Annotated in this window: 117 protein-coding genes, 1 other RNA gene, 1 pseudogene and 4 other annotated features (1 of these 123 only partly in view); of the genes and pseudogenes, 22 read left to right on the forward strand and 97 right to left on the reverse strand. The window is 46.7% G+C overall.

What is annotated here, in order from left to right; translation table 11 throughout:
• Positions 1-151 precede the first annotated feature (151 nt).
• From R7V76_RS00005 to typA, 3 genes are all read right to left on the reverse strand, one after another.
• Positions 152-1,201, reverse strand: a complete 1,050-nt coding sequence (locus R7V76_RS00005) for a PQQ-dependent sugar dehydrogenase (protein WP_318090606.1) — start codon at positions 1,199-1,201, stop codon at positions 152-154.
• A gap of 141 nt (positions 1,202-1,342) precedes the next feature.
• Positions 1,343-1,696 (reverse strand): YlaH-like family protein, encoded by a 354-nt coding sequence (locus R7V76_RS00010; protein WP_012370870.1) that lies wholly within the window; start codon positions 1,694-1,696, stop codon positions 1,343-1,345.
• 27 nt (positions 1,697-1,723) lie between these two features.
• Positions 1,724-3,571, reverse strand: a complete 1,848-nt coding sequence (gene typA, locus R7V76_RS00015) for a translational GTPase TypA (protein WP_318090619.1) — start codon at positions 3,569-3,571, stop codon at positions 1,724-1,726.
• A gap of 187 nt (positions 3,572-3,758) precedes the next feature.
• On the opposite strand from typA, the gene R7V76_RS00020 reads away from it, so the two are divergent.
• On the forward strand, positions 3,759-3,929 hold the full coding sequence (locus R7V76_RS00020) for a DUF5325 family protein (protein WP_012370872.1): 171 nt from the start codon (positions 3,759-3,761) through the stop codon (positions 3,927-3,929).
• Positions 3,930-3,947: 18 nt separating this feature from the next.
• Here R7V76_RS00020 and R7V76_RS00025 read toward each other — a convergent pair whose 3' ends face one another.
• From R7V76_RS00025 to R7V76_RS00035, 3 genes are all read right to left on the reverse strand, one after another.
• A complete protein-coding gene (locus R7V76_RS00025; protein WP_318091167.1) occupies positions 3,948-4,727 on the reverse strand; it encodes an inositol monophosphatase family protein in 780 nt (259 codons plus the stop codon).
• A gap of 137 nt (positions 4,728-4,864) precedes the next feature.
• Positions 4,865-5,053 (reverse strand): hypothetical protein, encoded by a 189-nt coding sequence (locus tag R7V76_RS00030; protein WP_012370874.1) that lies wholly within the window; start codon positions 5,051-5,053, stop codon positions 4,865-4,867.
• A gap of 234 nt (positions 5,054-5,287) precedes the next feature.
• Positions 5,288-5,560 carry a UPF0223 family protein gene (locus R7V76_RS00035; RefSeq protein ID WP_318090625.1) on the reverse strand — a complete coding sequence of 91 codons (273 nt, stop codon included), beginning with the start codon at positions 5,558-5,560 and terminating at the stop codon, positions 5,288-5,290.
• A 132-nt stretch (positions 5,561-5,692) separates the two neighbouring features.
• Here R7V76_RS00035 and R7V76_RS00040 point away from each other — a divergent pair, with 132 nt between their 5' ends.
• Entirely contained in the window at positions 5,693-7,180 is a 1,488-nt protein-coding gene (locus R7V76_RS00040; RefSeq protein ID WP_318090627.1) for an aminotransferase class I/II-fold pyridoxal phosphate-dependent enzyme, read from the forward strand.
• 122 nt (positions 7,181-7,302) lie between these two features.
• On the opposite strand, the gene R7V76_RS00045 is transcribed toward R7V76_RS00040, so the two are convergent.
• From R7V76_RS00045 to pdhA, 5 genes are all read right to left on the reverse strand, one after another.
• Complete coding sequence (locus R7V76_RS00045; RefSeq protein ID WP_318090629.1) at positions 7,303-7,611, reverse strand: SAV0927 family protein; 309 nt, start codon at positions 7,609-7,611, stop codon at positions 7,303-7,305.
• Positions 7,612-7,711: 100 nt separating this feature from the next.
• A complete protein-coding gene (lpdA, locus tag R7V76_RS00050; RefSeq protein ID WP_318090630.1) occupies positions 7,712-9,124 on the reverse strand; it encodes a dihydrolipoyl dehydrogenase in 1,413 nt (470 codons plus the stop codon).
• 3 nt (positions 9,125-9,127) lie between these two features.
• Positions 9,128-10,426: a dihydrolipoamide acetyltransferase family protein gene (locus tag R7V76_RS00055; RefSeq protein ID WP_012370879.1), complete on the reverse strand. Its 1,299-nt coding sequence runs from the start codon at positions 10,424-10,426 to the stop codon at positions 9,128-9,130.
• Between the two features lie 98 nt (positions 10,427-10,524).
• Positions 10,525-11,502: an alpha-ketoacid dehydrogenase subunit beta gene (locus R7V76_RS00060; protein WP_318090634.1), complete on the reverse strand. Its 978-nt coding sequence runs from the start codon at positions 11,500-11,502 to the stop codon at positions 10,525-10,527.
• Between the two features lie 3 nt (positions 11,503-11,505).
• On the reverse strand, positions 11,506-12,588 hold the full coding sequence (gene pdhA, locus R7V76_RS00065) for a pyruvate dehydrogenase (acetyl-transferring) E1 component subunit alpha (RefSeq protein WP_012370881.1): 1,083 nt from the start codon (positions 12,586-12,588) through the stop codon (positions 11,506-11,508).
• 377 nt (positions 12,589-12,965) lie between these two features.
• Between pdhA and def the strand changes: the two genes are divergently transcribed.
• Positions 12,966-13,505 (forward strand): peptide deformylase, encoded by a 540-nt coding sequence (gene def / locus R7V76_RS00070; RefSeq protein WP_012370882.1) that lies wholly within the window; start codon positions 12,966-12,968, stop codon positions 13,503-13,505.
• 53 nt (positions 13,506-13,558) lie between these two features.
• Here def and rnjA read toward each other — a convergent pair whose 3' ends face one another.
• On the reverse strand, positions 13,559-15,226 hold the full coding sequence (gene rnjA / locus R7V76_RS00075) for a ribonuclease J1 (RefSeq protein WP_012370883.1): 1,668 nt from the start codon (positions 15,224-15,226) through the stop codon (positions 13,559-13,561).
• The gene (locus R7V76_RS00080) at positions 15,223-15,441 is read right to left on the reverse strand and encodes a DNA-dependent RNA polymerase subunit epsilon (protein WP_012370884.1); all 219 of its coding nucleotides are present in this window, start codon (positions 15,439-15,441) and stop codon (positions 15,223-15,225) included. Before R7V76_RS00080 ends, rnjA begins: the two co-directional genes overlap by 4 nt.
• A gap of 170 nt (positions 15,442-15,611) precedes the next feature.
• Between R7V76_RS00080 and R7V76_RS00085 the strand changes: the two genes are divergently transcribed.
• Positions 15,612-16,388 carry a Cof-type HAD-IIB family hydrolase gene (locus R7V76_RS00085; RefSeq protein WP_318090643.1) on the forward strand — a complete coding sequence of 259 codons (777 nt, stop codon included), beginning with the start codon at positions 15,612-15,614 and terminating at the stop codon, positions 16,386-16,388.
• A 43-nt stretch (positions 16,389-16,431) separates the two neighbouring features.
• Here the strand turns inward: R7V76_RS00085 and R7V76_RS00090 are convergent, their stop codons facing one another.
• The 5 genes from R7V76_RS00090 to R7V76_RS00110 form a co-directional block, all read right to left on the reverse strand.
• Complete coding sequence (locus R7V76_RS00090; RefSeq protein WP_026827892.1) at positions 16,432-17,100, reverse strand: potassium channel family protein; 669 nt, start codon at positions 17,098-17,100, stop codon at positions 16,432-16,434.
• A 276-nt stretch (positions 17,101-17,376) separates the two neighbouring features.
• Positions 17,377-18,399: a cytochrome d ubiquinol oxidase subunit II gene (locus tag R7V76_RS00095; RefSeq protein WP_290827101.1), complete on the reverse strand. Its 1,023-nt coding sequence runs from the start codon at positions 18,397-18,399 to the stop codon at positions 17,377-17,379.
• Positions 18,400-18,411: 12 nt separating this feature from the next.
• Positions 18,412-19,800 carry a cytochrome ubiquinol oxidase subunit I gene (locus tag R7V76_RS00100; RefSeq protein WP_318090650.1) on the reverse strand — a complete coding sequence of 463 codons (1,389 nt, stop codon included), beginning with the start codon at positions 19,798-19,800 and terminating at the stop codon, positions 18,412-18,414.
• A 222-nt stretch (positions 19,801-20,022) separates the two neighbouring features.
• Positions 20,023-21,135, reverse strand: a complete 1,113-nt coding sequence (locus tag R7V76_RS00105) for an N-acetyldiaminopimelate deacetylase (RefSeq protein WP_318090652.1) — start codon at positions 21,133-21,135, stop codon at positions 20,023-20,025.
• Entirely contained in the window at positions 21,119-22,009 is an 891-nt protein-coding gene (locus R7V76_RS00110; RefSeq protein WP_012370890.1) for a LysR family transcriptional regulator, read from the reverse strand. The genes R7V76_RS00105 and R7V76_RS00110 overlap by 17 nt, the downstream gene beginning before the upstream one ends.
• 65 nt (positions 22,010-22,074) lie before the next feature.
• Here R7V76_RS00110 and R7V76_RS00115 point away from each other — a divergent pair, with 65 nt between their 5' ends.
• Positions 22,075-22,467 (forward strand): disulfide bond formation protein B, encoded by a 393-nt coding sequence (locus R7V76_RS00115; protein ID WP_318090654.1) that lies wholly within the window; start codon positions 22,075-22,077, stop codon positions 22,465-22,467.
• A 9-nt stretch (positions 22,468-22,476) separates the two neighbouring features.
• Here the strand turns inward: R7V76_RS00115 and R7V76_RS00120 are convergent, their stop codons facing one another.
• The 7 genes from R7V76_RS00120 to R7V76_RS00150 all read right to left on the reverse strand — a co-directional run bounded on the left by R7V76_RS00120 (position 22,477) and on the right by R7V76_RS00150 (position 28,364).
• Positions 22,477-23,757 carry a protoporphyrinogen/coproporphyrinogen oxidase gene (locus R7V76_RS00120; RefSeq protein WP_318090656.1) on the reverse strand — a complete coding sequence of 427 codons (1,281 nt, stop codon included), beginning with the start codon at positions 23,755-23,757 and terminating at the stop codon, positions 22,477-22,479.
• Positions 23,758-23,867: 110 nt separating this feature from the next.
• The gene (gene nadE / locus R7V76_RS00125) at positions 23,868-24,683 is read right to left on the reverse strand and encodes an ammonia-dependent NAD(+) synthetase (protein WP_290827108.1); all 816 of its coding nucleotides are present in this window, start codon (positions 24,681-24,683) and stop codon (positions 23,868-23,870) included.
• A 38-nt stretch (positions 24,684-24,721) separates the two neighbouring features.
• Positions 24,722-25,186: a BsuPI-related putative proteinase inhibitor gene (locus R7V76_RS00130; RefSeq protein ID WP_318090660.1), complete on the reverse strand. Its 465-nt coding sequence runs from the start codon at positions 25,184-25,186 to the stop codon at positions 24,722-24,724.
• 91 nt (positions 25,187-25,277) lie between these two features.
• The gene (locus R7V76_RS00135; protein WP_012370895.1) at positions 25,278-25,490 is read right to left on the reverse strand and encodes a hypothetical protein; all 213 of its coding nucleotides are present in this window, start codon (positions 25,488-25,490) and stop codon (positions 25,278-25,280) included.
• Between the two features lie 357 nt (positions 25,491-25,847).
• The gene (locus R7V76_RS00140; RefSeq protein ID WP_318090663.1) at positions 25,848-26,939 is read right to left on the reverse strand and encodes a virulence factor; all 1,092 of its coding nucleotides are present in this window, start codon (positions 26,937-26,939) and stop codon (positions 25,848-25,850) included.
• A 133-nt stretch (positions 26,940-27,072) separates the two neighbouring features.
• A complete protein-coding gene (locus R7V76_RS00145) occupies positions 27,073-27,798 on the reverse strand; it encodes an alpha/beta fold hydrolase (RefSeq protein ID WP_318090665.1) in 726 nt (241 codons plus the stop codon).
• Positions 27,799-27,806: 8 nt separating this feature from the next.
• Complete coding sequence (locus tag R7V76_RS00150) at positions 27,807-28,364, reverse strand: GNAT family N-acetyltransferase (protein ID WP_012370898.1); 558 nt, start codon at positions 28,362-28,364, stop codon at positions 27,807-27,809.
• 121 nt (positions 28,365-28,485) lie between these two features.
• Between R7V76_RS00150 and R7V76_RS00155 the strand changes: the two genes are divergently transcribed.
• The 4 genes from R7V76_RS00155 (at position 28,486) to R7V76_RS00170 (ending at position 32,222) form a co-directional block, all read left to right on the forward strand.
• Complete coding sequence (locus tag R7V76_RS00155; RefSeq protein ID WP_318090668.1) at positions 28,486-29,217, forward strand: hypothetical protein; 732 nt, start codon at positions 28,486-28,488, stop codon at positions 29,215-29,217.
• 250 nt (positions 29,218-29,467) lie between these two features.
• On the forward strand, positions 29,468-29,761 hold the full coding sequence (locus R7V76_RS00160; RefSeq protein ID WP_012370900.1) for a hypothetical protein: 294 nt from the start codon (positions 29,468-29,470) through the stop codon (positions 29,759-29,761).
• A gap of 202 nt (positions 29,762-29,963) precedes the next feature.
• Positions 29,964-31,286, forward strand: a complete 1,323-nt coding sequence (gene brnQ / locus R7V76_RS00165; RefSeq protein WP_318090670.1) for a branched-chain amino acid transport system II carrier protein — start codon at positions 29,964-29,966, stop codon at positions 31,284-31,286.
• A gap of 63 nt (positions 31,287-31,349) precedes the next feature.
• Complete coding sequence (locus R7V76_RS00170) at positions 31,350-32,222, forward strand: DegV family protein (protein ID WP_318090672.1); 873 nt, start codon at positions 31,350-31,352, stop codon at positions 32,220-32,222.
• 181 nt (positions 32,223-32,403) lie between these two features.
• Here the strand turns inward: R7V76_RS00170 and R7V76_RS00175 are convergent, their stop codons facing one another.
• From R7V76_RS00175 to R7V76_RS00185, 3 genes are read right to left on the reverse strand one after another with little or no spacing between them, the layout of a single operon-like run.
• Positions 32,404-32,898 (reverse strand): hypothetical protein, encoded by a 495-nt coding sequence (locus R7V76_RS00175; protein ID WP_318090674.1) that lies wholly within the window; start codon positions 32,896-32,898, stop codon positions 32,404-32,406.
• A complete protein-coding gene (locus R7V76_RS00180) occupies positions 32,885-33,520 on the reverse strand; it encodes a phosphatase PAP2 family protein (RefSeq protein WP_318090676.1) in 636 nt (211 codons plus the stop codon). The genes R7V76_RS00175 and R7V76_RS00180 overlap by 14 nt, the downstream gene beginning before the upstream one ends.
• Complete coding sequence (locus R7V76_RS00185; protein ID WP_318090678.1) at positions 33,520-34,065, reverse strand: phosphatidylglycerophosphatase A family protein; 546 nt, start codon at positions 34,063-34,065, stop codon at positions 33,520-33,522. The genes R7V76_RS00180 and R7V76_RS00185 overlap by 1 nt, the downstream gene beginning before the upstream one ends.
• A gap of 145 nt (positions 34,066-34,210) precedes the next feature.
• Between R7V76_RS00185 and R7V76_RS00190 the strand changes: the two genes are divergently transcribed.
• Entirely contained in the window at positions 34,211-34,723 is a 513-nt protein-coding gene (locus tag R7V76_RS00190; RefSeq protein WP_318090680.1) for a YjcG family protein, read from the forward strand.
• A 2-nt stretch (positions 34,724-34,725) separates the two neighbouring features.
• Here R7V76_RS00190 and R7V76_RS00195 read toward each other — a convergent pair whose 3' ends face one another.
• Together R7V76_RS00195 and fabI are read right to left on the reverse strand one after the other, a co-directional pair.
• Positions 34,726-34,929 (reverse strand): hypothetical protein, encoded by a 204-nt coding sequence (locus R7V76_RS00195; protein WP_114595378.1) that lies wholly within the window; start codon positions 34,927-34,929, stop codon positions 34,726-34,728.
• 133 nt (positions 34,930-35,062) lie between these two features.
• Positions 35,063-35,836, reverse strand: coding sequence for an enoyl-ACP reductase FabI (fabI, locus tag R7V76_RS00200; RefSeq protein ID WP_012370908.1), 774 nt, complete (start codon positions 35,834-35,836; stop codon positions 35,063-35,065).
• Positions 35,837-35,980: 144 nt separating this feature from the next.
• Here fabI and R7V76_RS00205 point away from each other — a divergent pair, with 144 nt between their 5' ends.
• Positions 35,981-37,150 carry an FtsW/RodA/SpoVE family cell cycle protein gene (locus tag R7V76_RS00205; protein ID WP_318090685.1) on the forward strand — a complete coding sequence of 390 codons (1,170 nt, stop codon included), beginning with the start codon at positions 35,981-35,983 and terminating at the stop codon, positions 37,148-37,150.
• Positions 37,151-37,195: 45 nt separating this feature from the next.
• On the opposite strand, the gene R7V76_RS00210 is transcribed toward R7V76_RS00205, so the two are convergent.
• The 3 genes from R7V76_RS00210 to R7V76_RS00220 are packed head-to-tail and all read right to left on the reverse strand — an operon-like array spanning position 37,196 to position 39,560.
• Positions 37,196-38,077 (reverse strand): RluA family pseudouridine synthase, encoded by an 882-nt coding sequence (locus R7V76_RS00210; protein ID WP_318090688.1) that lies wholly within the window; start codon positions 38,075-38,077, stop codon positions 37,196-37,198.
• An 18-nt stretch (positions 38,078-38,095) separates the two neighbouring features.
• Entirely contained in the window at positions 38,096-38,899 is an 804-nt protein-coding gene (locus R7V76_RS00215) for an NAD kinase (RefSeq protein WP_012370911.1), read from the reverse strand.
• Positions 38,900-38,909: 10 nt separating this feature from the next.
• Entirely contained in the window at positions 38,910-39,560 is a 651-nt protein-coding gene (locus R7V76_RS00220; protein WP_318090691.1) for a GTP pyrophosphokinase, read from the reverse strand.
• A gap of 105 nt (positions 39,561-39,665) precedes the next feature.
• Between R7V76_RS00220 and R7V76_RS00225 the strand changes: the two genes are divergently transcribed.
• Positions 39,666-40,241, forward strand: a complete 576-nt coding sequence (locus R7V76_RS00225) for a CYTH domain-containing protein (RefSeq protein ID WP_318090693.1) — start codon at positions 39,666-39,668, stop codon at positions 40,239-40,241.
• A 91-nt stretch (positions 40,242-40,332) separates the two neighbouring features.
• The gene (locus R7V76_RS00230) at positions 40,333-41,124 is read left to right on the forward strand and encodes a DsbA family protein (RefSeq protein WP_012370914.1); all 792 of its coding nucleotides are present in this window, start codon (positions 40,333-40,335) and stop codon (positions 41,122-41,124) included.
• Between the two features lie 170 nt (positions 41,125-41,294).
• Here the strand turns inward: R7V76_RS00230 and pepF are convergent, their stop codons facing one another.
• From pepF to cls, 3 genes are read right to left on the reverse strand one after another with little or no spacing between them, the layout of a single operon-like run.
• The gene (gene pepF / locus R7V76_RS00235; RefSeq protein WP_318090696.1) at positions 41,295-43,097 is read right to left on the reverse strand and encodes an oligoendopeptidase F; all 1,803 of its coding nucleotides are present in this window, start codon (positions 43,095-43,097) and stop codon (positions 41,295-41,297) included.
• A 5-nt stretch (positions 43,098-43,102) separates the two neighbouring features.
• A complete protein-coding gene (locus R7V76_RS00240) occupies positions 43,103-44,170 on the reverse strand; it encodes a competence protein CoiA family protein (RefSeq protein ID WP_318090698.1) in 1,068 nt (355 codons plus the stop codon).
• A gap of 11 nt (positions 44,171-44,181) precedes the next feature.
• Positions 44,182-45,693 carry a cardiolipin synthase gene (gene cls / locus R7V76_RS00245; RefSeq protein ID WP_318090700.1) on the reverse strand — a complete coding sequence of 504 codons (1,512 nt, stop codon included), beginning with the start codon at positions 45,691-45,693 and terminating at the stop codon, positions 44,182-44,184.
• Positions 45,694-45,754: 61 nt separating this feature from the next.
• Here cls and R7V76_RS00250 point away from each other — a divergent pair, with 61 nt between their 5' ends.
• Entirely contained in the window at positions 45,755-46,477 is a 723-nt protein-coding gene (locus tag R7V76_RS00250; protein ID WP_318090703.1) for an SDR family NAD(P)-dependent oxidoreductase, read from the forward strand.
• 69 nt (positions 46,478-46,546) lie between these two features.
• Here the strand turns inward: R7V76_RS00250 and mecA are convergent, their stop codons facing one another.
• From mecA to R7V76_RS00265, 3 genes are all read right to left on the reverse strand, one after another.
• Entirely contained in the window at positions 46,547-47,173 is a 627-nt protein-coding gene (mecA, locus tag R7V76_RS00255; RefSeq protein ID WP_318090705.1) for an adaptor protein MecA, read from the reverse strand.
• A 169-nt stretch (positions 47,174-47,342) separates the two neighbouring features.
• Positions 47,343-47,741 carry a transcriptional regulator SpxA gene (spxA, locus tag R7V76_RS00260; RefSeq protein WP_012370920.1) on the reverse strand — a complete coding sequence of 133 codons (399 nt, stop codon included), beginning with the start codon at positions 47,739-47,741 and terminating at the stop codon, positions 47,343-47,345.
• Positions 47,742-47,915: 174 nt separating this feature from the next.
• On the reverse strand, positions 47,916-48,053 hold the full coding sequence (locus tag R7V76_RS00265) for a hypothetical protein (RefSeq protein ID WP_012370921.1): 138 nt from the start codon (positions 48,051-48,053) through the stop codon (positions 47,916-47,918).
• A 222-nt stretch (positions 48,054-48,275) separates the two neighbouring features.
• Between R7V76_RS00265 and R7V76_RS00270 the strand changes: the two genes are divergently transcribed.
• Positions 48,276-48,809 (forward strand): HD domain-containing protein, encoded by a 534-nt coding sequence (locus R7V76_RS00270; protein WP_214763584.1) that lies wholly within the window; start codon positions 48,276-48,278, stop codon positions 48,807-48,809.
• Positions 48,810-48,858: 49 nt separating this feature from the next.
• On the opposite strand, the gene R7V76_RS00275 is transcribed toward R7V76_RS00270, so the two are convergent.
• The 5 genes from R7V76_RS00275 to R7V76_RS00295 form a co-directional block, all read right to left on the reverse strand.
• Complete coding sequence (locus R7V76_RS00275; RefSeq protein WP_012370923.1) at positions 48,859-49,812, reverse strand: ABC transporter ATP-binding protein; 954 nt, start codon at positions 49,810-49,812, stop codon at positions 48,859-48,861.
• The gene (locus R7V76_RS00280) at positions 49,812-50,885 is read right to left on the reverse strand and encodes an ABC transporter ATP-binding protein (protein ID WP_012370924.1); all 1,074 of its coding nucleotides are present in this window, start codon (positions 50,883-50,885) and stop codon (positions 49,812-49,814) included. The genes R7V76_RS00275 and R7V76_RS00280 overlap by 1 nt, the downstream gene beginning before the upstream one ends.
• 27 nt (positions 50,886-50,912) lie before the next feature.
• Complete coding sequence (opp3C, locus tag R7V76_RS00285; RefSeq protein ID WP_012370925.1) at positions 50,913-51,944, reverse strand: oligopeptide ABC transporter permease; 1,032 nt, start codon at positions 51,942-51,944, stop codon at positions 50,913-50,915.
• A complete protein-coding gene (opp3b, locus tag R7V76_RS00290) occupies positions 51,944-52,870 on the reverse strand; it encodes an oligopeptide ABC transporter permease (protein ID WP_114595363.1) in 927 nt (308 codons plus the stop codon). The genes opp3C and opp3b overlap by 1 nt, the downstream gene beginning before the upstream one ends.
• Positions 52,871-53,207: 337 nt before the next feature.
• The gene (locus R7V76_RS00295; RefSeq protein ID WP_318090734.1) at positions 53,208-54,824 is read right to left on the reverse strand and encodes a peptide ABC transporter substrate-binding protein; all 1,617 of its coding nucleotides are present in this window, start codon (positions 54,822-54,824) and stop codon (positions 53,208-53,210) included.
• Positions 54,825-55,095: 271 nt separating this feature from the next.
• On the opposite strand from R7V76_RS00295, the gene R7V76_RS00300 reads away from it, so the two are divergent.
• Together R7V76_RS00300 and trpS are read left to right on the forward strand one after the other, a co-directional pair.
• Positions 55,096-55,476: a DUF3899 domain-containing protein gene (locus R7V76_RS00300; RefSeq protein WP_318090736.1), complete on the forward strand. Its 381-nt coding sequence runs from the start codon at positions 55,096-55,098 to the stop codon at positions 55,474-55,476.
• 55 nt (positions 55,477-55,531) lie between these two features.
• Positions 55,532-55,736: a binding site (T-box leader), on the forward strand.
• A 52-nt stretch (positions 55,737-55,788) separates the two neighbouring features.
• A complete protein-coding gene (trpS, locus tag R7V76_RS00305) occupies positions 55,789-56,790 on the forward strand; it encodes a tryptophan--tRNA ligase (protein WP_290827161.1) in 1,002 nt (333 codons plus the stop codon).
• Positions 56,791-56,926: 136 nt separating this feature from the next.
• Here the strand turns inward: trpS and R7V76_RS00310 are convergent, their stop codons facing one another.
• The 14 genes from R7V76_RS00310 to recD2 all read right to left on the reverse strand — a co-directional run bounded on the left by R7V76_RS00310 (position 56,927) and on the right by recD2 (position 71,572).
• Positions 56,927-58,573 carry a peptide ABC transporter substrate-binding protein gene (locus R7V76_RS00310; protein ID WP_318090739.1) on the reverse strand — a complete coding sequence of 549 codons (1,647 nt, stop codon included), beginning with the start codon at positions 58,571-58,573 and terminating at the stop codon, positions 56,927-56,929.
• A gap of 304 nt (positions 58,574-58,877) precedes the next feature.
• Positions 58,878-60,116, reverse strand: a complete 1,239-nt coding sequence (fabF, locus tag R7V76_RS00315) for a beta-ketoacyl-ACP synthase II (protein ID WP_318090740.1) — start codon at positions 60,114-60,116, stop codon at positions 58,878-58,880.
• Between the two features lies 1 nt (position 60,117).
• The gene (locus R7V76_RS00320; protein ID WP_318090742.1) at positions 60,118-61,062 is read right to left on the reverse strand and encodes a beta-ketoacyl-ACP synthase III; all 945 of its coding nucleotides are present in this window, start codon (positions 61,060-61,062) and stop codon (positions 60,118-60,120) included.
• Positions 61,063-61,174: 112 nt separating this feature from the next.
• The gene (gene mtnN, locus R7V76_RS00325; RefSeq protein WP_318090744.1) at positions 61,175-61,879 is read right to left on the reverse strand and encodes a 5'-methylthioadenosine/S-adenosylhomocysteine nucleosidase; all 705 of its coding nucleotides are present in this window, start codon (positions 61,877-61,879) and stop codon (positions 61,175-61,177) included.
• 58 nt (positions 61,880-61,937) lie between these two features.
• Positions 61,938-62,411: a transcription elongation factor GreA gene (gene greA / locus R7V76_RS00330; RefSeq protein ID WP_012370935.1), complete on the reverse strand. Its 474-nt coding sequence runs from the start codon at positions 62,409-62,411 to the stop codon at positions 61,938-61,940.
• Positions 62,412-62,467: 56 nt separating this feature from the next.
• Complete coding sequence (udk, locus tag R7V76_RS00335) at positions 62,468-63,115, reverse strand: uridine kinase (RefSeq protein WP_012370936.1); 648 nt, start codon at positions 63,113-63,115, stop codon at positions 62,468-62,470.
• Between the two features lie 20 nt (positions 63,116-63,135).
• On the reverse strand, positions 63,136-63,777 hold the full coding sequence (locus R7V76_RS00340) for an O-methyltransferase (RefSeq protein ID WP_318090749.1): 642 nt from the start codon (positions 63,775-63,777) through the stop codon (positions 63,136-63,138).
• A 72-nt stretch (positions 63,778-63,849) separates the two neighbouring features.
• Positions 63,850-64,998, reverse strand: coding sequence for an endolytic transglycosylase MltG (mltG, locus tag R7V76_RS00345; protein WP_318090751.1), 1,149 nt, complete (start codon positions 64,996-64,998; stop codon positions 63,850-63,852).
• An 81-nt stretch (positions 64,999-65,079) separates the two neighbouring features.
• Positions 65,080-65,373: a DUF1292 domain-containing protein gene (locus R7V76_RS00350; RefSeq protein WP_026827849.1), complete on the reverse strand. Its 294-nt coding sequence runs from the start codon at positions 65,371-65,373 to the stop codon at positions 65,080-65,082.
• On the reverse strand, positions 65,360-65,647 hold the full coding sequence (locus R7V76_RS00355) for a DUF1292 domain-containing protein (protein ID WP_012370940.1): 288 nt from the start codon (positions 65,645-65,647) through the stop codon (positions 65,360-65,362). The genes R7V76_RS00350 and R7V76_RS00355 overlap by 14 nt, the downstream gene beginning before the upstream one ends.
• A gap of 12 nt (positions 65,648-65,659) precedes the next feature.
• Positions 65,660-66,082 (reverse strand): Holliday junction resolvase RuvX, encoded by a 423-nt coding sequence (gene ruvX, locus R7V76_RS00360; protein WP_012370941.1) that lies wholly within the window; start codon positions 66,080-66,082, stop codon positions 65,660-65,662.
• Complete coding sequence (locus tag R7V76_RS00365) at positions 66,079-66,348, reverse strand: IreB family regulatory phosphoprotein (protein ID WP_026827846.1); 270 nt, start codon at positions 66,346-66,348, stop codon at positions 66,079-66,081. The genes ruvX and R7V76_RS00365 overlap by 4 nt, the downstream gene beginning before the upstream one ends.
• A gap of 34 nt (positions 66,349-66,382) precedes the next feature.
• Positions 66,383-69,025 carry an alanine--tRNA ligase gene (alaS, locus tag R7V76_RS00370; protein WP_318090757.1) on the reverse strand — a complete coding sequence of 881 codons (2,643 nt, stop codon included), beginning with the start codon at positions 69,023-69,025 and terminating at the stop codon, positions 66,383-66,385.
• Between the two features lie 61 nt (positions 69,026-69,086).
• Positions 69,087-69,304, reverse strand: a binding site (T-box leader).
• Between the two features lie 42 nt (positions 69,305-69,346).
• Positions 69,347-71,572 carry an SF1B family DNA helicase RecD2 gene (gene recD2 / locus R7V76_RS00375; RefSeq protein ID WP_214763558.1) on the reverse strand — a complete coding sequence of 742 codons (2,226 nt, stop codon included), beginning with the start codon at positions 71,570-71,572 and terminating at the stop codon, positions 69,347-69,349.
• Positions 71,573-71,688: 116 nt separating this feature from the next.
• Between recD2 and R7V76_RS00380 the strand changes: the two genes are divergently transcribed.
• Entirely contained in the window at positions 71,689-72,237 is a 549-nt protein-coding gene (locus R7V76_RS00380; RefSeq protein ID WP_318090762.1) for a VOC family protein, read from the forward strand.
• 57 nt (positions 72,238-72,294) lie between these two features.
• Here R7V76_RS00380 and R7V76_RS00385 read toward each other — a convergent pair whose 3' ends face one another.
• Genes R7V76_RS00385 through cymR form a run of 4 tightly spaced genes read right to left on the reverse strand, consistent with a single transcriptional unit; the run spans position 72,295 to position 75,654 of the window.
• Positions 72,295-72,951: a tetratricopeptide repeat protein gene (locus tag R7V76_RS00385; RefSeq protein WP_318090763.1), complete on the reverse strand. Its 657-nt coding sequence runs from the start codon at positions 72,949-72,951 to the stop codon at positions 72,295-72,297.
• 13 nt (positions 72,952-72,964) lie between these two features.
• Positions 72,965-74,089: a tRNA 2-thiouridine(34) synthase MnmA gene (gene mnmA, locus R7V76_RS00390; RefSeq protein WP_214763553.1), complete on the reverse strand. Its 1,125-nt coding sequence runs from the start codon at positions 74,087-74,089 to the stop codon at positions 72,965-72,967.
• A gap of 12 nt (positions 74,090-74,101) precedes the next feature.
• On the reverse strand, positions 74,102-75,232 hold the full coding sequence (locus R7V76_RS00395) for a cysteine desulfurase family protein (protein ID WP_318090765.1): 1,131 nt from the start codon (positions 75,230-75,232) through the stop codon (positions 74,102-74,104).
• A 14-nt stretch (positions 75,233-75,246) separates the two neighbouring features.
• Positions 75,247-75,654: a cysteine metabolism transcriptional regulator CymR gene (cymR, locus tag R7V76_RS00400; protein WP_041261991.1), complete on the reverse strand. Its 408-nt coding sequence runs from the start codon at positions 75,652-75,654 to the stop codon at positions 75,247-75,249.
• 63 nt (positions 75,655-75,717) lie between these two features.
• On the opposite strand from cymR, the gene R7V76_RS00405 reads away from it, so the two are divergent.
• Positions 75,718-77,031 carry a replication-associated recombination protein A gene (locus tag R7V76_RS00405; RefSeq protein ID WP_318090767.1) on the forward strand — a complete coding sequence of 438 codons (1,314 nt, stop codon included), beginning with the start codon at positions 75,718-75,720 and terminating at the stop codon, positions 77,029-77,031.
• A 35-nt stretch (positions 77,032-77,066) separates the two neighbouring features.
• Here the strand turns inward: R7V76_RS00405 and R7V76_RS00410 are convergent, their stop codons facing one another.
• The 3 genes from R7V76_RS00410 to R7V76_RS00420 form a co-directional block, all read right to left on the reverse strand.
• Complete coding sequence (locus R7V76_RS00410) at positions 77,067-77,831, reverse strand: tRNA threonylcarbamoyladenosine dehydratase (protein WP_318090769.1); 765 nt, start codon at positions 77,829-77,831, stop codon at positions 77,067-77,069.
• A gap of 97 nt (positions 77,832-77,928) precedes the next feature.
• A non-coding RNA gene (gene ssrS / locus R7V76_RS00415) (6S RNA) lies at positions 77,929-78,118 on the reverse strand.
• Positions 78,119-78,185: 67 nt separating this feature from the next.
• On the reverse strand, positions 78,186-79,388 hold the full coding sequence (locus R7V76_RS00420) for a DASH family cryptochrome (protein WP_318090771.1): 1,203 nt from the start codon (positions 79,386-79,388) through the stop codon (positions 78,186-78,188).
• A 140-nt stretch (positions 79,389-79,528) separates the two neighbouring features.
• Here R7V76_RS00420 and R7V76_RS00425 point away from each other — a divergent pair, with 140 nt between their 5' ends.
• On the forward strand, positions 79,529-79,651 hold the full coding sequence (locus R7V76_RS00425) for a hypothetical protein (RefSeq protein ID WP_012370953.1): 123 nt from the start codon (positions 79,529-79,531) through the stop codon (positions 79,649-79,651).
• Between the two features lie 86 nt (positions 79,652-79,737).
• Here R7V76_RS00425 and R7V76_RS00430 read toward each other — a convergent pair whose 3' ends face one another.
• From R7V76_RS00430 to R7V76_RS00505, 16 genes and pseudogenes are all read right to left on the reverse strand, one after another.
• Positions 79,738-80,325, reverse strand: coding sequence for a DNA-3-methyladenine glycosylase (locus R7V76_RS00430; RefSeq protein ID WP_318090774.1), 588 nt, complete (start codon positions 80,323-80,325; stop codon positions 79,738-79,740).
• A gap of 59 nt (positions 80,326-80,384) precedes the next feature.
• Complete coding sequence (aspS, locus tag R7V76_RS00435) at positions 80,385-82,151, reverse strand: aspartate--tRNA ligase (protein WP_318090776.1); 1,767 nt, start codon at positions 82,149-82,151, stop codon at positions 80,385-80,387.
• Entirely contained in the window at positions 82,148-83,428 is a 1,281-nt protein-coding gene (hisS, locus tag R7V76_RS00440; RefSeq protein WP_318090778.1) for a histidine--tRNA ligase, read from the reverse strand. The genes aspS and hisS overlap by 4 nt, the downstream gene beginning before the upstream one ends.
• A 40-nt stretch (positions 83,429-83,468) precedes the next feature.
• Positions 83,469-83,692: a binding site (T-box leader), on the reverse strand.
• A gap of 56 nt (positions 83,693-83,748) precedes the next feature.
• On the reverse strand, positions 83,749-84,186 hold the full coding sequence (gene dtd, locus R7V76_RS00445) for a D-aminoacyl-tRNA deacylase (protein ID WP_318090780.1): 438 nt from the start codon (positions 84,184-84,186) through the stop codon (positions 83,749-83,751).
• Between the two features lie 13 nt (positions 84,187-84,199).
• Positions 84,200-86,398 (reverse strand): RelA/SpoT family protein, encoded by a 2,199-nt coding sequence (locus tag R7V76_RS00450; RefSeq protein ID WP_318090782.1) that lies wholly within the window; start codon positions 86,396-86,398, stop codon positions 84,200-84,202.
• Positions 86,399-86,537: 139 nt separating this feature from the next.
• Positions 86,538-87,056, reverse strand: a complete 519-nt coding sequence (locus R7V76_RS00455) for an adenine phosphoribosyltransferase (RefSeq protein WP_012370959.1) — start codon at positions 87,054-87,056, stop codon at positions 86,538-86,540.
• Entirely contained in the window at positions 87,035-89,344 is a 2,310-nt protein-coding gene (recJ, locus tag R7V76_RS00460; RefSeq protein ID WP_318090791.1) for a single-stranded-DNA-specific exonuclease RecJ, read from the reverse strand. The genes R7V76_RS00455 and recJ overlap by 22 nt, the downstream gene beginning before the upstream one ends.
• Positions 89,345-89,413: 69 nt before the next feature.
• Positions 89,414-91,625 (reverse strand): annotated as a pseudogene (gene secD / locus R7V76_RS00465) (protein translocase subunit SecD).
• A 153-nt stretch (positions 91,626-91,778) separates the two neighbouring features.
• On the reverse strand, positions 91,779-92,069 hold the full coding sequence (gene yajC / locus R7V76_RS00470) for a preprotein translocase subunit YajC (protein WP_012370963.1): 291 nt from the start codon (positions 92,067-92,069) through the stop codon (positions 91,779-91,781).
• A gap of 71 nt (positions 92,070-92,140) precedes the next feature.
• Positions 92,141-93,286: a tRNA guanosine(34) transglycosylase Tgt gene (gene tgt / locus R7V76_RS00475; protein ID WP_026827829.1), complete on the reverse strand. Its 1,146-nt coding sequence runs from the start codon at positions 93,284-93,286 to the stop codon at positions 92,141-92,143.
• Positions 93,283-94,326, reverse strand: a complete 1,044-nt coding sequence (queA, locus tag R7V76_RS00480) for a tRNA preQ1(34) S-adenosylmethionine ribosyltransferase-isomerase QueA (protein ID WP_318090796.1) — start codon at positions 94,324-94,326, stop codon at positions 93,283-93,285. The genes tgt and queA overlap by 4 nt, the downstream gene beginning before the upstream one ends.
• A 2-nt stretch (positions 94,327-94,328) precedes the next feature.
• Positions 94,329-95,324, reverse strand: coding sequence for a Holliday junction branch migration DNA helicase RuvB (ruvB, locus tag R7V76_RS00485; RefSeq protein WP_026832440.1), 996 nt, complete (start codon positions 95,322-95,324; stop codon positions 94,329-94,331).
• A gap of 4 nt (positions 95,325-95,328) precedes the next feature.
• On the reverse strand, positions 95,329-95,922 hold the full coding sequence (gene ruvA, locus R7V76_RS00490) for a Holliday junction branch migration protein RuvA (protein ID WP_012370967.1): 594 nt from the start codon (positions 95,920-95,922) through the stop codon (positions 95,329-95,331).
• 215 nt (positions 95,923-96,137) lie between these two features.
• Positions 96,138-97,235: a quinolinate synthase NadA gene (gene nadA, locus R7V76_RS00495; protein ID WP_318090800.1), complete on the reverse strand. Its 1,098-nt coding sequence runs from the start codon at positions 97,233-97,235 to the stop codon at positions 96,138-96,140.
• Positions 97,225-98,067 (reverse strand): carboxylating nicotinate-nucleotide diphosphorylase, encoded by an 843-nt coding sequence (gene nadC / locus R7V76_RS00500; protein WP_318090803.1) that lies wholly within the window; start codon positions 98,065-98,067, stop codon positions 97,225-97,227. Before nadC ends, nadA begins: the two co-directional genes overlap by 11 nt.
• Positions 98,036-99,466, reverse strand: coding sequence for an L-aspartate oxidase (locus R7V76_RS00505; RefSeq protein ID WP_318090804.1), 1,431 nt, complete (start codon positions 99,464-99,466; stop codon positions 98,036-98,038). Before R7V76_RS00505 ends, nadC begins: the two co-directional genes overlap by 32 nt.
• 97 nt (positions 99,467-99,563) lie before the next feature.
• Here R7V76_RS00505 and R7V76_RS00510 point away from each other — a divergent pair, with 97 nt between their 5' ends.
• On the forward strand, positions 99,564-100,673 hold the full coding sequence (locus R7V76_RS00510; RefSeq protein WP_318090806.1) for a cysteine desulfurase family protein: 1,110 nt from the start codon (positions 99,564-99,566) through the stop codon (positions 100,671-100,673).
• 2 nt (positions 100,674-100,675) lie between these two features.
• Positions 100,676-101,218 (forward strand): transcription repressor NadR, encoded by a 543-nt coding sequence (locus tag R7V76_RS00515; protein WP_318090808.1) that lies wholly within the window; start codon positions 100,676-100,678, stop codon positions 101,216-101,218.
• A gap of 81 nt (positions 101,219-101,299) precedes the next feature.
• Here R7V76_RS00515 and R7V76_RS00520 read toward each other — a convergent pair whose 3' ends face one another.
• From R7V76_RS00520 to R7V76_RS00595, 16 genes are all read right to left on the reverse strand, one after another.
• Entirely contained in the window at positions 101,300-102,583 is a 1,284-nt protein-coding gene (locus R7V76_RS00520) for a hemolysin family protein (protein ID WP_318090810.1), read from the reverse strand.
• 41 nt (positions 102,584-102,624) lie between these two features.
• Positions 102,625-103,920 (reverse strand): GTPase ObgE, encoded by a 1,296-nt coding sequence (gene obgE, locus R7V76_RS00525; RefSeq protein ID WP_026827820.1) that lies wholly within the window; start codon positions 103,918-103,920, stop codon positions 102,625-102,627.
• Positions 103,921-103,935: 15 nt separating this feature from the next.
• Complete coding sequence (locus R7V76_RS00530) at positions 103,936-104,421, reverse strand: Spo0B domain-containing protein (RefSeq protein ID WP_114595328.1); 486 nt, start codon at positions 104,419-104,421, stop codon at positions 103,936-103,938.
• A gap of 70 nt (positions 104,422-104,491) precedes the next feature.
• Positions 104,492-104,770, reverse strand: a complete 279-nt coding sequence (gene rpmA / locus R7V76_RS00535; RefSeq protein ID WP_012370976.1) for a 50S ribosomal protein L27 — start codon at positions 104,768-104,770, stop codon at positions 104,492-104,494.
• A 14-nt stretch (positions 104,771-104,784) separates the two neighbouring features.
• Positions 104,785-105,123, reverse strand: a complete 339-nt coding sequence (locus R7V76_RS00540; protein ID WP_026827819.1) for a ribosomal-processing cysteine protease Prp — start codon at positions 105,121-105,123, stop codon at positions 104,785-104,787.
• 3 nt (positions 105,124-105,126) lie between these two features.
• Positions 105,127-105,435: a 50S ribosomal protein L21 gene (gene rplU, locus R7V76_RS00545; RefSeq protein ID WP_012370978.1), complete on the reverse strand. Its 309-nt coding sequence runs from the start codon at positions 105,433-105,435 to the stop codon at positions 105,127-105,129.
• 15 nt (positions 105,436-105,450) lie between these two features.
• Positions 105,451-105,521: a sequence feature (ribosomal protein L21 leader region), on the reverse strand.
• 77 nt (positions 105,522-105,598) lie between these two features.
• On the reverse strand, positions 105,599-106,936 hold the full coding sequence (locus R7V76_RS00550; RefSeq protein ID WP_318090821.1) for a ribonuclease E/G: 1,338 nt from the start codon (positions 106,934-106,936) through the stop codon (positions 105,599-105,601).
• A gap of 63 nt (positions 106,937-106,999) precedes the next feature.
• A complete protein-coding gene (gene minD, locus R7V76_RS00555; RefSeq protein ID WP_188005451.1) occupies positions 107,000-107,803 on the reverse strand; it encodes a septum site-determining protein MinD in 804 nt (267 codons plus the stop codon).
• Positions 107,804-107,853: 50 nt separating this feature from the next.
• Positions 107,854-108,528: a septum site-determining protein MinC gene (locus tag R7V76_RS00560; protein WP_114595326.1), complete on the reverse strand. Its 675-nt coding sequence runs from the start codon at positions 108,526-108,528 to the stop codon at positions 107,854-107,856.
• Positions 108,529-108,531: 3 nt separating this feature from the next.
• Positions 108,532-109,035, reverse strand: coding sequence for a rod shape-determining protein MreD (mreD, locus tag R7V76_RS00565; RefSeq protein WP_012370982.1), 504 nt, complete (start codon positions 109,033-109,035; stop codon positions 108,532-108,534).
• The gene (gene mreC / locus R7V76_RS00570) at positions 109,028-109,912 is read right to left on the reverse strand and encodes a rod shape-determining protein MreC (RefSeq protein WP_214850215.1); all 885 of its coding nucleotides are present in this window, start codon (positions 109,910-109,912) and stop codon (positions 109,028-109,030) included. Before mreC ends, mreD begins: the two co-directional genes overlap by 8 nt.
• Positions 109,913-109,926: 14 nt before the next feature.
• Complete coding sequence (locus R7V76_RS00575) at positions 109,927-110,961, reverse strand: rod shape-determining protein (RefSeq protein WP_012370984.1); 1,035 nt, start codon at positions 110,959-110,961, stop codon at positions 109,927-109,929.
• A 161-nt stretch (positions 110,962-111,122) separates the two neighbouring features.
• Positions 111,123-111,755, reverse strand: a complete 633-nt coding sequence (gene radC / locus R7V76_RS00580; protein WP_188005452.1) for a RadC family protein — start codon at positions 111,753-111,755, stop codon at positions 111,123-111,125.
• Between the two features lie 47 nt (positions 111,756-111,802).
• The gene (locus tag R7V76_RS00585; RefSeq protein ID WP_318091168.1) at positions 111,803-112,381 is read right to left on the reverse strand and encodes a Maf family protein; all 579 of its coding nucleotides are present in this window, start codon (positions 112,379-112,381) and stop codon (positions 111,803-111,805) included.
• 107 nt (positions 112,382-112,488) lie between these two features.
• Positions 112,489-113,220, reverse strand: coding sequence for a hypothetical protein (locus R7V76_RS00590; RefSeq protein WP_114595324.1), 732 nt, complete (start codon positions 113,218-113,220; stop codon positions 112,489-112,491).
• A protein-coding gene (locus R7V76_RS00595) for a fimbrial assembly protein (protein WP_318090832.1) crosses the window boundary here: on the reverse strand, positions 113,217-114,543 show its 3' portion. Its footprint extends 374 nt past the window's final position; the window shows 1,327 of its 1,701 coding nt (coding positions 375-1,701); its start codon lies off the right edge, out of view; it ends in the stop codon at positions 113,217-113,219. The genes R7V76_RS00590 and R7V76_RS00595 overlap by 4 nt, the downstream gene beginning before the upstream one ends.

Genomic DNA, 114,543 nt, shown 5'->3' on the forward strand with positions numbered 1-114,543 from the left:
CATTTCACTTCGCTTGAATATACGTTTTTGCCCATGCAAAAACACCTCCGATGCTAGTACTTTTTAAAAGTGTACCACTCCGAAGGTGTTTTATATTGTCTCAAAATTTTAGGTTAGCCCAAAACTACTTTGGAATATCAAAGTAGTTTTTTTATGGTTTAAGACGAACCAGTACGTCGTCTTCATCGGACGGATTTCCTCGTCCATCTGTATTGTTCGTCACATAATAAAGTTCTTCCCCGTCCGTCATCACGTCCCGAATGCGCCCGCGATCCGTCACGAGTTGTTCCACTTTTGACGATTCCGTCTCAATCGACCGGAGACTTTGACCGACCAGCGTCCCGAAATACAGTTTCCCGTTTTGTTCGGCTACTCCGCTCGGCGCAACTGATTTTTCGCCCACTTCATACCAAGGTGTGACGAGCCCTTTTTGCTTTTCCGTCCCTTCAATCAACGGCCATCCGTAATTTTTTTGTTCGATCCGGTTGATTTCATCGTGTCCGTTCTGTCCGTGTTCCGTTGCATACAGGGTTTGGTCGACAAACACCAACCCTTGTGGATTTCGGTGACCGTAACTATAGACGTATTCTTTTAAATTCCCCTTCGCCAGGCTACCGTTGAGATTCATCCGCAGAATTTTTCCCGATAACGAAGAGAGCTTTTGAGCATTTTCAGGTACTGCTGCGTCTCCGACCGTGACATACAACAATCCATCCGGTCCGATTTCGATTCGACCGCCATTATGAATCGAGGCACCGGGAATCGTGTCGAGCAGTACGCGTTGTTCTTTCCAGGATTCCTTTTCTTCCTTAATCGCAATGATGCGGTTCCAGAGCGCGCCATCCTTCTCATACGTATGATAGACATATGCTGTTCGATTCTTTGAAAAATCCGGATCAAGCGCCATCCCAAGCAGTCCGCCTTCCCCTTCCGCAACGACCGGTTCGGTCAGTTTGAGATCCATCCGGCTATACTTCCCTTCCGTTCCTTTGACGATTGTGCCTTCCCGTTCGGTAATATAAAAGGTTTGTTGGTTTTTTTCAATATTCCATGGTGTCCTTAAATTTTTGAAAATGATATCACTTTTGACCGTTTCCGATGTTTTCGGAATCGTTTTTGATGAATCTTTAGTCGTCGTTTCCGAACATCCGGCTAATAGAATCGCAAGACCACACGAAATGCCTAAGCTTCGGTTTATCATCTCGATCACCTCTTGCTGTTTTTTTCCCGAACCTGCCGTAAACTATTCCTCGAATCGAACATGGAACACGTTTCACTTGATTTCACACAAAAAAAAGTCCCGCTTCCAAAAGGAAACGGGACTTTTTTTATTGATTTACGATTAAGAAGCAGTTCGTTCTCGCTCACGTTTGACCATCCACATCCGGAATCGGTAAATTCCGAGAATGACGACCATCGCAAGTAAGACTTCAGGAATCGGCCATGTCCAAAAGACGAGTGTTAAAGCAGCAGAAAATACCGCGAGTAACAAATAGACAATCAGTGATTTCCACCAGGCTAACTCTTTTGCAAAACCTAATTTAAAAACGATTAACGTCAAGATGACGACCGTAATCATCAGTGCATTAAATCCGGCACTCAAGTTATTCGGATCACTTCCCACACCAAGCAATTTCGCAACGGCAGGAATATCAAATTTCGAGAAATCAGAAGCAACGGCAGGTTGTGCAGTCATTGCCAGTCCCCCTTACGTGTTAAGAGCTCAGTCTTTACCAAGACGACGGCGCTTGTCTTGTTTTTCACGTTCGTTTTTGTTTAATACTTGTTTACGAAGACGAACTGATTGCGGTGTGATCTCACAGTACTCATCTTCATTCAAGAATGTTAATGATTCTTCAAGTGAGAAGACACGTGGACGTTTAAGAACGTTTGTTGTATCTTTCGCAGATGCACGCATGTTCGTCAATTGTTTCGCTTTAACAACGTTAACAGCGAGGTCGACGTCACGGTTACATTCACCGATGATCATTCCTTCATACACTTCAAGGCCTGGCTCGATGAAGATCGTTCCTCGGTCTTCAAGTGCAGAAATCGCATAAGCAGTCGCTTTACCAGCCTCGATTGAGACCATAACACCACTGCGGCGTCCACCGATATCCGCGTTGATAAACGGACGGTATTCTTCGAATGTGTGGTTCATGATTCCGTATCCGCGTGTTGCAGATAAGAATTCATTCCGGTATCCAATCAATCCACGTGAAGGAACGATGAATTCCATTTTTGTTTGTCCGTTATCCATTGTCTGCATGTTCGTCAGTTCACCTTTACGGAGACCGATCGATTCCATGACACCACCTGTGTACTCTTCAGGTGTATCAATGACAACGCGCTCAAACGGCTCAACTTTAACGCCATCTTCAACTTTGATGATTACCTGCGGTTTAGATACTTGAATTTCGTATCCTTCACGACGCATGTTTTCAATCAAAATCCCGAGGTGAAGCTCACCACGGCCAGATACGATCCAGCGGTCCGGCGAATCTGTGTTTTCGATACGGAGCGAAACGTCTGTTTCAAGTTCTTTTTCAAGACGCTCTTCGATTTTACGCGAAGTGACGAGGTCACCTTCACGACCAGCGAATGGCGAGTTGTTAACGATGAACGTCATTTGAAGAGTCGGCTCATCAATACGAAGTAATGGGAGTGGATCGACGTGTGAAGTCGGGCAAACCGTTTCACCGACGTTGATATCTTCCATACCTGCGATTGCGATCAAATCTCCAGCTTTTGCAGCTTCGATTTCAACACGTTTCAAACCAAAGTATCCGAATAATTTTGTAACACGGAAGTTTTTGATTGATCCATCAAGTTTAGAAAGCGAAACGCTGTCTCCAACTTTGATTTCTCCACGGAAAACGCGTCCTACTCCGATACGTCCAAGATAGTTATCGTAGTCGAGCATTGTAACTTGGAATTGTAACGGGTCCATGCTGTTGTCAACAGGAGCCGGTGTGTGTTCAAGAATCAAATCAAGAACGTTTGTAATTGTATCTTCTTGATTTTCAAGTTCAGGGTCAAATGAACTTGAGCCGTTGACTGCCGATGCATAAACGACTGGGAATTCGAGTTGGTCTTCATCTGCTCCAAGATCGATTAAGAGGTCGACGACTTCGTCAACAACTTCGAGTGGACGGACCATCGGCTTATCAATTTTATTGACGACGACGATTGGTTGAAGACCTTGTTCAAGTGCTTTTTTCAATACGAAACGTGTTTGTGGCATACAGCCTTCACGTGCATCGACAACGAGGATAACGCCGTCAACCATACGCATGATACGTTCTACTTCACCACCGAAATCGGCGTGACCTGGTGTATCAACGATGTTGATGCGTGTATTTTTGTAATCAATTGCCGTATTTTTAGCAAGGATCGTGATTCCGCGCTCACGCTCGATATCATTTGAGTCCATTGCGCGTTCTTCGACTAGTTCATTCGCACGGAATGTTCCAGATTGTTTTAAAAGCTCATCGACGAGTGTCGTTTTACCATGGTCAACGTGGGCGATGATCGCGACGTTGCGTAAATCGTTTCTTACTAATGTTGTCATAGGTGTGTACCTCTTTCTGTTCATTTAAATAATCCATTAATACTTTCGGTCAACTTTAAGAGTATAGCACAGGTTGACTAGTAGTTGGCAATCACTTCGATTGAAGATGACAGCGAAAGCCTTTTCATTGTCCCTGATTCACGCTAAACTAAAGACGAGTTCATGTATCGTGAGGGGGAAATGACAAATGCGGATTCTTTTTTTATTGTTAGCCATTATCGCAGTCGGTTCAATGGCTGCCATCGGTATTTTTATTGCGGAGCAAAACGTACTTATGATTGTCGTCTCACTTCTTTTGACTATCGGAACAATGGGAGTAGGCTTCGTCTTGAAAGCTCGTTTACGTAAACAAGCTTAAACGCCCTCTAGGGGCGTTTTATTTTTGCACGTACGTTAAGACATCCTCAACGAATTGCCGACTTCCTGCCAATACACTCGTTTGTTCGAGATACGTCATGTCCGCTCCTTCGATCGTCCCGACCCGTCCGCCGAGCTCTTCAATCAGGACTTGTCCCCCTGTATAATCCCATGGCATGTTTCGCATCGTAATATACCCGTCGACCCGTCCTGCCGCAACCCAGGCAAGTTCGAGTGAAGCCGCACCGACTGCCCGAACACCGACCGCATCACGGACAAGAGGCGCGAGCAGATTGGAATCGATTCGCCGATTTGCCGTCACCCATGTCGCGTTCATGCAAATAATCGCTTCCTTGACCGGTCTCTCTTTGATTGGCGCAAGCCGGATTCCGTTTTCGTAAGCCCCCTGCCCTTTAATGGCATGAAACAGTTCATCTGCCATCACGTCATAGACGAATCCGTAACGTAACTCTCCTTCTACCATAATGGCAATCGAGATGGCAAATAATCGTTTTTGACGAATGAAGTTCATCGTCCCGTCAATCGGATCAACGAACCAGACCGTGCCTTCCAACGTATCCGGACGAACGATTCGTCCTTCTTCTCCGTACACATGATGATCAGGATACCGATTCAAAATTCCTCGAATCAGTAAATCCTCCACGTGCTGATCAATTTCTGTGACAAGATCACTTTTATTTGTTTTTTCTTCTATATGATACGCTTGATCCATCTTTTGACGGATATACTTTCCCGCCCGCTTGATTAGATCGATCGCATGTAACTCAATCCCTTGCATCCGACTCACCCTTTCCGTCTCCTTTAGACCGTCCTACTTTCTCATGATAACAAAAAAAATCAACCAACAAAAATTTCGCTGGTTGATTTTGGGATTATTTTATTATCGTTTATTCTATTTTAAGAAAATCATCTTGATTACGCTTCAAGACGAACCATCTCTTGGCGGTATTTTTCAAGACGTTCCTTACTGGCACCCATCGCTTCCGTATCACTTGCTACAATTGCATCATGTAATGTCGCAAGTTCATAATCGATTTCAAGGCGCAATACAGGAATGCGTTTTTCTGCATCTTTTCTTTTGTATGCTTCAATCACTTGTTTCACAGTAACCACACTCCTTCGCGGGATAAAAAACTTAGTTATCAGACAATTGCGACTAATTAGTGGATTGAATCCATAATAGTACGATTTAACTTAGATGTAAAGTATCTATTTTTAAATTTTGCAGTTGTACGATATCGTCTTGTATGTAGTATATAACCAGTTTTTGTTTTTTCTAAACAAACAACCTCTCTTCTGAATGGTCAGAAAAGAGGTTGTTTGCCGATACGGATTTCGTTACTTTTTCAAACGCAACAAAGCATCAGTTTGTTTTCTTGCTTGCTGAACTGCACGGTAGCTCGAACATCCAGTCTCTTCAAAATAAAACTGATCAAGCTGTTTTTCTTCCGACTTTGAATTGACGATGGTTTTAAAAGACTGGTAGGCATTTAAAAAGACCGTTCGATCGATTCCTTTTTCATAAGCCTCTTCGACCATATTAAAAAATTGGATGACTGTTACGATTTCGTCCGTCGACCAGTCCGGATTAATAGGATAATTGACCGCCATTGTGACACTTCCTTTCTTGACGCTTCCTATTTTACAACGAAATCGAACATAAAACAGTTGCAACCTTATGAAAACTTGTTATAGTTAGCTTGTTTGATTGTTTTTTTATTCGGTTTTAAGGGGGGAAATCTGGTGCAAACAAAAAGCTTAACACAGCTCGATACACCTTTATTCGATGCGCTGCTTGCGCATGCGAAACGTCAACCAATTCAATTTCATATTCCCGGTCATAAAAATGGCCAAGGGATGGATCCTGCTTTTCGATCATTCATCGGTCAAAACGCGCTTGATATCGATTTAATCAATATCGCGCCACTCGATGATTTACATCATCCAAAGGGAATCATCAAAGATGCTCATCAACTAGCAGCCCAAGCCTTTCATGCAGACGAAACATTTTTCTCCGTTCAAGGAACCTCGACCGCCATCATGGCGATGATCATGAGTGTCGTCGGTCCGGATGATAAAATTCTAGTTCCTCGGAACGTTCATAAATCGGTTATGTCGGCTATCGTTCTTTCTGGAGCGCACCCGATTTTCATTCACCCGGAGTTTGATGAAATGTTCGGTATCGCTCATGGTATCACACCAAGCGCCGTCGAGCGTGCACTCAGTCTTCATCCGGATACTAAAGCGGTCCTCGTCATCAATCCGACGTACTTCGGCGTTGCAGGTGACTTAGAGAGCATCGTTACCCTTGCTCATAGCAAAGGCATCCCCGTCCTCGTCGACGAAGCGCACGGCGTTCACATCGCATTCCACGATGATATGCCGCTTTCTGCGATGCAGGCTGGTGCAGACCTTGCTGCGACAAGTGTTCATAAATTAGGAGGATCACTTACCGGCAGTTCCGTCCTGAATGTCCGTCGCGGTCTCGTCTCGCCGGATAAAGTACAAGCTGTCCTGTCGATGTTGACGACGACTTCTACGTCGTATCTTTTACTGGCATCACTCGACTGCGCCCGCCGGCATCTCGCGATCAACGGAGAAGCGATGAACCGTCGCGCGCTCGAACTGGCGACACGGATGCGGATGGGACTGGCAAAACTTCCTTATCTCGCAGTATTTGGTGAATCGGATCTTCATTCCAGTGCGACATTTGCCTTTGATCCGACAAAAGTTCTGATTTCTGTCAAAGGACTCGGCATCTCCGGTCATCTTGTCGAAGAATTTTTACGGGACGAACATCGCATCGAAGTGGAACTGTCCGACTTAAACAACATCTTGCTGATCATCACTTCCGGTGATTCGGAAGAGACGATTGATGCCTTGCTTACAGGAATGGCTGATCTCGTAGAACGTCATCGGGATACAGGGGCTAAAACATCTTCTCACTCAATCGTCTTACCCGACATTCCGGCACTCGCTCTCAGTCCGCGTGATGCCTTTTATGAAGAAACGGAAACCATTCCACTTGCAGACGCTGTCGGCCGGATTTCGGCAGAGTTCATGATGGTTTATCCACCCGGCATTCCGATTTTCATTCCGGGTGAAATGATTACGACAGACAATTTGGCGTACATCAAAGAAAATATCGAAGCCGGTCTTCCTGTCCAAGGACTCGAAGATCATACACTTGAGACCATTAAAGTCATTCAACAATCGAATGCAATTCGTTAAGTTTCGTTCATAGTAAGCGGCTGACTCTTAAAGTCCGCTTCTCCAATAGACAAGGGGGCAGATTCCAAATCTGCCCCCTTGTCTTGTTTAAACAGGAATTATTCTTTTAGAAGCAGCCTCTTTTAATCTGCCTGCTCATAACTCGGTACATCCGGTAACAGCGTCGCCAAAAATTCTCCGACCGTCTCGGCATCCACCGATTCAATCCCGAGCAGACGCGTCATGGCATCCGCCTCGAGAACATCTGTATGATCGAGTAAAGCGGCCCGTCCGCTCGTGAGACTGACAACTAACACCTTCCCGAAAAACTGTTTGGTAAAGACGACACCAAAATCGTACCGCGCTTGTTCCGTTGTCATCCCGATAAACCTGACTTTATCCGTTTCTGAGACATGATACAGTTCTTCAAGTGGTGACAGTTGAGATTCCATCTTGTCTCACCCTTTCTTTTTTATCCTTTTCCTGTTTTAAATACAGATTAAACGACAAAAAAACCTTAAGCGGTCGGCTCCCCGCTTAAGGTTTTTTGGTTTATTTCATGATGTGGATTGGGCTACCGATTGCAACTTCAGCAGTTTCCATTGCGATTTCACCGAGTGAAGGGTGCGCGTGGATTGTGAGTGCGATATCTTCAGCTGTCATACCAGACTCGATTGCGAGTCCCATCTCTGCGATCATGTCAGATGCGCCTGTACCAGCGATTTGAGCACCAATCAAGAGACCGTCTGCTTTACGTGTGATCATTTTCAAGAAGCCGTCTGGCTCGTTGAGTGCAAGAGCACGTCCGTTTGCAGCGTAAGGGAATTTAGACGCAACATAGTCGAGTCCTTCTTCTTTTGCTTGTGCTTCCGTATAACCGACTGTTGCGAGTTCTGGGTCTGTGAAGACAATCGCAGGAATCGCGCTGTAGTCGAGGTATGCCGGATGTCCAGCAGCTGCTTCAGCAGCAATTTTTGCTTCGAATGAAGCTTTGTGTGCAAGTGGCGGTCCAGGAACGATGTCCCCGATAGCATAGATGTTTTCGTTCGACGTACGGCACTGATCGTCGATTTCGACGAGTCCACGTTCGCTGACTTTAACTTCTGCCATTTCAAGACCGAGATCAGATGTGTTCGGGCGACGACCAACTGTGACGAGGACGTAGTCCGCTTCGACAGTTTGTGTTTCACCTTTGACTTCAAACGTAACTTTTACGCCTTCTTCTGTCTCTTCGACACTTTGTGCAAGTGCTTCGTTGTGAATCGTGATGTTTCCTTTTTGTTTGAGCTTTTTCTTAACGACTTGCGTCATTGCAGGCTCGAATCCAGAAAGGATATCTTTTGTACCTTCTAAGATGACAACTTCAGTGTCAAAGTTAGCATACGCTGTTCCGAGCTCCATTCCGATGTACCCGCCGCCGATGACGATGAGTTTTTTCGGAAGTTCAGGAAGGTTCAAAGCGCCTGTTGAAGAAAGGACACGTTTTGACCATTTGAAAGCTGGAAGTTCGATTGGAGTCGAACCTGTTGCGATGATACATTTTTTGAATTTGTAAGGTGTAGAAGAATCTTCATTGATGATACGAACTGTATCTTCAGATTGGAAGTAAGCTTCCCCAACGACTGTTTCAACGTTGTTACCTTTAAGAAGGCCACCAACACCACCAGTCAATTTGTTGACGACTGATTGTTTCCAAGATTGAACTTTTGAGAAGTCGACAGCGACGTTCTCAGATGTGATTCCCATTGAATCAGAACCTTTTGCATGTTGGAAGTTGTGTCCAGCTGTGATCAAGGCTTTTGACGGGATACATCCGACGTTCAAACAAACACCACCGACGTTTTCACGTTCGACGACTGTTACTTTAAGTCCGAGTTGCGCACCGCGGATTGCAGCGACGTAACCACCAGGGCCAGCCCCGATTACGAGTAAATCTGTTTCTTGTGCGAATTCACCTACTACCATTGCTTATCCCTCCATAATGAGAAGTTGTGGGTCGTTTAACAGACGTTTAACCAAGTTAAGCGCGTTTTGTGCTGTAGCACCATCGATGAGACGGTGGTCGAAGCTGAATGACAAAGCAAGTACTGGTGCTGCAACGATTTCACCGTTTTTGACGACCGCTTTTTCAGCGATACGGCCAATACCGAGGATTGCAACTTCTGGGTGGTTGATGACAGGTGTGAACCATTGTCCACCAGCAGAACCGATGTTTGTGATTGTGATCGATCCGCCTTTCATTTCGTCCCCAGAAAGTTTACCGTCACGTGCTTTACCAGCAAGGTCGTTAATGTTATCTGCTAATCCGAAGATTGATTTACGGTCTGCATCTTTGACGACAGGAACAACAAGACCGTTGTCTGTGTCTGCTGCGATACCGATGTTGAAGTAGTTTTTGTAAACGACTTCTTCGTTCACATCGTCGATTGACGCGTTGATTGCAGGGTATTTTTTAGCTGCAGCAGTCAATGCTTTTACAACGAATGGAAGATACGTCAATTTCGTACCTTGTGCTGCCGCAACTTCTTTGAAGTTTTTACGGAGTGCAACAAGATTCGTAACATCGACTTCGTCCATCAATGTAACGTGTGGTGCTGTATGTTTCGAGTTGACCATTGCTTTCGAAATCGCTTTACGGATTCCTTTGATCTTCTCGCGTGTTTCGAGCTCAGGTTGAGCTGCAACATACGGTTTCACTTCAGATTTAGATGCTGAAGCTTGTGCTGCCGGTGCTTTTTCTTCTGCTGCTGGTGCAGTTGAAGATTGTCCACCGTTTGCAAATGCATCGATGTCTTCTTTGACAACGCGACCGTTGTCACCAGAACCTTGAACTTCACGGATATCGACGCCTTTTTCACGTGCATATTTACGCACTGAAGGCATTGCGATAACGCGTTCTGATTTATGGATTTGAACTTCATTTGGCTTGTCTTCGACTTTTTTGTCTGTGTCTTGGACATCTTTTGCGTTGTCTGCTGCTTTAGGTTGTTCCGGTGCTTCTTCTTCAGAAGGAGCTGAACCTTCGCCTTCCACATCAAACGTGATCAATACGTCACCAACGACGGCTACGATGCCTTCGTCGACTTTTACTTCTTTGACTGTGCCATCAACTGGTGACGGGATTTCAACGACTGCTTTATCGTTTTGTACTTCAAGAAGAATGTCATCCTCTTTCACTGTGTCGCCTGCTTTAACGAACCACTTTACGATTTCACCTTCGTGAATACCCTCACCGATATCCGGTAATTTGAATTCAAATAAACCCATTTGAATTAGCCTCCTTTTATTTCACTCTTCTGGTCGATTGTTATCTTTAAAACGGAAGCAAGGAGAGAATTGCCTCTCTCCTTTTTTCCGGTTCACTCTTAGAAGTTGTAAACAGTTTTTACTTTTTCGACGATATCTTTGTGGTCCGGAAGCCATGCATCTTCACCTTGTGCAAACGGGAAGATTGTGTCAGGTGCCGCAACACGAAGGATCGGTGCTTCGAGGTCAAGAATCGCGCGCTCCTGAATTTCAGTTGCGACCATTGCAGCCACACCTGCTTGTTTTTGAGCTTCTTGAACAACAACAACACGGTTCGTTTTCTTAACTGATTCAACGATTGTATCGATGTCGATCGGGCTGATTGTCATCAAGTCGATGATTTCAACGCTGATGTTTTCTTTTTCAAGCTCTTCAGCAGCTTTGAGTGACGCGTGAACCATTGCACCGTACGTTACGATTGTCACGTCAGTACCTTCACGTTTGATGTCTGCTTTTCCGAGTTCGATCGTGTAGTCGCCCTCTGGCACTTCACCGCGGAATGAACGGTACAGTTTCATGTGCTCAAGGAACACAACTGGATCGTTATCGCGGATTGATGCGATCAAAAGACCTTTTGCATCATACGGAGTTGAAGGGATGACGACTTTAAGTCCTGGTGACTGAGCCATTAATCCTTCCAAGTTATCTGCATGAAGCTCAGGTGTTTTAACACCGCCACCGAATGGTGAACGGATTGTGACAGGTGCACTGTACGTGCCGCCTGAACGGTAACGTAAACGTGCGAGTTGTGCCGCTACAGAATCAAATACTTCGAATACGAAACCGAAGAATTGGATTTCCATGATTGGACGGAAACCAGTTAAGCTGAATCCGACTGCAAGACCACCAATACCAGATTCGGCAAGTGGTGTATCGAAGACACGGTCTTCACCTAATTCGTCTTGAAGACCTTCTGTCGCACGGAATACCCCACCGTTTTTACCGACGTCTTCACCGAACAAGAGAACTTGCTCGTCGCGTTTCATCTCGACGCGCATTGCGTCAGTGATCGCTTGGATCATCGTCATTTGTGCCATGGGTTATTTCGACTCCTTTGCTGTATACTCATCAAGCTGCTCTTGCAGGTTTTGTGGTAACTTTTCAGCCATCACGTTGATGAAGTCTGTTACTTTTTGTTTTGGTTCTTTATCTGCTTGAGCGAGTGCTTCTTTAACGTCCGCTTTCGCTTGTTCAATCACTTCGTTCTCTTTGTCTTCGTTCCAAAGACCTTTTGTTTCCATGAATGCACGGAAACGAACGAGTGGATCTTGTGCTTGGTACTCATCATCCATATCTTTTGTACGGTAACGTGTTGGATCATCTCCAGCGAGCGTATGCGGTCCGTAACGGTATGTGAGCGTTTCGATCAATGTCGGAACACCGTTCAGTGCTTCAACACGAGCTTGTTTTGTTGCTGCGTAGACAGCAAGAACGTCCATTCCGTCAACTTGGATTCCGTTGATTCCGGCTGCAACAGCTTTTTGAGCGATTGTTTTCGCCATCGATTGTTTTTCAACCGGTGTAGAAATCGCAAAACGGTTGTTTTGGACAACGAAGATCGCAGGTGCTTTAAATGCTCCGGCAAAGTTCATACCTTCGTAGAAGTCACCTTGTGACGATCCGCCATCACCTGTGTACGTGATTGCGACTTGTTCTTTTCCACTTTTCTTAAGACCGAGTGCAACACCGGCAGCTTGCACGATTTGTGCACCGATGATGATTTGCGGCATTAAGACGTTAACACCTTCAGGAATCTTACCGCCTGTGATGTGTCCGCGTGAGAACAAGAATGCTTTATAAAGCGGGAAACCATGGAAAACCATTTGCGGGATATCACGGTATCCTGGAAGAATCCAGTCATCTTTATCTAAAGCAAATTGTGAACCGATCATTGACGCTTCTTGTCCAGCGACTGGCGCGTAGAAACCAAGACGTCCTTGACGGTTGAGTGAGATTGCACGTTGGTCCCAGATACGTGTGTAAACGAGACGACGCATTAATTCCGTAAGTTCTTCATCTGAGAGATCCGGCATAGCGTCTTTGTTGACGACTTCACCTTTCTCATCCAAAATGCGGAATGTTTCAAAGTTTTCTTCCACGTTTTTAAACATGTTTAAGTTCATCTTTTCACCTCATCCTTTCACTGTGTTCAGCGAAATATTCCTCTTACTGACTTGCTACATACCAATAGTGTTCAAAAAATGAAGTCCCGTATGACCTTTTCTTGAACATATATCTGTGTACCTATCCAGTTGAGTAAACTGTATTAACATGAAGAGACACGCAAGCATGTCTTGTTCATTACGTTACAAGTATAAAACTGTAACGCCTATAAAATCAAAGGAAATGTTTTATTTTTTTTAGCGGATGTTCTTGTGAACGACCTCACATACAAAGATCGCCTTTACTTCTGTACTATTCATCAATTCACAACTGTGTTAGTTATTAATATTCCTCCTTTGATATGCTATAATTTTTTTAGATGAAAGGGGTGCTGTTCATGATTACCATGAATGAGATCGTTCGGGAAGATGTCCCTTCGCTTCACGAACGTTCTGTCGACGTTACCTTCCCTCTCAGTGAGGAAGATAAGGAAACGATGCGTCTGATGATGGAATATCTCGCCAACAGTCAAGACGATGAATTAGCAGAAAAATATGATTTACGTAGCGGGATTGGACTGGCGGCTCCACAAATCGGAGTCAATAAACGAATGTTTGCCATTCGCCTGCAAGACGGGGACGACATTCTCGAGTTCGGGATTTATAATCCTAAGATCGTCAGTCATTCCGTTGAACAAACGTATCTTGCCGGCGGAGAAGGTTGTTTGTCCGTTGACCGGGAAGTCGAAGGTCATGTACCGCGCTATATGCGTATTACCCTGTCTGGCATCGATCATAACGGAAATCCTGTAAAATTAAGATTAAAAGGATTAAAAGCCGTCGTTTGCCAACATGAATACGATCATTTGGACGGCATCATGTTTTACGATCGAATCGATCCGAAAGAACCATTCAAGGAGTACGGTTCGTCTCTCTAATAAGAACGAAGCAACAAAAAGACATTTCCAAAATACGGAAATGTCTTTTTTATTTATACTTCCATGATGATCGGCATGATCATTGGATGACGTTGTGTTTTTTCAGTCAGGTACGGTGTCAATGTATCATTGATGACTTGTTTGATATCCGTCCATTTTGTGTTTCGGTTCGCTAAAGATTGCTCAAGTGAACGCTTCAACAGACGTTCCGCATCCTTGATCAGGTTACCTGATTCACGCATGTATACGAATCCGCGTGAAATAATGTCCGGTCCTGAAACAAGACGATTCGTTTTAGAATCGAGCGTTACGACGACGACGACCAGTCCTTCTTCCGAAAGAATCCGTCTGTCACGCAGGACGATATTACCAATATCTCCAATTCCTTTTCCATCTACATAGACGGCATTCGCTTGGATTTTACCCGTAATGGCGGCTGCATTGGCATCGAGTGCGAGAACTTCACCGTTGTCCATGACGAAACAGTTTTCTTCCGGTACACCGGCATCCATCGCAAGTGACATGTGTTTTTTCAACATGCGGTACTCTCCGTGAATCGGCATGAAGTATTTCGGTTGCAAGAGACGGAGCATCAACAATTGTTCCTGTTGGCTACCGTGGCCTGATGTATGGATGTCATTCAATTTACCGTACATGACATCAGCACCAGCTTTATACAGTTGGTTAATCGTTTTCCCGACGGAAACAACGTTTCCTGGAATCGGAGAAGACGAGAAGATAACCAAATCATCCGGAATGATGGAAATCTGACGGTGTGTTCCGTTGGCGATCCGGCTAAGGGCTGCCATCGGCTCGCCTTGCGAACCTGTACAAAGAATCGTCAGTTCATTTGACTTGTACCGTTTCATTTCGTTTGGTTCAATGATTGTGCCTTTTGGTGCTTTGATGAAATCAAGCTCCTGACCAATCATCATAACTTTATCCATGCTCCGACCGAAGACGACGATTTTGCGTCCGGCTTCGACTGATGCATTGACGACTTGTTGCAAACGATAGATGTTTGAGGCAAACGTCGCGAAGATGATCCGGCCTTCTGCTTTACGGAAGATGTTTGAAATCGTATCTCCGACGACACGTTCACTCATCGTGAAGCCTTCAATCTCGGCATTCGTCGAGTCAGACAACAGACAGAGAACACCTTCCTTGCCGAGTTCCGCCATTTTTGTTAAATCAGCCGGTTCTCCGACAGGTGTAAAATCGAACTTAAAGTCGCCGGTATGAACGATGTTACCTTGTGGTGTCTTGACGACAACTCCAAACGAGTTTGGAATCGAGTGGGTCGTCCGGAAAAATGAAATACTCGTCTTCCGGAACTTGATGATTGAATCTTCATCAATCTCATGCAACTCGGCCGTCCGCAACAAACCGTGTTCTTCGAGTTTTACTTTAATGAGACCAAGTGCAATCTTTCCGGCATAAATCGGTAAGTTGACTTGTTTGAGTAAAAACGGCAATCCCCCGATGTGGTCTTCGTGACCGTGGGTGATGAAGACACCTTTTACCTTGTCTTTGTTTTTGATCAAGTATGTGTAATCCGGAATGACATAGTCGATTCCAAGCAATTCATCTTCAGGGAACATGACACCGGCATCGATGACGATGATTTCATCCTGAAATTGAACGACGTACGTGTTCTTCCCGATTTCTCCTAAGCCGCCGAGTGCGAAGACGGCTGCTTGATGGTTTTTAACGAACTTCATGCGAACGTTTCAACCTTATAGTCTGGGCTTAGTTTTTCATATTCAAGGAATTCGCCGCTTAACTCACGGATGAATTCGACGTTAATTTCTTTGATGAGGTGGTCAATCGCTGTTCGCACTTCACGAATGTTCTCTCCCTCAACATACATCACTTCTGTCCGTTCCCGTACCGGGGCTTCTGAACGAAGCGGTTGATAAAATACTTTAAAAATCATGTTTAGCAACTCCTTATCAGTCCATTGTTTTTTGTCCTTAGATTAGTATACACGATATCCTACTATTTTTTCATCCTATTCCTAATCCAAGGTCGGCGTAAACGTTAACGCTGTGCTATAATTCCACATGTATCCGGCTGAACAGCCAATTAAAAAGAGAAGGTGAAACCATGGCAAATCAGAAAGTCGTCTTTTTCGATATCGATGGAACCTTACTTCACGATGGTCATTTTGTTCCCGAGTCGACCAAACAGGCAATCAAACAATTACAAGCAAATGGTGTTTATGTAGCTATCGCAACCGGACGCGGTCCGGCAATGTTATCCGGTGTCCGCGAATTACTCAATATCGATACGATCATTGGGTACAATGGTCAAATCGTCGTGCATCAGAATGAGGTCATTTACAGACGTCCGCAACCGATTGCAGATCTTAAGCATTTGACAGAGCGGGCCCATAAAAATGGTCATACGCTTGTTTATCTAGGTGAAACACAAGGATTTTCAACAAAACCGTCGGATCAGTTAGTCCAAGAGTCACTTGGCGAACTGGATATTCCTTTACCGACTTTTAATGACCAGGCGTTTACGACACATGATGTCTTCCAGACGCTCGTCTATTGTACTGCTGAAGAAGAAGCAGAGTACACTCAGAACTATCAGGCCTTCGACTTCATCCGCTGGCACCCGAACGCAATGGACGTCATTAATGTCGGTTCATCCAAAGCGGACGGTATTAAACAATTTCTGAAGCTGACCAATATCCGACGCGAAGATACGTTTGCTTTCGGAGATGCGTTAAATGATTTAGAAATGTTGCGTTATGTCGGAACCGGCATCGCGATGGGCAATGGTCTTGCCGAAACAAAAGCAGCCGCCGATTTTGTCACCAAACATATTCTCGAAGACGGCATTGAACACGGTCTCAAAGAATTTCAACTTATTTAACTACTCAAAAGGCCGAGGAATCATTCCTCAGCCTTTTTTGATATTAATTTTTCACTTTATGAATGGCCCGCTCCAAGCGGTCCAAGTCATCGTTTTCTCCAATGACGACGAGGTAATCCCCTTTTTCAATCAATTCATCCGCTTGTAAGGAGATCATGACGGTCTCACCACGCTTGATGGCCACGACGTTCGCACCGTACTTGCTTCGTAAATCCAGGTCAATCAACGTCTGATTCGCCATCCGGTCACTGACTTTGATTTCGACAATCGAGAATTCTTGTGATAGATCGAGATAATCTAAAATATTCGAACTCATCAATCCGTTTGCAATCCGGACCCCCATGTCCCGCTCAGGGTGGACGATGAAGTCCGCACCAATTTTACGCAATACCTTTTCATGGTAATCATTCGTCGCCTTGACCGTAATCGACTGGACACCCAGTTCTTTTAAAATTAAAGTTGTCAAAATCGATGCTTGGATGTTTTCCCCGATCGCAACGATGACATGATCAAAATTACGGATTCCGAGACTCTTTAGAACGTTCTCATCTGTCGTATCTGCAATGACGGAATGCGTCGCAATCCCCATATATTCATTCACACGTTCTTCATCCGAATCAATTGCCAAAACATCATACCCGTTTTTCGACAACTCTCGAACAATCGATCCCCCGAAACGCCCTAAACCGATTACTGCAAACTCTCCATTCATGTTCAACTCTCCTTCACATTTCTGCTTCAGTAGTAGTGTACCCGATTCACTTCTAAATTACTATGAACGCTTTTACAATGCAGTTTCCGGTTCTCCCCACCTTAAAACGACTGACAAATCCGATCAAAAAAAGGGCCGACTCCAAAAGAAATCATTTGATTTTTCACGCCCTTCCTATAGGAGTCGTGCGAGCGCGTGAGTTCTACATTAAACGAGAAAAGGGCGGCAGAATTGAATCTGCCACCCTTTTCTTTGATTACGTGATAGACGTTCTGCTTACTTTGCTTTTTTCCCGCTGACATAATCGTTGTCAAACAGGAACAACCGTAAGATCAAATACAGTGCAGGAATCAATAACATCAGTCCAAAAATGAAGACGACGACAAGTGCCGTAGCCATCGTTTCGTTAACGACCGCTTTATTGATATCGATGTACGGATAAAGAATGTACGGAAGGTGTGTGTATCCGTATCCGAACCAGGCAACACCGTATTGCGCCATCACGGCAATGAAAGCAATCCCGTAGTTTTTCTTCAAGTAAACAAGTGTGACAGCGACGCAGAAGAATAGGAAACTTGCTGCGAACCACCACCAGTTGCCGTTTAAAATATTTTCATAATGCCATGCCGCCTGATTTTTTAGTCCGAAGAAGACTAATGCACAGACCACAATTGTCGGGACACTCCAGAACAGCGCCCATTTCCGAATCAATGGTGTTGCATTCTCGTCCTTTGCTTTATCCGCATAGAACAACAGGAACATCGCGCTGATATAAAGAACCGAGACGATGGCGAGCGCAACGACCGTCCAAGAATAAAAGTTCGTGAACAGCTTCGTCCCGAGGAATTCGACGGTCTCATTTGTTTTCCGGATGAAACCGCCCTGACTGATTGTCAGTGTCGTCGACATCGCTGCCGGAATCAGCAGTCCTGTCGCTCCATATAAGAACGTATAGAACATGCTGTCGTTCGAACCGTAGTTGGCAAATGCGTAAAAGCTACCGCGAATTGCAATCAATACTAATACGATCGAAGCCGGAACAAGTAAAGCCGTTCCGTAATAATAGGCCGTATCCGGGAAGAATCCGACAAGTCCGACGAAGAAGAAGACGAAGAAGACGTTCGTCACTTCCCAGACCGGAGAAAGATAACGGAGAATCAAACGGTTCGTCAGATGATCCCGTTTCGTATATTTTGAATAAAACGCGTAAAAACCGGCACCGAAGTCAATTGAGGCAACGATGAGATATCCATAAAGGAACGTCCAAAGTACGGTTATTCCAAGTGTTTGAATGTCCAACTCGTTCCCTCCTTATTTGTTGTCGTCCGCAAACATCGCTTCACCACGTGTGTGATGATCATCCGCGAGTTCTTTGCCGACTGGATTATTTTTAAACATCCGGAGCAAGACGACTGTACAAATCGTTCCGAGCAACAGATAAAGTAAACTGAATAAAATCAACATCGGTCCGACGGCCGTCGAAGTCGTTGCTGCATCAGCCGTTCTCATAATACCATAGAGCGTCCAAGGCTGACGTCCGATTTCCGCATACATCCATCCTGCTTCGATCGAGATGATGGCAAGTGGTCCACCGATGAAAATACCGCGCAGTAACCATTTGTTATACGGGTTCAATTTTTTGAGTCGGAATGCCAAGATGAACAAGGCTGAGATTGCAGCCAGGTACATACCGATCGATACCATGATATCGAAGAAATAGTGGACGAACAGAGGTGCCTGATCTTCTTTGGCGAATTCATTCAAACCGATGACCTCTGTATCCGGCGCTCCCCCTGCGAGAATGGATAAAGCATACGGAATCTTGACAGCACCTTTGATTTCATAGCTGCCGTCCGCCTGTTCATCCAAAATACCACCGAAAATCAATTCGGCTTCACTTGTCGTTTCAAAATGCCATTCTGCCGCTGCGAGTTTTTCAGGCTGGTATTTCGCCAGGTATTTCCCGGAGAAGTCACCGACCAACGCTGTCGAGAAGGCAAAGATTAAACCGGCCATGACAGTTAAGCGAAGTGCTTTTTTGTGATAAGCCGTTTCTGCTGCCGACAAAGTTTTCTTGCGCAACAGATGAAAAGCAGCGATTGCCGCCAAGATGAAGGCAACCGTCAAGTAAGCAGATACGATGACGTGCGTTGCTTTCGTTGGTGTCGCCGTATTGAACATCGCTTTCAACGGTTCGATCTGCGTCAACGTTCCGTTAACGATTTTGAATCCTTCCGGCGAGTTCATGAATGAGTTGACCGTCGTGATGAAGAAGGCAGATAATGTTGCGCCGATGACGACGGGAATCCCGATCAACCAGTGCAACCATGGATTTTTAAAGCGATCCCATGTGTAGAGATAAATACCGAGGAAAATCGCTTCAAAGAAGAAGGCGAAAGTTTCCATGAATAATGGTAAGGCAATTGTTTGACCGGCTACTTGCATCAAGGAAGGCCATAAGAGCGACAATTGTAATCCAATCGCTGTTCCGGTTACGACACCTACCGCTACCGTTACGATATAACCGCGCGTCCAGCGCCGTGCCAGAAGAATATAGTCTGAATCTTTTCGTTTAATACCGATGTACTCAGCTGCGAGTACCATCAATGGAACCCCTACCCCAATCGTCGCAAAGATGATGTGGAATGCTAATGTGAGCCCTGTCAATAATCGACTGAGCATGACTGGATCATTGAACATGTGTATAGCCCCCTCTTTCTAGACGTACTTCTATATATTGTTTATATCCGTATCATAGAGAACATAATCATTTGTGTCTGTTTTAAATGTCTGATGTAACAAATTGTTCACATATACTCGTGATTTATTTCACAAAACGTTCGAAAACTGTTCTCTTCTATAAAATGAAAGCCCTTTATCCATTTTTTTCATGAATAAAGGGCCGCTTGTCACGTATTTTGTTTAGACGTATTCGCGGAAATAATGGTCCAGTAAATTGATTACGAAGGGGATGGCCTCTTCATCCGGATTCAAGGTCGGTTGATGTAATCCGGATGTCGCATTGTTCACCCCGAGCCAAAACATCATGCCGGGAATTTCTTTTAACATGAAACCAAAATCTTCTCCCGTCATAGCGGCATCACACTCAATGTAGTTGGCATTCATTTTGACGAAGGATGAGAATTTATCGACGACTCGTTGATCGTTGACGACTTCATAATAGCGATTTCCGAACTGCAGATCGATTTTGACGCCGAATGAAGCTTCGATGCCACGGATGATATCCCGGACACGTTGCTCTAACTTTTCCATATCTGTTCCGTTGAGTGCCCGCATCGTTCCGTCAAGTAACGCCCGACCGGCAATGACATTCTCCCGGATTCCCGCATCTACTTTCCCGATCGTAATGACACTGCAGTTCATGGGATTGATCGAGCGGCTGACAATCGTCTGAAGCTGCATGATTAACGCTGCCTGCGCAACGACTGTATCAATCGTCAAATGCGGGAACGCAGCATGACCGCTCTGTCCATAAATCGTGATATGAACTTCCCGTGCACTTGCAAACAAGACACCCGGACGGCTGGCAATCGTTCCGACCGGATACTCCGGCGCGACATGCAGACCATACATCTCGCTCGGACGATACTTTTCAAACAACGGACTTTTAATCATCGGTTCTGCTCCACCCGGACCTTCTTCAGCTGGTTGGAAGAGGAAAACGACATCATCCATGATCGGCAGTTCAACGATTCGGCGTAACAGACCGAGGGCAATCGATGCATGCACATCATGGCCGCAGGCATGCATGAAACCCGGATGCTCGGAACAAAATGGCAGCCCCGTTGCTTCTTCAATCGGTAATCCGTCGATATCCGCCCGGTATCCAATCGTCCGATTCCCGGTTAGTCCTTTCACACGGACAAATACTCCTGTTTCGAATGTATCGTAACTGACCCGATCTTCCGGATATGACCGGATTTGATCAAGGATAAATGCTTGCGTTTTAAACTCCTTAAAACCAGGTTCCGGTATTTTATGAAGTTCTCGGCGCATTTCAATTGCGTATTCCATCTGACTGACTTCCTCCTTCTTCTTTGACAATGTCCCAAAACGCTTGGACTTGTTTTAATTCAAGCATCGACTCCGTTGAGAGAATCCACGTGTCCCGCTTTAAAATTTTACCGGATGACGTTTTGAGCGGAATCTGCATCACTTCACTCGCTTCATGGATCGTCGATTCCGGCAAGATGGCAAAACCAATCCCGTGAAGTGCCATCTGTTTACACGTTTCAATCTGATCGACGACGAGCGTTCGGGCCGGCGGACTCGAAAAGCGATCCTGCCACCATTCTAAAATTTCCTGATAATAGGTCGAATCGCTCTTGAACTGGATAAACGGACGTTCCGTCTTCCGGAGTTGCTCCAGCGACGTCAATTCACTGTCGACTAAATACAACGGATCAGAAAACAGCCGTTCCTTCACACCTTTCCAATCGGGATTTCCGCGGATGATACCGATGTGAAAATGCTCTTCCAGCATATGACGCATCATTTCACTCGACCAGCCTGTGACCAATTGGACACGGACGTGCGGATACCGTTCGACAAATCGTTTCAGAACACGGGGAAGCCAGTATTGTCCCATAATGGACGCGACGGCAATCCGAAGTGTCCCGTAAACGGCTCCTTCTTCTGCCGTCAATTCACTTTTAAGCTCCAGTTCTTTCCGGTTCATCTCCTTGGCGAGACCGATGACTTTTTCGCCTTGCGGAGTAATACTCAGCCCACGGGATGAACGAATGAACAGCTTTGTTGCCCAACGCCGCTCGATTGCGACCAAACGTTGGCTGAGGGCAGGCTGCGATACAAAAAGACGTTCGGCTGCCCGTCTCATGTTCAATTCTTCTGACAACGTAATCAACATTTCCATTTCCGACACTTGCAATGTATGATTCGACTCCTCATGATATAAGATGGCATTAGTTTAACACGTTAGAGAGGAAGGTACATATGTCACGGTATCATTTTATGTTGATCGTCTCAACGGTCGCTACTTTAGGCAGTCTGTATTTCAGTGAGGTCCGGGGGTTCATTCCTTGTCCATTATGTTGGTGGCAACGTCTGTTCATGTATACGACCGCCATCTATCTGCTCGTATCCTTGTTCCGCAATCGCCCGGTCGACGGATTTTTCCTTCGCTTGTATACATTACTTGGGTTCGCAGTTGCGGCCTACCACGTCGTACTCGAACGATTACCGGACGGAGAAGCGCTCTGTACGAACGGTTGTCTCATCAAATGGGTTAATTATTTTGGCTTCCTGACGATTCCGATGATGAGTTTGATTGCGTTCACTTTATTGGTCATCCTTGCTTTCTATCCAACACAAAAAAACGCTCGATGAGCGTTTTTTTTATTTCCAAGTCGCTGCCACGTTCAACGCGCTCGAGAAGGATAACTCCGATAACTGCCCTTCCCCTTCACACCAATCCCCGACAAACGCCATCGTCTCCTTTGGTCCGTCCTGCATAAAATTAGGTAAGCCGCTTTGTCCCATCTTCCATTTGATTTCTTGAACGATTGCCCGTTTCATTGTCCGTTCGACGACCAGACGTTCCTGCCATGTTGGATAATGTTGATCAAGGAGCCGGTGAATGTGTTGGACCTTTTCCGCCAGATAATCCGGATTTCCGACTTCTCTGTGGGCAAGGTAAGCAACAACCTGCAAGACTTGACCGTCTTTCGGCGCGATACTCGGATCGTAATGGGATAAATCCGTTACGAACAGTTGATGCGTACGGTCGTACACATATGAAAACGGTGTTTTGAGATATGGACTGATCCCGACGTCGTATACAAGAACTTCCACCGGTTCGTACTGCGCAAAAGGTTCGATGAAGGATTGAACGGATGCCGGCAATGCCAGTTTCCGCATGTCCCGGGGTGGAAGCGCCAAGACAACCCGGTTCACAATCCATTCCGTCTTTTTCCGGTCACGTAACTGATATCCTTGTTCATGTTCTTCAATCGCCGTGATTTTAGTTTTCCGATGGATGGTTCCGCCTTGTTCTTGGATGACTCGTTCCAGTTCATCAATTAAAACTTGCCATCCTCCGGCGATATAAGAAACCGGTTTTCGTGTCCGAAAAAGTTTACGGTAATAGTCAAAATAGACGACTGACGGAATATTTTCCGGTTCGGTCGTAAAAAAATTGCTGGAGGCCAGATCAAGCATCAGACGGGACACATCTTCCTCCGTTTTTTCCCGTATCAACCATTGACCAATTGACAACTCCGGCTCCCCTGTTTCAAGCCGGAGAACGGTTTTCACGACTTCCCATGTAAAACGAAGTTTATCCGTTCCGCCTATCACTTCTGTTTTTAAGAGACCAATTGCATTGGCCGGAGCAGCCGTTAAATGACCGGAAAATTCGTATTTTGCTTTTGCCGAAGAAAAGTCTAGCCAGGTAATCTCTAATTTTAGATTTTTTATGATCGTCTTTAAGACGGACTGATCACGCCCGTATATCGCATGCGCCCCGTAATTGAACGTATAACCTTTAATACGTTGCGAGGTCGCTCTGCCGCCTAACATCGCGGCATCATACAGTTGTACCTGTTTCCCTTGTTTCGCAAGCAAGGCAGCAACGGATAACCCTGCCAGTCCACCACCGACGACTGCTATCGATTCCATTCTGTTCCCTCCAGTCCGCCTCTCTTATTCAATGGTTTGTTTTAACTCTTTTCCCGCTTTTCAGACGAAAAAAACGACAGCTCTTTCAGCTGTCGTCCGCATGTCATTCCTTATTTCCACCACGTATCCAGGGGTGAAACCGGCATATGGTGTTTATGGCCAACCCGTTTATACTGAGCTTCGAGTTTCTCCTGACTTTCAGCGGAGATGGTTTTCCCCTCCAAGTAGTCATCAATTTCATTGTACGTCATGCCGAGTGCCTGTTCGTCCGGCAACCCCGGCTGATTATCTTCTAGATCAGCTGTCGGTACCTTTTCAATCAGTCCTTCAGGTGCCTGTAATTGACGTAACAGTTGTTTTCCCTGTCGCTTGTTCAAACCGGTCAATGGCGTCAAATCACAAGCTCCGTCCCCGTGTTTCGTATAAAACCCGGTCACGAATTCAGCTGCATGATCGGTTCCGACGACGAGACAGCCGTAATGGGCCGCTATATCATACTGTACTTTCATCCGTTCCCGCGCTTTTGTATTTCCTTTACTAAAATCAGACAAGACGTCTCCTGTCGCTTGTTCAAAAGAAGCCATGGAAGCAGCGACGGCTGGCTTGATATCCACTCGTAACGCATGATCCGGACGGATGAAGGACAGGGCCAGTTGCGCATCCGACTCATCTTGTTGTTGACCATACGGTAATCGCACAGCGTAGAATTGATAATCGCGATTCGTCTCACTGCGTAACTCCTCAACCGCGATTTGACAAAGACGACCGGCTAACGAAGAATCTTGTCCTCCCGAGATTCCGAGAACAAGTCCTTTTGCTCCTGTATGCACAAGATACTCTTTTAAGAATTGAACGCGTTGCTTAATCTCTTCTTCAGCATCAATGACTGGTTTAACTCCGGTCACTTGAATGATTTCCTGTTGCATGAAAACGTCACACTCCTTCATTTTTCATCATGTCTTCCTTAGTTCAAAAGCTCACTTTCCGCTTTCGTGATGGATGTCGATTGATCCTTCACCTGTCGGATGGTCATCGCTTCAATCCGGGTCGGATGACTGGAAGCCGGAAGCTCGACTTTTACTTCGTACCGTTTGGTCTCCAGTCCTTTAAACCGTTCTTGTTCGATGGCTTGCGTAAATACCTGCTCTTGCGAAAAAGTATACAGTACTTTTTGATCCGCATCCTTGATTTTCAATTCAAACCGTTGGGATGTCGGGAATGTCAGAGTCAATGCTTGCTCATTCGGATTCTTTAATTCCACGACAGCCAAAACCTTATTGGATTCGAACTGTTTGCCGGACACCTTGATTTCAATCGGTTGTACCGTATCGTTTTGTGTCACTGACTTCTCCTTTGCCTGCTGCTGGTTACACCCGGCCAAAATCAACGTCAGGGCACATACACACGATATCCGTATAATCCATTTCAAAACAACGCCCCCTCTCTTCTCACTTAACAATTTTAGCACAAAAAAGAGGCACGATAAGGTTCGCCCTCATCCTGCCTCTTCGATTCATAAATTAAGCAACCGGAATCGTTGCTGTCATTTTTGATGGAGAAAATAATTGTTCGATCCCCGTCACAAACAATTCATCGCAAATGGCATCCGTTGCCGTTGCAGGTGCCACGAGTGTAATCGTCCGGCTGTCCACTGTCTCAATCGTCACGAACACTCCTGAAGCTGTGCGTTCTTTGTACCCTACCGCTAAGTCTGTTTCAGCAAAAAGTATCATATCCCCGAATCTCCTTTGTTATGTCAGATGTCAGTCAAACCAAAATAGCTGTTTGAATTCGAATCAGTTATTGTGATTTCACTTTATCAAAACAGAAAAAACACCGGAAAATTCTCGTTCGACATTTCGTGTCAAAACTTTATTCCAAAAAATACAACCATTTTTTGGAACATCGAGATAGTTGCTGTATACATCTTTAAAATGGCGTTTTATCAACACATTTCAATTCCATTTCAAAACCATTACAAAATAATATTCATTTTTTCCCATATCTCTTAGTTAGAAGGGAAAATATACCTAGACATCTTACTTGTTATTTTGTCGAATGGTTCTTCACACACCGTTTATTTGAGGTTCTTATGAACTTTCACCTGACATTCGATTCATTTGTTGCCAAACCGTACCTAGTGCTTCTTCCCCACTTTCAATCCGTGCCAGTGCGAGTTCCGCCTGAAGCGCGACTTCATATTCCTTATCTTGCACGGCTTCTTTTAGGCGTGGAATCGATTGTTCCGTTCCGACATCAAATAAAAAGCGTGCCGCACGCCAACGGACCAGTTTATTTTTATCCGTTAAAGCTTCCATCATCATTACTTCTGCCTCCGGCAAGGCCCAGTCGGAAATCGTATCTCCGGCGGTTCGCCGGACACTGCTTGAAGGATCGTGCAAGGCATTCGTAATATAGTCCAATAGTTCCAAACGATTTTCTTCGAACATGCCAAGTTTGACGACGGCTTGTCTTCTGATTTGCATCTTTTCATCCTGAAGCATCTTCGTATAGGCCGGAACCCAGTCCAGTTCGATTGGCAGTTCGTCAAGCGCTGCAAAACGCTGTTTCCAATCGGACGAAGTTAACGCTTGTCCGTCAAATGTCACTTCTTCTCCAGAAGCGATGGTTTTTAAACGGTCAATCCGCTCTGATGGATATGCGACTTCAATTTCTTGGGCCACTTCCGCCAAACTTTCATCCAAATCACCGTAACGCGGGGCCTGTTCAACCCACCGGCGGTCACTGATGACATTTTTGACATAAGGCTGAACGAATAGTGCGGCTTCCCGGAACCGGTCGGGTAACCCGTGACGTTTTTCTTCTAACCCTTTAACTCCCTTTAGCTGCATCGGTACGCCTAAAATAAATTGAATAAACAGATGAACAGGCTCAAATGCCTCATCCGTTTCATGTCGTTCGACATCACTGAGTATTTCACCAAACGACCGGCGAATCTCGATGACTAGCATTCGCCAATCATATTTCGGAAACCGTTCGACAGCTAAAAAATCACTGACTTGATACACTGATTTAATGCCTGGAATCTCCAGTAATTTTGCGACGTGGTCCGGTGCACCGAATGCATGTTCAAACGTTTGCCCCTTCTCCGAGAACGTTTCATCGACGATGACCTTCATGTTGTTCGGACTTGGTGTTGGTTCAATGGCTATAATCTTCATCTTAATCCCTCCCCCTTTTATCATTCAGAAATTCGTTTCAAAATGCAACGCATACGCTTTTGTTTTCAAATCCTTTCGAAAAGAAGCAAGAAAGCGCCCACCACGCGGTGAACGCTTATCGGCAAGACTGCGTTTACGCATGTTCTTCCGAGAAAACTTCTTCTAGAATCTCACAAAATGCATCAGGTGTCTCGAGCATACCCATGTGGCTGCTGTCCGTCGATCGCTTGATGATCTGCTCGTTTTGAGGTGCAAACGCACTGTCTTCTGAAATTAACGGATCCTTCTCACCATGGATAATCACTCCCGGAACGCTCGTCCGGCTTAAGACCGGTGTCAAATCTCTTCGGTCACGCATCGCTGTCAGCGCCCGAATGGCTCCTTCGACCGTCATCATGTAGCCGATTTCCTTTGCTTCTGAGACAATCATCGCATCTGTTCCTTCTGCAAACAACCCGGGCACTAATCCGTCAACGAATTCCCGCACACCGATTTCCTGAACCCGGCTGATATTTTGATTTCTTTTTTGTTTAGCGTCGTCTGTATCTGCTTTAGCGGTTGAATAGACAAGTCCAAATCCGCTGATTTTTTCCGAATACGTTTCGACAATCGATGAGACGATGTAACCTCCGAATGAATGACCGATCAAAATAGGCCGTTCGATACCTCTTCGTTCCAGATCATCCATCACCCATGAAGCAAATCCTTCAATTGTATCAGGACCGACCGATTGTCCTTCATGCCCCGGTAAAGCAAGTACGAGTACATCAAATGACAAGCGCAGTCTCGCTTCAACCCGACTAAAATAATCTGTTCCTCCAGCAAAACCGTGTAATAAAACAAGTGGTTGTTTTGACATTCAACTAGTCATCCTTTCCATTCCGATGCAAGCATTCGGTATATCGTTAAATCCATGAATCGTCCATGACTGTAAGCATAGTCTTCAAGTAATCCTTCCGCCTGAAAACCGAGTTTTTGAACCAAGGCATTGGAGGCAATGTTTTCAGGTGCAACCAAAGCACTGATCCGGTGCAAAGCAAAATCTTCAAATCCGTGTGTCAGGACCGCTCGTGCTGCTTCCGAAGCCACACCCTGTTGCCAATAGTCCTGGCTGACTTCAAATCCGATTTCCGCCCGGTGATACTGGGTCAACCAATTATGAAATCCAATCGTTCCAATCAATTGATTCGTTTGTTGATCGGCAATCGCCCACCGGATCGCTTTTCCTTGAGTAAACTGTTCTTTAAAATAACTGATGACATTTTTGGCTTCATACACCGTGACCAGCGGATCAGAGCCGTAATAATACATGACCTCGTCATCCGACAGAATCTTGAATAAATCCCGTGCATCTTTGTTTTCCAATTCTCTCAGGATGAACCGTTCTGTTTTTAGTTCCGGGAATGGTTTTCTCAACCCCCACATACCCAATCACCTCTTTTCTATATTATGCCCGTTTTCAGAAGGAAATACCCTTTTCGCTGCTGAGAAGTTTTGCTACTATTGAACTTATTCACGTTCTGATACGAAAGGAAGTCGCTTTTCAATGTCCAATTCCCTGCTTTATTTGTATGAAGATGCCGAAAATAACCGTTTGACGATGTCCGGCGTCACTTTTGCAGACTTTATCACGTCGATTGGCTCTAAAAGTGCTCTGCTCGTCTCCGGAGCTGCTTTTAAAACCGTCAAACATTCTTCCCGGACCGCCTTTCATTATGTCGAGGCCCATGAAGTGGAGCAATTCGTACAATCGAGCGATGTCGAACGTTTCCCGCTGAATGCCGTCGATATACGTTCCTCCCATTCCCTCGATGTCCTGACCGATGTCGAAATCGCAGAGCTTTTATTTTTAATGCATATGAAACGCGGCATGCCGAGTCCTTTCATTACGTCCGTCGATAACGAGTGGGCTTATTTCAGTGAGCATGACGGCACACAAGCTACCGTCTATTTAAAAGACTGGTCAAGTGTTGAACAAGTCCTATCGACATTAATGCAACAAAAAGTCCGTCGGGAACTCCGTGTTCCGACTTCCTCACCGCTTACAGCTGAAATCATCATTAATCTTCGTCAATTACTGCAAGAAGGGATCTTAATTGATTTTGCGCATACACGGCAATCCATGTTCACACGTCAAACGACTATTCCGCTTTATATCGCCGGCCGATACGAAGACATGCATGTCCTGAAAGAAGATCTGGAAACAAAAAAAGAATCCATCGTCTTGCGTGGCGAGTTGATCCACCGCAAAAAAAGCTGGAGTTTGGAGTTACGATGATCCCATTCCTATTTATGACTTGATAACAGGATAGTTTTTTCATATTTTTCAAACCGCTGTTTTTGCTCGTTTTTTACATAATCCTCTATATGACAATACCGTTACTGATTTGTTGGAATTTTCACATAAATTAAGACTGGTATCTGGTCCAGACTTCGTTATAATGAGATTAACCTTTTAGAAGTTAGAAGTTGGAACTGATTTTCTGATGATTTAATTAAGTCTGTATCAACCGAAGGAGGAATTTAGCATGGATCAGTTAAAAGTGAACGGTATCGGTTCATTCACCAAGTTTGCAACGAACGGAAACATCCTGAAATTGAAGGATGCGACAACAGGCGAACTGAAAGTATCATTGAATGAAGCGAGCTCAATGACTATCTCACCTATTGACGAAGAAACAGGATTATTTATTATCCGTGGTCAGCAACAAGAACCGCTCGTGGAACTGACCCTCCCTCGTCAATCGTGCGAAGTCGTTCACGCTTGGCTCCTCCATAAATTAAGACGACAAAAAAAGAGTCGCTTCATGGCGTCTAGCTAAAACCATTTACTCCTTAATTTCATCATTACTGCAACATGTTGCTCACGCTCCGGTTAGAGATTTTCTAACCGGAGCGTGAGATTTTTTTGTTAAAATCAAAAAATAAACCTTGAAAACAAATGAATTTTCTAAAAATTCTTTCATCATCTCGCATCCGATGATATAGTGAATAACGTAAAAAAAACAGGAGGTAAGATATATTATGAGTAAAAAAGACGTATTTGCTTTAGGTTTTATGATTTTCGCATTGTTCTTTGGTGCGGGTAATTTGATTTTCCCTCCTGAACTTGGTGCTCTGGCTGGAACAGAATTCTTCCCTGCAATGCTCGGCTTCATCGTTACCGGCGTTGGGTTACCTCTGACGGGATTAATCGCTGTCGCATGGGTCGGCGGGGGCATTAGCACGCTTGCTAATCCACTTCCAAAATTCGTCGGAGCTCTATTGACGTTTGCCTTATATGTCGCCATTGGCCCTTTTTTCGGAATTCCGCGGACTTCCGTCGTCACATACGAACTGGGTGTCGTCCCTTTCTTGAATGGACCTAGTCAAGCGACACTACTGATTTCTTCTTCTCTTTTCTTTTTAGTCACGTTATACCTTGTTCTCAAACCGGGTAAACTTCTTGATATCATTGGTCGTTTTATCACCCCGTTGTTACTTTTGGCACTCGCGACACTGAGTATTAGCAGTATCTTAAAGCCATTATCGACCGTTCAACCTCCTCATTCCTCGTACAATGGTTTTACAGATGCATTCATCCAAGGATTTCTTCAAGGATACTTGACGCTCGATGCTCTCGGCGCCCTTGTATTTGGCGTCATCGTTCTGCATACGCTACATGCTCGCGGTTTAAAAAGTCGAAAAGTCCAATTGAAGACCGTGACTCAAGCCGGATTGATTGCTGCATTATCATTGACGTTAGTTTATACCGGACTTGGTTTCATTGGTCGAAACAGCTTTGGAGCAGTCGGAATGGTCGACGGTCCTTCCTTATTACAACAATACGCCGAAAGTACTTTTGGCACGATTGGTTTGATGATTTTGGGAGTTGCTATTTTGCTAGCTTGTTTAACGACATCCGTCGGTCTTGTCACAGCTTTTTCAGAATATATGATGTCGCTTTCGACACGTCTCACGCTTCCGCTCACGGGTACAATCACAATCGTTCTAGGTTTCTTGATTTCCATTGTCGGACTTGATGCATTACTGGCAATTGCGGTACCTGTTTTAATGTTCCTTTATCCTATTGTCATCGTATTGATTGGTTTGACCTTTATCCGTTCATTGCTTAAAAAACCGTCGTTTGTGTACAGAGCCACTTTATCGATTACTGCCCTGTTCTCGTTATTAACTGCTCTAAACACGTTAAAAGTTTTGCCGGATCCGGTAGTTACTGTATATTCTGCCTTACCGTTATCCGACAAAAGCCTGGCCTGGCTTCTGCCTGCTTTGATTATATTCTTCATCAGTTCATCGATTAGACACGATTCTTCTGATTCTATTCCTGAAAAACGGATTGGCTAGTGATGCCGCTTTCATCGCATGGTATGATTAAAAAAATGAAATTCTACTGGAGGCGTCGCTTTAATGGATAAGATTGCTTGGATTACCGATAGTATGGCTTTTTTCCCACCCGGGGAAGCTGAAAAACTCGGAGTCCATGTCGTACCAACAGTCATCATCATCAACGGAGAGTCTTACCGGGAATATACTGACTTGTCGATTGAACAACTGGATCAAAAAATGCGTGAAAGCTCTTCTGTCATCCCGACGACTTCACAGCCTTCGTTTGGTGAGTTGGTTGAACTTTACGAACGTTTACAGGCAGAAGGTTATGATTATGCGTATGCTGTTCACATCACAAGCGGATTGAGCGGTACTTATGCCAGCTCTGTCGCTGCTGCAGATGCTGTCGGCTTTAAATTATATGCCATCGACTCCTATACCGGGGCTGCCAACCAACAAAATATGTTACGTCTTTCGATTGAAATGGCGCAAGCCGGGAAGCAGCCGGAAGAAGTCATGCAGGTCTTGGAACAGTTCAAACACCACTCTCATTTTTATCTGATTATCGGCAATATGGAGACGATGCGTCGAAGTGGCCGTGTCTCGAGCAGTCAGTTTTTGCTTGCCAACATGCTGAACATTAAACCGATTGTTAAGTTCGATGAGGTCGGTAAACTCGTTCCGTTTAAGAAAGTGCGTTCCATCAAAAAAGCTTTTCAGGAAATGTCATCCGAGATTGCTGCTAAAATCGAACAGTTCGGATTATACAATCAGACCCTCTACATCGGTCATACACTCGCGCGGTCTTCCGCCGAACAATTACGTGATCTGTTGCAGACGAAATTGCCGCAGATTTCAATCGAGATTACACAATTTGGCCCATCCATCCTGACACATGCCGGGTCGGAAACAGTCGGTGTGTACTGGTTCGATGATTTGACGGTTAATCGATGATTGACGACATCTTCTATTGGAGACCCTATCATTATAATAGTTCCGCTGATCAGGCGGCTTTGGGATGATTCCGATACGATATCGGAATCATCTTTTTTTATAATCCACATAACAAAACCGGACAAAAAAACCGAATGGGACCTTTTATCAAGTGTCCTCATTCGGTAAATGTTATTTAAGATTAGAATTCCATCTGCTTCAAGACATCATCCAGCATCTTTGCTTCGTCTTCTTCCCGCCGAATCGTCTGATGCGGACGATGGATCCGTTCCGTCCACGCTTCCGCTGGATATACCGTCCAACTCAACTGCTCCACTTCCTCCAGGTAACGGAGTACCGTTTCAAGCGAAGCCTCTTCGTCGTATTGACGCAACCAGTTTTCATAACGTTTATCCGGTTTGCCGTCCTTCAGTAAAATCCTACCGCTCTCGAGAATCGCCCATTTCGGCTTTGCATCGATTTGAAACAACTCCAACTGCCGGAATGCCTCAAACGTGCGACTCGTAAATGGAATCAAGCCGTTTTTTTCGACCAGACGTTTTAATCGTAAATGCGTCCGCATCGTCATAAACCGTTTTTCTTCCCCCACTCGTTCTACCAATAAAGTAGGAACGGCAATCTTTTTCATCGTGGCTTCATCAAAAAGCAGACTGTGATCGATATCAAGTAGTAACATGACGCGTCTCCTTTTGCTTACGTCGCGGTGAAATGAAGGCATAGGACAGACAGAGGATGAAGGCCGCAAAACAAAAACCACCGACTACATCCGAGAAGTAATGGACGTTTAAGATAATACGGGACGATCCCATAGCCAAGATCAACAGACTAAGAAAGATTCCTAAAATGACTTTCCCGGCCCGGTTTAAAAATCGCCAACTCAGAATGAAAAAACCACCGTATACCGCGAAAGCCATTGAAGAATGACCGCTCGGAAAACTGTAGCCGACTCCGCCGACTAACTCATTGAGTGACGGTCGGTCCCGGACAAAAAACGCTTTAGCGACTTGATTGAGAACAGCCACTGCCAAAAAGTTTATCAGGTACCAAATACTCCCCACCCGATCACGCCACAGGTAATAACTAATGGCGGTCAACAGAACAGTTACCGTCACAGCACCTACTCCCGATCCTAATTGTGTGAACCAACTGACATAGTCAGCCGGTACTTGTTTCGACATACGGTTTGACAGTTGTGCGTCAAATAAAAAATATCCCGTCAATCGGATCGAGATCGCAATCCCGAGAAAAATGATGAACGCAATGCCTGAAACGGTTAACGCTTTTCGGTTTAATTTCATCAGTACGTTCCTTTCCGTTGCTCGAGCTCTTCTGCCGAATAGTCTTCTTTATCACGTAACCGGTGTGCAAGACGTCCGGACGCATTGGCAGCAATTGCGGCAACGATGTCATCCATGAAGGTATTGACCCGTCCGTCATCAACCTTCGTATCAAGTTCTTTAATAATTCCGACCTTGGCCTTATCTAAATAACCAAACGTCGTGACGGCAATCGAGCCGTACGTATTGACAGCTCCAATTGCAATTGTCTCGTCGACGCCAAACAATCCTTCATCACTCCGAATGATGGATAAAAGCGGTTCCGATAATAATCCTTTTTCGGCTAAAATATCGAGTTCTGCCCCAACAAGAATCGCATGCTGCAATTCCCGTTTTTCGAGCACGCGCTCTACAGAACTCGTACATGTTTCGAGCGTCAGTTCAATCGTGTATGGTGCTTGCATTTGATACACGATTTCAGCAATCGCGTGAATCGTGACGCCCCGCTCATGCAACTTATCAATTGCTGCTTGTTTTACTTCTTTAGAATGTGCTTTTTCTTTCATGACAAAATCCACCTCTCTGACAAAGTTCTTCACAAGTATACACGGATTGCTACTCTCCCCTCAAACTTCTTTGACATCACGCCGATAATCCGTCATGATTATCCTGTAAAGCGTTATCATTTCAGGGGAAAGTAGGGGATTTTCGATGAACATCGGGGTAGTTTTGTTTCCATCGAAACGAATTCAGGATTTTGCGAATTCATACCGCAAACGGTACGATTCCAAGTATGCGTTGATTACACCACACATTACGATGCGAGAACGGATCAGTGTCGATGATACCGAACTTGATTCCATCGTAGCTGCTCTCAATCAGGTAGCAGAGCAAACGAAACCCGTTTCACTTCATATCCAAGGCGCTCGGTCTTTCCATCCGACAAATAATGTCTTGTTTTTAAAAGTCATGCCAACGGATGAATTAGAACAATTACATCGAGCCTTGCACACGGGTGATCTGAGTCATACACCCAAGTATGATTTCTTACCTCACATCACAATCGGCCAAGATTTATCCGATGTCGAATTATTCGACGTTCTCGAACGATTGAAGATGGAAGATATTCGTTTCCAAGAAGATGTCACCAAGATGGCTCTGCTGTATGAACTCGAAAACGGTTCATGGAGTGTGTACGAAACGTTCCGATTTACAGGTAAATAACATCAAACTTCCCGGTCGAACTTGCGACCGGGAAGTTTTAGTTCTGGCAAAACCCCATAAGCATTTGCTTGTTCTTCCAGCTCGGCATGATGCGGCTCAACACGTTTGATTGGATTGATGCGGGCGACGGGTTCTGTTTTCCGCTCCAAATCGACCCTTACCTGTCGATTGACATATTGGACTACCGTAAAATCTACTTGGTACATAGAATGTCCCTCCCTAAAGTTCAGCTCGTTATTCTGTTATTCCCAAAATCCCTTTAAGAAAAACAAAAAACCAAGGTTTCCCCTGGTTTTAGCTGTACAAGTTAGTTCGGAATGAACCAAAAATCTTATTATATTATAAGATATGGAATCCGCTGTCGACGTGCAGAATCTCACCCGTGACACCACTCGACATCTGGGACAAGAGGAATAATCCGCTTTGACCAATTTGTTCTGTCGTGACATTACGGTGAAGAGGCGCCCGCTCTTCGATACTTTCAAGAATCGAATTGAAATCGCCGACACCTTTTGCAGAAACCGTCCGAACCGGACCGGCTGAAATCGCATTGACGCGAACGCCCTGCTTTCCGTATTCTGCTGCTAAGTAACGGACACTTGCATCAAGTGCCGCTTTTGCGACGCCCATCACGTTGTAGTTCGGAACCATCTTTTCGCCACCAAGATACGTCAATGTGATAACAGAGGCATCTTCCGTGAAGAAATCTTTTGCTGCTTTCACGACAGCTGTCAAGCTGTATGCCGAGATATCGAGTGCTTGTGCAAACTGTTCACGTGTCACACCCGAAAATTCACCGCGCAAGGCTTCTTTATCGGCAAAAGCAATCGAGTGGGCAATTCCTGAAATCTTCCCGTGATCGGCATGAATCGTTTCAAATACCTGTTCGATTTCAGCATCACTCGTCACGTCACATGTATAGTAAGTAGCCGGTCGCGACAACTCTTGACCTAACTTTTCGAGTGGTGCCTTAAAACGTTCTCCGACATACGTAAAGGCAAGACTTGCACCTGCTGCATCAAGAGCACGTGCGATTCCCCATGCGATTGACCGTTGATTGATGACACCCATTACAACATACGTCTTCCCCTCAAGCGAAGGATAAATATTCATTATGAGTTCCCCCTTAAATTAGTACCTGGTAATAACACCTATGTCTAGGTTACAAAAACGTAACGCTTCTGTCAACCATCGCTCTTGATATTGCGATTTTGATAAATTACGGTAATATAGAAAGAGACAGAAAGTAGGGATGGAATGAACCGTTTTAAATCATTTACACAACGTTATGATAACACGTTGCTTTTTTTGCTCGGTTGTTTGATGGTCGTCAGTGTCATCGCAATCTATACCGCGCAACCTTTTTTACAAGGGGCAATCAGTGAAATCAATTTCATGGCCAAACAGATTCAGTGGTATATCATCGGATTTATCGCACTGTCTGTCGTCATTCTCATCGATTATGAGCAACTGAAACGTTTCCATTGGTACTTATACGGGGCAGGAATTGTCTCCTTGATTGGTCTTGTCGTCTTACGGGGAACACCGTTGGTCGCAAACATCAAAGGAGCGTACGGCTGGTATCAATTCCCGGTCATCGGAACCGTTCAACCGGCTGAATTCATGAAGTTTTTCTTGATTGTTTCTCTCGCTGCCGTCATCTCGGAACACAACGCCCGGTATGTCCAGCATGAACGAGACTTCCTGCTTCTAATCAAGATGGTTGCCCTTACGTTGCTTCCACTCGCTTTGATTATCATCCAACCCGACTTAGGAATCGGCTTGATTCTCTGCGTCATTTTGGCTTGTGCAATGTTGCTATCCGGCTTGAACTGGAAGTGGCTGCTTACGATGTTCGGTTTGTTGACTGTCGCAATCGTCGGATTCTTTTATCTGTTTTATTTCCAAAATGATTTACTTGCCACCTTCTTCCCAGGGCATGCGATGAACCGGATCATGGCTTGGTTACAACCGTTCGAATATGCGGATGACCTTTCCTATCAGCTGGTCCAGTCGATTAACGCCATCGGATCAGGACAGATGTTTGGTGTCGGATACGGAAAATTGCAAGTTTCGGTCCCTGAGCTGCATACCGACTTTATTTTTACCGCGATTTCAGCTCACTACGGTTTCATCGGTGCGGCTGTCGTCCTAATCATTCTGTTCCTGTTCATCTACCGGTTGATTCAAATCGCACTGGAAACAGCGGATCCGTTTGGAACGTATATCGTAACGGGATACGTCGCGATGTTTACATTCCAAATCTTCCAAAACATCGGGATGACGATGGGTGTCTTACCGATCACCGGTCTCCCGCTTCCCTTCATTAGTTACGGAGGGTCGACAATGATCGTTAACCTGGTCGGACTCGGCTTGATTATGGCAATCGCTTCGCAGTCCCGGATCTCTATGTTTGATGAAGATTAAAGCCAAAAAGAGTGGCATCCAGTGCGGATGCCACTCTTTTTCTGTTCATGAAAGACATAAGTCGTCCGGCAACGGTGCTGTAAACGTCATCATCTCACCTGTCCCCGGATGCGGGAACGTCGCAGACGCACTGTGTAATGCTTGTCTCGCAATCAAAGGTGTCCCTTTATACATCGTGTCTCCGACTAACGGATGACCAAGTGCCGCGAGGTGAACCCGGATTTGGTGCGTCCTGCCCGTCTCCAATTTAATCGTCAATCGGGATAATTCACGCGAAAACGCCGTGATCCGCTCACTGGTTAAGATATGCGTGATCGCCTGTTGCCCGTCTTCCCGGACCATTCTTTCCATGAAGGAATGATCGGTTTGACCGATCGGAAGGTCAATCGTTTGAGGCGGGAGGGTTCCCTCGATCAATGCGATGTACCGGCGATCAAGCAATCCGTTCTGTTGCATCTTACTCAACTGATGATGCGCAAGGGCATGTTTCGCAAAAACGACCAGTCCACTTGTATCCCGGTCCAATCGATTGACGATATGAATTGCATACGGGATTTGATGTTGTCGGTAATAACCGAGCACAAAATTCGATAAGGACCGTTCCGGATGAAGTCTGGACGGAATCGAGGCCATTCCCGGCGGTTTGTTGACAATTAACAGCCACTCGTCTTCAAAGAGGATATCAAGTTCTCCGCTTGTCGCATGCATATCCTGTGCAGGCTGTTCTTCCGGAAACCGGACATGAATAAGGTCTCCTGCATGAACAGGTTCGTTTACGTTGACATGTTGTTCATTCCGCAAAATATCTCCGTGGTGTTTAATCGACACTAACATTTTTCGGGAAATATGAAGACGTGTCGTACAAAAATGACCGACACTCCATCCGTCTTCAATGGAAGTTACTTGTTGTTTAATTTGAAATGCCATCACGTTACCTCTTTATAATTAACTTCTTTCTTCTGCTAAAAACGACTCACGGACTCTTTGCCAAAACGGGAAAGAACGGAATCGAGCAAACTTAACCTTTTTATCCGATACACGACAACGAATCGATTTAACGTTTTGATGCACAATCGAAGCATAATGATCGTATGTCAATTGAAAATCAATCGGATTGACCGGCCGAATCTCGACATCATGGTGCTTCGGCAATAACATCGGGGAACCGATCGTCCGGTACACACGATTATTGATCGATGCCATTTCTGTAATCTGAATCGCTTCGAGCGCCGGATGGACGATTGCTCCACCAAGGGCTTTGTTATAGGCTGTTGAGCCGGATGGCGTGGAGATACATAGACCATCTCCCCGAAACGTTTCAAAATAATCTCCGCGGATCGACAGATCACAGACGAGTGTCTGATTAAAGCTTTTAATCGTACATTCATTTAATGCCAACAGTTTATTCGTTGATCCATCAGCATAATCAATCGATAATTCAAGCAACGGATATTCAACAGTCGCTATATTATCGTCCGCGATATGTTGAATCAATTCATCCATCTCTTCCGGTCGCCAGTCGGCATAAAACCCGAGGTGTCCGGTGTGAATTCCGACCAGTGTGATTTCCTCGACCTGATCCAAATAAGAGTGGAAAGCTTGCAGCATCGTACCGTCCCCGCCGATTGAAATCACGATTTCCGGAGTAACGACGTCTCGATGACTCCCCCGTTCGATCAACGCCTGTTCTAGTTGTTCCTTCAGCATATGGGAACGTTCATCGCCCCGCGCCGTAACCGCAAAACGCATCGTCATCCTCCTACTCTTTTGCTCGATTCTTTGCTTCGGTCGCCTCTCGTTCATGTAAAACGACTTGAGCATCTTGTATCTCTACTTTTAGCTGACTCATCTCCGCATCGAGCAGAAACGCCGCTTCAGCCGCACGTCGCAAACGTTCCCGTGTCTCTTCCGGAATATTTCCTTGGTATTTATAATTCAAGGAATGTTCAATCGTTGCCCAAAAGTTCATTGCGAGTGTCCGGATCTGAATCTCAACGAGTGTCGGGATTTCCCCTTCAATCGTTTGGACCGGATAAGCAATGATAATGTGGTACGAACGATAGCCGCTTTCCTTCTTTTGTGTAATATAGTTTCGTTCTTCGACAATCTTAAAGTCTCCCCGGGAACGCAACAATTCTAAGATATGGATGATGTCATCTACGAATTGGCACATAATCCGGAGACCTGCTATGTCCTGCATGTCCTGTTCCAGCAACTCGATATCAATCGATTTTCGTTCAGCCTTCTGTAAGATACTCTTTACAGGTTTGACACGTCCTGTGACAAATTCAATCGGTGAATGTTCCCCACGTTGTTGAAATTGTTTTCGAATGGCTTTTAATTTTACTTTTAATTCATCCACTGCGATTTGATACGGTGCGAGAAATAAGTCCCAATTTTCTTTTGTCATCGTTATTGTCACCACTTTTAGTCTAAATTCTTAGTTCAATTCGTTCCACTACACCATTCATGGTATCATATTTTCAAGCATTCAACTAGAAAGGTGTGGTCGGAAATGAGACAAGAAATGGAAATTGAATTTAAAAACCTGTTAAACGAAATTGAATACACGAAATTAATGGAACGGTACAATACATCCGGATCTTCCGTGTGGCAAGCAAATGACTATTTCGATACTCCGACGTTCGAACTTCGCAGCCACGGGGCCGCTCTGCGTATCCGTGAAAAGAAAACCGGCTTGGTGTTGACGTTAAAAGAACCGCAAGACGATGGATTACTAGAAACACATGTGACATTGTCCGAACAAGAAGCGGAAGATTTATTCCAATATGGCCTTATTCACTCTGCTGAGATGAATCAACAATTAGAAAAGTTTGAATTAACGACTTCGCTTGAACATTTAGGTCGTCTTGAAACCGAACGTTTTGAAAAACAGTTGCCGAGCGGATTGTTAGTATTGGATCAAAGTACGTATTTAGGCACGACGGATTATGAACTTGAATTCGAAGTGACCGACTATGCGGCCGGCAAACTTGCGTTCGAAGAACTGTTGCAAACAAACGAAATTCCAGTCCGTGAAACGAAAAATAAAATCGTCCGTTTCATGGATCGTAAAGCGCTTACACGTTAATCGTGTAGAAATGTACAAGCAAAACCTTTGCTCTTTCTTTTTTTTCGTTGCTAAAATAGGGTAACGATATTAAAAGAAAAGGGGTGAACGGATGGAACACGAACAATGCAACGGCTCATATTGTTCATTGGACGAACCATCAATTCAACAACCGACGAAACCTCTAGAAATTTATCATTTTCTAGACGTCACACAAACGGATGGTTTACGGTTGATTCCCGTTCTCAAGAAATTAGAATTAGAATACGGCCATTTATTCCGTCTCCGGACGATCGCAACCATTCCTTGCGCACCTTCACGATCAGCGTGTGATATGTCACCACTGCTGATTCTAAAGGCTATCGAACTACAGGGAAAAACGTTCGGTATGCGGTTCATGCGCCGTTTACGCATGTTGCATAACGTCGAAGGAAAAAGCGCATATTCGCGTTCTTCCTTGATGCGGTTGGCAGAAGCATTGACGGAATTCGGTCTGGATTTAGCGGAATTCCATCGTGATATCGAATCAGATACCATTCAATTAATGCTTGAAAAAGAGACTGAATTGGTGACCGACTGGGACGTACGTATTCTCCCAACGCTTGCTTTCGTCGGGGACGAGGAAGCCATCAAAGCAGAAGGTCATTACGAATACTTGGTTTATGTATCGATTCTGAACGAATTATTAGATCAACCGTTTGAGAAGCAGGCAAAACCCCCTCTCGAACAATTCTTGAGACGGTATGACACAGCAACCACTTCTGAAATCGCATTTATATATGATGCAACAGAAGCACAGGTTGAACACGAATTGAAAAAGTTATTGCTTCAACAAAAATGTGTTTCACTGACGTATTGTGACGGTAAAGTATGGCGTCACTTAAAAGATTCTGCCCATGCTTAACTCAAAGAAGCTGCTTCCACGTTAATCGTAGAAGCAGCTTCTTTGTCGTTTTTTGAATCTGGATGGGGGGAAAAGAGAATCATCAGGGGGAATGTGATTCACTTCACATGATTAGTATAACTGATTCTCCCCTTCCCCGATACCTGTTTGTTCATCAATTCACAAAATTGTCATTCTCCGAGTAATGCTTCAAATTCATCGAGTACCCGTTCGAATTGACGAAGAGCAGATTCAACCGGTGCTTTCGTCGTCATATCGACGCCGGCCGCTTTCAGAACTTCAATCGGATAATCACTTGATCCTGCTTTGAGGAAGTTATTGATATACCGCTCGACTGCCGGCTCCCCTTCTTCTAGGATTTGTGAAGTCAGCGCTGCGGCGGCAGAAATGCCTGTCGCATACTGATAGACATAGTAATTGTAATAGAAGTGCGGGATACGCGCCCATTCCAAACCAATTTCCTCATCTAATACAATACCATCACCGAAATACGTTTTATTTAGAGCATAATACGTCTTCGTTAAGAATTCAGGTGTTAGTGCTTGTCCAAGACGAGCTGCCTCATGAATTTGATGTTCAAACTCGGCAAACATCGTCTGACGGAATAACGTTCCGCGGAATGTCTCCAATTGATTGTTGAGGAGATACAGTTTCTCATTTTTATCTGTCACACGTTTTAACAGGTAGTCATTTAAAAGTGCTTCATTTGTCGTCGACGCGACCTCTGCTACAAAAATTGAATAATCTCCGTAGGCATAGGGTTGATTCTGACGTGTATAGTAGCTGTGAACCGAGTGTCCGAACTCGTGTGCTAACGTAAACAAGTTGTTGACGTTATCCTGCCAGTTCATCAAGATGAACGGCTGTGTATCATATGCGCCGGAAGAGTAAGCACCACTCCGTTTGCCCCGTGTTTCACGGACATCGACCCAGCGTTCTGCAAGACCCTCTTCAAGAATATGTTTGTATTCAGGTCCTAGTGGCGCTAATCCGTCCACCATCAACTGTTTTGCTTCCTCGTACGAGATCTTCATTTCGACTTCACTAACGAGCGGCGTATACATATCATACATATGCAGTTCATCGACACCTAAAATCCGTTTACGTAAAGCAACATACCGGTGTAACAACGGAAGGTGGTCATGAACCGCTTCGATCAATCCGTCATATACCTGTTCCGGAATCGTGTTTCCATGTAACGCTGATTCACGTGCTGTTTTAAATTTCCGGACTTCAGCATAGAAGTTATCTTTTTTTACGGAACCGGCTAATGTAGATGCCAATGTATTCGTATACTGGCTATACGTTCCATACATGGCTTTAAACGCCGCCTCACGGACAGAACGATCTTTTGACTCCATGAACGTGATGAACCGTCCATGTGTCAATTCCGCTTCTTCCCCGTCCTCGCCTTTGATTTTCGGGAATTTCATATCTGCATTATTCAGCATGCCAAACGTCGTACCCGACTGTCCAAGGACTTCGCCTGCTTTTGCCAGAATCGCCTCTTCCGCTTCCGATAAGACGTGTTCCCGCTCACGATTCAACTCGTCGAACGCATGACGGTAAAGGGCAAGATCCGGATTCTGATCCAAGTACGAGGCAATTGTTTCTTCCGGAACTTCTAACAGCTCGGGTGTCATGAAGGCGAGCGTCGCTCCAATTTGCGAAGCGAGCGTCCGGGCACGGTCATTCATCGCCTGATAAAAGCTGTCGGCCGTGTTCTCATCGTAACGCATATGTGCATATGTATAGAGCTTATGCAGCCGTCTTGAGATTTCGTCCCGAAGTTGAAGTCCTTCAAATAAAGTGGCATCCGACTGTGCAAGGCGTCCTTTATACTCGACGAGTAGCGGAAGCATCGCTTTCACTGACTCAAACTCTTCTTCCCATTTCTCATTCGTTTCATAAATGGATTCTAAATTCCACGTCTCTTCCTGCTTGACGTCTTTTCGTGTTAATACTTCTGCCATTTAAATCACTCCTTTACTTCATTTATACCTGTTTCCCTTTCGACAAACAAACGAAGCGCACCTGCTAACTTTTGATCTTCTTCCAAGCGGGTCGACAAATCAACGGGATTGGTTTGAAAAAGTTCAGGCAGATGATTTTGGAGAAAGTCGATCATAGCCGTCCATTCGTCAATCAGAAGGTGAAGACTAGATAACTCATATGAAACCTTGGACTGTGTCAAACATTCGGTCAGGAAGGCAAGCAGTTGCTCTGCGAGGTAAGTTCCTTGTAAGCGCAGGTAAACAGCCACTTGAATTTCAAAAGGATGGACAGATAAACACAGCAACGGGGATAAGGGCAGAAAACACCAGGATGGGAGTGTAGAAACCTGGAGGTTGGAGTAATAAAGAGGAGATTGTACGTATCGGGACGGGAGCGAAGAAAAAAATGGACGAAGCCGATATTTTTTTATCAGTGTCGTCCATGGTCGTTCGAAAAATTGCCGGGAAACCGGACGTGGAAAAAGAAATTGTTTCGCCGATAAAGACACACGTTGGCAGAATACCAAACGTTGTGCGAACGGAAGCGGATGTACATAACGGACGATTCGTCCCTGCTCGATTAAATCGATGTAACCATTTTTCATAAATGCCGCCTTCATCCAGCCGTCAAGCTTAAGAAGCTGTCCGCCCGACTCATGAAAACCAATCCAGCGGACTTCGTATCCCGCTTGTTGATCAATCAACGATCTCCGTTGCCATTCTACAGCGCTCATTTTCGAACGCTGAATCTCGACTCCGATTTCTCCGGGCCAAATGAAAAGATCAAACCGCCTTCGTCCCCGGACTGCTTCTATCTCGACCTTGAATCGCAACGTTTCAAAATAGGCAGCAAGCCGTGTTTTCCAAAATTGATGTTCGGACGATTCACCGGTACATGCTGTCACATGAACAAAATGAAGGCGCTTCTTGCCTTGGCGGACACGAAGTTGCGTTCGGCAATAGGGACAGTACAGTAGTTTATTTGTTAACGATTGGAAGGTCTCCAGTTGGCTGTTGATTCGATTTCCCTGTTCATCCATCGCCTCAAACATCTTACTCCTCCTTAGAGTAACGGTGAGAATAACCGCGAAATGGACTCGATCAAACGTTGACCGAAACTCCTTTGAATAAAGACTTGATGCTCAACTTGTGAAGAATTAGAAAAGTCTTCATAAAAATCACGTGTTAATTCATGGACGGAATTTGTCCCGTATAAAAAGGCATTTACTTCAAAGTTCAAGTGAAAACTTCTTAAGTCCATATTTGCTGTGCCAATTGTCGCAATCGCATCATCGACCACGATGACTTTTGAGTGCATGAATCCTTTGTTATATTCGTAAATCTTTACACCCGCTAATAGCAAGTCATCAAAATAAGAACGACTGGCATAAAAAACAACTTTATGATCCGGAAAACTCGGCAGGAGGATCCGGACATCGATTCCCGACATCGCTGCCGTCTTTAAAGCAGTCATCAGATCCTCGTCCGGAATCAAATAAGGAGAAGCAATGTAAACAGAACTCCGGGCTTCCGTAATTAAACCGAAGTAGAGAGACTTCATCGTTTCATGGGGTTCATCCGGTCCGCTCGCAATGATTTGGACGCCTCCTGTCGATTCCTCCATGACTTCGAGCGGTTTCATATAATACGGTGTAAACAACCGTTCCCCCGTCATATAGTACCAATCCTGAAGAAAAATTAACTGAAGCTCCGAGACGGCCTCTCCCCTGACGAGCAAATGCGTGTCACGCCAAAATCCAAACATCTTATCTTTTCCCATGTACTCATCCCCAACGTTAATTCCACCCGTGAACGCCACCGTACCATCAATGACAACGATTTTTCGGTGATTCCGGTAATTGGATTTACTCGAGATGAACGGCAGAACGACTGGGAAAAATGGACGTACTTCGATCCCCGCCAGCTCCATCTTTTTGAAATAAGCCTTATCCGTCGAGAAACAACCTACAGCATCATACAAAAAACGGATCTCCACTCCGGCTTTCGCCCGTTCAATTAATGCTTCCTGCAACTCTAGCGCCAGTTCGTCATCGCGGACAATATAGTATTCCAAATGGATATGGTGTTCCGCTTGACGAATCTCGGCTAATAACAGCGGAAATTTTTCTTGTCCATTCGTTAATACTTTCGTATGACTATTATACGAAATCGGCAGGCGACTGATGGAGTCGATGAGTTTAACAACTTTCGTATAATGTCCATGTTGGAACACTTGATTGTGTATTCCATGATCAAACTGGGTACGATATTTAATGTAAGACTCTTCATCGAGCATCGCTTTCAGACGAAACATTTTTTTTCGTCTATAATTTTGACCAAAGGTGAAATATACGAAAACACCAACAACCGGGAGCGCCATCATGACAAGCGCCCAGACAAGCGTTCGTTCCGGGTTCCGATTCTCAAGCAGAATGATGACAAAAACGCTCAGTACGACAAGAATGATGACGATTGAGAGCCATCCTACCATGTACACACTCCAGTAATAGGAAAGAAAGCCGATCAGACTGACCGTTAACAGTAGCGTCATAAGTAATTGGACACGCCGCAACATGGTATCCCCTCCTTTGATTAGTTATGAATGACACACTTTTATGTAGAAGGGACGATTCAACATGAAAACGTATTTAGTGACTGGTGCAACAAGCGGAATTGGTGAAGCGACCGCCTTACAATTGGCTCAAGAAGGACATACCGTCCTTGCACTTGGACGAGACGAGGAACGCGGGCACAACTTGGAAAGTCATGGTGAAGGACGGATCCGATTTTTTGCAGTCGATTTATCCGTCCCGTCAGATATCAATCAATTTTTTGAAGACACCAAAGAACAATTCCCCACACTCGATGGTATTTTCAATAATGCCGGAACTTTCGGAAAACCGGTCGCTCCAGAACGGGTGACTGAACAGCAGGCCGAAGTCTTTCAAGTCAATTATCATGCACCGGAGCAAATCATTCAACAGGCTGTCAAACGATTGAGCCGCGGTGCTTCCATCGTCAACAACAGCGCGATTGTCGGACATGTTAAATTCCCTGCCATGCTCTTACCGTATGCTTCTTCCAAAAGTGCTCTTCTTACGCTTACGAAAACATATGCCGCCCGGTTTCACGGAAAGTACCGTTTTAACGCCATTTGTCCCGGTCCTGTCGACACGAAGTTAAGCCATTCTTTATACGGTGGAAAAGATAAATTCGATTTAGCAATGAAACATCATTTGCGCGGCGAAGCCGCTCATCCATCCGAGATCGCAGAAGTCGTCTGCTTTTTATTATCCGATAAAGCGAGCTACATCAACGGTCAAACCTTAATCGTCGACGGCGGTTATACCCTCACTTGATTCTTTTACACAACAAAGGACTGCTTCCAAACACATTGGAGCAGTCCTTTGTTGTAGCGTTTGATTCTGTTAATTCGGGAAATGTTTCCGGATGAACGTAAATACATCGTTCGGTACAATGACTTTTCCGTACTCTGCCACCGGATGAATCGTCTGTTCACTGAAGTTTAAATACTCCGCAATCAGGCTCATCACATTTTCCTGTTCTTCCACTTCTGTTTCTTCTTTAAAATGAAGATGCAACAGGTACAGTCCGTCTTTTTGATAAAGAGACGTTTTCACTTCTTCGAAGATCGGTGCTTCTGCATATTGGCTAAGGGCAATGATATGCTCGAAATCTGTTGTTTCAAATAAGACATCTTGACTGAGTTCCGTTTCTTTTTCTTCCGCATCAGACATCGCGGAACGAAGTAACGAATCTAACTCATCTTCGTCAACTTGTTCTCCGTCAATCGTTGTTTTAGCGATTGTAACGGTGACTTCAAGACCTTTTTCAAATGCCTGAACTTGTATCCATAGTGGACCTTCGAAGGAGATGGACTCTTTTTCATTCGCTTCATCCATCATCTGCCAGAATAACTGTTCTCCACGCTCACGGTTGTACCAAATCTCGTCTCGGGCGAAGCCGCGGCGTTCGATGTCCGTGTACGTAATGAAGAACTTGACGGTGTTGTCATTGACGCGTTCGATTTTCAATATGTCCACTCCTTTCCTCTCGCTCTTATCTAGTATACGAACGAGCACTTCACATAGATTCAAAAGAATCATTTAACATATAAGGTATATTCCTTTGTTAACTCTATTTTAACCTTTTTAGACTGTAACAAAAAGCACACTGCTCAGAAAGCAGCGTGCTCGGTGTAATTTACTCGTTGACAAGGCGCTGAGCTTCCAATAGTTGGAATGTACGAACTTTTCGCGGTAAGAAGCGGCGGATTTCATCTTCGTTGTACCCGACTTGAAGACGCTTCTCATCGATCAGAATCGGACGGCGTAACAAACCCGGATATTCTTGAATTAAATCATACAGGTGTTGTAACGATAAATTTTCTACCGATACATCTAATTTTGAAAAGACTTTCGAACGTGTCGAGATGATTTCATCTGTCCCGTCCTCTGTCATACGAAGTATTTGTTTAATTTCATCAAGCGATAATGGTTCCGAGAAAATATTACGTTCCACAAATGGGATTTCATGTTCTTCAAGCCATGCGCGCGCTTTACGACAAGAAGTACAGCTTGGTGAAGTATAGAGTGTTACCATTGAAAAACATCCTCCCCCTGATTTCACATCATTTCTTCTGTGTATATAAAAACACAGGAGCTGATGATTCTATTACTTGATAGTTTACTTGATTTTTCTAAAAACAAAAACCCAATATGTCTTGAGATGAAAAGAACTTTTCGTAAAAAAACTTGCCGTAGCCACCAGGTGGCTTCAGCAAGCTGGTGTGTGATCAAAGGGTTGAGAAATCGTCTCTTTTGCTTTTGGGAGTTTAATCTCTTTTAATTTTTTTTCGAAAATGTCCCGCAAAAGGCGTTTTTTCAACTTTTTCTTTTTATCACGTTCTTTCATATCCGACACCTCGCTCGGTCCGAAAAAAGAACAGTTAACCAACGAAAGCTAAATTATCATCTTCTACATTAATTAGTATACCACGTTTACCTAATTTCTATTCCTACTTCAGGCAATTAATTATGTGAGATTGTCGATAGACATGAGACAAACAGTTGCAATTCTTTTCAACTTCACGTAAAGTGTATAGAAATACTTACTCGTGAAAGGAGTTATTTCTTTATGTCAGTTACCCTTGTCACTATCATTGAACACCCGATTGCCCAAAAATATCTAGAACGATCCGGCTTGAATCATGCTATTTCCGTAGCCGAACAGGCATTAACACTTGCCACTCAACGTGGTCTTGATGCAGATACGGCGACGAAGGCTGCCCTGCTTCATGATATCGGTCATTATGAATGGTATACGGACGGCACATGGAATTATGATCTCTACCGTCAAAATGATATCCATGCCATTAAGGGAGCAGAACGAGCGCACAAGTTACTGATCCGGCTTGGTGAAGAGCCGGAACGGGCAAAAGAAATTGCTCTTGCCGTTCTGTTGCATACAGATTCTTATCTACCACCAGGTACGATCAACCGGACTCCATTGCAACAATTGGTCCATGATGCAGATACACTTGAAGAACAGCCCGGTGGTCTTCATCATTATGAGAAGATTCCATTCGAAGAAGCTGTCAACCGTCTGCATGCTCTTGACTCGGTTGTTCACCGCTTTAACAACCTTCCTCGTATTGCTTCCGAAAATTAAAAAAAGGCATTCCCGAATACATTCAGGAATGCCTTTTAGTTTGGTTTGATTATACAAGTTGCGCTTGATACGCTTCGAGTTCTGCATCTGTCATCGAGACGTAATGACCCGGCTCGATTTCGCGTAACGGCGGGATGCTAGAGTCTTCACTCGATTTCCCAACTGCTCCGCCTGTCGGGCGATCATAAATGATCCGCTTACGCGTCCGCTCATGCTCCGGATCCGGAAGTGGAATTGCTGATAACAAGGATTTCGTATAGGCATGGACTGGATTTTCATAGAGACGATCCGCGTCACACAATTCAACGAGGTGACCTTGATACATAACTCCGATTCGATCCGAAATATATTTGACCATTGATAAATCATGGGCAATGAACAAATACGTCAGACTGCGATCACGTTGCAATTGTTTCATCAAGTTGACGACCTGTGCTTGAATCGATACATCGAGTGCAGAGATCGGCTCATCGGCAATGATGAAGTCCGGTTCGACGGCTAACGCACGGGCAATCCCGATCCGCTGACGTTGTCCACCTGAGAATTCATGCGGATAACGGCTTGCGTGTTCTTTCGTTAAACCAACTGTTTCCAGAAGATCGTAAACACGGTTGTTGCGCTCGTCTTTCGACTTCGCAAGACCGTGGATATCGATTCCTTCCGCAATGATATCTCCGACTGTCATCCGTGGATTCAACGATGCATATGGATCTTGGAAAATCATCTGCATCGAACGGTTGAATTTCAATTTCTCTTTACGTGATTTTTTATCATGAACATTTTCACCTTTGAAAAGAACTTCTCCGTCTGTCGCATCGTATAAACCGATGATCGAACGTCCTGTTGTCGATTTTCCGCAACCGGACTCTCCAACAAGCCCAAGAACTTCTCCTTCATAAATATCGAATGATAAACCGTCAACTGCTTTGACGACACGACCACGACCGATATTAAAGTGTTGTTTCAGGTTTTTTACTTCAAGTAATTTATTACGATTCTCCATTACTTTAGACCGCCTTTCAGAAGCGATTTCGCGAATGTGCTATCTGGACGATATTTCAGCGCAAGATCGCGGATGGCTGCTGGTGGTTCTACATACGGTGCTTGCGGATGTAGCAACCAAGTTGCCGCTTCATGAGTATCTGTGATCGGGAAGAACGGAGGTTCTTTCTCGAAATCAATTTTCATTGCGTACTGATTACGTGGTGCAAATGCATCACCGACCGGCGGGTGCAATAAGTTCGGTGGTGTACCAGGAATTGCCGGCAAGTCTTGCGAACGATCGTCAGACGGTCGTGGCATGGATCCAAGAAGTCCCCATGTATAAGGATGACGTGGCTCATAGAAAATCTCATCGACAGTTCCTTTTTCAATCAATTTCCCAGCATACATAACCGCTACGCGGTCTGCCATGTTCGCTACGACACCTAAATCGTGCGTGATGAAGATGATAGCTGTACCTGTTTTTTGCTGGATGTCTTTTAACAACTCAAGAATCTGTGCTTGAATCGTAACATCAAGTGCTGTCGTCGGTTCATCGGCAATCAAGACTTTAGGATTACAAGCCAGTGCGATTGCGATAACGATCCGTTGACGCATACCACCTGACAATTGGTGCGGGTATTGTTTAAGGCGCGCTTCCGGATTCGGAATTCCGACGAGTGTCAGTAATTCAAGCGTCCGTTTTTTCGCTGCGTCGCCTGTTAATCCTTGGTGACGTTTCAAACCTTCTGCAATCTGTTTGAAGATGGTCATCGTCGGATTTAATGATGTCATCGGATCCTGGAAGATCATCGCGATATCACGACCACGGACTTTTTGCATCTCTTTATCAGAGAGCTTAACCAAATCACGGCCTTCAAACATGATTTCACCTTTTGTGATTTCCCCAGGAGGATTTGGAATCAAACGCATGATGGCTTTTGATGTAACCGACTTACCTGAACCGGATTCACCAACGATGGCAAGTGTCTCACCTTTTTTTAAATCAAACGATACGCCGCGGACGGCTTGAACCGTCCCAGCATACGTATGGAAAGCGACAGTCAGGTCGCGTACTGATAAAATAGTTTCCATTGTGGATGAACTCCTCTCTTATTTCCGTTAGCGACGCAGACGTGGGTCGAACGCATCACGTAATCCATCGGCTAGCATGTTAAAGCTGATCATGACAAGTACGAGGATTGTCGATGGGATGACGAGCAAGTAAGGGAATGTTTTTAATTCTTTGTATCCCTCATTGATCAATGTACCCAGTGATGGTTGCGGTGGAGCAAGACCAAGACCGATGAAGCTTAGGAAGGCCTCGAAGAAAATCGCACCTGGAATCGTGAACATCAATGAAATGATGATTGTACCGAGTGTATTTGGAATCAAATGTTTGAATACTAAACGTGCGCTAGAAGCACCAAGTGTACGTGCTGCAAGAACAAATTCCTGGTTCTTAAGTTTCAGGATTTGTCCGCGGACGAGTCGGCTCATCCCAATCCAGCCGGTGATCGTCATCGCAAGGATGATTGTCGTGATTCCCGGTTCAAGAATTAAGATGAACAAGATGATTAAGATCAAGTTCGGAATCCCTGTCAGAATTTCCGCAATCCGTTGCATGATGTTATCGACGCGTCCACCGTAGTAAGCAGAGATACCGCCGTACGTGACACCGACTAGAACGTCAATGATTGCTGCAACAAGACCGATGAAGAGTGAAATCCGTGTTCCTTCCCAGATACGTGACCATAAGTCACGTCCGAGATGGTCCGTACCGAACCAGAATGTATCTTTGACTTGTTTTGTTTCATAAAAATCGATTGGCTTTTCACCAAGTGTTGCCATTCCGTCAAAACCAGCCCATTCGAGACCAGTGATTTTTGGTGGAAGTTTAGCTTGAGTAATCGTTTGGGTATAAGCATCTCTACCGGACAACATTGGTCCGAATAGTGATAACAATGCGATGATGACGATGATAACGAGCGACAGGATCGCCGCTTTGTTTTTACGAAGTCGTGTCCATGCATCCTGCCAGAAGTTTAAGCTTTTTCCGGCAATCCGCTCACCCGCTTGTTCATTAAATTCTACTGGTTGGAACAACGAGGAATCGAACTGCTCCGCTTTTGCGTTTGAATTTTGTTCTGCCATTATTTGCTACCCCCCAAACGAATCCGTGGATCGACGACACCGTACAGAATATCGACGAGCAAGATCATAAAGATAAAGACTGCCGAGAAGAACAGCGTTGTCCCCATGATAACCGTATAGTCATTTTGTGTGATTGATGAAACGAATAATTCACCAAGACCCGGTACGGCAAAGATTTTTTCAATGACGAATGTTCCGGTAATCAAGGCTGCTGTCATTGGTCCAAGAATCGTGATTGCTGGAATCAAAGCGTTACGTACCATGTGTTTCCAAGTGATGGATTGACCATCTAGGCCTTTTGCCTTAGCGAGTGTCACGTAATCCTGACCGGTGACTTCAAGCATCTCCGTTCGAACGAAACGGGCAATCGAGGCCGTTACCCCAAGTGATAAGGATACCGTCGGAAGAATCGTATGTGCTGGACTTTCCCAGAAGGCTACTGGCAATACGCCCCATTTCACTCCGATATAATATTGAAGAAGTGACGCAAATACGAATGATGGCACGGAAATCCCAAGTACCGAAATGAACATCGCACCGTAGTCAACTGCTGTATTGTGGCGAAGAGCCGCAACAACACCGAGAACAAGACCAAGTAATACACCGAGAACGAGGGCTTGAATACCTAGTTGAGCTGATGGTCCAATTCGCTCCATGATTAAATCTGTTACTGGACGGCTGTCATATTTAAATGATACGCCGAGATCCCCTTGTACCAAGTTGACCATGTACGCTGCATAGCGTTGTGGAAGCGGATCATTCAAGTTGTATTTATCCCGCAGGATATCCAACTGTTCAGGAGAAAGTTTTTCCTGGTTTTGGAACGGTGAACCTGGTAACAGATCCATTAGGAAGAAAGTGAACGAAGCGATGAGTAAAAACGTCAGTACGCCGTAAACAAGGCGTTGAGCTAAATAACGGCCCATAGATGGCACCCCCTATAAAGATTTTCTGTTTTTTTCGAAACATCAATAAAATCAGTATGACCCAAAATTGTCGGAACATTCAAGAATTTTGTTATAAAAATTAAAATTCTTTTTTATTTTGGACTGATTGACGCCCCCTGGCCGCTGTTTTTTCACAGTTAACCAATATTTCAGAATTTTTCGTTTGATTCCATTATACTTTGCTAACAAAGTAATTAGAACCCATTTTTTACGAAAAGTTCACATTTCTGATAACAAAATGAGTTTCCATTCAGAAAAAAACGTATAAAACAGGAGCGTACCTTGAAAACGTTCTCAAGGACGCTCCAATTTTCAATTACTTCACATCAACGTACTTGTACTGGAAGTCAGCACCAAAGACTTGACGGTTAAAGTCTTTGACAGACGGACGGCTCAAGAAAGCAGCTCCTGCTTGATAGATCGGCGCGATGGCTTGATCTTTTTCAATCAATTGTGATTCTGCTTGCTTAAAGAGATCAAGACGTTTTGCAACATCTGATTCTTCATTGGCAGCGTTCAACAATTTATCGTAAGCAGACGATTTGTAATTTACGTCGTTTTGACTGTTTGTTGATTCAAAGATCGACAAGTTTGACATTGGATCTTGGTAGTCAGGACCCCAAAGTGCATACGACATCTGATAGTCGCCCTTCGCTTCTAAATCAAGTTTGTTTTTAAACGGTTGTTGTTTGATTGAGACGGTAACATTCGGAAGGTTTTTCTCGATTTGTCCCTTCATGTACTCACCGACTTTTTTCGCATCTTCACTGTCGAATGACAGGAGTTCGATTGTCGTTTTCTTGTTACCGTTTGCTTTTTTCCAAAGATCAGCTGCTTCTTTTGCATCACGGTCGAACCAGTTGATGTCGCTTGTGTAGTCTTTCCCTGCGTCATCTTTGATAAATTCTTTCGGAATGAAGCTTGTTGTCGGGATTGAACCGTTCGCAAGTAACGTATCCGTGATCCCTTTCGGATCGATTGCACGGGCAATTGCTTTACGTGCATCGACGTTGTTCATTGTTGCGTCTTCGTTGTTGAATTTCAAGTAAGCGATTGATGAACGGAGTGCTGTCTTGAACTCAGGTTTTGATTCATATGTTGCTACTTGTTCAGATGTCAATCCGGCATAATCGATTTCATCCGTGTCATAGAGATTCGCAACAGTTGAGTTGTCTTTGACGACGCGGATTGATACTTCATCCAATTTCACGTTGTCTTTATCCCAGTAGTTTTCGTTTTTCGTCAGAACACGTTTTGAATCCGTTTTCCAAGAAGTCCAAACGAAAGGACCGTTGTAAAGTAATTTATCCGGTTTGAGCGAGAAGTCTTTTTTGTTTTTGTTATAGAAATCTTCGCTGATCGGTGTATACGTTCCGAATGATGTCAGTGAAAGGAAATACGGTGCCGGACGCTCGAGCTTAACTTCGAGAGTTTTATCGTCAATGGCTTTAACACCTAACTCATCAACCGGTTTTTTACCTTGTGAGACGTCAGATCCGTTTTTAAGCGTATCAAAAATATACGCATAACCGGAAGCCGTTTTAGGATCGACGGCACGTTTCCATGCAAACTCGAAATCCTGTGCTTTGACGGGAGTACCGTCTGACCATTTTGAATCACGGAGTGTGAATGTATATGTGAGATTGTCACTTGAGATATCTGTTTTTTCAGCAAGTGCCGGAATCGCTTTTCCGTCTTTATCGAGACGGTAAAGACCTTCCATCGTGTTACCGATCATGTTGAAGGCAACAGCATCTGTTGCTTGTGCCGGGTCGACCGTCGTAATATCAGAAGTATCTGTTAGACGTAAGACCTTTTTCCCGTTAGAAGAACCTGCATCTTTATCTCCGTCACCTGTTGTTGAACACCCTGCAAGAACAACGCTTCCTGCAAGCATAACTGATAACGCGAGACCGACTGTTTTTTTATTCATCGGTGAGTCATCTCCTTTTCTTTTTTAAAAACCGCTACAACTAATCGATTTTTAGACATCTCGTCGAAACTGCCTCAACGTTCCCCAAAACGCATTGACCTAGTTTCAAAATCTTAAACGAAGTGATAAATTGATTTTATGTGAGAATAACAATAACGTCAAGTGAATAGTCACACTATTTGCTATTTTACACGCTCTGAATAATACAGAGTCGTAACTGTCCTTGACTTTGCGTATAATGAAATCATCATCTTGCCGTAGGAGGTTCATCATGTCCGCCAAACTATTTCGTCCGCTTTTGATTGCCTTGATTTTAACAACACTCTACACGATTTGGGCCGTTGTCGCCGATGCGACCCACTCCCTGAGTTATCACTTGTCCGGCGGTTTATTCATTGCCGGTTTTCTGTTACTCGCAATTGGATTTTTCTCCAATATGTCTGCCAATGGATTTTTTAAAGGTGTCACTGCCGGCTTCAAAAAACAACGTGAAGCAAAATTACGCGAAGTCGACGGTGATTACTACGAAGACGAGGATGAAGAAAGTGAACTCTTGGAAGCAAAACAAAAACGGGCTTCCAACCGGACAGTTCCGTATCTCTCCAGTGGTTTTATCTGCATCGTCGTTTCATTGCTTTTGTCATTCATTTGATTGAATTTTAATGACGTTTTGAATAGACATGTGATAAAGTGAAGATAACATTATAGAGAACACAGTGAAGAAGAGTAGTACATCTGATCACCACTTACAGAGAGTCCATGGATGGTGGAAATGGACAGTCGGCACAGATGGAATGGACTTCGGAGTGGCTGATTCGAAATCATGTAGAATCAGACGGGTCTGCCCGTTACAGCAAATGAGCGGCTAGTGTTCTAGCAACTTGGGTGGCAACGCGATGACTCGTCCCTTGATAATTTCAAGGGACGAGTCATCTTTTTTATTTCATTTTTTGGAGGGAATCTCATGAAAACTATCTTTTCAGGTATTAAACCAACGGGTACGGTCACACTCGGTAACTACATCGGAGCAATGAAACACTTTGTGAATCTTCAGGATGAACATGATGCGTACTACTGCATCGTCGATTTACACTCGATTACAGTCGAAATTGACCGGGTCGAACTGATGAACAATACGCGTGCACTGGCTGCGTTGTACATCGCAAGTGGATTAAATCCCGAAAAATCAACGATCTTCGTTCAATCGGAAGTCAAAGCGCACGCGCAACTCGGTTGGATGCTAACATGCCTGTCCGGTATGGGTGAACTGGAGCGGATGACACAATATAAAGACAAGTCGCAAGGAAAAGACCGGATCGGTGCCGGATTGTTTGTTTATCCGACTTTGATGGCCGCGGACATTCTACTGTATGACGCAGAACTCGTGCCGGTCGGTGACGATCAAAAACAACACATTGAATTGACACGTGATTTGGCACAGCGCTTCAACAGCCGATACTACGAAACGTTTAAAATGCCCGAACCGGTCATCGCTGAAACAGGTGCCCGCATCATGAGCTTGACGTCTCCTGATAAAAAAATGTCAAAAACAGATACGAATCCAAAAGGTTATATCTCAATGCTTGATGCACCGGATGTCATTCGGAAAAAAATCAAGTCTGCCGTCACGGATTCAGAAGGCATCGTTCGGTTTGACCGGGAAAACAAACCCGGCGTCTCGAACTTACTTGAAATCTATTCGCTGCTTGCCGGTATTTCTATTAAAGACTTGGAAGCGAAGTATGACGGATTAAACTACGGTGTGTTTAAAGCAGATGTTGCGGAAGTCATCGTAGCGGAACTCGAACCAATCCAGCAACGGTATCACGAGCTGATTGATTCAGAAGAACTTGATTTGATTCTTGATCAAGGGCGCGATAAAGCGGAACTGGTAGCCTCACGCAAATTGGCGAAAGTCGAAAAAGCGATGGGTCTTCAACGTAAACGGGCAAAAGTAAAAAAATAATTTCAGTTGTTTTTTAATGAAATCCGGGTGGCAGATTCCAATTCTGCCACCCAGATTTTTTACAAAAAATCAGCTGTTGCGTCAACCGCTTTTCAACTAAAAAAAGCGCTCCCGGTTAAGGGAACGCTTATCATACTTATTTTCCTTCGATAGAAGCCCATTTGTACGAGAAGTCTGCGCCGAAGTTATGTTCGACAACACCTTTAACGTATGGTTTAACGAGGAATGCGCGTCCGCGCTGATAAACAGGCGAGATCGCTGCTGAATCAAGAAGGATTTTCTCAGCATCTTGAAGTTCAGACCAACGTTTTGCTGCATCTGTTTGTGTTTGTGCATCTTTGATAAGTTTATCGTACTCTTTGTTTGACCATTTACCACGGTTGTATGGTCCGTCAGTCAAGAAGAGATCGAGGAACGTCATTGGATCTTGGTAGTCAGGACCCCAGCCGGCGAATGAGAATTCAAAGTCGCCTTTGTTTTCGAGATCCAATTTGTTTTTGAACGGTTGTTGCTTGATTGTGACTTTCATGCCTGGAAGGTTCTTCTCAAGCTCACCTTTCAAGAACTCACCGATTTTCTTCGCATCATCACTATCGTAGTTAAGGAGCTCAAGTTCAACCGATTTTTGACCGATTTCTTTTAAGCCCTCTTCCCATAGTTTTTTCGCTTCGTCTGCATTGTACTCGTTGAATGTCGGGTACTTTTCACGGAAGTCTTTTCCGTCAGCATCTTTCGCGAAGTCTTTTGGTACGAGGTAGTTTGCAGGAAGCGAACCGTTCGCCAAGATGACGTCCGTGATTCCTTTTTTATTGTAACCCATGTCGATGGCACGACGGATTTTTTCATTGTTCAAAGCTTTGACTTTCGTGTTCAAGTAAAGGTAGAAGATTGTTGACTCCCCTTTAGTTTTGAACTCTTTGTTGTCTTGGAACTGGGCAACGAACTCTGAAGAAAGACCAGCACGATCGATGTCGCCTTTTTCGTAAAGGTTAACGCCTGTCGCAACTTCTTTAACGACTTTAACGTTGATCGTGTTCAGCTTCACGCTGTCTTTATCCCAGTAGTTATCGTTTTTGACCATTTTCCAGCCTTGTTCACGTGTCCATTCTGTTAATTTGAATGGTCCGTTGTAAAGTGATTTATCAGCTGTTGAACCGAAGTCCTTACCGATTTTTTTCGAAAGTTCTTCTGATTTCGGCATGAATGGTCCGAATCCAGTTAAACCGAGGAAGTAATCAGCTGGTGCTTTTAATTTTACTTCGAATGTCTTGTCGTCAACTGCTTTGACGCCAACCGCATCACGCTCGCCTTTTTTCGTGTTGTATTCTTCAGCACCTTCGATGTTGTAGAAAACATACGCGTATTGCGAAGCATTATCCGGGTTCAAGACTTCTTTCCAAGCATATTCGAAGTCTTTTGCTGTGATTGGTGTACCGTCCGACCATTTTGCATCACGTAGCTTGAATGTGTAAGTCAATTTATCGTCAGAAACTGTGTGACTTTCAGCAATACCCGGTGTCGGCTGTTGCTTGTCATCTAAACGATAAAGACCTTCCATCGTGTTGTTCAAGACGTTGAACGACACGGCATCCGTAGAAGTTGTTGGGTTAAGCGTTGGAATATCAGCACTTTCGATCAAGTTTAGCGTCTGCTCACTTGATTTCTTGTCCGAACCTTTGTCGCCCGATGATGTGTCATTTGAATCAGTCGTCGAACAAGCTGCAAGGAACGCGCTTGAAACGAGGGCTACAGATGTAGCCAGTGCAAAACTTTTCTTTTTCATGATACGATGACCCCCCTAAAATTTCCAAAGCTAGTAATCTAAGGTTTTTGAGCGAAAAAAAAAGTCGTAACTTTTTATTCAACCAAAACCTCTCGTTACAAATAGTTTACAATGTTCTGATAATTTTGCAAACCTTTTATCCGATTTTTCTAAATATTTTTTCAAAACAATTTGAAAATAAGTGGAATTTTTAGTTTTTTAGTTTGTTTATTATAAAATATGATGGGATTTCTTTATATAAAAAAGGCGATTTAACGGTCATCTGAACCGTTAAATCGCCTTTTTGTTTCTGTTCCGTACGAGATTATGCGTGATATCGTTTAAAGACAAGCGAAGCATTATGACCACCGAACCCAAGCGAGTTGCTGAGGGCATACTCGACGTCCCATGACCGGCTTCCCTCACGAACGTAATCGAGATCACACCCTTCACTTGGATTCTCCAAATGAATTGTTGGGTGAACCGTTTGTTCCTGCAACGATTTAATTGTTGCGATGGCTTCCACTCCACCGGCACCGCCGAGTAAATGACCGATCATCGATTTCGTCGAGTTGATGGCTAATTTTTCAGCATGTTCGCCGAAGACTGTATGGATTGCTTTCGTCTCTAACACATCATTCATTGGTGTACTCGTTCCGTGTGCATTGATGTATTGAACGGCAGCCGGTTCGATACCTGCATCTTTAATCGCCATCGCCATTGCGCGCGCTCCACCGTCACCATCTGGATCTGGTGCTGTAATATGGTACGCATCGGCTGTTAATCCGTATCCGCTGACTTCTGCATAGATTTTGGCACCGCGGGCGATCGCATGTTCATACTCTTCAAGTACCAGGATTCCGGCACCCTCGCCCATGACGAATCCGTCACGCCCTTCATCAAACGGACGACTTGCCGTGTTTGGGTCATGGTTCGTCGACATCGCTTTATTGGCACAAAAACCAGCAAATGCAAGATTGGTAATCGGTGCTTCAGATCCACCAGCAATCATGACGTCCGCGTCGCCGCGCTCAATGACGCGTAACGCTTCACCAATCGCGTTTGTACCGGAAGCACATGCAGTGACAGAACAGTTATTCGGTCCTTTTGCTCCTGTATAAATCGAAACTTGGCCACTCGCCATGTTTGGAATCATCATTGGGATGAAGAATGGGCTGACACGACGATGTCCCCGTTCAAAATAGATTTTCGCCTGTTTTTCAATCGTCTCGACGCCGCCGATCCCGGATCCGATCCAGACGCCGATACGTTCAGCATTGGCTTTAACGTCCAGTTCAGCATTTTTGACGGCTTCCATACTTGCGACGAGCGAATAATGAACGAAACGGTCCATTTTCCGGGCTTCCTTTGCTTCAATGAATTCTGTAACATCAAAATTCTGTAATTCTCCTGTTACTTTCGTCGGATACTCATCGATATCGAGACGTTCCATCGGACGAATCCCGTTTTCACCGGCTTTTAAGGCATTCCAGAATGTATAGACATCATTACCGATTGGCGTCAGTGCGCCCATACCTGTTACTACTACACGTTTTCTCATCATTTTATGTGTTCTCCCCTTTAGTCCAAGTAATGTAAGCTGCTCCCCATGTCAAACCTGCGCCGAATCCAGCGAGGACAAGTGTCGTCCCCGGTGACAATCTTCCTTGTCGCCGTGCCTCTTCTAGTGCAAGTGGTATTGACGCAGCAGATGTATTCGCATGTTCGTCAATCGTCACGATTACTTTCTCTTCTTCAATTCCAAGTCGTTCACGTGCTGCATCAATAATCCGTAAATTCGCTTGATGCGGAATCAGTAAATCAAGTTCGGCCAGTGTTCCGTCCGCTTTTTGAATGACTTTCTCCACGATGTCCGGTAACTTGCGGACGGCGAACTTATAGACTTCCCGGCCGTTCATTTCAATCGGACCATCCAGGTTTTTAAATAACAGATGTGCTCCGCGGCCATCTGTGCCCAGTTCAAAGGCATTCAATCCTTGTTGCTCGGTTGGACCGAGGACAACTGCTCCGGCACCATCACCAAACAAGATGGCTGTCGACCGGTCTGACCAGTCAACGATGCTTGACATCTTCTCTGCTCCGATGACGAGTGCGTGTTTTGATCCCGTTGCCGTCATCATACTCGAAGCCGTCTGTAGGGCAAAAATGAATCCGCTGCACGCTGCGCTAATATCAAAAGCTGTCGCACCGAGTGCGCCGATTCGCTCCTGAACGATACAGGCAGTCGACGGGAAAGCACGTCCGGTTGCCGTTCCGACAACAATCAATCCTATGTCGTCTGCTGTCAGGTTAGCATCTGCTAATGCTTTTTCCGCTGCTTCCGTCGCTAAATCCGTAACATCGACTGCATCATCTGCAATCCGCCGCGCCCCGATTCCTGTACGTGTCCGAATCCATTCATCACTCGTATCGAGTGTCGCTGCTAAATCATCATTTGTCATCCGATGTTCGGGTAATGATGTACCGAGTCCTATAATTCCGATATTCATATGATTGCTCCTTTGAAATTAGTATCTGGTACTAATATAAAGCGTTAAACACATTTTGTCAAAGAGAAAAGAAGGCCTCCTATTGAGAGACCTTCTTTCACAGTAATCCAGATTACTCTGAATCAGCTAATGTGCGGACGACTTCCATGACCATCTTCGCTGAATTAATCGAAGCAATCTCCAAGAATTCATCAAATGACAGGGACGCTTCTTCATCGGCACTGTCAGAAATCGAACGTGTCACGACGAACGGGACATCGAATTGATGGCAAACTTGCGCAATCGGTGCCGCTTCCATCTCAACTGCCGCGACATCCGGGAAGTTCGTTTTAATGAGATTTGAACGCTCCGTATCATGAATGAACGAATCACCTGTCACGATCAAACCATGGACGACCCGAATCGTATCCATTCGTTCAATAACAGCTTCCGCTGTTGCAATCAATTTTGGATCCGCTGTGTAGGCAGCCGGCATTCCCGGTACTTGACCATACTCGTAACCGAACGCTGTCACGTCGACGTCGTGATGACGGACTTCCGTCGAAACGACGACGTCACCGACTTTCAGACCAGCTCTGAATCCGCCGGCTGATCCGGTATTGATGACGGCACTTGGCTTAAAATGATCGAGCAACAACGTCGTTCCGATTGCTGCATTCACTTTTCCGATACCGGATTTTAAGATAACGACCGGTACACTGTTCAACAGCCCTTCGTAAAAATGATAGTTGGCAATGACCGTATCTTTTCGTTCCGATAATTCATTTCGAAGTAAGTTTACTTCTTCTTCCATTGCTCCGATAATTGCGATCGGCATCTCTTTTTCCCCCGTTCAAACAGAAAACCGGATTGCTCCGGCTGCTGTTAATTCGTATTTACTTGATTGATGTAATTTTTACAGCGAAATCTCCGCCTGGTGCTTGAACGGAAACTTGCTCGCCGACACTGTGCCCGAACAGGCTTTTCGCAATCGGTGATTCGTTCGAGATTTTCCCGGTGAACGGATCTGCTTCTGCACTACCAACAATCGTATATGTTTCTTCTTCGTTGTCTTCAAGGATCAAGAATGTAACTGTCGTCCCGATCCCAACGACCGAGATATCCTTCTCATCTTCCGAGATGATGGCAACGTTGCGTAACATCTCTTCTAATTGAGCAATCCGGCCTTCGACCATTGCTTGTTCTTCTTTCGCTGAATCATATTCCGCATTTTCCGACAAGTCACCAAATGAACGGGCGATTTTAATATTTTCGACAACTTCTTTACGGCGGACTGACTTCAGTTCGTTTAATTCGTTTTCAACATTCGCTTTACCTTCAAGCGTCATGTAATACTGTTTTTCTGCCATTTTTGTCACGCTCCTTTTTATTCCACTAGTATAGTATATTCACATCTTTTTTGGAATCAATATCCTCTTTGATCAAGTGAAGACCGATAATCGAGAATCGCACGGATCTTCGTGACGAGTAAATCAATCGCCACGTGGTTTTCGCCACCTTCAGGAACAATGATGTCTGCATACCGTTTTGTTGGTTCACAAAACTGAAGATGCATCGGACGGACGACTTTCGTATACTGCTCGACGACGGAATCAATCGACCGTCCCCGTTCGTTCATATCACGTTGCATCCGGCGCAGGATCCGAACATCGGCATCTGTATCAACGAAGACTTTAATATCCATCAATTCCCGTAAACGTTCGTCTTCAAGCGCCAAAATACCTTCGACGATGATGACGTCACGTGGATCAAGTGGAATCGTTTCCGTTGCACGTGTATGGGCAACGTAATCATAGACCGGTTTTTCAACAGCCTGGTTTTCGCGCAACGCTTTGATATGTTCAATCAGCAAATCATTGTCAAAGGCAAACGGATGATCATAGTTTGTTTGATAGCGCTCTTCCATCGATAATTCACTTTGGTCCTTATAGTAAGCATCCTGCTCGATCATGACGATGGATTCACTCGGGAATGCGTCGACAAGTGAACGTGCGACCGTCGTCTTTCCTGAACCAGTTCCTCCAGCCACACCAATTACAACCGGTTTTTGCATTGAATTCGTACCTCCATCATTCATTCCGACTTCACTTTCCGACTGACGGACACACCGTCTCCAAGCGGGAAAATCGTCGTATCATATTGGTCTTGCTCCATCATCCATGCCGTAAATTCTTTGACCAGACGGACAAGCCGCCGTCTTCTCCGGTCAAACGTCTTCGGATCCGTCTCCAGGACATCCCCGTGCAAAAATAGGTTATCCGTATATAAAACTCCGCCTATTGGCACCAATCGCCCATAACCGTTAAAGAATTTTTTATACTGCCCTTTGGCCGCATCGATGAACACGGCATCAAACTGCTCGTCAAGGGTTTCGGCTAATTCTACTGCATCCGCAAAAACGATGTCAATCCGGTCCGCAACGTCCGAACGTTCAATGAACATCTTGGCCTCGGCGTATCGTTTCGCATTTCGTTCAACGGTCGTGATGCGGGCATCCGGCAAGGCGCGAGCCATCCGAATAGCACTGTACCCAATCGCTGTGCCGAGTTCGAGGATTCGTTTCGGTTGTTGTAACGTCAACAACGATAATAAAACTTCCGATCCCGTCAGTTCGATGATTGGAATATGGTGCTCTTTCGCGTATGCTTCCATTTCCTGTAACAAGGAATCACGTGGCCGAATCATCCCTTCGACATACGCTGTAAAATCATTCATTCGGAATTCACTCCTTCTGCGCATAAACAGGTTGACCGGGAACGAACATACCGTTCCCGATCAACCTCCTGTTCATTGCTCTTTACTTGCTTCGTATTCGACCCATTCCGGTTTGTACTTCACAACATTACGTTGATGTTCCTCATAGGTTTCCTCATAAAGAATTTGACCGCGTGGATTTTTATCACTTGGTGGTCGGGCAAAGAAATAAACATATTTCGTCTTTTTAGGATTCAGGACGGAAAGAATTGAATCTTCACTGACGGTTGAAATCGGACCGATCGGAATACCCTCATACTTGTACGTATTGTATTTCGAATTATTCTCCAAATCCTTTAATGTCGTCAATGCTGTATTTTCTCCTGTACCGTACCAGACCGTTGGATCCGATTGGAGTTTCATCCCGTCGTTCAGTCGGTTCGTAAAGACACCGGCAATCTCACGACGATCGTCTGGTGTCGCGGCTTCCCGCTCAACCATGGATCCGAGACTCAACACTTCATGGAAAGTCATGCCTGATTTCTTAATGGCATCGGCATTTGCATCATAAATCTTTTCCATCTCATCCAACATCGTTTCGGCAATTTGATTGATGCTTTTTCCTTTGTCGAATTCGTATGTCGCCGGGAAGAAATAGCCTTCAAGTGAATAGAGGACGCCCTGCTTCGTTACTTCATCTGTCAGCATTGGATACTTTTCAATCAATGTTTTGATATATGCCTCATCTGTCAGGGATTTACGGATGGAGTCAGCTTTAAAACCGGTTGCTTTCGCGATGATGGCAATTTGACGATCCATCGTGATTCCTTCAGGAAGCGTGATTTTGACATCCGCTGCTTTCATAATGGTTCCGGTCTTCAATTCATTGATGATTTCGTCCGGTGTCATCGCTTGAGTCAACGTGTATGTTCCGGCTTGGAATGACGATTCATTCTTATAGCGGACATAATAGCGGAAAATCGTTTCATTCGCGATTAAATCTTTTTCTTTAAGAATGCTTGAAATCGTACTTGTACCGGCGCCTAAAGGAATCTCAACCTTGACAGACTTCGTCGCCTCTTCGTTGACCGGTTCGAGTGAACTCTTTAAAAAGATGTAGATGGCTGCTCCTGCTACTAAGAAAATCGTGAACAATACTGAAAGGATGATTAACGTTATCCGGCGCGATGTCCGGCGACGTTTCTGTTCGATTTCAGCATTTTTCTTCCATTCATTCTCCATCGGTTCCTCCTTCTTCTCTTAAAACAAGGTGATATCGAAAGAGCCATTGCTCTGACGACACCACCTTATACACGAGTCGGTTTAGTCAAGCTCGTCTTCTAATGTATTAAAGACTTCTTCAATTTCATCCCAAGTTTCTGCATCATCTTCTGCGATTGGAACGAGGTTGAAATCATCATCACCGTCACCGTACTCTTCTAACTCATAAACGAAGATGTCGACTTCTTCTGCTTCATCATAATCCGCGCCGACCGGCTCGAGGAAAATGTAAGTTTTGCTTGAGCGTGGGCTTTCATACCGTAAACGCTCGGCAAATTTAAATTCGTTGCCTTCTCCATCGGGAATTACGTAATGTGTAGGTTCATTCTGTTGCATCATTCATCCGCTCCTTTAATGCAGCCTCAAGTTCATCCCAAGTCTGCTCATCGTTTTCATCAATCAGGCTCAATTCAAAATCATCTTCGCCTTCGCCAAACTCGTCGATTTCACAAATGATTAAATCATCTGCGCCCTCTTCCGGATGACCGATCATTTCGAGAAATAAATAGGTCTTGCCGGTTCGCTCACTGACATAACGGTACCATTCTTCGAAAAGATGTTCGCCACCGTCTTCATCAGGAAAGAGATACTGCCGTTTTTCTTCAGACATCTCATTTCCTCCTTATCGATTTGCCCGATCCAAATAAGATTGCAGGATCATGACTGCTGCCATCTTATCGATGACTTGTTTCCGTTTTTTCCGACTGACATCGGCATCGATCAGCATACGTTCTGCCTGCATCGTCGTCAGTCTCTCGTCGACAAGAACAGTCGAAAGACCCGTCTGGGTTTCGATTTCACGCGCGAACGCTTCACTCGCCTCAGCTCTGGGACCAATTGACCCATTCATGTTTTTCGGATGTCCGATGACGATGATTTCGACACCGTATTCCTTAATAATTGCCTCGAGTCGTTTGAAGGCGACCGGGTATTCAGGTTCTGTCCATTTGATGGTTTCGACGCCCTGTGCTGTCCAGCCCATCAAATCACTCACCGCAACACCGATCGTCTTCGAACCGACATCAAGTCCGATGGCACGCTTCATTTTTTGTCTCCACTCTCCGATAGATAAGATTTCACGAGTTCTTCCAGTAGTTCATCACGCTCAATCTTTCGGATCATATTACGTGCATCGTTATGACGAGGAATGTAAGCAGGATCACCGGAAAGTAGATATCCGACGATTTGGTTGATCGGATGATAGCCTTTTTCTTCTAAAGCATGATAGACCGTCAGCAATACTTCGCGTGTTGCCGCCTGGCTATCGTCTTCTGGAAAATTAAATTTCATCGTTTGATCCATCTGACTCACGTTAATCACCTCTTTCATTTACACTACTTCTCTATTATGCCAGTGATTGCACGTAATGTGAAGTAAACGCAAGAGCTTCGTTTAATTTTGCAGGATCTTTTCCGCCGGCCTGTGCCATGTCCGGACGACCGCCGCCACCGCCGCCGCAACGTGTCGCTACTTCCTTGATCAGTTTACCGGCATGGTACCCTTGATCGATTAAGTCTTTTGAGACACTTGCAACGAGGTTGACTTTATCTCCCTGCGCACTACCGAGCACGATGATTGCCGAACCGAGACTTGACTTCAGTTCATCCATCATACCGCGAAGGGCATCCATATCCGAGACGTCGACTTGTTTAGCAAGAACCTTTACACCGTTGATTTGCTCGACATCATCTTTTAATGATGCAGCTTCGATGTTTGCAAGTTTCGCCTGCAATGATTCATGTGCCCGTTCTGTTTCACGAAGCTGGACTTGAAGTGCTTCAATTCGTCCCGGTACTTCCGTCGTTTTCGTTTTCAGGACACGTGCTGCCTGCTCGAGTGTCTGCAGGTGACCGTTCATGACATGGTATGCTCCAGCGCCAGTGACCGCTTCGATCCGTCGTGTTCCGGCTCCGATTCCTGATTCGGAAACAATCTTGAACAGACCGATTTCTGCTGTATTGCGAACGTGGATTCCGCCACAGAGTTCGATCGAATATGTTCCAGCCGAAACGACACGAACCGTCTCGCCGTATTTTTCACCAAACAGTGCCATTGCCCCTTTTGCTTTTGCATCAGCAATGTTCATTTCTTCAATTTCCACTGCAAGTGATGCCCAAATCGCTTGGTTGACATCCTGTTCGATTGTTGCTAATTCTTCAGCCGTCACTGCTCCGAAGTGCGAGAAGTCAAAGCGCAGACGATCCGCCGAAACAAGTGAACCTGCTTGGTTGACGTGTGTTCCGAGTGTGTCTTTCAACGCTTTATGCAACAAGTGGGTTGCCGTATGGTTTTTTGTGATGGCTTGACGCGACGATGCTTCGACCGCAGCATGAACGGATGCATCCGCTAAAGCAATCCCTGTCCGAACCACAACGGTATGCAGATTTTGACCGTTTGGTGCTTTTTGGACATCTTTGACATCGAGGACGAAATCCGGACCCGTGATCGTTCCTGAGTCAGCGACTTCTCCGCCGCTCTCTGCATAAAATGGTGTAACATCAAGCAACAATTGTGCTTCTTCGCCGGCAGCAACTTCTGTTACCCGTTCTCCATCATGCAACAAAGCAATGATTTTTGCATCCGCCTCAAGGTCCGTATAACCAACAAATTGACTTGGAACAGTCAAAGTTGCCAATACTTCTGATTGTTGTTGCATCGAACCGCCGTCTTCACGGGCAGCACGGGCACGTTTACGTTGCTCATCCATTGCCAGTTTAAATCCTTCTTCATCGACGGACATCTGGTGATCTTCTGCGTATTCAACCGTCAGTTCAAGCGGGAAACCGTACGTATCATACAAACGGAAAGCATCTTCTCCGCTGATGACATGTTCGCCGTTATTTTTGGCTGCTTGTGCCACTGTGTTCAGGATGGCAAGACCGTCATGCAGTGTCTCGTGGAATCGCTCTTCCTCGTTTTTGATGACACGTTTGATGAAATCTGCTTTTTCCGGAACTTGCGGATAAAAATCGACCATGACGCTACCGACTGTATCAACGAGTTCGTACATGAACGGACGTTCGATTCCGAGCATTTTGGCATAACGGACAGCACGACGGAGCAGTCGGCGTAAGACATAACCGCGTCCTTCGTTCGAAGGCAATGCTCCGTCTCCGATTGCAAAAGCAACCGTACGGATATGGTCGGCGATGACTTTGAACGCAACATCCAGTTTTGTGTCTTCACGATAAAGTTTACCGCTGATTTCTTCCGTCTTGTGAATGATTGGCATGAACAGGTCCGTGTCAAAGTTTGTCGGCACATCTTGCATGACACTCGCCATCCGCTCAAGACCCATCCCGGTATCGATGTTTTTACGCGGTAATTCCGTATAGTTGCCGTGTCCGTCATGATTATATTGACTGAACACGATATTCCAGATTTCAAGGTACCGTTCGTTCTCGCCGCCCGGATATAGTTCAGAGTCGTTCGGATCGTCTCCGAAAGCCGGTCCGCGGTCGAAGAAAATCTCCGTGTTTGGACCTGAAGGACCTTCCCCGATTTCCCAGAAGTTATCTTCAAGCGGAATGATGCGCTCAGCCGGCACACCCAGTTCGAGCCAGATTTGACGTGCTGCATCGTCTTCCGGATGAATCGTCACGGAAAGACGTTCCGGATCAAGACCGTACCACTCGTCACTCGTCAAGAGTTCCCAGCCCCATTTAATCGCATCTTCGCGGAAGTAATCGCCGACCGAAAAGTTTCCGAGCATTTCAAAAAACGTATGGTGACGCGCTGTTTTCCCGACGTTTTCGATATCGTTCGTCCGGATGGATTTCTGTGCATTGACAATCCGTGGATTTTGCGGGATGACCCGTCCGTCAAAATATTTTTTTAGCGTAGCAACACCCGAATTGATCCACAGTAACGTTGGATCCTCAATCGGAACGAGTGATGCGCTTGGTTCGATTGCGTGCCCTTTAGACTGGAAAAAGTCGAGATACATTTGACGGATTTGTGCACCCGTCAACGGTTTTAATGGTTTCATCGAAAATACCCCCATTGATTAATTTGTCCTGAACGCAAAAAAAACGATACATTCATCCCTGAAAAGGGACGAAAGCATCGCTCTCGTGGTACCACCCTCGTTCGTAAAGACAACTGCTCCCTTTACCTCGAAAAATCCGTTAACGGAGATTACCCGCAAGTGTTTGCACTCGACTCCGGAAGGAGCTTCAATCGAATCGTCATGAAGATGGTTCCAGCAATCCCATCTCTCTCTGGTCATGAAAACTACGATCTACTTATCTTCCATCAACGTTTTGCGTCCATTCATCTACCGTGATTATTACCTATCTGATGCATTCAGTCAAGTCTTTGTCATACCGCCGAGCCGTTCAATGAGCCGTGTCCGCCGGCGCGGCTCTTCCTCTTGTGATGCTTTATGGAAGGCACGGGGATCTCCGAACAACAGCAGACTGGCTTTGGCCCGAGTGACGGCCGTATAGATGAGGTTCCGGGAATGCTTGAAGGCACCGGTGAAAAAGACCGGCATCAACACAATCGGAAACTCCGATCCTTGCGCTTTATGAATCGTAATCGCATAAGCATGCGTAAATTGATCCCAGTCACTCCGGTTATATTCAACTTCCGTCTGATCGAACCGGGCAATGATTTTATCCACCTTATCGACATTTTCCTTTGCAAAAAAGATATTGACGATTTCACCGATATCACCGTTGTAGACATTCTCTTCCGCATTGTTGACGAGCTGAAGAATCTTGTCTCCGCTCCGGTAAATCCGTGTCCCTTGTTTGACTTCCCGTTTTTTCGGCGCTTCCGGATTGTAGACTTTTTGCAGAACGATATTCAATTCGTCGATACCCACTTGTCCGCGGTACGTCGGCGCTAAAATTTGAACGTCAAACTTCGAATATCCTTTTGCCAGTGCTTTTTCGGCAAAAGCCGCGATACCGCGCAACGATTCCTGCGGAGCAAGCGAATAAAAACGACGGTCGGATAAAGGGGCCAGCAAATCAGCCGAAGTGACACGGTTTTTTAAATCGTGGGCCAACCGGAGAATCGAGGAATCTTCCGCTTGACGGTGGACGACGTTGAGTCGGACGACTGGAATACCGTCCGTATCCATCAAGTCGGCAAGCACTTGTCCCGGACCGACCGATGGCAGCTGGTCCCGGTCGCCGACGAATAAAATCTTCATCCCGTTTGGCACGGCCCGTAACAAACTCGATAACAGATAGATGTCGATCATGGACGATTCATCGATGATCAGTACTTTACCGGCAATCGGTTGGTCTTCGTCCAGCTGGAAGTTCGTCCCATCATATTTTAATAGGCGGTGAATGGTCATCGCCGGAACATCGGTTGCTTCCGACAGCCGTTTGGCCGCCCGTCCGGTTGGGGCGACGAGCACATACGGATAGACTTCACCCGACTTGACCTGGCTTTTTTCAAGCGGCCAATCATGGATTTCCTGAAGCGCATGCAAAATCCCTTTGATGACCGTCGTCTTCCCGGTTCCGGGTCCACCTGTCAGAACCATCAACGGCGCCTTGACCGCAAGCTCAATCGCCTCCCGTTGCTGAACGGCGTATTCCATACCAAACCGTTCTTCGAGTTGACCGATGGCTGACAAAATCGTCGCAACATCGACTTCCTGCTCGGATCCGTTCGCCATGACACGGGCCAACTCTTTTGCCGCCCGGACTTCCGCATAGAAAATCGTCGGCAGATACAAACAACCTTCTTCGAGTTTGACCTTATCTTCCGTCAGCAACAGCTCGATAGCTTGTTCCAGGCGTTCACCCGGATCCTCGCCGAGTAGACGCGGTGCCCGCTGTAACAGGGATTCGACCGTCGCGAATGCATGCCCTTCTCCAGCTTCCTGCTCCAGTATATGCATGATTGATGCTGCGACCCGTTCCGGATGCAATCCGACAAGTCCGAGATGCGAGGCAATTTGGTCGGCCGTCTTAAAACCGATCCCGCTGACCTCATACATCAAGGAATAAGGATTTTCACGAATTCTCGCCATCGCATCCCCTTCGTACGCTGCATAAATCTTTGCTGCGAGTTTTGGGGTGACATCAAACGGAGCTAAAAAAAGCATCAGTTGATCGACACCGTATAAGGTCGCGAGCCGGCTGAAGATGACATCCGCCTGCTTCTGTTTTAATCCCGGGACACGATCGAGCGCTTTACTGTCCTTTAAGATGATATCAATGGCATCTTCACCGAGCGCATCGACGATATTTTTCGCTGTTTTCGGACCAATGCCGGTAAACGATCCGTTCGTCAAAAAACGGACGGCGGCGTGTTTCGTCATCGGGACCGAACGCCGGATCAACTCTGCTTTTAGTTGTTTGCCGAATCGCGGATGATCAATCAACCGTCCGAATGCTTGATACGTTCCGCCGAGTTCGATTCCGACACCGGTTCCCGTGACGACAAGCTCTGTTTCTTTTAGTTCAAAGTTTTTTTCCTTGATCGCCATCAGGACGATGGAATGGGCTTCTTCTTCGGAGGAAAAAAGCACACGTTTGATACGACCGACTACTTGATGGGGGTGCTCCATCACTCCACCTGCTCTCTTTCTGGACTCCGTTACTCAGTTATTATCATAGCACTCGTTTAAGGGATTTTAAATGAGGGAAACATTCCTTGATATATTATCCGAATGGAGGAACAAACATGGGACGTCTACCGATCGCAGGATTATGTGAATTAGTTTTGGAAGTGCAGGACATGGACCGGGCCGTCGCCTTTTGGAATGGAACGCTCGGTATTCCAATCGTCGAACAATGGGCACCGGAAGATGCAGAGCCGAGTCATGAACAGGAAAAACAGGATGGGGTTTGGGCGACGTGGTTGTACATCGGAGGAAACACCCGTCTCGGTCTTTGGCTCAAACGGGACTTTACGATGGAAGAACGGACCGTCAAGAACCTTCCTGTGACAGAGTGGGACAGTCTGTATGATGAAGGCGGCGTCCATGTCCATTGTGCCTTTTATATTGAGAAAAACGAATTTAACGAAGCACTTGATTTACTTCGGGGTGCATCGATTGACGTCAAGATTCGGGAATGGGATGAACAGGAGACCTCCAATGACAAGGAATACTCGGCTTATTTTAAAGACACGGAAAACAATGTCATTGAGCTCTATACGAAAAATATGGATGAAGCCTATGAAGATTTTTCCGGTCCTCCGCTTCGCATCGTCCGTGAAGTCGGGCACTAAAAAAGACTCTGCTGAATCGATTGCCAAAAGCCGCCGACAGCAGAGTCTTTTTCCTGGTTATTTCAGTAAGGCATCCATTTTTGCTTTGGCATCCTGCGCCAGCGTATGGTTTGGCTGATAGGCAAGAACGGTTTCGAGCTCCGTATAACATGCTTCCTGCTGACCTAAAAAGGCCAGTGCGATGGCGTAGTTGTAACGGGCATCCGTATGCGTATCTTCAAGCAACAGAACTTGTTCGAAAATTTCAGCCGCTTCTTCTATCTGCTCGTTCTGAGCAAGGGCAAGACCGTACTGGAAGGCGATTTCGACATCCACCCCGTTCAGTTCCGTCGCCTGTTTCAAACGCGGAATCCCCCGAACCGGATCCCCGAGCTTTTGATACGTCAGACCGAGCATGAAATGGAGATTGGCATCATCGAGTCCGTGCAGCAACGCAAGACGTAACGACTCTTCCGCCTCTACCAATAGATCCGCCGAGAAGTATAATGCACCTTTGGCATAATGGGCACTGGCGAACGTCGAATCAATCGTCAAGGCTTTATCGTAAAATCGGAGTGCCCGGTCGGCATCATCCATCGACTGGAGTAATGTCCCCAAGTTGACGTAACCGGTCGGGTCGTTCGGCTGTTCTTCAATGGCATCATTAAAAGCTTGAGCCGCTAATTCATAATTACCGGATTCTAAATGGCGGAATCCGACTTCGTTGTAATTCATCCCAATCTCTCCCTTATGCAAGATACGTTAATGCTTGACCTGCTTTGTAGGCATCGTCAATCGTTGCTCCGCCGAGACAGACATCTCCGTCATAAAAGACGACGGCTTGTCCGGGAGTAATCGCCCGTTGCCGTTCGTCGAACGCGACGTCCAGACGTCCGCCGTCGAGGACACGGACCGTGACCGGTGTATCCGTCTGACGGTAACGGAACTTCGCCGTACAGCGGAATTCTGTTCCGGCCGGCATCGTTGCCGTCCAGCTGATATCAGAGGCATATAATCCTTCTGAGTAAAGCAATTCATTGTGGAACCCTTGCTCAACGAACAGGATGTTGTCTTGCAGGTTTTTCCCGACGACGAACCACGGCTCACCGTCTCCACCAATCCCAAGACCGTGACGTTGTCCCATCGTGTAATACATCAGACCGTCATGACGCCCCATTGTTTTACCGTCGAGTGTCCGCATTTCACCCGGTTGTGCCGGCAGATACTGACTGAGGAACTGTTTGAAATTCCGTTCCCCGATGAAACAAATACCCGTTGAATCTTTTTTCTTGGCCGTCGCAAGGTTTGCTTCTTCCGCGATTTTCCGGACTTCTGATTTTTCCATATGTCCGATCGGGAACATTGCTTTCGCAATTTGATCCTGTGACAGCTGGTTCAGGAAATACGTTTGGTCTTTGTTTGTATCGACGCCGCGCAATAATTTATGCTCCCCGTCTTCATAGACGGCACGGGCATAATGCCCCGTCGCAACGAAATCGGCGCCTAAGCGCATCGCATGGTCAAGAAATGCTTTGAATTTGATTTCTTTATTACACATGACATCCGGATTCGGTGTCCGGCCGAGTTTATATTCATCGAGGAAGTACGTAAAGACTTTGTCCCAGTACTCTTTCTCGAAATTGACCGCATAATAGGGGATACCGATTTGGTTGGCGACGGCAATGACATCTTCGTAATCTTCCGTTGCTGTACAAAATCCGTTTTCATCTGTATCGTCCCAGTTCTTCATAAAGATCCCAATGACGTTGTATCCTTGTTCTTTTAATAAATAAGCCGTAACGGACGAATCGACACCGCCGGACATTCCGACGACGACCGTTGTTTCTTCCGGTGCTTTTGCGCGTGTATTCATTGTTTTCACCTCTTAATTGTTCTGAAACGATTTTACGACATCTATCAGGCCTTGCGCGAGCAGTTCGACTTGTGACACGTCGTTTCCTCGGCCAAAGCTGATCCGAACCGATTGTTTCGTCCGCGGATTTTCACCGTACATTGCTGACAGGACATGCGACGGTTCCACCGATCCTGCCGTACAGGCACTTCCACTCGACACGGCAATTCCCCGCATATCGAGCATAATTAAAAACGGTTCAATCTCAACGTTTGGGAAGTACAGATTGATGACTTGCGGCAACCCGTCTGTCCCGTTGACTTCAAAATCAATCGTTGAGGAACGAAGCCGCTCGAGCAATGTATGCCGCAACAGTTGATACTGCTTAACCTGTTCTTCGCGTTCCATTGCCGTCAGCCGGACTGCTTCCGCAAAACCGACGATCCCGGCGACGTTTTCCGTTCCGGCACGGCGCTTTCGTTCCTGTTCCCCGCCATACGATTGTGGAGCCAGTTTGACGGCAGAACGGATATATAATAAGCCGACGCCTTTGGGTCCGTTGATTTTATGACTTGATGCGGACAGCAAATCGATTTGCATCGCTTCCACGTCGATCGGCGATTTCGCAAAAACTTGGACGGCATCGGTATGGAAAATAATCTGTTGTTCCCGGAGGAAACGACCGCATGCCGCAATCGGCTGGACCGTCCCGACTTCATTGTTTCCGAACATGATCGATACTAGAATCGTATCCGGCCGAACGGCTGCCCGTAACGCCTCTTCCGTTATGATACCGGACTCCGGTATTTCGAGATACGTCACGTCGAATCCCCGTTTTTCCAGTTCCTCGAATGCATGAAGCACGGCATGATGTTCAAACCGTGTCGTGATGACGTGACGGCCTTTCGACTGATACTGCATCGCGGCACCGATGATGGCATAGTTATCCGACTCCGTGCCGCCGCTCGTAAAGAGAATTTCCGTCGGTTTGGCGTTCAGTTCCGTTGCTATCATTCGTCGTGCCGTGTCAATCGCAGCCCGCCCCGTCCGTCCGAATGCATGGACGCTTGACGGATTCCCGAATTGTTCGAGCATGTAAGGTGTCATCTTTTCCAAAACTTCCGGACGCATCGGCGTCGTTGCCGCGTGATCAAAATACATCATCGTTTTTTCACCTCTCATATATAAAACATGTAACCCGTGTCATCTTCTTCGGCTAAATCTTTTAATGTCGTCGTATCCAGAACTTGATCGACGGCACTTTGAATTTTATCCCACAATTTTCGTTTCGTCACTTCATCACAATTATCGCCTTCAACGACGACAAGCGGACCTTCAAGCAGACGGATGATATCTCCTGCTGTGATTTCTTCGGCCGAACGGCCTAATTTATATCCACCGTATGCACCGCGGACACTTTTGACGAGACCGCCGTTTCGGAGCGGGGCAATCAATTGCTCCAAATAATGTTCGGACAGGTCGTACATCTGAGCAATTTTCTTTAGAGACAATGGCTTTGCCTCACCTCCTTTGGCGAGTGCAATCATGATTGTCAGACCATAACGGCCTTTTGTCGAGATTTTCATCATGCGAAAAGACATCCTTTCTAGTATAGTAGTAGCTAAAAGTTGAAAGAAGGAACGCTACCTATGGCTAATTTATTTGAATCCCATTCTCCGGCCGGTCCGCTCGCCAATCGGATGCGCCCTCAATCACTGGACGAAATCGTTGGCCAACGCCATTTGATCGGAGAATCAACCTTATTACGCCGGGCGATTCTCGCCGACCGGCTTGGGACGGTTATTTTTTACGGACCACCGGGAACCGGAAAAACGACGCTCGCCCGTGTCATTTCCAGTTATACGAAATCAGCATTCGAACAGTTGAACGCTGTCACGGCAAAACTGGATCAGTTGCGTGAAGTTTTAAAAGCAGCGGAATCCCGACTGCAGTTCGACCAACAAAAAACGATTTTATTTTTGGATGAAATTCATCGTTTCAATAAAATGCAGCAGGATGCTTTACTGCCTGCACTCGAAGCCGGAACGATTACGCTGATTGGCGCGACAACGGAAAATCCGAGTTTTGAAGTCAATGCCGCTCTCTTATCGCGGGCAACCGTCTTCCGGTTTGAAACGCCTACGACAGACGATTTACGGGTCGTCCTCCACCGGACGTTACACGATACGGAGCGTGGTCTCGGCAAATATCCGATTACCGTCACAGAAGAGGCGGTCGATCATTACGTCAAACTGTCGGACGGGGATTACCGGGCACTGCTCAACGCACTCGAACTCGCCGTTTTGACGACACCGGAAATTGACGGTGAAATTACGATTGATCTTGCCGTAGCTGAGGAATCGATTCAGCAAAAAGCCTTGAAATACGATAAGGACGGAGACCGACATTACGATGTCATCTCGGCCTTCATCAAATCAATTCGCGGTTCAGATCCCGATGCTGCCCTGTACTGGCTTGCCGTCATGATTGAGGCCGGGGAAAGCCCCCGCTTCATCGTCCGTCGCCTCTATGTCCACGCGGCAGAAGATATCGGATTATCGGATCCGCAGGCTTTACTGATTGTGGACGCCTGTGCCCGGGCCTGTGAATATATCGGTTTTCCGGAGGCACGGATCCCGCTCGCCGAAACGGTGCTGTATCTTGCGACGGCACCGAAATCAAACACGGTCATTAACGCGATCGATCAGGCACTCGAACTCGTCCGTCGATCGGACGGCGGTCCGGTTCCACCGCATTTACGGGACGCTCATCATGCCGGTGCTGCAGCACTTGGTAATGGTGTCGAATATCAGTATCCGCACCAGTTTCCGCATGCATATGTCAAACAGAACTACTGGCCGGAAAATCTGGCACGAACCAAACCCGTTTTTTACAAGCCAAGTCCCCGCGGGTTTGAAAAACAATTGCAGGCCCGGCTCGACTTTTGGAAAAAACAACCGTAAACGATGAGAAAAAGCGACCTCAGCAGGTCGCTTTTTTAACGGACACGTTCGATGATGACGCCGGCTTCCCGGACAATCTCATTGATGACATAACTTGCCGCAATCAATCCGCCGACCGACGGCACAAACGCGTTTGAACTCGGCGGCATTTTGGCTTTTCGAATCACGGCTTCATCGTTTCCGACGACTTGACGGACTTCTTCGATGATTTTGACCGGTGGTTCATCCGAAAAGACGACCGGGACTCCTTTATGGATTCCTTCCTTACGCAGGCGCGTCCGGATCACTTTTGCAAGTGGATCGTAAGTCGTATCTTTAATATCAACGATCTTGATTCGTGTCGGATCCATCTTATTCGCCATTCCCATACTCGAGATGATCGGAATCTGACGTTGCTTACACTCTTTGATCAAATGAATCTTAAACGAGACGGTATCCGAAGCATCAATGACATAATCCGGATTTTCTGCGAAAAAGGCTTCATATGTTTCTTCGTTGTAGAACATTTTCAAACGGACGATTTCTAAATCCGGGTTGATTTGCATCAGGCGATCCGCCATTGCATCGACTTTCGGCTGACCGACCGTCGGCAACAACGCATGGATTTGACGGTTAACGTTTGTGATATCAATATCATCTTTATCCACCAGAATTAAACGTCCGACACCGCTTCGCGCCAGGGCTTCCGCCGAAAACGAGCCGACGCCGCCGATTCCTAAAATCGCTACAGACTTGGATGCCAATGCGTCAAGTCCGGTCTTACCGATTGCCAGTTCATTACGTGAAAATTGATTTAACATCTCATAACCTCACAATACTCATACTGTTTTACTCGGAATTATATCATAAAAAAAAACGTCATGCGACGTATGGTGTGATTCCTCTAAAAAAGAAACGATGGGACCCGAAGTGCCGTGTCGATACCTTATTTTTGAACCTGCTGCGCAGGTGGGTGTCTTATCCGATTCCTATTCGTACGTCCTCCTGCTGTGTTACGAGGCATGTACTACTAGTTGGAACGTCAAACTCCCTATCAAAAAAGAGTGGCTCAAAGATAAAAGGCGGCTCTCGTACATCTCAGGAACCCCATCTGTTGCATTTAATATAGCATTCCCCTTATCGAAATGCAACTGGTTCTGACCCTTAAAATTTGATCATTTTTCAGTCGTTTCACTTGACATCCAGAGTCGGATAAAGGCTTTGTTTGGATCGTATTTTTGTTGTTGAAATTCAGGATTAAACCGGGGTGTCCGGGTCGCATTTCCGACTCCCGCGATGTAAGCCCAGTTTCCGTAATTGGAGGCAACATCGTAATCAATCAACTGCTGTTCAAAGTACCGCGCGCCGATCCGCCAATCCTGTTTCAAGTCATGAATCAGATAACTGGCTGTGATTTGACGTCCGCGGTTCGACATCCAGCCGGTGTCCTTGATTTCCCGCATGAAGGCATCGACAAACGGTTCTCCCGTCTCGCCGGCCATCCACGAATCGATTGCCGCCTGATCCGTCTTCCACGTCAAGCGACCGTCTTTCAAACCGTTCGAGCGAAACAGCCGGTGTCCCGTCTCGCGCATCGTTAAATGGAAGAAGTCCCGCCACAATAATTCAAAGTATAGCCAGTACGTCGATTCATTCGCGCCGTGTTCCCGTTCCGCCCTTTGCAATTCTGCCATGACCCGTCGCGGAGACAGTGAACCGTTGGCAAGCCAGGCGGAGAGTTTGGAAGAATCATCAACGTCAAAACCATTCCGTGTTTCTTTGTAGGTAAAAATCGGTTGTTCCAGATATGCTGCTAATCGGTCCCTGCCGGCCGCCTCGCCTCCCATGAACGGAAACGCGGTTCGCGGGTCATTACCGGCTCTCGTTTGCGGCGGTTCGATATACCGTACCTTTCCGGGTGCTTCGATCGGCTCCTCGAACCGGCCATCGCGTTCGACTCGTTTCCGGAAGGCCGTAAAGACACGCTTCAGTTCATCACTGCCGATATCGTCCCGAAGATGGAGCGTCTGGGTCTCGTACATCCGCGTGGTAAAACGCTTCTGTACTTCCTGTTCCTGTCGTGCTTCGTATTCACCCGTCATCCGGTGAAAATAAACGACATCTTCCGGCTGAATGAATGATGTCAGTTGTTCAACCGTCTCCCCTTGTAAAATAGTCAGTTCGATGCTGAGTTGTGCCAAATGTTCGTTTAAGGATTGTAGAGTTTCCTCTTCAAATGTCATCTGCTGTTTGCCGCGACCGTCTGCTGTCTGCCGAACGAAAACAGCACGGACTGTCTCCTCTTCCTCGCATGCCCGTGTCAATGCCTCATGATCGTCGACCCGCAGATCTTTTCGGTACCATACAACTCCTGCCATATCCTCAGCTCCTTTCTCTTTTCTACCCGTACTATCTCAATCTTACTTCCTTTCGCAAAGAACCGATGTGCTAGAAAGGTTTTAACTTTTTGTTTTCGTGGAATATGATTAGTACAACTTACTAAGGAGTGAAACATTTCATGGCTGCTAAAAAAGGTAAATTAAGAACATTGATCACGCTTGCTACGACGGTTGGACCGATCGTCTACAAATTCTATAAAAAGCAACAATCTAAAAAATCAATCAACACACCAAAACGATAAAACAGCAAACGTGTTTCTCTGAGAAGAGAAACACGTTTTTTGATGTCAGGATGTATCCATCAGCGGTACATCTTTTTTTAGACTGTTTATTTTTTACTGACCCCATGGCTTTCCCGTTCGTAAAACCGCCATGGATATGATGTTGCTTCCCCCGCATTCGGAATCCCGATCCGCGTCGTCTGGACGACTTCTGTCACTTGACCGTTTTCGATGCGAAACCGGTGATCCGTGTAAAGATCGGCACCTGAATCATCCGTCTTCAATCCGAAGGCCTGGCATAATTTAGCGGGACCGTTGACGAGATTTTTTTGCTCGGTTTTGGTCAGTTCCGCATACGGCTTCCCGAAACGGCGGTCAGCAACTAAATCGTGTCCGGTGACGATTTCCGCTCCGCGAAGTAAAATCCCGTATCCTTGTCCGACTTCTCCGCAGACGATGTTCAAACAATGATGCATGCCATAGGTGAAATACACATAGATATGACCGGCCGGGCCAAACATCGGCGCGGTCCGTTTCGTCGGTCGTCCACTGTAAGAATGGGCGGCTTGATCGTGTGGACCGAGGTATGCTTCCACTTCAACAATCCGCATCGTAACGTGTTCGACCGTCAACAGACTCCCTAACAATTCCGGTGCCACCTCAACCGGTGACCGCTCAAAAAATGTTCGTTCCATTTTCAATCCCCCTTATAAAAAAACAGATTCCCTTCAAGATCGAAGGAAATCTGTTGGTATTATGATTGTTTGACGGCTGTCCGGATCGACAGTTCATTCAATTGTGCATCTGAGACCGGGCTTGGTGCCGCTGTCAACAGATCGCTCGCCGAAGCTGTTTTCGGGAACGCAATCGTATCGCGTAAGTTCGTCCGACCGGCAAGCAACATGATCAGACGGTCAAGACCAAGTGCGATACCGGCGTGCGGCGGTGTGCCATACTCAAATGCTTCCATCAGGAAACCAAATTGTTCGTTGGCTTCTTCTTCCGTGAAACCAAGCAATTTAAACATCCGCTCTTGAATATCACGTTCGTAAATCCGTTGTGATCCGCCACCGAGCTCATAACCGTTCAAGACAAGGTCATAGGCAACAGCAAGGACACTGCCCGGGTCTGTCTCGAGTTTATCGAGATCTTCCCGGCGTGGCATCGTGAACGGGTGGTGGTTCGCATAAAAACGACCGTCCGCTTCTTCAAACGTCACGAGTGGGAAGTCCGTTACCCAAAGGAAGTTGAAGACAGTTTCGTCAATCAAACCAAGCTCTTTCCCGAGTTTTTGACGAAGGGCACCGAGACTGTCGGCAACGATCGACGCTTTTGCCGCGACGAACACAAGTAAATCACCGGCTTCTGCTGCCGTCGCTTCGACGAGTCGGGCTGTTGCTGTCTCATCAAAGAACTTTGCAATCGGACCGTTCAGTCCGTCGGCTGTTACTTTAACCCATGCAAGACCTTTGGCACCGTAAATCGCTGTAAACTCTTGTAATTTATCGATGTCTTTGCGGGAGAACTGATCGGCTGCTCCTTTGACATTCAAGGCTTTGACTTCACCACCGGATTCAAGTGCCATGTCGAAGACTTTGAAGCCTGCTCCTGTGACCGCTTCCGCCACATCAATCAACTCAAGACCAAACCGTGTATCCGGCTTATCCGAACCGAACCGGCTCATCGCTTCCGCATACGGCATCCGCGGGAACGGCGTCGTGATGTCTTTTCCGAGCGTTTCTTTCATGACACGTGTCATCATCGATTCCATCATCGCATACAGGTCTTCGACGTCCATGAAACTCGTTTCGATATCGACTTGCGTGAATTCCGGTTGACGGTCGGCCCGTAAATCTTCATCACGGAAACAACGGGCAATCTGGAAGTACCGCTCAAAGCCCGATACCATCAATAACTGTTTAAACAACTGCGGTGATTGCGGCAAGGCATAAAACTCACCCGGGTGAACACGACTCGGAACGAGATAGTCACGCGCGCCTTCCGGTGTCGATTTCGTTAAGATCGGTGTTTCGACTTCGAGGAAGTCCTGTTCGTCAAGGAAGTTCCGCATGATATTCGAAGCTTTCGAACGCAGACGGAATGTTTCTTGTAATGACGGACGACGGAGATCAAGGTAGCGGTATTTCAGACGAAGATCTTCCGATGTCTGTTCCGCTTCTTCACTGATCGGGAACGGCGTCATTTTCGAAGCGTTTAAGATGATGACTTCGTCTGCGACGACTTCGACTTGGCCGGTCGGAATGTTCGGGTTCGGATTTTCACGCTGGACGACTGTTCCTTTAATGTCGAGCACGTATTCCGAGCGAATCGATTCCGCCAGACGGTGCGCCTGTTCGTTTTCCGGTTGGAAGACGACTTGGACGATACCGGTCCGGTCACGAAGATCAAGGAAAATTAATCCCCCGAGGTCACGTCGTTTTTGGACCCATCCTTTTAGTTGAACGGCTTGGCCGATCGTTTCCTCTGTTACGGTTCCGTTCATATGTGTACGTCCGATCATTGTACTTCCTCCTTTAATTTCGCGACAATCGTATCGGCAACAGCTGATAATGGCACATCAATCTGTTCGCCGGTCGACATGTCTTTTAACGCAGCCGCTCCGCGCTCGACTTCTTCGTCTCCGAGAATGACGGTAAAACGGGCTTTCAAACGGTCAGCCGCTTTGAATTGTCCTTTAAACTTCCGTCCGAGATAATCACGGTCCGCGGCAAGTCCTTCAAGACGCATCAACTGCAACAAACGTGTCGCCGTTTTTTCAACTTCTTCGTTGCCTTGCGCGACGATGAAGACATCAATCGCATCATCGATTTCCGGCAGGACTCTCTCATTTTCAAGCGCCATCAACAGACGTTCAATCCCGATTCCAAATCCGATTCCCGGTGTGGCCGGTCCGCCAATTTGTTCGACGAGTCCGTTATACCGTCCGCCGCCGCAAAGTGTCGTAATCGCACCGAAACCTTCTGCTTCCGACATGATTTCAAATGACGTGTGATTGTAGTAATCAAGTCCCCGGACAAGGGTCGGATCAATCACGTATTCGATACCAAGCGCATCCAGGTGCAGCAGGACTTGATCGAAGTACTCTTTCGAAGCCGGGTTCAAAAAGTCGAGGATCGACGGGGCTGTCGCCATGCTCGGGTGATTCCGGTCGACTTTACAATCGAGTACGCGAAGCGGATTCGCTTCAAGACGGTTTTGACAATCCTGACATAACTCGTGAGCGACCGGCTTAAAGTGATTAACGAGTGCTTCCCGGTGCGCGGCACGGCTTTCGCTGTCTCCGAGCGAGTTGATGACAAGCTTCAGTTTTTTCAGTCCGAATGAGCGGTAAATGCTCATCGCCAGGCTGATGACTTCTGCATCGATGGCCGGCTCTTCACTGCCGAGTGCCTCGACACCGTATTGGTGCAGTTGACGGAAACGTCCGGCTTGCGGGCGCTCGTAACGGAACATCGGTCCGATATAAAAAAGTTTGACGGGCTGATTGGCAGCACCGTACAGTTTATTCGTCACGAATGACCGAACGACCGCTGCTGTCCCTTCCGGACGAAGCGTAAATTGTTCTTTGCCGCGTTTTTCAAGCATGAACATCTCTTTTTGAACGATGTCCGTCGTCTCACCGACACCGCGTTTAAACAGCTCTGTTTCTTCGAAAATCGGTGTCCGGATTTCTTTGTAGTTATACCGTTTACTGATCTCCCGCAATTGGTTTTCAATATACTGCCAGCGTTCCACTGTACCGGGAAGTACATCAAACGTTCCGCGTGGTAATTTCATCCTAATTCCTCCTTTTGAATACAAAAAAAGCCCTCGTCCGCAAAGGGACGAGAACTTGAAGATCCCGTGGTACCACCCTGGTTGCTGAAAAATCTCAGCCACTCGGTGCAGTTAACGCCTGCTTACGATTTCCCCTACTCTGTTCGTTTCAGGAAAATACCTCAAAAGGGTCTTTCATCTAGTTCGTCTGATCGCTCTTTCAGCCGGGGAGCGACTCTCTATGCAGCCGAGATCTAAATTACTCTTCTTCGTCATCGGTTCTTAATTCGTTCTGTTATCCTTTATATTGCCTCGTCCAAAAGATCCTGTCAAGACTTTGGTCACTTTTCAAGAATCAACGTCACCGGTCCGTCATTGACGAGTGCGACGTCCATCATCGCTCCGAACTGTCCGGTCTCAACGATGATTCCCTGCTGACGTAAACGGGCGTTAAACGCTTCATACAACTCATTTGCAACATCAGGCTTGGCCGCTTCTGTAAAAGCAGGACGACGACCCTTTTTGACGTCTCCGTATAAGGTGAACTGGGACACCGATAAAATTTTCCCTTCGACATCCTGAAGCGACAGGTTCATCCGTTCTTCTTCATCCTCGAACACACGTAACCCGGCAATCTTGTCCGCCAACCAGTTGACTTGCTCCAGCGTATCATCATGCGTGACCCCGACGAGTAAAAGAAATCCTTGATCGATTTGACCGGTAATCGTCCCTTCGACCGTCACGCTTGCTTCTTTGACCCGTTGTAATACGACTCGCATTTCTATCCGCTCCTTATGTCATCATGACGCGATGCACGGCATACACGTCTGATATTTGTTTAATCCGATCGACGACCTTTTGCAGGTGATTGACGTTGTCGATTGCGATCGTCATTGAAATCTTGGCCTGTTTGCTGTCGTCTCCCTTACCGCTGACAGCTACGATATTCGTGTTCATCGCTGACACCGATTGGAGGACGTCATTCAGCAGCCCTGCCCGGTCAAAACCGGAAATTTCGATTTCGACGTTATAGCTCTTGACCGTCTTGCCTTCATGTTCCCATTCGACTTCAAGCAACCGTTCCGGATTCTGTTCATGAATCACATTCAAACAATCGGACCGGTGAATCGAAACACCGCGACCGCGGGTGATATACCCGACGATATCATCACCCGGAACCGGATTGCAGCAACGGCTCATACGGACCAGCATGTTGTCGATGCCTTTGACACGAACGCCTTCCGGATTTTGTTTCTTCGGCCGGTCAAACGTCTTCATTCCGCTGATCGCTTCGTTTAACTCAAGATTTTTCGACTCTTTATCTTTGCGCAATTTTTCCGTCAATTTATGAGCGACTTGAGCCGCGGTCAATCCATGATAGCCGACTGCCGCATACATATCTTCCTCTTGCGAAAAATTGAACTTCCGCGTGACGTCCTCGAGCGTTTTCTCGTTGATGACTTCTTTTGGTTCAAAACCAAGTTTTTTGACTTCCGCCTCAATCAATTCGCGGCCTTTCGAGACGTTTTCTTCCCGTTGCTGGCGTTTGAACCATTGACGGATTTTGTTTTTCGCCTGACTCGAGACACAAATCTTCAACCAGTCCTTACTTGGACCGTAACTGTGCTTCGACGTCACGATTTCGATGATGTCCCCGGTCTTGAGTTTATAATCGATCGGAACCATCCGTCCGTTGACTTTCGCGCCGATCGTGCGGTGCCCGATCTCCGTATGAATCCGGTACGCATAATCAATCGGAACCGAACCTTTCGGCAACTCGATGACGTCGCCTTTAGGTGTGAAGACGTACAGCATATCACTGAAGAAATCGACTTTAACCGATTCCATGAATTCTTCTGCATCCGCCGTATCTTTTTGTAATTCTAAGATTTCACGGAAATGAGCGATCTTATCTTCAAAACCTGATTTTGCTTCCTGCTCTTTCCCTTCTTTGTAAGCCCAGTGCGCGGCAATTCCGTACTCGGCGATGAAATGCATATCGCGTGTCCGAATTTGCACTTCAAGCGGTTCACCCTTCGGCCCGATGACCGTTGTATGCAACGACTGGTACATGTTCGGTTTTGGCATAGCAATATAGTCTTTGAAGCGTCCCGGCATCGGTTTGTACTGCGTATGAATGATTCCGAGGACTGCGTAACAATCCTTGATGGAGTCGACAATGATCCGCACGGCCATCAAGTCATAAATTTCGCTGAACTCTTTTTTCGAGTTTTGCATCTTGTTATAAATGGAATAGATATGCTTAGGGCGACCATCGACCTCGGCTGCAATCTCGACTTCTTCAAGGACCTCGTTGACTTCGTCGATGACAGACGTGACGAGCGCTTCCCGTTCGGTCCGTTTCTGTTTCATCATCGAGACGATCCGGTAATACTGTTGCGGATTGATGTAACGCAGGCTGATGTCTTCCAGTTCCCATTTGATCGTCGAAATCCCGAGACGATGGGCAAGTGGTGCGAAGATTTCAAGCGTTTCTTCCGCCTTTTGCACTTGTTTCTCTTTAACCATATGTTGCAAAGTCCGCATATTGTGCAAACGGTCAGCCAGCTTAATCAAGATGACACGAATATCTTCAGCCATCGCGATAAACATCTTCCGGTGATTTTCAGCGAGTTCTTCCCGTTTCGATTTGTATTTGATTTTACCAAGCTTCGTCACACCATCGACAAGCATTGTGACATCTGCTCCAAACTGTTCCGTAAGTTCTTCCAGCGTAATATCGGTGTCCTCGACGACATCATGAAGAAGCGCGGCAACAATCGTTGTCGCATCCAAACCGATATCCACTAGTATCCCCGCTACTTGAACGGGGTGAATGATGTAAGGTTCACCCGATCGACGAAATTGTCCATCATGCTCGTCTTTTGCGAATTGATAGGCACGTTCGATATCTTTGACTTCTGCCTCTGTCATGTACTCCGCACATCGAGCGAGAAGGTCTTCTACATTTACGATTTGTTTATTTGTCATCCCTTATCCTCACCCAGTCCCCGGGATTGATTACGCTGAATCCCTAATATATATCCTCTATTATCGTGAAATTTTGATAATATGTCAAAATAAAAAGAAATACCCCCCCGACCACCGTCGAGAAGGTATTGCTTATTCATTAATCTGCGTAACGAATCAAGGATAAAATATCGTATCCTTCTAATTTTTCACGTCCGCCTAAACCGTCAAGTTCGATCAGGAATCCGATTCCGGCAACCGTTCCACCAAGTTGCTCAATCATTTTGATTGTCGCTTCGATCGTACCGCCTGTTGCCAGTAAATCATCGAGAATGACGACGCGTTGTCCTGGTTGGATCGCATCGTGGTGCATCGTCAAGACATCTTTCCCGTACTCAAGACCATACTCGACACGGACTGTCTCACGCGGTAACTTTCCTTCTTTACGAACTGGGACGAATCCGATTTCCATCGCGTATGCTGCTGGGCATCCAACAACAAATCCGCGTGCTTCCGGTCCGGCGATGACGTCTGCGCCTTGCTTACGGGCATAGTCGATCAAGGCATCGACTGACTGCTTATAAGCAGGACCGTTCTGCATCAGGGATGTGATATCTTTGAAACTGATTCCTTCTTTCGGCCAGTTTTCGACCTCTTTTATATGCTGTTTGAACTCCATGTCATTTCCTCCTGCTTCGCCGCTTCTACCAAAGTATCAAAACGCTCTTTCAACTGAGCGAGTGACGAATAAATGTATTGTTGCTCAAGACGTTGACGTTCCTCATGACGCTTGTACGTCGCAGCTTCCGTCAAGTCCCGTTTTTCAGCATTCGGGTTTACACCCGGCAACCCGTCCTCCATTGTAACAAGAAAATCCAGTTCCGAAAACACTGAATGCATAAAGTTAATCGAACGTTTCGACCATTTTCGCGATTTCGACAAACGAACAAGTCCGATTCGGAGCTCATCGCGGGGACATTTCGCGAAGTAATTGAAATAATGTTTAAACTCTTCCCGTGACGGAATCGTCTCAAAATAGTACCCTTCGTCCTTAAACGCACAGTAAATCCGTTCGGCATCTTTTAAATACGGCAAGAAAGCCGCTTCTTCTTCCGGCAAATCCAAAAAGACAACATTTGCCTTCACCTCTCCGTTCAGCGGACGCTCGGCATATTTGGATTGCGTTTCTTCCGAAAATGCAACATATGTCGTCGCGTCATGCGGAAGTTCAAATAAATCCGTTAACGGTTTTTTCCCACCACGGTAATCGAACAATTGATAATCCACGACGGCCAGATCCTGAATCATCAGTTGCGGTTTACGGAAACCGTTCCATTCGTTGATGTTCAGACTCCCCATCAATGAAACTTCAGCGAGCGATGATACTTCGTCAACGGCATCTCCAAACCCGAATCCGATACCATCAAGTTCGGTTTTCCCGTCCGTCACAAGAACCTTCAAGTGCGTCAAATCACGCCCGATTCGTTTCAAGTCCCGAATGTTGGCGCCTTCGACGACGACACGCGGCGACGGATTTCCCATACCAAACGGTGCCAACCTTCCCATCTCTTCAATCAAACCGATGGAGACATCCGAGACACGTAAACGTAAATCAATCTCCGTCGTCGCGATGAATGCTTCGTCCGGCAGACTTGCCGCTTGGGCATTCAACCGTTCCCGCAGCACCGGGACGTTTTCTGATGACAATGTCATCCCGGCAGCCGCCGGATGTCCTCCGAAGTGCGGTAAGATGTCAGCCGTCTGATTCAATTCGGCAAAAAGGTCAAAGGCTGCAATCGAACGTCCTGATCCTTTGGCCGTTCCTTTTTCTGCATCGTGACACAACAGAATGACCGGACGATGATACTTTTCGACGAGCCGGGAGGCGACGATTCCGACGACACCAGGATTCCATTGATCGGAATCAACGACTAAAACACGATCCGATAAAAAATGCTGCTCCACGAGCGCCGTCGCTTCTTCGGCAATTTTTTTGACGATATCCTGCCGTTGTTTGTTTTGCTGATCAAGCTGCTCGGCGAGCGGTTCCGCTTCTTCCATCGTTTCCGCCAGCAGCATCTCAAGCGCCGGCATCGCCGAGTCGAGACGTCCGGCCGCATTAATCCGGGGACCGAAGGCAAATCCGACTGATTCTTCCGTCAGCTCGTCTTCGACGAGACTGCAGACTTTCCGTAATGCCAAAATACCCGGTCGTTCACTGGCGTTTAACGCTTCAATTCCTTTTGCTGCAAGCAAACGGTTTTCGCCGATCAGCGGAACTAAATCGGCAATTGTTCCGAGTACCGCCAAATCAAGCAATTCTTCCGGTAGACGACCAAGCAGCGCGTGGGCGACCTTAAAGGCTACACCCGCTCCGGCGAGCTTCGAATACGGATAGTTGGAATCGACACCCGGATGAATCATGGCAAAAGCGTCCGGCAAGACTTCTTTTGCTTCATGGTGATCGGTAATGATTAAATCGACGCCGAGTTCTTTTAAGACAGCCGCTTCCTCGATGCCGGAAATCCCGCAGTCGACCGTGATGACGAGACCGAAGCCTTCATCTGCTGCCCAGCGGAACGCCGCCTCGTTTGGTCCGTAACCTTCCGTAAACCGATTCGGAATGTAGCATTCCGCCATCGCACCGATTTCAATCAACGCATGCCATAAAATCGCAGCGGAACTGACACCGTCGACATCGTAGTCACCGTAAATCAAAATCATTTCACCTTCATCTGCCGCCTGCTGGATCCGGGTGATCACTTTGGTCATATCCTGGAACAAAAAAGGATCGTGAAACGCCGTTTGATCCGTTTCCAAAAACGCCTTGGCTTGATCGGCAGTATCAAATCCCCGCTGAACAAGCAAGTGCGCGACTTGCCGGGATACGTTCACCTGGTCGGCTAATTCGTCTATTTTAAGCGAATCGACGTCTTTGTCGATCCATGTTTTCTTTGAATGATACATCTAATCCCTCCAATCAACTCCATCATTATAGAACAAAACCCGCGTTAGCGATAGCTAACACGGGTCAGGTTATGAGGCTTGTTTAGATGATTTGAGCGTCCGGCCTTTCATGACGAGCCACAGTTGGGCTGCAATGAAAATCGAAGAATACATCCCCATGAACAGACCCACCAATAAGGCAAGGCTGAATCCACGGATGGCTTCACTACCGAAGATATAGAGCGCCGCTGCCGTCATGATGACTGTGACGACCGTATTAATCGAACGAATGATTGTTTGTTGAATCGACTCGTTGACGATATGCGACAATTCGCTGAATGTCACCTGGCGGCCGCCTTTTTCGGCAAGACCCAGATTTTCCCGGATTCGGTCAAAGGTAACAATCGTATCATTAACCGAATACCCGATGATGGTCAAAATCGCTGCGATGAAGTACAGATTAACTTCAATCTGGAACAGTGAGAAGAACGCAATAATCATCAAGGCATCATGGAGCAGGGCAAGAACGGTCGCAATCCCGTATAACGGTTGGAAACGGAACGAGACGTAGATGACGATTCCAAGCGAAGCCAGTAAGACGGCATAAATCGCGTTACGGGCGATTTCCTGACCAACCTGTGCGGATACGGTCGAGATGCTTGGTTCTTTCTTATATTTCGCTTCAATGACGTCTTTCATTTTTGAAATTTGTTCTTGTTCAAATTCTCCGACGAACGTCACGTTCGCGAGCTTGCCGCCTTGGGCAAATTGGATACCGTTAATTTCGGCTGCATCAATTCCGGCATCCTCGATAACGGAACGAACCTCCGATTCCTTAATGGTGTTCGTTGAAGAAATTTCAACCCGTGTTCCTTCGGTAAAGTCAATCCCGAGGTTTAGGCCGCGGAATGTCAGCAACAAAACAGAAATGACGACAAGGGCAATCGTGATGATAAAGTAAATGTTCCGGTGTTTTACATAATCAAATTTCGTAGGATTAAAGTTCACGAATTTCACTCTCCTTTACGCCAAACCAGGTTTTCTTCTTATCAAACCATCGGCTGCTGACGAGAAGTTGCATCAGGTAACGCGAGATGAAAACATTCGTGACGAACGTTACGGCAATCGAGACCATCAGCATGATCGCGAATCCTTTGACGGTACTCGTTCCGAAGTAATACAACACGCCTGCAGAAATCAACGTCGTCAAGTTGGCATCAAGAATCGTACCAAATGAGCGGCGGTTACCAGCTTTGAAAGCAGACAAGACAGATTTCCCGCTTCGGAGTTCATCTTTGATCCGTTCTGCCGTGATGATATTGGCATCCACCGCCATCCCGACTCCAAGGACAAGGGCCGCGATTCCCGGTAAGGTCAGTACGGCGTTAATTCCGTTAAAGAAGATCATGACGAGATAGATATAGAACAACAAGGTAATGATCGATACGAAACCGGATACGCGGTAAAACAGCAACATGAACAAGAAGACGGCTGCAACACCGATCATCGACGCAAACAATGTCTGGTCGAGGGCATCTTGACCAAATGCGGCCGAGACAGACGTCGAGTAGATTTCATCCAACTTAACCGGCAATGCTCCGGCGTTTAAGATGGAGGATAGTTGCTTCCCGTATTCTGCTGTGATGTCACCACCGGAAATGATGGCTTTATCCGAGTTGATCGGCTGTTGGACCGATGCATCGGAGACAATTTTAGAGTTTTCTTTTTGAATCTCTTTTTCATACGTATCGCCTTTTTCATAGTCGAGCCAGATGACAAGACGATTGGCAGGAGGTTGCATTTTCGACACTTGTTGTGTCACTTCATAAAATTTTTCTTTTGATTTCATTGTCAGTTCGACGAGCGGTGCGTTTGTTTGCGGATCGTATCCGACTTTCGCTCCTTTAGCCTTTAAGTCTGATCCATCAAGTAACACTTTGTCGTTGATGTCCCGGAATGACAGTTCGGCAGTCGAGGATAAAATCTGACGGGCTTCACTTTGATTTTTGACACCTGCCAGTTGGACACGAATCCGGTTGTCTCCTTCGATCCGGATGTCCGGTTCCGAAACACCAAGGACGTTGACTCGGTTTTCGATTGCCGTCAACGTTGCACTCATCGCATTAGAATCGATGACGTCGCCTTCTTTTAGTGGTTGTACTTCATACAAGACTTCAAATCCGCCTTTTAAGTCCAGACCGAGTTTGGTGTCTTTTAAGAGCCAATTCGATGTCGTGCCAATCAAAACGAGCAGCGCGGCAACGATGATGAAGAACGTGGCCAGTTTTCCCTTCTTAATCATGCTACATTGTCCTTTCTCTCAATCCCTGTATATTTTCAGACAACTTTCTTATCCTATCCTAGCTTACATAAGAATTGGTAATCTTAGCAATCGTTTTTCTCATATATAAACAGAAAAGACGCTTCCGAATTCGGAAAGCGTCTTTTTCGAGCCTTATTCGACGATTTCGTCGTCCATGACAGTCGTAGTTTTTTTCGTAACTTCTGCGACCGCACTTCGGTTAAACGTCAATTGCGCGTTACCCGACTTCAATGTGACGGTTGTCTCATCTACTTTTTGTACGACCCCATGAAGGCCACCGATCGTTACGATCGAGTCACCGCGTGATAACTGGGTTTGCATCTCACGCACTTGCTTCTGGCGTTTGTTCTGTGGACGAATCAACAAGAAATAAAACACCACGAAGATCAAGATCATCGGGAGGAATGTCAATAGTTGTTGCATCTGAGTCAGCTCCTTTTCATTCAAATCACGTTCATTATACCGTAAAAAGAATGGAATTGTCAGACCATTTATCAGAAATTCTTCGCGTTCGGTAAATTATAGCCGTATTCTTCAAAGAATTCGTCCTTGAAATCAAGCAGACGATCTTCGCGAATCGCTTGCCGGACGCCTTCCATCAACTTGACGAGGAAGTGAAGATTATGTGTCGAACAGAGGTGCAGACCAAATGTTTCCTGTGCCCGGATCAAGTGATGGATATAAGCACGCGAGTAATTCTTACAGGCGTAGCAATCACATTTTTCGTCGAGCGGACGGAAATCACGGGCATATTTCGCATTCCGGACGACGAGCCGCCCGCTTGATGTCATCAACGTACCGTTTCGGGCAATCCGGGTCGGCAAGACACAGTCAAACATGTCAATCCCGCGAATCGCCCCTTCAATCAAGGCATCCGGCGAACCGACGCCCATCAAATAACGTGGCTTGTCTTCCGGCATGAGTGGTGTCGTGAAATCAAGGGCACGATACATGACGTCTTTTGGTTCTCCGACCGACAGACCGCCGACCGCGTAACCCGGGAAATCAAGCGATGCGAGATCGCGTGCGCTTTGACGGCGTAAATCTTCATACTCGCCACCTTGAATAATCCCGAACAAGGCTTGATCCTGCGGCCGTTCATGAGCTTCAAGGCAACGTTCCGCCCAGCGGCTTGTCCGCTCGACCGACGCTTTCATGTATTCGTGAGAAGCCGGGAATGGCGGACACTCATCAAACGCCATCATGATATCCGAACCGAGGGCATTCTGGATTTCCATCGCTTTTTCCGGTGACAGGAACAATTTATCCCCGTTCAAATGGTTGCGGAAGTTAACCCCCTCTTCCGTGATGTTGCGCAAATCAGCGAGTGAAAAGACTTGGAATCCGCCCGAATCGGTTAAAATCGCACCGTCCCAGTTCATGAATTTATGCAGACCGCCGGCTTCCTTGATGACATCATGTCCTGGACGGACCCACAAATGATACGTGTTTGACAGAATGATGTTCGCGTTCATGTCTTTGATCTGTTCCGGCGCCATCGTCTTGACCGTCGCTTGTGTCCCGACCGGCATGAAAACAGGAGTCTCGAAGCTGCCGTGCGGCGTATGGACGATTCCTAACCGCGCACCAGATTGTTTACAAGTCTTGATATGTTCGTACGTTACTGCATGTTTTGTCATCGGTTTAATTCCTCTCTCGTTAAGAACATTGCGTCTCCGAAACTAAAGAATCGGTAGTTTTGCGCAACAGCTTCTTCATAGGCATGTAATATGTGTTCGCGGGTCGATAAAGCGGATACGAGCATGATCAACGTCGACTTCGGCAAGTGGAAGTTTGTAATCAATCCGTCGATTCCTTTGATTTCCTGACCAGGATAGATGAAAATATCTGTCCAACCGGAAGCTTCAACAAAATCTCCGTGATCGCGGATGACGGTCTCAAGCGTTCGTGTCGAAGTCGTTCCGACCGCAATGATCCGACCGCCGTTTTTGCGGGTCTCACGTAAAATCTTAGCGGAAGACTCCGGTAACTCGTAGTATTCGCTGTGCATTTTGTGGCTGTCGACGTCATCGACAGAGACCGGACGGAATGTCCCGAGTCCGACGTGCAACGTCAACGGCGCAAGCTGAACGCCTTTATCCGTCAAGGCTTGTAACAGTTCCGGCGTAAAGTGAAGACCGGCTGTCGGAGCTGCCGCACTTCCCCGTTCCCGGGCGTAAACTGTCTGGTAACGATCCTGGTCTTCAAGTTGTTCGTGGATATAGGGCGGCAACGGCATCGTTCCGAGTTGATCGAGTACTTCATAAAAAATTCCGGTATACGAGAACTTCAGAATCCGTCCGCCGTCTTCGAGTGCTTCGACACATTCTGCGCGGAGCAACCCGTCACCAAAGGACAGAACCGTTCCCGGTTTGACGCGTTTCGCCGGTTTCGCGAGCGTCTCCCAGACGTCATCGCTTGTCTGTTTGAGTAACAGCAGTTCGATTTTGCCGCCAGTCTCTTCCTTGACACCAAAGAGGCGTGCCGGCAAAACTTTCGTATCATTGATGACAAGAGTATCTCCCGCATTAAAATACGAGACGATATCATGAAACGTTTCATGCCGAAGGGCGCCGGTTTCCCGATTGACGACCATCAGCTTCGAACTGGTCCGATCGAGCAACGGCACTTGCGCGATCTGTTCTTCCGGTAAATGAAAATCAAATAAATTTACATCCATCTTTAGTTTCCTTCTTTCAATCCTAAATGTTGCCGCGCAAACGGCGTCAAAACACGACCGCGTGGTGTGCGTTGTAAAAATCCTTGTTGAAGCAAGTATGGTTCATAGACATCTTCAATCGTCTGCGCATCTTCACCGATCGTCGCAGCAATTGTTTCAAGCCCGACCGGTCCGCCGGCAAAACGTTCGGCAAGCGAACGTAACAGACGGTGATCGACATCATCCAGACCGAGTGCATCCACATGCAGACGATCAAGGGCGCTCGTTGCAAGTGTCGCATCGATTGCCGTTTGGTGTGCGACTTGTGCAAAATCACGGACACGCCGCAACAGACGGTTAGCGACACGGGGAGTTCCCCGGGAACGGAGTGCAATCGCTTCCGCTGCCATCCGGTCCGCTTCAAAACCGAACAAGCGGGACGTCCGCGTAACAATCGCCGACAGTTCCGGCATCGTATAGTACTCGAGTTTCAGCGTCACTCCAAACCGGTCTCGAAGCGGAGCCGATAACATACCGGCCCGCGTCGTTGCTCCGACAAGGGTAAACGGCGGTAAATCAATCCGCACACTGCGGGCGAGTTCGCCTTGACCGATGACGATATCGAGACAATAGTCCTCCATCGCCGGATAAAGAATCTCCTCAATCGACCGGCTTAACCGGTGAATCTCATCGATGAACAAGACATCTCCCGGTTCGAGCGAAGATAAAATGGCAGCCAAATCGCCCGGACGTTCAATCGCCGGTCCGGCTGTCGTCTTGATGCCGACCCCCATCTCATTGGCAATGATCGTCGCAAGCGTCGTCTTACCAAGACCGGGAGGACCGTATAAAAGGACGTGGTCCAGTGTTTCCTGACGGATTTTTGCCGCTTGGATAAAGACACTTAAATTGCCTTTTGCCTTCTCTTGACCGATGTATTGATCAAGCGTCTGAGGACGTAAACTCCACTCTTCCTGATCTTCCGCATGTGCGGATTCTGACAAAATCCGTTCTTCCACGTTCTCACCTCACATTCAATAACAACTGCAACGCCCGCTTCACGTATTGATCCGTCGACAACACTTCACCTTGAAGTGCTTTTTTGACTTTTTCGACTTCCCGCTCACTGTATCCAAGTGCCGTCAACGCTTCACATGCTTCATTTAATTCCGCATTTCCTTGGGCAAACAATCCTTCGCTCGGAATATAATCCGGTGCGAGCTCTGCCAACTTCCCTTTTAAATCAAGAGTCATCTGCTTCGCCGTCTTTTTGCCGACACCGGGGAACTTGATCAAATAACTTTCCTTTTCCTGCTCAATCGCTTCCACAAGCGCATCGACGTCTCCGGACGCCACGATGGCGAGTGATCCTTTAGGACCGATTCCTGTCACGCCAAGCAATTTTGTGAACAGCGCCCGTTCCCGTCTTGAACGGAAACCGAACAAAACTTCCTGGTCTTCTCTGACATAATGATACGTATATACGATAACCTGTTCGTCTCCGGTCCGATAAAAAAACGGGTTCGGTGCTACGATTTTGTAGCCAATCCCCCCGACCTCGATCGTCACGAATTCCGCACAGACATAAGCGACTTCGCCGCGTACGAATTCTATCACTTTAGAACGCTCCCATCCATTAACAAACTCTCATGTTATTGTAGCATATAACGAGGAGGCTCTTCAAAACGTAATTCTTTCCACCAAAGACGGTCACGATGGAAATTCATCTCTTCTAAACTACTCAAAAAACGAACCAGAAAAGCGGAATGCGACATTCCTTTCTCTGGTTCGTAGTACGTAAATGGTTCAGATTGACTTTTCTTTTCGGGCGATTAAGAACGTTCGAGCATCCGTTCGAGTGCAAGTACCGCATATCGTGTCGTTTCCGTATCAACGGTGATGATATTGACCGGCTGTCCGGCTTCAATTTGTTCGAGCGACCAGGCGAGGTGTCGTAAATCAATCCGGTTCATCGTCAGACACGGACACATGAAGGGATTCAAGGAAACGATATCAAGTTCCGGATAATCGTTCGCCAGTCGTTGCACTAAGTTCATCTCTGTACCGATCGCCCATTTTGTCCCCGGTTCCGCCCGTTTGATTTGATCGATGATATAGGCTGTCGAACCGTTCAGGTCTGAGGCTGCGACGACCTCAAAGGAACATTCCGGATGGACAAGAATTTTCCGCTCCGGATCCGCTTGACGGAACTGTTCAATTTGTCCGACCGTAAACTTCTCATGGACGGAACAATGTCCCTTCCACAGGACGACCCGGATATCCTCATCCATTCCGTCGAAGATCAACCGATCCGCAATCGGATCCCAGACCGCCATCTGTTCCAGGGGAATCCCTAAAGCGTGTGCCGTATTTCGCCCGAGATGTTGGTCAGGCAGGAAAAAGAGAATCTCGCGTTCCCCGAGTGCCCACTCGACCATCTGAACGGCATTCGATGACGTGACCGTCGCTCCGCCGTGCCGTCCGACAAACGCTTTGATTTCAGCTGTTGAATTGACATAGGTCAGCGGGAGAATCGATCGGCCCAACCGGTTCGTCAATATCTCATATGCCCGTTCCGTCTGGAATCCGTTTGCCATATCAGCCATTGAGCAACCGGCCCGCATGTCCGGTAAGACGACCGTATGCGTTTGATCCGTCAGCATATCCGCCGTCTCTGCCATGAAATGAACGCCGCAAAAAACAGTATATTCTGCATCTGTCATCTGTTTCGCCAGTTGGGCGAGTTGGAGTGAATCTCCGGTCGCATCGGCGAACTGAACGACCTCATCTTTTTGATAATGATGCGCCGGTAAAAATAATCGTGAGCCCATCCGTTCTTTAATACCTTTGATGATCGCGACTAATTCTGTATCTGTTTTTTCTAAATACGTTTTTGGAATCCCCTGCTCTGTAAACAAATCAAGACTCATCTTTTTTTCCTCCCGCAATTTTCATACTGATGTCTAACGCCGGTGCTGAATGGGTCAATGCACCGAGTGAAATGTAATCTGCCCCGCATTCGCTATAAGCCGGCAACGTATCCAAAGTAATCCCGCCAGACAATTCAACGGTGATCGATTTCGGAATCCATGACCGGAACTGTTTGATTTCTTCCGGTGTCCGGTTGTCGAGCATGATGATGTCAACTCCCGCCGCGACTGCTTCCTTGACCTCTTCACCGGTCTCGACTTCGACTTCAATCGGTGTCGTATGACCGACTTGCGCCTTCGCCCGACGGACAGCTGCTGTAATCGAACCGGCGACGGTGATGTGATTATCTTTGATCATGACGGCGTCATCGAGTCGACCGCGGTGATTAAATCCGCCCCCGACTCGAACCGCATGTTTCTCAAGCATCCGGAGTCCCGGTGTTGTTTTACGGGTATCCGCAATCCGGACGTTCCCGGCGACCAGACGGACGGCCTGATCCGTCAATGTCGCGATTCCGGATGTCCGCTGAATCAGATTCAATGCGACCCGCTCTCCCGTCAAAATCGCTTGTAACCGTCCGGACCACTTCGCGACGACTTGTCCCCGGAATATCGGTTCTCCGTCCCGGACAAGTGTTTCGTGTTCGACTCCGAGCAGTCGGGCTAGTTCGACCAATACCGCTTCACCGCAAAAAATACCGTCCTCTTTCGACATGAAGTGACCGGTTCCGAGTTCATCGCCGGTCAAACATACCTCACTCGTCACATCCTGATGCCCGATGTCCTCCACCAAAAAATCCTCAAGCTGTCGTCGTAGATACCATCTGTTCATGTGGTTGTTCTCCTTTTAGTCGTTGAATTGCGCCTTCAAGCAACAGCTTTGCCGTCATCAGATGCAGGCGGTTCAGTTCAGCGTCCCGCCCTGTTGCCCGTTCCTCGGGTCGGTTTTTGAAGGTTTCGAGGGTTTGTTTAAGTACGGTTTCATCGAGATGGACGGCCAGCGCTTCTGCCCATGACGGGTCAAGTGCCACCGTCTCTTCGTTTTCTTTAAACTGTTTTTCAGGTAACGGCAGACGGGGCGGCAACTGGAGTCGTAACGCCAGTTCTTTGCCCATCACAAAACATTCGAGAAGTGAGTTCGAGGCTAGTCGATTTTTCCCGTGCAAGCCTGTTGAAGCGACCTCGCCGACTGCATACAGTCCCGGAACAGTCGTCCGTCCGCAACGATCCGTTTTGATTCCGCCCATTAAAAAGTGCACACCGGTCGTGACTTCGACAATATCGGGCAATATGTTCAATATTTCACATTTTTCAACAAATGTTGGAAAGCGTGTTTGCAAATGTTCGACAGGCGTCGTATTGAGATAAACTGCTTCCTGCTCTCGTACTGTCGTGATTCTCATCGCCACTTCATCCCGGGCCGCCAAGTCGCCTTGCGGATGATCCGCCATCACGCGCCTCCCGTCTGCCGTCATCAAAAAAGCACCGGCGCCACGTAAAGCTTCCGTAATCAAGCCGTGACTGACGCCGTCATGTAACAGAACGGTCGGATGATGTTGGATATAACCTAAATCTGATAGACCGGCACCGACCTGAGCAGCCAAAGCTAAACCGTCACCGGTCAAGCTTGGTTCGTTCGTCGAGGCTGTAAACAGTCCGCCGATGCCTCCTGTCGCCAGGATGACAGACCGGGCTGAAAAGACAATCGGTGTTTCACCTTGATATCCCCGTGCTCCGACAACCTGTCGGTGATCAGTCAACAATTCCGTGATGACTGTGTTTTCCATGACAGGATGTTTGAGCTGTCGAAACAGTTGCGTCATGATTCGTTCTCCTGTTTGATCCCCGCCACTGTGAAAAATCCGCGGTAACGAGTGCGCCCCTTCCTGACCTAAAGCGTATGCTCCTGTCACCTGACGATCAAACGTAACTCCAAACGCTTCGAGTTCCGGAATCACCTGTTTTCCGGTTGCGGTGATAAAAGAAATCACCGTTTCATCGGTCCGCCCTTTTGCCGCCTGCTTCGTATCCGCTTGATGGCTGATATGGTCGGCTTCGAGATACGCTGACGCAATTCCGCCTTGCGCCCGCATCGAATTTGTTTCTGTCCTTGTTCCTTTTGAGACGAGAATAACATTCAGATCAGCCGGGAGATGCAGGGCAACCGAGACGGCAGCTAGTCCTGTCCCGATGATTAAAACATCCACTTCTTCTGTTTTATGTAAAGACATATGAAAAACACCTCTATACATTTATATTTACTATTGACTTGACAATAAGTTTGGCATATTTTTAGCTGAGTGACAAGATGAAAGGATACGATAATTGATGATTTATTTAGACCACGCGGCAACGACACCTATGCACCCGGATGCCCTCGAACAGTATCGGGACACGGCAGAACGGGCCTACGGCAACAGTTCTTCGCTCCATGATACGGGAGAAGACGCCCTTCAACTGCTCGAACAGGCTCGGAATAAATTAATGCAATGGCTCGGTGTGACGGAAGGAACAATTATATTTACGGGCAGTGGGTCTGAAGCTAATTACATCGCTTTAAGGCATCTTCTCCGCCAAACTAATAAGACAACTGTCTTGACACTTAAATCGGAACACGATTCTGTTTTACTTCCTTTGCAACGGTGGGCAGTCCATTGGCAGGCACTCGATTTAAAGACGACCGGTGAATTCGACTGGGACTTGTTCGAACAAGCGTGTACGGAGGAGGTCGGCGTCGTCTCCATCCAGCAGGTGAACTCAGAAACAGGATTCATCTTTCCGGTTGCCGCGATTGCCGCCTTTTGCCGAAAAAAAGATATTCTGTTCCACTGCGACGGAATTCAAGGTTTTTTGAAGGACCCGGTTGATTTGACCGACGTCGAAGCTTATACGGTCAGCAGCCATAAAGTTTATGGACCAAAAGGACTCGGTGCCGTCTATTTGCGTCATCCCCTGTTCAGTCCCTATTATGAGGCGCACCACGAATTCGGAATCCGGCCGGGAACCGTCGATGTCCCGGGAATCGCCGCTTTCATGATGGCATGTCACCGTTATCTTCAGGAAAATCAACAGATCCAAGCATCGAGCAAAAGATTTCGTGGTATGCTAAAAAAAAGACTTCCAGCTGCTTATTATCAAATCATTGAGTCCCCTCAGCAACTTCATTCGATTTGTGCCATTCATACGAAACAACGGGATGGTCAATTCGTCCTCCTCGCCCTGAACCGTGCCGGAATTGCCGTCTCGGCGGGAAGTGCCTGTCGTGCAGGTGAAAACGGCCCCAACTCGACTTTACGGGCGATTGGTTTTGATGAGTCGGCGGCTCATGGATTGATTCGACTCAGTTTCGGTCGGATGACGACAGCCGAGGAAGTGGAGCGATGTCTCGATGTTCTCTGTTCTCTGGAGGAATCAGATCAATTGGAAAGGCAGGAATGATCATGGGAAGAAGACAGTCCGGAGAAGAACGCCGGCAAGAGTTGTTAGAAATCATTCAACAAAGCGAACGGCCCGTCACAGGAACGAAGTTGGCGAAGCAGGCAGGTGTCAGCCGCCAGGTCATCGTGCAGGATTTATCGTTGCTAAAAGCAAAAGGATATCCTGTCGTTGCGACCGCAAGAGGATATTTATTAAATCATCCGGAGCTCGACGGATCCCGTCATATGAGAAAAGTCGTTTGCCGGCACGGCAGTGATCAATTAAAAGCAGAGTGTGACGCTGTCGTCGACGAAGGTGTCATCATCCGTGATGTCATCGTCGAACATCCCGTCTATGGCTTTTTGACAGGAGAATTGATGCTGAAAAGCCGCCGTGATGTCCGGGCGTTGATTGAACAGCTGGAAGAAACGCAGGCGACGCCTTTATCCACTTTGACGGATGGTGTCCACATCCATACACTGGAAGCGGATAACGAAGAAGCGTTACATGCCGCGATTGATGCGCTTGATCGCCTCGGTATTCTTGTTTCAGAACTCGATGTTTAATCCCGATGATGACTTTTTAAATACATCCTTTCATGACAAAAGGCCCATTCCTAATCGGAACGGGCCTTTTTGTTATATGGATCAGACGTTTAAATCGTCCGTTCCTTCTGATGGTTCATGTTGTGAGAACACGGCTGAAACGGTTTGGACCCGCCGATTTTCGACGTGCAGGACGGTCAAGGTCAACGGTCCATACACCATCTGAGTCCCCACTTCCGGAATATGACCGACATCTTCCATGATCCAGCCCCCAAGCGACTGCGCTTCCGTTTCCGGCATCGCCAAGTCAAATTGATGACAAAAATCTTCGATGTCATACTCCGCCAGACATTCATACCGGTTCGGACTCACCTGTTTCGTGTATTCGAGTGATTCATCATGTTCATCCCAAATCTCTCCGACCAGTTCCTCGAGAATATCCTCCAGTGTAATCAAACCGGCTGTTCCTCCGAACTCATCCAGTACAACAGCCATATGTGACTGTTTGACTTTTAATTCCGGCAGCAAATCAATGATATGGGTTTGCGGAACGACAAACGAAACCGGACGAATCAACTCGCGAATCTCGACACGTCCGTGCTTGACGAATTCCCGTAAAAAGTCACGTTCTGATAAAACGCCGATGATGTGATCAATCGAATCCTTATAGACCGGCAAACGCGAGAATCCGCCTTTTTGCACTTCACGTAAAATTTCATCAAAACCGGCATCAATGTCGATTGCCTGAATATTCGTTCGCGGTGTCAGTGCTTCTTCGACCGTGACATTCTTAAAGTCAACCGCCCGATGCACGATTTCCGCTCCCGCTTCATCCATGACACCTTCTTCTTCACTGATATCAACTAAAGCGCGTAATTCCTGTTCGGTGACAAGCGGTCCTTTCGGATCGGCCCCAATCAGCAACAACGCAACCTGTCGTAATTTCAGAAACAGGAAGATCGCCGGTTTAAAGAGACTCAGACAGACATGCAGCGGACCACTGATCCAAAACACATACGTTTCCGCATGTTCCCGGGCATAGGATTTAGGAATGAGCTCCCCAAATAACAAGATGAACAGAAACGTCAGGAAAACAATACTGATTTGTACCAATAGCTCCGCCGATACCGTCATCGCTAACCAGCCACCAATCATTGCGACACCAAGGTTAGACAAGGTGTTTCCGATTAAGATGGCGGTCAGCGTCTCCTCATACCGTTGCAACAGACGAAGAGCCTGGGTCGCACGACGGCTCCCCTCCTCTGACTGATGCAAAATCCGTAACCGGTTTGCACTCGACAAGGCGGTTTCAGACGAGGAGAAAAAGGCCGAGATGACAAGCAGGACGAAAAACCAGATGATCTGAATCGCGGGAAGTGGGTCCACGATGCTCTCACACTCCATTTCTCAAATGAACTTGTTGTATTTTAGAACGAAGACTCGATGAATTCGAATTCGAAGTCACGGATTCGAACGACGTCGCCGTCAATCGCACCCATTTTACGAAGTTCTTCATCAACACCCATTTGACGCAACGTCCGGGCAAAGCGTTTGATGGATTCTTCACGCATGAAGTTTGTCATCGTAAACAGCTTCTCGATCCGTGGTCCTTTGATGACGAAGCAATCATCTTCATCTTTCGAAACCGTAAATCCGGCTTCCGGTGCTTCATATCCGTAAACGACACGTGGTGTCGCTGTTTTTTCTTCAAGTTCTTCGAGACCGAATTCTGGCGTCGCATCAACAAGATCAGCAATACGGAATAAGAGGTCACGTAATCCTTGACGTGTTGCTGCCGAGATGGCAAACACTTCAAGACCCGGGAACGCTTCTTTGAACGCTTCGAGATTCGCTTCCGCATCCGGCATATCCATTTTGTTTGCGACAACGACTTGTGGTCGTTCTGTCAGACGAAGGTTGTAATCCGCAAGCTCTTTATTGATGATATTGTAATCTTCAATCGGATCGCGCCCTTCCATACCACTCATATCGATGACATGAACAATGACTTTTGTCCGCTCGACGTGACGGAGGAACTGGTGACCAAGACCCACACCTTCGCTTGCACCTTCAATCAGACCCGGTAAATCGGCCATGACGAAGCTGCGGCTGTCTTCCGTTTCGACGACACCGATGTTCGGTGTAATCGTCGTGAAGTGATATGCCCCGATTTTCGGACGCGCTGCTGAGACGATTGACAGCATCGTTGATTTCCCGACACTCGGGAAGCCGACAAGTCCGACATCTGCGAGCATTTTCAGTTCGAGTTTCAAGTACTTCTCTTCACCCGGTTCACCATTCTCCGCGTGTTCCGGAGCCGGGTTTGCCGGTGTTGCGAAACGTGAGTTTCCGCGTCCGCCGCGTCCACCTTTAGCAACGATTGCCTGTTGTCCGTGATGGACAAGGTCAGCGATGACGGCATCCGTGTCATCATCATAGACGACAGTGCCGGGTGGAACTTTGACGACGAGGTGCTCGGCTTTACGTCCGTGCATCCCTTTCGACATTCCGTTTTCGCCTTGAACGGCTTTAAAGTGACGTTTGTAACGGAAGTCCATCAACGTCCGGAGTCCTTCATCCACTTCGAGAACGACGTGAGCACCATGCCCACCGTCTCCTCCGGCTGGACCGCCGTCTGGAACATATTTCTCGCGACGGAACGCCACTTGCCCGCGTCCTCCATCTCCTGCTTTTACATAAATATTTACCTGATCGACAAACATGTCAGATCCCTCCTATTACTTTTCTTCCTCTGCAGGAAGACTTTCGATTTCAATCACACACTCATACTCCGTCTGTGACTCGATCTCCATCGGCGTCACTAGATCTTTAAGGCGCGACATATCTAGTAGATCCCGATAGATCTCGATGGTCACGCCCTCATGGAAGGTCACGGATACTTCTCCATTCCCCACTTCTATCATGTCAAGCGCAGCTTCAAGAATAGACGCCAGGCGTGCATCCTCGATCTGCTTTGGTGTTTCGATTACATCATATTCGACAGTTAGGCCTGTCCAATCTGCTCGTTGCAGGGCGAGCGCCGTTTTCGGTAGTCCAATCAGGGAAAGTCGTCCTTCTCGTGACGCTTGTTCCCGATACATGGAACAAATCGATTCAACAGCCGCCTCGTCACCCATCGCGCTATATGAACGAACAAGTTGTAATCGGTTCAACCATTCGTGACGAAGTGACTTCAAAAGATCCAGTACCTGCTCATCCTTCATCAGTCCGTTCCCTCCTAAAAAAAACAGACCCTAACCCCTGAAAGTGGCTAGAGTCTGCTTCATCAATCACTTATGCTGGGTAAACGCTGACTTGTTTTTTGTCGCGTCCGAGACGTTCGAAACGAACGACACCAGTTGCAGTTGCGAAAAGTGTATCATCGCCACCACGTCCGACGTTCATACCTGGGTGAATCTTCGTACCGCGTTGGCGGTAGAGGATTGAACCAGCAGAAACAGTTTGACCGTCTGCACGTTTCGCCCCAAGGCGTTTCGATTGCGAGTCACGACCGTTCTTTGTCGAACCTACCCCTTTTTTCGATGCGAAGAACTGAAGATTAAGTTTCAACATGTGGAATCCACCTCCTATATTTGTTCAAGTTGGATAAACTCACCGTAACTTTCAGCGATGGTTCCAAGCTGGACCAACATCGCTTCCAGTAACAATTGGGTGCGTTCACTGACATCCGGTGCTAAGTCAGCATACGGTTCTACATAAAAGTAGCCACCTTCTTGTTGTTCTGCCATTTCAAGGAGCAGGACCTGCCCGAGCAGTGATTCGATGGCATTGTATGCCCCGAAGATCACACTTGATGTGCCGGCACAGACTAAATCTAAACCAGGCTCAGCGAACTCGGCATGTCCTGTCACTTCGATGGAACGGATCAACTCCGCTTCATCTCGTCGAATCTTGACACGTATCATGGCTTACGCTTCGATTTTCTCGATGCGGACCTTCGTGTAAGGTTGACGGTGACCTTGCTTACGACGGTAGTTCTTTTTAGCTTTCATTTTGAAGACTGTGATCTTTTTCGCGCGAGCGTGTTTGATGACCGTTGCTACGACCTTCGCACCTTCTACGAGTGGAGCGCCGACTTTAACATCGTCACCACCAAGGATCAAGACTTCGCCGAATTCTACTGTGCTGTCGACGTCTGCGTTTAATTTCTCAACGTAGATCTCTTGGCCAGCTTCGACTTTAACTTGTTTACCACCAGTTTTAATAATTGCGTACATTACGTGCACCTCCTCTTAGGAACTCAGACTCGCCATCACGGGCAGCGGATGCTTTAAAGACCCGGTCTGTGCGGTTGTAGTCATTTGGGTGCTTCCAAACGAACTAACGTTATTCAGAATACCAAATGAAGCTGACTGTTGTCAATAACGTTCTGCCGGATTCTCAATGTCTTTTGACAAAATCGTCACAGTCGGCTTTCGTACCGGTAAACAGAATGCCCGGTTCACCTTCTATCAGAAGTAATTCAAGAGGACTTTCGGCGAGAAGCAACGGACTGAGCAGAGCGAGCGGAGCGCGAACGACCGCTGCTTCCGCATGTGTCGCGAGTTCGATCAACCGCGGCTCGAGTTGACGGTGGATGGCGATCCGGGACAACTGACCATGATCCCGTGACCGTTCGAACAAGGACTTCCCGTGTCGCTGACGTGTCAGTTCACATAAACCCATTTTCGTAAAACCGTATACTTCGATCTGTTTCGATTCGTGCGCCGCCCGTTCCTTCAACAGTTGGGTCACCCGTGTCTGTCCTTTACTGGACCCTCTCAAAAAATCAACGGCAATCATCCCGCTGATATTTCGCAGACGGAGCTGACGCATGATTTCAACTGCTGCCGCTTCATTGATTTGATCAAACGTCCGTTTTTGTTCCTTGACGGAAACGGTCTTGCCGCTGTTGACATCAATCACGGTCATCGTTTCGACTTCTTCAATCAGCAGGTAAGCGCCCCCGTCGAGCCATACGACCCGGTCCAGCGCCTTCTCAATCGTCCGGTCCACCTGTTCCATGATCGGCAGGCGGCCTTTGATGACAGGACGCTCGACCTGCAACCCCATCTGTTCGAGCCGTTCTTTCTCCGCTCTGGTCGTGACAAGCGCTTCGGTGACATGACTCAACCGTTTCGCTTCCTGAATGATCAATGGCTCATCCTGTTCCAGCGTTGCCTGCTCCAACATATGTTGATGACGCGCACGCAATTGCTTCAATTCCGTCATCAATATCCCAACCTCGGCTTGTGCTGCTTCTGTCCGGTATAAAATCCCTTCCTCTTCCGCCACCGGAATCACTTTAGCCAGTTGCTGTTGGACGACCAAATCCAGCTTCCGGCTGAAACGCACGCGGCGTCCGTAAGGGAAATAAACGAGGAACCGTCCCCCATACGTGATGTTTTGTGTCACTTTATGCTGTTTCGGGGCCGCTCCTTCTTTTACGACCTGTACGAGTACGGTCTGGCCGACTTGAACAGCTTGCCCGATCGTCGGAACTTCCGGATAACGGCGTAACGTTTCCAGTGTTTCATTGATTGGTAAATAAAGCGGCGTCCCGTCCGTCGCAATCAAAAATGCCGCTTCAAGCGTCGGGTGCAGGCGGTCAACTTTCGCATGTAACAATGTCCCGACCCGAAGTTCATCCCGCATCCGTTCGTGGTATTCGACGACCCGACCCCCTTCAACCAACGCTACCCGTTCCAGGGACGGAGTCTGTTCACTAATCCATTTCATCTTCATTCCTCCATGAAAAATAGACTAGAAGCATAAAACCCTTCTAGTCTATTTTTCCCCATCTTATTTCATGCCAAGCATTTTTTTCAGTTTCACGAAAAATCCTTTTTGCGGCTGTTCCATGATGTCGAGCAATGGAACCGACTCCCCGAGAATCCGTCGCGTGATGTTCCGGTAGCCGAGACCAGCCCGGTTATCCGGATTCATCGTTACAGGTACGCCGCGGTGAGATGCCGCGATGACTTCTTCATCATCGACGATCAAGCCAAGAAGATCGATCGACAGGATACGCATGATTTCGTCGATATCGAGCATATCTCCAGCCGCCATCATATGCGAGCGGACACGGTTGACGACGAGCTTCGGCACGATTTGACGCTCTGAACGCTCCAGCATCCCGATGATCCGGTCTGCATCCTGAACCGCAGCTTTTTCCGGTGTCGTGACAATAATGGCTTCGTCTGCACCGGCAATCGCATTCATGAATCCTTGTTCGATTCCTGCCGGGCAGTCAATCAAAACAAAGTCATACTCTAATTTCAATGAGTCAATGATGCCTTTTACCTGTTCCGGTGTGACGGATGATTTATCCTTAGACTGAGCAGCAGGTAACAGATACATTTCTTCAAAACGTTTATCACGGACGAGGGCTTGATGCAGTTTACATTGTCCGGTCACGACGTCAACGATATTATAGATACTCCGGTTGTCGAGGCCAAGTACGATATCCAGATTCCGAAGACCGATATCTGTATCGACGAGACAAACCGAATTCCCCATCAGCGCAAGTGCTGTCCCGATGTTTGCAGTTGTCGTCGTCTTACCGACTCCACCTTTACCAGATGTGACGACGATGGCACGTCCCACATGCGTTTTCGCATCTTTATGTACCTGTTCTTTCACTTGTTCCATATCTGTCACCCTCTTTCACTATCAATCGCAAATTGATCCATCCGCGCAAGCGGAACGGTTTGAAGACGAGAAAATTCGACTCCTGTTTCCCCTACAAAAGCACAACCCATTTCTAACGCCTTGATCGGCGCGTCATCCGGATCTTCATGGACGAAATCGGAAATCGAAATCCATTTCGGTTGCAGGATACTTGCCGCAATGACAGCCTGCTCGTTCCCGCCTTTTCCTGCATGAACCGTTCCCCGTAACGCTCCCAGACAATAAATACTGCCGGTTGCGTGCACGACGGCTCCCGGATTGATGTCGCCAATGACGACGATCGACCCTTCGACATCTACGACATGCCCACTGCGGGCCGTGCCGCCAAAGTAATGAAACGTTCGTTCTCCATAGAGCGCTTTTGCTTCATCCTTCGTCAGACACTCACTGTCGTACCCATTAAACGAAAATGAATCATGACGCGCAACGATGGATTCGACAGCCGTCACAACGCCTTCGTCGACGTAACGGCGACCGAAGAAGAAAGTAATCGGAACGGCGCGTCCGTTCTCGACGGATTTGTCGGCAAGCGTCAATTCTAAATCGTCAAGAAATTCATCCACACTGCACCTTTCATTTACATAGACGGCGAGGCCACCACGATGGCCCTTCATCGTTACATAACGCTTACGCTCAATCATGACTCATCCTCTTTTCTCATCAAATGTGGATTGCACCAGTCGCGTCATCGGATAATACAGCACGATGATCCCAATCAACTGCGCAATGAGACTCCTTGGAATGATTTGTGTCGCGAGTTCCTTGAAGGGAACACCGACCCCTACGACCGAAGCCGTGAAGAAATAAATATCCAGTTCAAACAAAATAGCGCTGAACGTAAAGGTGACGATAATCGTTAATACGTTCTCCTTTACATATTTTAGCACGAAGCTACTAAAAAGCGGAATGGCAGATAGCGCAAATAAATAAATTCCGATGATATCCGAATAGACGAAATCATATAACAGACCGAACAGCAGTCCAAAACCAAGCGCTTGCTCAATTTTCCCGTAACGCCCTAAAAACATCAACGCAATCAACGTGACATGAATGACGTAAGGAGAGCCGTCTCCAAGCGGACCTGCGAACAACGTTCCTTCCAAGATAAAAAGAAGGAACACGGCGAAAAACAACTTGATGTTATTCACTAGTGTCCCCTCCCTTGTCGGTCTCAGCGAAAGGTTCCTTCGCTTCGCGTTGAATCACGAAAACGTGACCAAACTGTTCGAAGTCTGCTGCCGGTTTGACGTATGCGATTTTCGAAGCACCGTATTGATCCGATTTCACTTGTTCGATCTTTCCGACCACGATACCACTCGGATACTTACCACCGAGTCCGGATGTCGTAACAATCTGACCTTTTTTCAGTTTGGCATCGTTCGGAATCTTCGTGAATTTCAAGAGATTCGTCTCTTCGTCAAATCCTTCGATCGTACCGAAGACACTTTTTCCTTTCGTATCGTCAGCAACTGCTGAGACATTGTTCGTCCGGCTCGTATCTGATAACAATTGAACGAGTGATGTGTAGGCACTTGTCTGAATGACACGGCCAATTAAACCATCTGCTGTCACGACGGCCATATTGGCTTTGACACCTTGTTCTTTTCCGATATTGACCGTGACGAAGCGTTGCCATTCGGATGACGTTCGACCAATCATTTCTGCCGGCAATAACGTATAGTCCCGAATCGATCCTTTTAGCTTCAACATGTCTTTTAATTCATTGTTCTCACGTTCCAGGTCGCGGACTTTGACGGAATTTCCGGCATAGTCGCCCAGTCGTGATTTTAAATACTCATTTTCCTTATACACATCGCGCACTTCTTTAACCGAAGTGACCGTATCATCAATCCAGCCAATCGGTGTCGCAAAAAGACGTTGGCCAACCCCGACGGTATCACGGACAAAACTTTGATACCAGTGGGTCTGGTTACGTCCTTGGAGCGAAATTCCGATTAAAATCACCAAAAGGAGAAAACTAAGGAGTGTGATGAGCAGTTTTCGATTATTTAAAAATCGCTTCATCGCTCATCCCGTCCTTATCTTTTTTGTGAGATGCCTGATTTCGAACGTAACACATTCATCATCTCCAATGATTTACCTGTACCGATTGCGACACAGTCAAGCGCGTTTTCCGCAACGAGTGTCAAGATGCGTGTTTCATCTTCAATCACGGCATCCAAGTTTTTCAGAAGGGCTCCGCCGCCTGTCAAGACGATTCCGCGATCCATGACGTCTGCTGATAATTCCGGCGGTGTTTGTTCAAGCGTGTGTTTGACACCGGCTAAAATTGCATCGACCGTATCTGACAACGCATCACAAATTTCTGCGCTTGTGACTTCGATTTGTTTCGGAAGTCCCGTCACGAGATCACGTCCACGAATTTCCATCGTCTCGTTTTCCGATTCTTCATCAATCCGGGCATACCCGATCGTCATTTTCAACGTTTCAGCCGTCCGTTCACCGATCATCAGGTTGTATTTTGATTTGATGTAACGAATGATTGACTCATCCATCTCATCTCCACCGACACGAATCGATTGGCTTGTCACGATACCGCCAAGTGAAATGACCGCGACTTCCGTCGTTCCGCCACCGATATCGACGACCATTGAGCCCGTTGGTTCAGAAACCGGAAGACCTGCTCCGATTGCTGCTGCAAACGGTTCTTCAATCGTATAGGCTTCACGTGCACCAGCAAGTTTCGCCGCATCTTCGACCGCACGTTTTTCAACGGACGTAATCCCGCTCGGTACACAAATCATGACGTTTGTTTTAGAAGAAAATAATCCTTTTTTCTTTGTTGCTTGATCCATGAAGTATTTGATCATCGTAGCCGTTGTTTCATAATCGGCGATAACCCCATCTTTCATCGGGCGTCGTGCCGTCACGTTTCCCGGTGTCCGTCCAATCATGTTTTTTGCTGCGTTACCTACTGCTTCAATCTTACCTGTATCGGTACGGAATGCGACGACAGAAGGTTCGCGTACGACGATTCCTTGCCCCTTCACATAAACGAGCGTATTTGCCGTACCTAAGTCAATGCCGATTTCACGGCTAAATGATCCAAACATTATTCAAAAAACCCCTCTCTGAGAATACACTTCACTAATTATAACGGAAAAGCCTTCCTTGGAAAGCGTTAAAACGTTACAGCTTGTTTACAGTTCAATGGTTGTTACAAAACTAAAAACGCCTGAGGTCAGGAAGCACAGTTCCCCCTCAGACGTTATTCTTACATAAATCCCCGCTGTTTCATACTAATAAATTGTCCATGCCCGATGACGAGGTGATCGATGCAACTGATTCCGATCAATCTGCCCGCTTCGACCATTCGTTCCGAGACTTCGATATCTTCCCGGCTCGGCGTCGGATCGCCGGACGGATGATTATGGACCGCAATGAAGCTTGCCGCCGAACAACGGATAGCCTCCCGAAATATGTCGCGCGGGTGAACAATCGATGTATTGAGCCCTCCGATAAACAGCGTCTTCTTCGAGATGACCTCATTTTTTGTATTCAAGTACAGGCAGATGAAGTGTTCCTGCTGATAGAGCCGCATCTCTTCCATCAATAATTCGGCGGCATCATCGGGTGAACGGACGACCGGACGGACCCATTTCGGTTCCGTGACAAGCCGCCGCCCGAGTTCAAGTCCCGCCATGATTTGAAGCGCCTTTGCTTTGCCGACACCCGGCGCTTTTTCCAGTCCTCCGACACCTGCTGCTTCCAGTTCAATTAGCGACGGATAAATGTCGAGTAAATCTTCGGCAATTTCAAGCGGGCTCCGGTTCCGTGTCCCGCTGCGGACGAGACATGCCAATAACTCTACAGTCGTCGCCTGTGCCAAACCCTTTAACTGAATCATATCCTTTGGCCATTCAATCACTTCATCCGACCTTTCTGTTCATGAAATTACGCGAACATCGGTTTGATTCCAAATGTTTCGAGACGACGGCTGATTGGATTGATCGGTAAACCGACGACATTATAATAGTCGCCGTCAATCGCTTCGACGAATAGACCACCTTTTCCCTGAATCCCGTATCCGCCTGCTTTGTCGTACGGTTCCTCTGTCGCAACATAAGCCAGCATCCAGCTTTCCGGGATATCACAGAATCGGACCTTCGTTGTAATCGTAAACGTCTCCTCCCGTTCATCCTGTAAAAGCGTTACACCGGTCACGACCTCATGTGTCCGTCCGGATAACTGTCGTAACATCTCGAGAGCAGCCGCTTGATCGACCGGTTTTTCAAGAATGTGCCGATCCAGAGCGACGACCGTATCTGCTGCCAGGACGATTTCACCGGACTTCGCCACGGCCCGGGCTTTTTTCCGTGATAAATACATCACGTACTCGTCAGCCGACATCGGATACGGGGCTTCCTCCAACACATCGGCCGGTCGTATCACATGGGGCACACCGATCTGCCGTAACAATTCGGTCCGTCTCGGAGAGGCCGAAGCCAGAATCAATGAGTGTTGCGTTATCATCAGTATCACGCTCTTTTCCTTCTTTTTCGACCAGTCTTACTGGAATCAACTTTCAGTATAACGAAAAACAAGTGCCGCTCCGAGTCAGAGCAACACTTGTTTTGGGGTTAATTACCTGTAACATCGACAAACGGATCCGATTTCGGAGTCGTCTCCTGAAGCGGCGTCTGTTTATCCGGAATCAACTTGGTTAAATCCGGACGGTAGTAACTTTCGATTTCCACTGTAAAGGACATCATTTCGTCTTCAAGGACAATCGTCTGGCTCCCTGGACCCGGTTCATCCGGACCGGTCAACTGGATTTGGCGTAAAATCGTAATCCGGTCCGTCCGTTCGATTTGTTTAAGAAAAGCCATCAGTTCGAGATAGGACGGGGCTTCGACCGTCAAAGAAGCAGGCAGTGCTGTCGCCGTCGTGGTCGCAACCGGTGTCTCTGCCGTCTGAGCAGCTTCCGTCTCGGATTCCGTCGCCATTGCACCGTCCACGGCAGGCGTTGACTGGACCGGCGATGCAGGAGCTGCTTCCGTTCCGGTTGCGCCAAACGTGATGGCTTGGACTTTCACACCGGCAATTTGACTGGCCGCATTGATCGCATCAATCACATCATCATTCGCCGGTACGACCGGTACCTGTTTTTGGAGGAAGCTGGATTCAGCAACATCGACTTTCTGTTCATTCGCTTTTGCCGCTTCAAGCGCCATCTGTTCCCGTTCAAGCGTTGCTTCGGTTTGCTGTAATTCCTGATACGTCGTGTACGTCGTATAACCGAAGTAGCCGAGCCCCCCGACAATCAAGACAATCGTCAAGGCAAGAAGAATGAGACCACTATACCGTTTCAATTTTCTTCCACCTCCTCTACTTCAGTCGAAACCGGTTCGTCCGCTTCCGGGTCGACCACGGCATCCGTCGCCGCGTCTTCCTTCGGCGCATCAGGATCCGCCTGGTTCGTTTCCCCTTTGATGACTTCTGCCGGAACGACCGTCAGACCGAATTGCCCGATGTAACGGGGTTCTTCCGTCGCCGTCTCATCCGTTGGTGTAATCGTCGTCGTCGGAATCTCTGCCCCGGTCGTCGGATCGATTGTCGTCGAAGTAACGACTTCCGCTTGTTCATTCATCGTTTTTGTCGTGACGTTTGTTAACGTCACTCCGGTAAAGGCTGTATCCGTCAGCAATTGACGGTAAAACCCGTTTAACTCATCTAACGTCTCGAACTGGGCATTCATCGTGACAAGATGATCCGCACCATAAGCGAACTGCAGGATATAACCTCGTTCCGGTAGATAACGCGTAATCCGCTCGAGGGCCGGAACAGCCGGACGTGGTGTTGCTTCAAGACCGTCCACTGTTTGTTTCAGCTGTGCGACTTCTTGTTTGGCGGATTGGGCCGATTCTGATTGTAACGCCCGGACGATTTGAATCTGATTGTTCGCAGTCTCGATCCGGTCGGCAAATTGATTGGTCTGCCAGTAAAGGTATCCGCCGGCCATACCGCCGAATAGCAGCAGGATGAGCGAGGCAACGAGTGGGAACTTCGGTGCGACATCACTGTCCGGCAACAAATTGATCCGGTCTTTATGGGTGGTCGCGAGACCGACGAGTGGTAAGTATGCTTTCGGAATTGACTGTCCTGACACATCGAGGACATCCGGCACTTGTTCCAAGCGAACGTCAAAGTTCGTTTCGAACCGGCGGACCAGTTCCTCTTGAAACGGAAAATCTCCGGTCAGCATGACGCGGCTGATTTCCCGCCCGTCCCGCGCCAACGAAAAGCGATAGAAATCAAGAACGCGGGAAAACTCCAGTAACATCTCTTCGAGGATGAATTCGACGTTGGCATCGTCCGATTGATACCGGTAGTGCAACCGGTCCTCGATGACGTCGACTTCCCAGGCATTCGCGACAAACGTGTCGACCGAACGAATCAGACGCGGGACTTTGTCTTCAATGATGATCAACTGGTGATTCGTCGCATTGACGTTCCAAATCAATAGATTGCTGTCGGCTTCGACCTCGTACAGCGAGTCGAGACCAAAAAACGTCGCCAGCGGTTGCGGTTCTGCTGCTACCAGGCGGATATGTTTTTTCCGGAACAGTTCCATATATTGTTTTAGCGCTTCGTTTGGTGCTGCATACAACATGATTTCCCGTTTGCCGTCGTCT

The organism is Exiguobacterium artemiae, assembly GCF_033342815.1.
GTDB lineage: Bacteria > Bacillota > Bacilli > Exiguobacteriales > Exiguobacteriaceae > Exiguobacterium_A > Exiguobacterium_A artemiae_A.

Excerpts from the sequence above, each read along its gene's own strand:
- R7V76_RS00420 (WP_318090771.1), bottom strand. The coding sequence starts at position 79,388 with ATGGCAGGAGTTGTATGGTACCGAAAAGATCTGCGGGTCGACGATCAT.
- R7V76_RS00410 (WP_318090769.1), bottom strand. The coding sequence starts at position 77,831 with ATGTTAAATCAATTTTCACGTAATGAACTGGCAATCGGTAAGACCGGA.
- recD2 (WP_214763558.1), bottom strand. The coding sequence starts at position 71,572 with ATGGAGCACCCCCATCAAGTAGTCGGTCGTATCAAACGTGTGCTTTTT.
- def (WP_012370882.1), top strand. The coding sequence starts at position 12,966 with ATGATTACCATGAATGAGATCGTTCGGGAAGATGTCCCTTCGCTTCAC.
- greA (WP_012370935.1), bottom strand. The coding sequence starts at position 62,411 with ATGGCAGAAAAACAGTATTACATGACGCTTGAAGGTAAAGCGAATGTT.
- rnjA (WP_012370883.1), bottom strand. The coding sequence starts at position 15,226 with ATGAAGTTCGTTAAAAACCATCAAGCAGCCGTCTTCGCACTCGGCGGC.
- R7V76_RS00060 (WP_318090634.1), bottom strand. The coding sequence starts at position 11,502 with ATGGCACAAATGACGATGATCCAAGCGATCACTGACGCAATGCGCGTC.
- ruvX (WP_012370941.1), bottom strand. The coding sequence starts at position 66,082 with ATGAAGCGTGCCATCGGACTTGATGTCGGTTCGAAGACGATCGGTGTT.
- R7V76_RS00585 (WP_318091168.1), bottom strand. The coding sequence starts at position 112,381 with ATGATAACGCAACACTCATTGATTCTGGCTTCGGCCTCTCCGAGACGG.
- R7V76_RS00380 (WP_318090762.1), top strand. The coding sequence starts at position 71,689 with ATGGGACGTCTACCGATCGCAGGATTATGTGAATTAGTTTTGGAAGTG.
- R7V76_RS00045 (WP_318090629.1), bottom strand. The coding sequence starts at position 7,611 with ATGGAATCTCAACTGTCACCACTTGAAGAACTGTATCATGTCTCAGAA.
- brnQ (WP_318090670.1), top strand. The coding sequence starts at position 29,964 with ATGAGTAAAAAAGACGTATTTGCTTTAGGTTTTATGATTTTCGCATTG.
- R7V76_RS00385 (WP_318090763.1), bottom strand. The coding sequence starts at position 72,951 with ATGAATTACAACGAAGTCGGATTCCGCCATTTAGAATCCGGTAATTAT.
- R7V76_RS00510 (WP_318090806.1), top strand. The coding sequence starts at position 99,564 with ATGATTTATTTAGACCACGCGGCAACGACACCTATGCACCCGGATGCC.
- dtd (WP_318090780.1), bottom strand. The coding sequence starts at position 84,186 with ATGCGAGTCGTATTACAACGGGTCAAAGAAGCAAGCGTGACGGTCGAA.
- R7V76_RS00155 (WP_318090668.1), top strand. The coding sequence starts at position 28,486 with ATGTCCAATTCCCTGCTTTATTTGTATGAAGATGCCGAAAATAACCGT.
- nadC (WP_318090803.1), bottom strand. The coding sequence starts at position 98,067 with ATGAACAGATGGTATCTACGACGACAGCTTGAGGATTTTTTGGTGGAG.
- queA (WP_318090796.1), bottom strand. The coding sequence starts at position 94,326 with ATGGATGTAAATTTATTTGATTTTCATTTACCGGAAGAACAGATCGCG.
- R7V76_RS00350 (WP_026827849.1), bottom strand. The coding sequence starts at position 65,373 with ATGCAACAGAATGAACCTACACATTACGTAATTCCCGATGGAGAAGGC.
- cls (WP_318090700.1), bottom strand. The coding sequence starts at position 45,693 with ATGTTGCGGCGTGTCCAATTACTTATGACGCTACTGTTAACGGTCAGT.
- R7V76_RS00505 (WP_318090804.1), bottom strand. The coding sequence starts at position 99,466 with ATGTCTTTACATAAAACAGAAGAAGTGGATGTTTTAATCATCGGGACA.
- R7V76_RS00320 (WP_318090742.1), bottom strand. The coding sequence starts at position 61,062 with ATGAATATCGGAATTATAGGACTCGGTACATCATTACCCGAACATCGG.
- R7V76_RS00395 (WP_318090765.1), bottom strand. The coding sequence starts at position 75,232 with ATGATGTATTTTGATCACGCGGCAACGACGCCGATGCGTCCGGAAGTT.
- R7V76_RS00230 (WP_012370914.1), top strand. The coding sequence starts at position 40,333 with ATGGAACACGAACAATGCAACGGCTCATATTGTTCATTGGACGAACCA.
- R7V76_RS00055 (WP_012370879.1), bottom strand. The coding sequence starts at position 10,426 with ATGGGTTTATTTGAATTCAAATTACCGGATATCGGTGAGGGTATTCAC.
- R7V76_RS00540 (WP_026827819.1), bottom strand. The coding sequence starts at position 105,123 with ATGATACGTGTCAAGATTCGACGAGATGAAGCGGAGTTGATCCGTTCC.
- R7V76_RS00425 (WP_012370953.1), top strand. The coding sequence starts at position 79,529 with ATGGCTGCTAAAAAAGGTAAATTAAGAACATTGATCACGCTTGCTACG.
- R7V76_RS00215 (WP_012370911.1), bottom strand. The coding sequence starts at position 38,899 with ATGCGTTTTGCGGTTACGGCGCGGGGCGATGAACGTTCCCATATGCTG.
- R7V76_RS00300 (WP_318090736.1), top strand. The coding sequence starts at position 55,096 with ATGTCCGCCAAACTATTTCGTCCGCTTTTGATTGCCTTGATTTTAACA.
- R7V76_RS00275 (WP_012370923.1), bottom strand. The coding sequence starts at position 49,812 with ATGGAGAATCGTAATAAATTACTTGAAGTAAAAAACCTGAAACAACAC.
- R7V76_RS00190 (WP_318090680.1), top strand. The coding sequence starts at position 34,211 with ATGAACATCGGGGTAGTTTTGTTTCCATCGAAACGAATTCAGGATTTT.
- R7V76_RS00560 (WP_114595326.1), bottom strand. The coding sequence starts at position 108,528 with ATGATTGAGCGTAAGCGTTATGTAACGATGAAGGGCCATCGTGGTGGC.
- R7V76_RS00550 (WP_318090821.1), bottom strand. The coding sequence starts at position 106,936 with ATGAAATGGATTAGTGAACAGACTCCGTCCCTGGAACGGGTAGCGTTG.
- opp3b (WP_114595363.1), bottom strand. The coding sequence starts at position 52,870 with ATGGGCCGTTATTTAGCTCAACGCCTTGTTTACGGCGTACTGACGTTT.
- R7V76_RS00405 (WP_318090767.1), top strand. The coding sequence starts at position 75,718 with ATGGCTAATTTATTTGAATCCCATTCTCCGGCCGGTCCGCTCGCCAAT.
- R7V76_RS00310 (WP_318090739.1), bottom strand. The coding sequence starts at position 58,573 with ATGAAAAAGAAAAGTTTTGCACTGGCTACATCTGTAGCCCTCGTTTCA.
- typA (WP_318090619.1), bottom strand. The coding sequence starts at position 3,571 with ATGACAACATTAGTAAGAAACGATTTACGCAACGTCGCGATCATCGCC.
- nadA (WP_318090800.1), bottom strand. The coding sequence starts at position 97,235 with ATGAGTCTTGATTTGTTTACAGAGCAGGGGATTCCAAAAACGTATTTA.
- tgt (WP_026827829.1), bottom strand. The coding sequence starts at position 93,286 with ATGACAAAACATGCAGTAACGTACGAACATATCAAGACTTGTAAACAA.
- R7V76_RS00250 (WP_318090703.1), top strand. The coding sequence starts at position 45,755 with ATGAAAACGTATTTAGTGACTGGTGCAACAAGCGGAATTGGTGAAGCG.
- udk (WP_012370936.1), bottom strand. The coding sequence starts at position 63,115 with ATGCAAAAACCGGTTGTAATTGGTGTGGCTGGAGGAACTGGTTCAGGA.
- R7V76_RS00180 (WP_318090676.1), bottom strand. The coding sequence starts at position 33,520 with ATGAAATTAAACCGAAAAGCGTTAACCGTTTCAGGCATTGCGTTCATC.
- mnmA (WP_214763553.1), bottom strand. The coding sequence starts at position 74,089 with ATGAATACACGCGCAAAAGCACCGGAAGAAACAACGGTCGTCGTCGGA.
- R7V76_RS00025 (WP_318091167.1), bottom strand. The coding sequence starts at position 4,727 with ATGCAAGGGATTGAGTTACATGCGATCGATCTAATCAAGCGGGCGGGA.
- pdhA (WP_012370881.1), bottom strand. The coding sequence starts at position 12,588 with ATGAACTTAAACATGTTTAAAAACGTGGAAGAAAACTTTGAAACATTC.
- R7V76_RS00115 (WP_318090654.1), top strand. The coding sequence starts at position 22,075 with ATGTCACGGTATCATTTTATGTTGATCGTCTCAACGGTCGCTACTTTA.
- R7V76_RS00175 (WP_318090674.1), bottom strand. The coding sequence starts at position 32,898 with ATGTTACTACTTGATATCGATCACAGTCTGCTTTTTGATGAAGCCACG.
- R7V76_RS00220 (WP_318090691.1), bottom strand. The coding sequence starts at position 39,560 with ATGACAAAAGAAAATTGGGACTTATTTCTCGCACCGTATCAAATCGCA.
- spxA (WP_012370920.1), bottom strand. The coding sequence starts at position 47,741 with ATGGTAACACTCTATACTTCACCAAGCTGTACTTCTTGTCGTAAAGCG.
- fabI (WP_012370908.1), bottom strand. The coding sequence starts at position 35,836 with ATGAATATTTATCCTTCGCTTGAGGGGAAGACGTATGTTGTAATGGGT.
- R7V76_RS00120 (WP_318090656.1), bottom strand. The coding sequence starts at position 23,757 with ATGGAATCGATAGCAGTCGTCGGTGGTGGACTGGCAGGGTTATCCGTT.
- R7V76_RS00265 (WP_012370921.1), bottom strand. The coding sequence starts at position 48,053 with ATGAAAGAACGTGATAAAAAGAAAAAGTTGAAAAAACGCCTTTTGCGG.
- R7V76_RS00085 (WP_318090643.1), top strand. The coding sequence starts at position 15,612 with ATGGCAAATCAGAAAGTCGTCTTTTTCGATATCGATGGAACCTTACTT.
- R7V76_RS00035 (WP_318090625.1), bottom strand. The coding sequence starts at position 5,560 with ATGGCGGTCAATTATCCTATTAATCCGGACTGGTCGACGGACGAAATC.
- R7V76_RS00205 (WP_318090685.1), top strand. The coding sequence starts at position 35,981 with ATGAACCGTTTTAAATCATTTACACAACGTTATGATAACACGTTGCTT.
- fabF (WP_318090740.1), bottom strand. The coding sequence starts at position 60,116 with ATGATGAGAAAACGTGTAGTAGTAACAGGTATGGGCGCACTGACGCCA.
- R7V76_RS00140 (WP_318090663.1), bottom strand. The coding sequence starts at position 26,939 with ATGAAGATTATAGCCATTGAACCAACACCAAGTCCGAACAACATGAAG.
- R7V76_RS00575 (WP_012370984.1), bottom strand. The coding sequence starts at position 110,961 with ATGTTTGGATCATTTAGCCGTGAAATCGGCATTGACTTAGGTACGGCA.
- R7V76_RS00295 (WP_318090734.1), bottom strand. The coding sequence starts at position 54,824 with ATGAATAAAAAAACAGTCGGTCTCGCGTTATCAGTTATGCTTGCAGGA.
- cymR (WP_041261991.1), bottom strand. The coding sequence starts at position 75,654 with ATGAAAATCTCGACAAAAGGCCGTTATGGTCTGACAATCATGATTGCA.
- R7V76_RS00355 (WP_012370940.1), bottom strand. The coding sequence starts at position 65,647 with ATGTCTGAAGAAAAACGGCAGTATCTCTTTCCTGATGAAGACGGTGGC.
- R7V76_RS00150 (WP_012370898.1), bottom strand. The coding sequence starts at position 28,364 with ATGTGGGGGTTGAGAAAACCATTCCCGGAACTAAAAACAGAACGGTTC.
- mltG (WP_318090751.1), bottom strand. The coding sequence starts at position 64,998 with ATGGAGAATGAATGGAAGAAAAATGCTGAAATCGAACAGAAACGTCGC.
- R7V76_RS00135 (WP_012370895.1), bottom strand. The coding sequence starts at position 25,490 with ATGATACTTTTTGCTGAAACAGACTTAGCGGTAGGGTACAAAGAACGC.
- R7V76_RS00195 (WP_114595378.1), bottom strand. The coding sequence starts at position 34,929 with ATGTACCAAGTAGATTTTACGGTAGTCCAATATGTCAATCGACAGGTA.
- recJ (WP_318090791.1), bottom strand. The coding sequence starts at position 89,344 with ATGTATCATTCAAAGAAAACATGGATCGACAAAGACGTCGATTCGCTT.
- R7V76_RS00185 (WP_318090678.1), bottom strand. The coding sequence starts at position 34,065 with ATGAAAGAAAAAGCACATTCTAAAGAAGTAAAACAAGCAGCAATTGAT.
- R7V76_RS00455 (WP_012370959.1), bottom strand. The coding sequence starts at position 87,056 with ATGGAGTTCAAACAGCATATAAAAGAGGTCGAAAACTGGCCGAAAGAA.
- mreC (WP_214850215.1), bottom strand. The coding sequence starts at position 109,912 with ATGAAGCGATTTTTAAATAATCGAAAACTGCTCATCACACTCCTTAGT.
- R7V76_RS00240 (WP_318090698.1), bottom strand. The coding sequence starts at position 44,170 with ATGTTTGAGGCGATGGATGAACAGGGAAATCGAATCAACAGCCAACTG.
- R7V76_RS00020 (WP_012370872.1), top strand. The coding sequence starts at position 3,759 with ATGCGGATTCTTTTTTTATTGTTAGCCATTATCGCAGTCGGTTCAATG.
- R7V76_RS00145 (WP_318090665.1), bottom strand. The coding sequence starts at position 27,798 with ATGTCAAAACAACCACTTGTTTTATTACACGGTTTTGCTGGAGGAACA.
- R7V76_RS00160 (WP_012370900.1), top strand. The coding sequence starts at position 29,468 with ATGGATCAGTTAAAAGTGAACGGTATCGGTTCATTCACCAAGTTTGCA.
- yajC (WP_012370963.1), bottom strand. The coding sequence starts at position 92,069 with ATGCAACAACTATTGACATTCCTCCCGATGATCTTGATCTTCGTGGTG.
- R7V76_RS00105 (WP_318090652.1), bottom strand. The coding sequence starts at position 21,135 with ATGGAATACGCAATTGAAATGCGCCGAGAACTTCATAAAATACCGGAA.
- lpdA (WP_318090630.1), bottom strand. The coding sequence starts at position 9,124 with ATGGTAGTAGGTGAATTCGCACAAGAAACAGATTTACTCGTAATCGGG.
- R7V76_RS00010 (WP_012370870.1), bottom strand. The coding sequence starts at position 1,696 with ATGACTGCACAACCTGCCGTTGCTTCTGATTTCTCGAAATTTGATATT.
- R7V76_RS00515 (WP_318090808.1), top strand. The coding sequence starts at position 100,676 with ATGGGAAGAAGACAGTCCGGAGAAGAACGCCGGCAAGAGTTGTTAGAA.
- R7V76_RS00170 (WP_318090672.1), top strand. The coding sequence starts at position 31,350 with ATGGATAAGATTGCTTGGATTACCGATAGTATGGCTTTTTTCCCACCC.
- R7V76_RS00005 (WP_318090606.1), bottom strand. The coding sequence starts at position 1,201 with ATGATAAACCGAAGCTTAGGCATTTCGTGTGGTCTTGCGATTCTATTA.
- radC (WP_188005452.1), bottom strand. The coding sequence starts at position 111,755 with ATGATTCAGTTAAAGGGTTTGGCACAGGCGACGACTGTAGAGTTATTG.
- trpS (WP_290827161.1), top strand. The coding sequence starts at position 55,789 with ATGAAAACTATCTTTTCAGGTATTAAACCAACGGGTACGGTCACACTC.
- opp3C (WP_012370925.1), bottom strand. The coding sequence starts at position 51,944 with ATGGCAGAACAAAATTCAAACGCAAAAGCGGAGCAGTTCGATTCCTCG.
- rpmA (WP_012370976.1), bottom strand. The coding sequence starts at position 104,770 with ATGTTGAAACTTAATCTTCAGTTCTTCGCATCGAAAAAAGGGGTAGGT.
- pepF (WP_318090696.1), bottom strand. The coding sequence starts at position 43,097 with ATGGCAGAAGTATTAACACGAAAAGACGTCAAGCAGGAAGAGACGTGG.
- alaS (WP_318090757.1), bottom strand. The coding sequence starts at position 69,025 with ATGAAACCATTAAAACCGTTGACGGGTGCACAAATCCGTCAAATGTAT.
- R7V76_RS00100 (WP_318090650.1), bottom strand. The coding sequence starts at position 19,800 with ATGTTCAATGATCCAGTCATGCTCAGTCGATTATTGACAGGGCTCACA.
- R7V76_RS00430 (WP_318090774.1), bottom strand. The coding sequence starts at position 80,325 with ATGGAACGAACATTTTTTGAGCGGTCACCGGTTGAGGTGGCACCGGAA.
- aspS (WP_318090776.1), bottom strand. The coding sequence starts at position 82,151 with ATGATCGGACGTACACATATGAACGGAACCGTAACAGAGGAAACGATC.
- rplU (WP_012370978.1), bottom strand. The coding sequence starts at position 105,435 with ATGTACGCAATTATTAAAACTGGTGGTAAACAAGTTAAAGTCGAAGCT.
- R7V76_RS00530 (WP_114595328.1), bottom strand. The coding sequence starts at position 104,421 with ATGAAGGATGAGCAGGTACTGGATCTTTTGAAGTCACTTCGTCACGAA.
- mtnN (WP_318090744.1), bottom strand. The coding sequence starts at position 61,879 with ATGCCGATCGCAATTATCGGAGCAATGGAAGAAGAAGTAAACTTACTT.
- R7V76_RS00090 (WP_026827892.1), bottom strand. The coding sequence starts at position 17,100 with ATGAATGGAGAGTTTGCAGTAATCGGTTTAGGGCGTTTCGGGGGATCG.
- R7V76_RS00210 (WP_318090688.1), bottom strand. The coding sequence starts at position 38,077 with ATGGCATTTCAAATTAAACAACAAGTAACTTCCATTGAAGACGGATGG.
- obgE (WP_026827820.1), bottom strand. The coding sequence starts at position 103,920 with ATGTTTGTCGATCAGGTAAATATTTATGTAAAAGCAGGAGATGGAGGA.
- R7V76_RS00340 (WP_318090749.1), bottom strand. The coding sequence starts at position 63,777 with ATGAATGATTTTACAGCGTATGTCGAAGGGATGATTCGGCCACGTGAT.
- R7V76_RS00280 (WP_012370924.1), bottom strand. The coding sequence starts at position 50,885 with ATGGAAACTATTTTATCAGTACGCGACCTGACTGTCGCTTTCCATACG.
- R7V76_RS00450 (WP_318090782.1), bottom strand. The coding sequence starts at position 86,398 with ATGACAAATAAACAAATCGTAAATGTAGAAGACCTTCTCGCTCGATGT.
- hisS (WP_318090778.1), bottom strand. The coding sequence starts at position 83,428 with ATGAAATTACCACGCGGAACGTTTGATGTACTTCCCGGTACAGTGGAA.
- R7V76_RS00270 (WP_214763584.1), top strand. The coding sequence starts at position 48,276 with ATGTCAGTTACCCTTGTCACTATCATTGAACACCCGATTGCCCAAAAA.
- R7V76_RS00080 (WP_012370884.1), bottom strand. The coding sequence starts at position 15,441 with ATGATTTTTAAAGTATTTTATCAACCGCTTCGTTCAGAAGCCCCGGTA.
- R7V76_RS00225 (WP_318090693.1), top strand. The coding sequence starts at position 39,666 with ATGAGACAAGAAATGGAAATTGAATTTAAAAACCTGTTAAACGAAATT.
- nadE (WP_290827108.1), bottom strand. The coding sequence starts at position 24,683 with ATGCAACAGGAAATCATTCAAGTGACCGGAGTTAAACCAGTCATTGAT.